The organism is Kineobactrum sediminis, assembly GCF_002868715.1.
Classification (GTDB): domain Bacteria; phylum Pseudomonadota; class Gammaproteobacteria; order Pseudomonadales; family Halieaceae; genus Kineobactrum; species Kineobactrum sediminis.
Genome location: NZ_PKLZ01000001.1, coordinates 458,788 through 574,130, shown reverse-complemented (window position 1 = coordinate 574,130; position 115,343 = coordinate 458,788). Strand labels below are relative to the sequence as shown.

At 60.2% G+C, this 115,343-nt stretch carries 95 protein-coding genes and 2 tRNA genes (2 of these 97 only partly in view); 57 read left to right on the top strand and 40 right to left on the bottom strand.

Annotated elements, in window-relative coordinates; all coding sequences use genetic code 11:
* Positions 1–240 carry the 5' end (the start) of a penicillin-binding protein 1A gene (locus CWI75_RS02530; RefSeq protein WP_101519872.1) on the bottom strand. It extends 2,202 nt beyond the left edge of the window, so only the first 240 of its 2,442 coding nucleotides appear in the window; the start codon lies at positions 238–240; its stop codon lies beyond the left edge, outside the window.
* A 176-nt stretch (positions 241–416) separates the two neighbouring features.
* On the opposite strand from CWI75_RS02530, the gene CWI75_RS02525 reads away from it, so the two are divergent.
* The 10 genes from CWI75_RS02525 (at position 417) to hemE (ending at position 14,197) form a co-directional block, all read left to right on the top strand.
* The gene (locus tag CWI75_RS02525; protein ID WP_420913247.1) at positions 417–1,478 is read left to right on the top strand and encodes a pilus assembly protein PilM; all 1,062 of its coding nucleotides are present in this window, start codon (positions 417–419) and stop codon (positions 1,476–1,478) included.
* A complete protein-coding gene (locus CWI75_RS02520) occupies positions 1,478–2,044 on the top strand; it encodes a PilN domain-containing protein (RefSeq protein WP_101519870.1) in 567 nt (188 codons plus the stop codon). The genes CWI75_RS02525 and CWI75_RS02520 overlap by 1 nt, the downstream gene beginning before the upstream one ends.
* A gap of 3 nt (positions 2,045–2,047) precedes the next feature.
* Positions 2,048–2,662: a type IV pilus inner membrane component PilO gene (locus tag CWI75_RS02515; protein ID WP_101519869.1), complete on the top strand. Its 615-nt coding sequence runs from the start codon at positions 2,048–2,050 to the stop codon at positions 2,660–2,662.
* 1 nt (position 2,663) lies between these two features.
* The gene (locus CWI75_RS02510) at positions 2,664–3,197 is read left to right on the top strand and encodes a pilus assembly protein PilP (RefSeq protein WP_241521044.1); all 534 of its coding nucleotides are present in this window, start codon (positions 2,664–2,666) and stop codon (positions 3,195–3,197) included.
* 23 nt (positions 3,198–3,220) lie between these two features.
* Positions 3,221–5,371, top strand: a complete 2,151-nt coding sequence (locus CWI75_RS02505) for a type IV pilus secretin PilQ (protein ID WP_101519868.1) — start codon at positions 3,221–3,223, stop codon at positions 5,369–5,371.
* A 20-nt stretch (positions 5,372–5,391) separates the two neighbouring features.
* The gene (aroK, locus tag CWI75_RS02500; RefSeq protein ID WP_146003531.1) at positions 5,392–5,907 is read left to right on the top strand and encodes a shikimate kinase AroK; all 516 of its coding nucleotides are present in this window, start codon (positions 5,392–5,394) and stop codon (positions 5,905–5,907) included.
* Between the two features lie 84 nt (positions 5,908–5,991).
* A complete protein-coding gene (aroB, locus tag CWI75_RS02495; RefSeq protein WP_101519867.1) occupies positions 5,992–7,092 on the top strand; it encodes a 3-dehydroquinate synthase in 1,101 nt (366 codons plus the stop codon).
* 123 nt (positions 7,093–7,215) lie between these two features.
* Positions 7,216–11,658 (top strand): glutamate synthase large subunit, encoded by a 4,443-nt coding sequence (gltB, locus tag CWI75_RS02490; protein ID WP_101519866.1) that lies wholly within the window; start codon positions 7,216–7,218, stop codon positions 11,656–11,658.
* 22 nt (positions 11,659–11,680) lie between these two features.
* Complete coding sequence (locus tag CWI75_RS02485) at positions 11,681–13,102, top strand: FAD-dependent oxidoreductase (RefSeq protein ID WP_101519865.1); 1,422 nt, start codon at positions 11,681–11,683, stop codon at positions 13,100–13,102.
* A gap of 24 nt (positions 13,103–13,126) precedes the next feature.
* The gene (hemE, locus tag CWI75_RS02480; RefSeq protein ID WP_101519864.1) at positions 13,127–14,197 is read left to right on the top strand and encodes a uroporphyrinogen decarboxylase; all 1,071 of its coding nucleotides are present in this window, start codon (positions 13,127–13,129) and stop codon (positions 14,195–14,197) included.
* Here hemE and cysE read toward each other — a convergent pair.
* Positions 14,194–15,015: a serine O-acetyltransferase gene (cysE, locus tag CWI75_RS02475; protein ID WP_101519863.1), complete on the bottom strand. Its 822-nt coding sequence runs from the start codon at positions 15,013–15,015 to the stop codon at positions 14,194–14,196. The genes hemE and cysE overlap by 4 nt on opposite strands.
* 41 nt (positions 15,016–15,056) lie before the next feature.
* On the bottom strand, positions 15,057–15,737 hold the full coding sequence (gene trmB / locus CWI75_RS02470) for a tRNA (guanine(46)-N(7))-methyltransferase TrmB (protein WP_241521043.1): 681 nt from the start codon (positions 15,735–15,737) through the stop codon (positions 15,057–15,059).
* 125 nt (positions 15,738–15,862) lie between these two features.
* Between trmB and CWI75_RS02465 the strand changes: the two genes are divergently transcribed.
* On the top strand, positions 15,863–16,597 hold the full coding sequence (locus tag CWI75_RS02465) for an acyltransferase (protein ID WP_101519861.1): 735 nt from the start codon (positions 15,863–15,865) through the stop codon (positions 16,595–16,597).
* On the opposite strand, the gene CWI75_RS02460 is transcribed toward CWI75_RS02465, so the two are convergent.
* Together CWI75_RS02460 and CWI75_RS02455 are read right to left on the bottom strand one after the other, a co-directional pair.
* The gene (locus tag CWI75_RS02460; protein ID WP_101520101.1) at positions 16,589–17,575 is read right to left on the bottom strand and encodes a serine/threonine protein kinase; all 987 of its coding nucleotides are present in this window, start codon (positions 17,573–17,575) and stop codon (positions 16,589–16,591) included. The two genes, CWI75_RS02465 and CWI75_RS02460, sit on opposite strands and share 9 nt — an antisense overlap.
* 38 nt (positions 17,576–17,613) lie before the next feature.
* Complete coding sequence (locus CWI75_RS02455) at positions 17,614–18,354, bottom strand: ComF family protein (RefSeq protein WP_101519860.1); 741 nt, start codon at positions 18,352–18,354, stop codon at positions 17,614–17,616.
* A gap of 74 nt (positions 18,355–18,428) precedes the next feature.
* On the opposite strand from CWI75_RS02455, the gene bioB reads away from it, so the two are divergent.
* The 8 genes from bioB to CWI75_RS02415 all read left to right on the top strand — a co-directional run bounded on the left by bioB (position 18,429) and on the right by CWI75_RS02415 (position 25,835).
* Positions 18,429–19,472 (top strand): biotin synthase BioB, encoded by a 1,044-nt coding sequence (bioB, locus tag CWI75_RS02450; RefSeq protein WP_101519859.1) that lies wholly within the window; start codon positions 18,429–18,431, stop codon positions 19,470–19,472.
* Positions 19,473–19,489: 17 nt separating this feature from the next.
* Positions 19,490–20,656, top strand: coding sequence for an 8-amino-7-oxononanoate synthase (bioF, locus tag CWI75_RS02445; protein ID WP_101519858.1), 1,167 nt, complete (start codon positions 19,490–19,492; stop codon positions 20,654–20,656).
* A complete protein-coding gene (bioC, locus tag CWI75_RS02440; protein ID WP_101519857.1) occupies positions 20,649–22,229 on the top strand; it encodes a malonyl-ACP O-methyltransferase BioC in 1,581 nt (526 codons plus the stop codon). The genes bioF and bioC overlap by 8 nt, the downstream gene beginning before the upstream one ends.
* Positions 22,226–22,897 (top strand): dethiobiotin synthase, encoded by a 672-nt coding sequence (bioD, locus tag CWI75_RS02435; RefSeq protein WP_101519856.1) that lies wholly within the window; start codon positions 22,226–22,228, stop codon positions 22,895–22,897. The genes bioC and bioD overlap by 4 nt, the downstream gene beginning before the upstream one ends.
* An 89-nt stretch (positions 22,898–22,986) precedes the next feature.
* Entirely contained in the window at positions 22,987–23,487 is a 501-nt protein-coding gene (locus CWI75_RS02430) for a high-potential iron-sulfur protein (protein ID WP_241521042.1), read from the top strand.
* 144 nt (positions 23,488–23,631) lie between these two features.
* Complete coding sequence (locus tag CWI75_RS02425) at positions 23,632–25,431, top strand: acyl-CoA dehydrogenase C-terminal domain-containing protein (RefSeq protein ID WP_101519855.1); 1,800 nt, start codon at positions 23,632–23,634, stop codon at positions 25,429–25,431.
* Between the two features lie 36 nt (positions 25,432–25,467).
* Positions 25,468–25,689 (top strand): DUF3094 family protein, encoded by a 222-nt coding sequence (locus CWI75_RS02420; protein WP_101520099.1) that lies wholly within the window; start codon positions 25,468–25,470, stop codon positions 25,687–25,689.
* Positions 25,690–25,758: 69 nt separating this feature from the next.
* Positions 25,759–25,835, top strand: a tRNA-Pro gene (locus CWI75_RS02415).
* A 100-nt stretch (positions 25,836–25,935) separates the two neighbouring features.
* Here CWI75_RS02415 and CWI75_RS02410 read toward each other — a convergent pair.
* Positions 25,936–26,733, bottom strand: coding sequence for an META domain-containing protein (locus CWI75_RS02410; protein ID WP_101519854.1), 798 nt, complete (start codon positions 26,731–26,733; stop codon positions 25,936–25,938).
* Positions 26,734–27,140: 407 nt separating this feature from the next.
* On the opposite strand from CWI75_RS02410, the gene CWI75_RS02405 reads away from it, so the two are divergent.
* The 9 genes from CWI75_RS02405 (at position 27,141) to CWI75_RS02365 (ending at position 37,354) form a co-directional block, all read left to right on the top strand.
* On the top strand, positions 27,141–27,287 hold the full coding sequence (locus CWI75_RS02405) for an ABC transporter substrate-binding protein (protein WP_101519853.1): 147 nt from the start codon (positions 27,141–27,143) through the stop codon (positions 27,285–27,287).
* Between the two features lie 198 nt (positions 27,288–27,485).
* Positions 27,486–29,984 (top strand): EAL domain-containing protein, encoded by a 2,499-nt coding sequence (locus CWI75_RS02400; protein WP_101519852.1) that lies wholly within the window; start codon positions 27,486–27,488, stop codon positions 29,982–29,984.
* A 28-nt stretch (positions 29,985–30,012) separates the two neighbouring features.
* On the top strand, positions 30,013–31,731 hold the full coding sequence (locus tag CWI75_RS02395) for a DUF7125 family protein (protein WP_101519851.1): 1,719 nt from the start codon (positions 30,013–30,015) through the stop codon (positions 31,729–31,731).
* Positions 31,728–32,030, top strand: a complete 303-nt coding sequence (locus tag CWI75_RS02390; protein ID WP_101519850.1) for a circadian clock KaiB family protein — start codon at positions 31,728–31,730, stop codon at positions 32,028–32,030. The genes CWI75_RS02395 and CWI75_RS02390 overlap by 4 nt, the downstream gene beginning before the upstream one ends.
* 414 nt (positions 32,031–32,444) lie before the next feature.
* Complete coding sequence (gene ligD, locus CWI75_RS02385; protein ID WP_206604615.1) at positions 32,445–34,997, top strand: DNA ligase D; 2,553 nt, start codon at positions 32,445–32,447, stop codon at positions 34,995–34,997.
* Positions 34,994–35,224 (top strand): hypothetical protein, encoded by a 231-nt coding sequence (locus CWI75_RS02380; protein ID WP_146003530.1) that lies wholly within the window; start codon positions 34,994–34,996, stop codon positions 35,222–35,224. Before ligD ends, CWI75_RS02380 begins: the two co-directional genes overlap by 4 nt.
* Positions 35,224–36,000, top strand: coding sequence for a non-homologous end joining protein Ku (ku, locus tag CWI75_RS02375; RefSeq protein WP_101519847.1), 777 nt, complete (start codon positions 35,224–35,226; stop codon positions 35,998–36,000). The genes CWI75_RS02380 and ku (CWI75_RS02375) overlap by 1 nt, the downstream gene beginning before the upstream one ends.
* Positions 35,993–36,949 (top strand): non-homologous end joining protein Ku, encoded by a 957-nt coding sequence (gene ku / locus CWI75_RS02370; protein ID WP_101519846.1) that lies wholly within the window; start codon positions 35,993–35,995, stop codon positions 36,947–36,949. Before ku (CWI75_RS02375) ends, ku (CWI75_RS02370) begins: the two co-directional genes overlap by 8 nt.
* Positions 36,950–37,060: 111 nt before the next feature.
* Positions 37,061–37,354, top strand: coding sequence for a hypothetical protein (locus CWI75_RS02365; RefSeq protein WP_101519845.1), 294 nt, complete (start codon positions 37,061–37,063; stop codon positions 37,352–37,354).
* An 88-nt stretch (positions 37,355–37,442) separates the two neighbouring features.
* Here CWI75_RS02365 and CWI75_RS02360 read toward each other — a convergent pair whose 3' ends face one another.
* The 5 genes from CWI75_RS02360 to CWI75_RS02340 all read right to left on the bottom strand — a co-directional run bounded on the left by CWI75_RS02360 (position 37,443) and on the right by CWI75_RS02340 (position 43,675).
* Complete coding sequence (locus CWI75_RS02360) at positions 37,443–39,053, bottom strand: tRNA-dihydrouridine synthase (protein ID WP_101519844.1); 1,611 nt, start codon at positions 39,051–39,053, stop codon at positions 37,443–37,445.
* Positions 39,054–39,149: 96 nt separating this feature from the next.
* On the bottom strand, positions 39,150–40,748 hold the full coding sequence (locus CWI75_RS02355; RefSeq protein WP_241521041.1) for a protein adenylyltransferase SelO: 1,599 nt from the start codon (positions 40,746–40,748) through the stop codon (positions 39,150–39,152).
* Positions 40,661–42,166 carry a DHA2 family efflux MFS transporter permease subunit gene (locus CWI75_RS02350; RefSeq protein ID WP_101519843.1) on the bottom strand — a complete coding sequence of 502 codons (1,506 nt, stop codon included), beginning with the start codon at positions 42,164–42,166 and terminating at the stop codon, positions 40,661–40,663. Before CWI75_RS02350 ends, CWI75_RS02355 begins: the two co-directional genes overlap by 88 nt.
* A complete protein-coding gene (locus tag CWI75_RS02345) occupies positions 42,163–43,230 on the bottom strand; it encodes an HlyD family secretion protein (protein WP_206604614.1) in 1,068 nt (355 codons plus the stop codon). Before CWI75_RS02345 ends, CWI75_RS02350 begins: the two co-directional genes overlap by 4 nt.
* 4 nt (positions 43,231–43,234) lie before the next feature.
* Positions 43,235–43,675, bottom strand: coding sequence for a MarR family winged helix-turn-helix transcriptional regulator (locus tag CWI75_RS02340; protein WP_101519842.1), 441 nt, complete (start codon positions 43,673–43,675; stop codon positions 43,235–43,237).
* A gap of 218 nt (positions 43,676–43,893) precedes the next feature.
* Here CWI75_RS02340 and CWI75_RS02335 point away from each other — a divergent pair, with 218 nt between their 5' ends.
* The gene (locus CWI75_RS02335) at positions 43,894–45,765 is read left to right on the top strand and encodes an N-acyl-D-amino-acid deacylase family protein (RefSeq protein ID WP_101519841.1); all 1,872 of its coding nucleotides are present in this window, start codon (positions 43,894–43,896) and stop codon (positions 45,763–45,765) included.
* 34 nt (positions 45,766–45,799) lie between these two features.
* On the opposite strand, the gene CWI75_RS02330 is transcribed toward CWI75_RS02335, so the two are convergent.
* From CWI75_RS02330 to CWI75_RS02320, 3 genes are all read right to left on the bottom strand, one after another.
* Positions 45,800–46,945 carry a D-2-hydroxyacid dehydrogenase gene (locus tag CWI75_RS02330; RefSeq protein ID WP_101519840.1) on the bottom strand — a complete coding sequence of 382 codons (1,146 nt, stop codon included), beginning with the start codon at positions 46,943–46,945 and terminating at the stop codon, positions 45,800–45,802.
* Positions 46,942–48,816 carry an AsmA family protein gene (locus CWI75_RS02325; RefSeq protein ID WP_101519839.1) on the bottom strand — a complete coding sequence of 625 codons (1,875 nt, stop codon included), beginning with the start codon at positions 48,814–48,816 and terminating at the stop codon, positions 46,942–46,944. Before CWI75_RS02325 ends, CWI75_RS02330 begins: the two co-directional genes overlap by 4 nt.
* A 158-nt stretch (positions 48,817–48,974) precedes the next feature.
* Positions 48,975–51,653 carry a TonB-dependent receptor gene (locus CWI75_RS02320; RefSeq protein WP_101519838.1) on the bottom strand — a complete coding sequence of 893 codons (2,679 nt, stop codon included), beginning with the start codon at positions 51,651–51,653 and terminating at the stop codon, positions 48,975–48,977.
* A 210-nt stretch (positions 51,654–51,863) separates the two neighbouring features.
* On the opposite strand from CWI75_RS02320, the gene ppnN reads away from it, so the two are divergent.
* The 3 genes from ppnN (at position 51,864) to CWI75_RS02305 (ending at position 55,219) form a co-directional block, all read left to right on the top strand.
* Entirely contained in the window at positions 51,864–53,222 is a 1,359-nt protein-coding gene (gene ppnN / locus CWI75_RS02315; RefSeq protein WP_101519837.1) for a nucleotide 5'-monophosphate nucleosidase PpnN, read from the top strand.
* An 86-nt stretch (positions 53,223–53,308) separates the two neighbouring features.
* Complete coding sequence (locus tag CWI75_RS02310) at positions 53,309–54,772, top strand: amidase (protein WP_101519836.1); 1,464 nt, start codon at positions 53,309–53,311, stop codon at positions 54,770–54,772.
* A 15-nt stretch (positions 54,773–54,787) separates the two neighbouring features.
* Positions 54,788–55,219 carry an SRPBCC family protein gene (locus tag CWI75_RS02305; protein WP_101519835.1) on the top strand — a complete coding sequence of 144 codons (432 nt, stop codon included), beginning with the start codon at positions 54,788–54,790 and terminating at the stop codon, positions 55,217–55,219.
* 17 nt (positions 55,220–55,236) lie between these two features.
* Here CWI75_RS02305 and CWI75_RS02300 read toward each other — a convergent pair whose 3' ends face one another.
* The 3 genes from CWI75_RS02300 to CWI75_RS02290 form a co-directional block, all read right to left on the bottom strand.
* On the bottom strand, positions 55,237–58,149 hold the full coding sequence (locus CWI75_RS02300; RefSeq protein ID WP_101519834.1) for a diguanylate cyclase: 2,913 nt from the start codon (positions 58,147–58,149) through the stop codon (positions 55,237–55,239).
* A 253-nt stretch (positions 58,150–58,402) separates the two neighbouring features.
* The gene (locus CWI75_RS02295; protein ID WP_101519833.1) at positions 58,403–60,556 is read right to left on the bottom strand and encodes a PQQ-dependent dehydrogenase, methanol/ethanol family; all 2,154 of its coding nucleotides are present in this window, start codon (positions 60,554–60,556) and stop codon (positions 58,403–58,405) included.
* A 120-nt stretch (positions 60,557–60,676) separates the two neighbouring features.
* Positions 60,677–61,147: a thioesterase family protein gene (locus CWI75_RS02290; protein ID WP_162299969.1), complete on the bottom strand. Its 471-nt coding sequence runs from the start codon at positions 61,145–61,147 to the stop codon at positions 60,677–60,679.
* Between the two features lie 218 nt (positions 61,148–61,365).
* Here CWI75_RS02290 and CWI75_RS02285 point away from each other — a divergent pair, with 218 nt between their 5' ends.
* From CWI75_RS02285 to mmsB, 5 genes are read left to right on the top strand one after another with little or no spacing between them, the layout of a single operon-like run.
* Positions 61,366–62,784, top strand: coding sequence for an aldehyde dehydrogenase family protein (locus CWI75_RS02285; protein ID WP_101519831.1), 1,419 nt, complete (start codon positions 61,366–61,368; stop codon positions 62,782–62,784).
* Between the two features lie 13 nt (positions 62,785–62,797).
* Positions 62,798–63,958 (top strand): acyl-CoA dehydrogenase family protein, encoded by a 1,161-nt coding sequence (locus CWI75_RS02280; protein ID WP_101519830.1) that lies wholly within the window; start codon positions 62,798–62,800, stop codon positions 63,956–63,958.
* The gene (locus CWI75_RS02275) at positions 63,955–64,743 is read left to right on the top strand and encodes an enoyl-CoA hydratase (protein ID WP_101519829.1); all 789 of its coding nucleotides are present in this window, start codon (positions 63,955–63,957) and stop codon (positions 64,741–64,743) included. The genes CWI75_RS02280 and CWI75_RS02275 overlap by 4 nt, the downstream gene beginning before the upstream one ends.
* Positions 64,744–64,752: 9 nt before the next feature.
* Complete coding sequence (locus CWI75_RS02270) at positions 64,753–65,865, top strand: enoyl-CoA hydratase/isomerase family protein (RefSeq protein WP_101519828.1); 1,113 nt, start codon at positions 64,753–64,755, stop codon at positions 65,863–65,865.
* A gap of 19 nt (positions 65,866–65,884) precedes the next feature.
* Positions 65,885–66,775, top strand: coding sequence for a 3-hydroxyisobutyrate dehydrogenase (gene mmsB / locus CWI75_RS02265; RefSeq protein ID WP_101519827.1), 891 nt, complete (start codon positions 65,885–65,887; stop codon positions 66,773–66,775).
* Positions 66,776–66,791: 16 nt separating this feature from the next.
* Here the strand turns inward: mmsB and CWI75_RS02260 are convergent, their stop codons facing one another.
* Positions 66,792–68,021, bottom strand: a complete 1,230-nt coding sequence (locus CWI75_RS02260) for an HD-GYP domain-containing protein (RefSeq protein WP_101519826.1) — start codon at positions 68,019–68,021, stop codon at positions 66,792–66,794.
* Between the two features lie 221 nt (positions 68,022–68,242).
* On the opposite strand from CWI75_RS02260, the gene CWI75_RS02255 reads away from it, so the two are divergent.
* Complete coding sequence (locus CWI75_RS02255) at positions 68,243–69,118, top strand: SDR family NAD(P)-dependent oxidoreductase (protein WP_101519825.1); 876 nt, start codon at positions 68,243–68,245, stop codon at positions 69,116–69,118.
* 203 nt (positions 69,119–69,321) lie between these two features.
* On the opposite strand, the gene CWI75_RS02250 is transcribed toward CWI75_RS02255, so the two are convergent.
* The 6 genes from CWI75_RS02250 to CWI75_RS02225 all read right to left on the bottom strand — a co-directional run bounded on the left by CWI75_RS02250 (position 69,322) and on the right by CWI75_RS02225 (position 73,874).
* Positions 69,322–69,792, bottom strand: coding sequence for a Dps family protein (locus tag CWI75_RS02250; protein WP_101519824.1), 471 nt, complete (start codon positions 69,790–69,792; stop codon positions 69,322–69,324).
* Positions 69,793–69,929: 137 nt separating this feature from the next.
* A complete protein-coding gene (locus tag CWI75_RS02245; RefSeq protein WP_241521040.1) occupies positions 69,930–71,231 on the bottom strand; it encodes a serine hydrolase domain-containing protein in 1,302 nt (433 codons plus the stop codon).
* Between the two features lie 45 nt (positions 71,232–71,276).
* Positions 71,277–71,353: transfer RNA gene (locus CWI75_RS02240), tRNA-Arg, on the bottom strand.
* 129 nt (positions 71,354–71,482) lie between these two features.
* Complete coding sequence (locus tag CWI75_RS02235; protein WP_101519823.1) at positions 71,483–72,097, bottom strand: DUF4136 domain-containing protein; 615 nt, start codon at positions 72,095–72,097, stop codon at positions 71,483–71,485.
* Positions 72,098–72,166: 69 nt separating this feature from the next.
* On the bottom strand, positions 72,167–73,276 hold the full coding sequence (locus CWI75_RS02230) for a DUF3080 family protein (protein ID WP_206604613.1): 1,110 nt from the start codon (positions 73,274–73,276) through the stop codon (positions 72,167–72,169).
* Entirely contained in the window at positions 73,248–73,874 is a 627-nt protein-coding gene (locus CWI75_RS02225; RefSeq protein ID WP_101519822.1) for a glutathione S-transferase family protein, read from the bottom strand. The genes CWI75_RS02230 and CWI75_RS02225 overlap by 29 nt, the downstream gene beginning before the upstream one ends.
* A 155-nt stretch (positions 73,875–74,029) precedes the next feature.
* Between CWI75_RS02225 and CWI75_RS02220 the strand changes: the two genes are divergently transcribed.
* Positions 74,030–74,458 (top strand): c-type cytochrome, encoded by a 429-nt coding sequence (locus CWI75_RS02220; RefSeq protein ID WP_241521039.1) that lies wholly within the window; start codon positions 74,030–74,032, stop codon positions 74,456–74,458.
* 87 nt (positions 74,459–74,545) lie between these two features.
* Here CWI75_RS02220 and rep read toward each other — a convergent pair whose 3' ends face one another.
* Positions 74,546–76,543 (bottom strand): DNA helicase Rep, encoded by a 1,998-nt coding sequence (gene rep, locus CWI75_RS02215; protein WP_101519820.1) that lies wholly within the window; start codon positions 76,541–76,543, stop codon positions 74,546–74,548.
* Between the two features lie 150 nt (positions 76,544–76,693).
* Between rep and CWI75_RS02210 the strand changes: the two genes are divergently transcribed.
* Complete coding sequence (locus tag CWI75_RS02210; RefSeq protein WP_206604612.1) at positions 76,694–78,766, top strand: PhoX family protein; 2,073 nt, start codon at positions 76,694–76,696, stop codon at positions 78,764–78,766.
* A 43-nt stretch (positions 78,767–78,809) separates the two neighbouring features.
* Here CWI75_RS02210 and CWI75_RS02205 read toward each other — a convergent pair whose 3' ends face one another.
* The 6 genes from CWI75_RS02205 to CWI75_RS02180 form a co-directional block, all read right to left on the bottom strand.
* Positions 78,810–80,012, bottom strand: a complete 1,203-nt coding sequence (locus tag CWI75_RS02205; RefSeq protein ID WP_101519819.1) for an acetyl-CoA C-acyltransferase — start codon at positions 80,010–80,012, stop codon at positions 78,810–78,812.
* On the bottom strand, positions 80,009–81,241 hold the full coding sequence (locus CWI75_RS02200; protein WP_101519818.1) for an acetyl-CoA acetyltransferase: 1,233 nt from the start codon (positions 81,239–81,241) through the stop codon (positions 80,009–80,011). Before CWI75_RS02200 ends, CWI75_RS02205 begins: the two co-directional genes overlap by 4 nt.
* Complete coding sequence (locus CWI75_RS02195; protein ID WP_101519817.1) at positions 81,238–82,917, bottom strand: class I adenylate-forming enzyme family protein; 1,680 nt, start codon at positions 82,915–82,917, stop codon at positions 81,238–81,240. The genes CWI75_RS02200 and CWI75_RS02195 overlap by 4 nt, the downstream gene beginning before the upstream one ends.
* Positions 82,918–82,934: 17 nt before the next feature.
* Entirely contained in the window at positions 82,935–83,849 is a 915-nt protein-coding gene (locus CWI75_RS02190; RefSeq protein WP_101519816.1) for an NAD(P)H-dependent flavin oxidoreductase, read from the bottom strand.
* 109 nt (positions 83,850–83,958) lie between these two features.
* Positions 83,959–84,750, bottom strand: coding sequence for a DUF1295 domain-containing protein (locus CWI75_RS02185; RefSeq protein WP_101519815.1), 792 nt, complete (start codon positions 84,748–84,750; stop codon positions 83,959–83,961).
* Positions 84,750–85,640, bottom strand: a complete 891-nt coding sequence (locus CWI75_RS02180) for an SDR family NAD(P)-dependent oxidoreductase (protein WP_101519814.1) — start codon at positions 85,638–85,640, stop codon at positions 84,750–84,752. Before CWI75_RS02180 ends, CWI75_RS02185 begins: the two co-directional genes overlap by 1 nt.
* A 200-nt stretch (positions 85,641–85,840) precedes the next feature.
* Between CWI75_RS02180 and CWI75_RS02175 the strand changes: the two genes are divergently transcribed.
* The 8 genes from CWI75_RS02175 (at position 85,841) to paaN (ending at position 99,526) form a co-directional block, all read left to right on the top strand.
* A complete protein-coding gene (locus CWI75_RS02175) occupies positions 85,841–87,364 on the top strand; it encodes a carotenoid oxygenase family protein (RefSeq protein ID WP_101519813.1) in 1,524 nt (507 codons plus the stop codon).
* 78 nt (positions 87,365–87,442) lie between these two features.
* Positions 87,443–89,764 carry a TonB-dependent receptor gene (locus tag CWI75_RS02170; RefSeq protein WP_101519812.1) on the top strand — a complete coding sequence of 774 codons (2,322 nt, stop codon included), beginning with the start codon at positions 87,443–87,445 and terminating at the stop codon, positions 89,762–89,764.
* 133 nt (positions 89,765–89,897) lie between these two features.
* Entirely contained in the window at positions 89,898–90,791 is an 894-nt protein-coding gene (locus CWI75_RS02165; RefSeq protein WP_101519811.1) for an adenylate/guanylate cyclase domain-containing protein, read from the top strand.
* A 42-nt stretch (positions 90,792–90,833) separates the two neighbouring features.
* Positions 90,834–91,781, top strand: a complete 948-nt coding sequence (locus CWI75_RS02160; protein WP_206604611.1) for a winged helix-turn-helix transcriptional regulator — start codon at positions 90,834–90,836, stop codon at positions 91,779–91,781.
* Between the two features lie 137 nt (positions 91,782–91,918).
* Positions 91,919–93,304, top strand: coding sequence for a TolC family protein (locus CWI75_RS02155; RefSeq protein ID WP_101519810.1), 1,386 nt, complete (start codon positions 91,919–91,921; stop codon positions 93,302–93,304).
* On the top strand, positions 93,301–94,452 hold the full coding sequence (locus CWI75_RS02150; protein ID WP_101519809.1) for an efflux RND transporter periplasmic adaptor subunit: 1,152 nt from the start codon (positions 93,301–93,303) through the stop codon (positions 94,450–94,452). The genes CWI75_RS02155 and CWI75_RS02150 overlap by 4 nt, the downstream gene beginning before the upstream one ends.
* Positions 94,449–97,670: an efflux RND transporter permease subunit gene (locus CWI75_RS02145; protein ID WP_101519808.1), complete on the top strand. Its 3,222-nt coding sequence runs from the start codon at positions 94,449–94,451 to the stop codon at positions 97,668–97,670. The genes CWI75_RS02150 and CWI75_RS02145 overlap by 4 nt, the downstream gene beginning before the upstream one ends.
* Positions 97,671–97,813: 143 nt before the next feature.
* Positions 97,814–99,526 carry a phenylacetic acid degradation protein PaaN gene (paaN, locus tag CWI75_RS02140; RefSeq protein ID WP_101519807.1) on the top strand — a complete coding sequence of 571 codons (1,713 nt, stop codon included), beginning with the start codon at positions 97,814–97,816 and terminating at the stop codon, positions 99,524–99,526.
* On the opposite strand, the gene CWI75_RS02135 is transcribed toward paaN, so the two are convergent.
* Entirely contained in the window at positions 99,523–101,022 is a 1,500-nt protein-coding gene (locus CWI75_RS02135; protein WP_101519806.1) for a YifB family Mg chelatase-like AAA ATPase, read from the bottom strand. The two genes, paaN and CWI75_RS02135, sit on opposite strands and share 4 nt — an antisense overlap.
* A 49-nt stretch (positions 101,023–101,071) precedes the next feature.
* Complete coding sequence (locus CWI75_RS02130) at positions 101,072–101,326, bottom strand: accessory factor UbiK family protein (protein WP_101519805.1); 255 nt, start codon at positions 101,324–101,326, stop codon at positions 101,072–101,074.
* A 307-nt stretch (positions 101,327–101,633) separates the two neighbouring features.
* Here CWI75_RS02130 and CWI75_RS02125 point away from each other — a divergent pair, with 307 nt between their 5' ends.
* From CWI75_RS02125 to CWI75_RS02110, 4 genes are all read left to right on the top strand, one after another.
* On the top strand, positions 101,634–102,317 hold the full coding sequence (locus CWI75_RS02125; RefSeq protein ID WP_101519804.1) for a TorF family putative porin: 684 nt from the start codon (positions 101,634–101,636) through the stop codon (positions 102,315–102,317).
* A 61-nt stretch (positions 102,318–102,378) separates the two neighbouring features.
* Complete coding sequence (gene glnK / locus CWI75_RS02120; RefSeq protein WP_101519803.1) at positions 102,379–102,717, top strand: P-II family nitrogen regulator; 339 nt, start codon at positions 102,379–102,381, stop codon at positions 102,715–102,717.
* A gap of 33 nt (positions 102,718–102,750) precedes the next feature.
* Positions 102,751–104,022: an ammonium transporter gene (locus CWI75_RS02115; RefSeq protein WP_101519802.1), complete on the top strand. Its 1,272-nt coding sequence runs from the start codon at positions 102,751–102,753 to the stop codon at positions 104,020–104,022.
* A gap of 128 nt (positions 104,023–104,150) precedes the next feature.
* Positions 104,151–104,489 carry a P-II family nitrogen regulator gene (locus tag CWI75_RS02110; protein ID WP_101519801.1) on the top strand — a complete coding sequence of 113 codons (339 nt, stop codon included), beginning with the start codon at positions 104,151–104,153 and terminating at the stop codon, positions 104,487–104,489.
* 17 nt (positions 104,490–104,506) lie between these two features.
* On the opposite strand, the gene CWI75_RS02105 is transcribed toward CWI75_RS02110, so the two are convergent.
* The 6 genes from CWI75_RS02105 to lptM are packed head-to-tail and all read right to left on the bottom strand — an operon-like array spanning position 104,507 to position 109,276.
* The gene (locus CWI75_RS02105; RefSeq protein ID WP_101519800.1) at positions 104,507–105,247 is read right to left on the bottom strand and encodes an HAD family hydrolase; all 741 of its coding nucleotides are present in this window, start codon (positions 105,245–105,247) and stop codon (positions 104,507–104,509) included.
* A gap of 4 nt (positions 105,248–105,251) precedes the next feature.
* The gene (xerC, locus tag CWI75_RS02100) at positions 105,252–106,160 is read right to left on the bottom strand and encodes a tyrosine recombinase XerC (RefSeq protein WP_101519799.1); all 909 of its coding nucleotides are present in this window, start codon (positions 106,158–106,160) and stop codon (positions 105,252–105,254) included.
* 5 nt (positions 106,161–106,165) lie between these two features.
* Entirely contained in the window at positions 106,166–106,873 is a 708-nt protein-coding gene (locus tag CWI75_RS02095) for a DUF484 family protein (protein WP_101519798.1), read from the bottom strand.
* A 40-nt stretch (positions 106,874–106,913) separates the two neighbouring features.
* Positions 106,914–107,744, bottom strand: coding sequence for a diaminopimelate epimerase (gene dapF / locus CWI75_RS02090; protein ID WP_101519797.1), 831 nt, complete (start codon positions 107,742–107,744; stop codon positions 106,914–106,916).
* Between the two features lie 15 nt (positions 107,745–107,759).
* The gene (gene lysA, locus CWI75_RS02085) at positions 107,760–109,010 is read right to left on the bottom strand and encodes a diaminopimelate decarboxylase (protein WP_101519796.1); all 1,251 of its coding nucleotides are present in this window, start codon (positions 109,008–109,010) and stop codon (positions 107,760–107,762) included.
* Positions 109,011–109,018: 8 nt separating this feature from the next.
* Positions 109,019–109,276: an LPS translocon maturation chaperone LptM gene (lptM, locus tag CWI75_RS02080; RefSeq protein ID WP_146003528.1), complete on the bottom strand. Its 258-nt coding sequence runs from the start codon at positions 109,274–109,276 to the stop codon at positions 109,019–109,021.
* 151 nt (positions 109,277–109,427) lie between these two features.
* Here lptM and CWI75_RS02075 point away from each other — a divergent pair, with 151 nt between their 5' ends.
* A complete protein-coding gene (locus CWI75_RS02075; RefSeq protein WP_101519794.1) occupies positions 109,428–110,477 on the top strand; it encodes a DUF3187 family protein in 1,050 nt (349 codons plus the stop codon).
* A gap of 49 nt (positions 110,478–110,526) precedes the next feature.
* On the opposite strand, the gene argH is transcribed toward CWI75_RS02075, so the two are convergent.
* Positions 110,527–111,939 (bottom strand): argininosuccinate lyase, encoded by a 1,413-nt coding sequence (gene argH / locus CWI75_RS02070; RefSeq protein WP_101519793.1) that lies wholly within the window; start codon positions 111,937–111,939, stop codon positions 110,527–110,529.
* A gap of 119 nt (positions 111,940–112,058) precedes the next feature.
* Between argH and CWI75_RS02065 the strand changes: the two genes are divergently transcribed.
* The 4 genes from CWI75_RS02065 to CWI75_RS02050 form a co-directional block, all read left to right on the top strand.
* Positions 112,059–113,120 carry a sensor histidine kinase gene (locus CWI75_RS02065; protein WP_101519792.1) on the top strand — a complete coding sequence of 354 codons (1,062 nt, stop codon included), beginning with the start codon at positions 112,059–112,061 and terminating at the stop codon, positions 113,118–113,120.
* On the top strand, positions 113,117–113,845 hold the full coding sequence (locus CWI75_RS02060; RefSeq protein WP_101519791.1) for a LytR/AlgR family response regulator transcription factor: 729 nt from the start codon (positions 113,117–113,119) through the stop codon (positions 113,843–113,845). Before CWI75_RS02065 ends, CWI75_RS02060 begins: the two co-directional genes overlap by 4 nt.
* An 83-nt stretch (positions 113,846–113,928) precedes the next feature.
* Positions 113,929–114,861 carry a hydroxymethylbilane synthase gene (hemC, locus tag CWI75_RS02055; RefSeq protein WP_101519790.1) on the top strand — a complete coding sequence of 311 codons (933 nt, stop codon included), beginning with the start codon at positions 113,929–113,931 and terminating at the stop codon, positions 114,859–114,861.
* Positions 114,851–115,343, top strand: partial view of a uroporphyrinogen-III synthase gene (locus CWI75_RS02050; RefSeq protein WP_101519789.1) — the 5' portion only. The gene runs 284 nt beyond the window's last position; 493 of the gene's 777 nt are visible here — the first part of the coding sequence; the start codon lies at positions 114,851–114,853; the stop codon falls past the right edge of the window. Before hemC ends, CWI75_RS02050 begins: the two co-directional genes overlap by 11 nt.

Sequence of the window (115,343 nt, the reverse complement as noted above, 5' to 3'; positions counted from 1 at the left end):
CCGGGTGAATTGTTCGGGTATCGCATCAAAAGTGAGCGGGATTCGCTTTTGCTCCCCGAACTGGCCAATCAGGTCGCCATCCCGGGTATAAACCTGCATCGGCGTTTGCAGTTTAACATCGCGCAGCGTCTCTACATCGGGCAAATCGGGGTTCAGGTAGAGATAGACGCCGGCTAGAAGCCAGGCCGTTCCCAGGGTACCAAGTGTGAAGCAACGTAGTAAAAAGCGGAAGAAACTCATTTATTCCTTTACAAAGCAGAGCGGTATATTACTGTAGGCAGGGTATACGATATTGGTTTGGTAATTATAAGGTTATTTTAACTTTTCATTGCATGTTTCATTTTGATATACCTACAATTAATGTATAAGTGTATAAAAGTAGGCTAAGTCAGTGATACTCATAGGAAATTGAATTGCTGGGAATTCTGGGGAAAAAAAGATCAGTACCGGTTCTGGGGCTCGACGTCAGTTCGACCACAGTGAAGCTACTTGAGCTTAGTCAGTCTGGGGGACGCTACCGGGTAGAGAGCTACTGTGTAGCCTCGCTACCGGTCGATGCGGTCATTGAGAAAAACGTCAATGACATCGAGGGTGTGGCCAATGCGGTGCGTAACGTGGTGGCCCAATCCCGAACCAAGCTGAAGACGGTGGCGGCAGCGGTTGCCGGCTCATCAGTGATTACCAAAATCATTGAGATGCCCGCCGGCCTGAGCGATGACGACCTGGAAACCCAGCTAACCCTGGAAGCCGACCAGTATATTCCCTACCCCCTCGATGAGGTGGCAATCGATTTCGAGGTTCAGGGCCCTGTCGCGGATCAGCCCGGGCAGGTGGAGGTTCTGCTTGCCGCCTGCCGCCGTGAGACTATAGATTCCCGGGTTGACGTTATCGAGGCCGCAGACCTCACTGCCCGCATCATGGATGTGGAAGCGTATGCGATGGAGCGGGCCTATGGCCTGATCCGCCGGCAGCTGGACCTGGAGGCCGAGAGTATGGTGGCGGTGGTCGACATTGGCGCCACCATGACCACCCTTAGCGTGCTCAATAACGGCCAGACGGTGTATACCCGCGAACAGCTGTTTGGCGGCAAGCAACTGACCGATGAGATCATGCGCCGTTACGGCCTGCCTCTCGAGGAGGCCGGTCTGGCAAAAAAACAGGGTGGCTTGCCCGATGACTACGAGCCCGAGGTGCTTGAGCCCTTCAAGGACGCGGTGGTGCAGCAGGTTGCCCGCTCCCTGCAGTTTTTCTTCTCATCCAGCCAGTACAACGATGTTGACTACATCATTCTCGCCGGCGGGGTATCTTCCATGGAGGGTCTCGCAGAGCTTGTCCAGGATAAGCTGGGCACCCCGGCCGCCGTTGCCAATCCCTTCGCGGACATGACGATTTCATCCCGGGTAAATGCGGTTGCCCTCAGTAGCGACGCTCCTGCCATGATGATCGCCTGCGGGCTGGCCTTACGGAGCTTTGACTAATGGCGCAAATCAACCTGCTCCCCTGGCGCGAGGAACGGCGTGCCGAGCGTAAAAAGGAGTTCCTGCTTGTACTTGGCATGGTGGTGGCGGTGGGCATAGGCCTGCTGCTGCTCGGCGATCGCTACGTCAACAGCCAGATTGACAACCAGAAGGCACGCAACCAGTACCTCACTGACAATATCAGGGTGCTCGATCAAAAGGTCGCGGAAATCAAGGAGCTCCAGCGTCGTCGCAACCAGTTGCTGGACCGGATGCGGGTGATCCAGGAACTGCAGGGTAACCGACCCATCATCGTGCGGGTGCTGGACCAGCTGGTGCGTACGGTACCGGACGGCGTATTTTATAACAGCCTGCAAAGCAAGGCGGGCGACATCAGTATTGCCGGCATTGCGGAATCCAATAACAGGGTTTCCAGCCTGATGCGGCGTCTCGATGCCTCGGACTGGCTGCAGCAACCGAATCTCGACTCGGTGCGGGCCGCCACCCAATATGGCGATCAGGCCACCACATTCAACCTCAAGGTCAAGGTGCAGTTGCCTGACTCGGACACAGGCGCGGGGGAATAAGGCGTGGCACTTGAAGACAGCCTGCGGGCACTTCGCGAATTCGATGTCAATGATATCGACTTCGATAACATCGGTTCCTGGCCCGGCGGCGTCAAGGCGGCACTCTGTGTTGTATTGCTGCTGGTGGTCGTAGTCGGTGGTTACTATTACCACATTGAGGATTTACAGCTGCAGCTTGGGCGTATAGAAGCGGAAGAGAGCAAGCTCAAGCAGGATTTCGAGAAAAAAGCCTTCGAGGCGGCCAATCTGGAGGCGTACAAGCAGCAGCTCGCTGAAATGGAGGAGTCCTTTGGCGCCCTCATCAGCCAGCTTCCCAGTGACACCGAAGTGCCGGGCTTGCTGGAAGATATCACCAACAGGGGCCTGATGAACGGACTGGATATCAACAGTATCAACCTTCAGCCAGAGCAGGCGAAGGAATTCTACGTGGAGTTGCCGATTGCAATAACGGCTACCGGCTCCTATCACGATCTCGGCGCCTTTATCAGCGGCATGGCGGGGTTGCCGAGAATTGTAACCCTGCATGATTTTTCGATTAACTCGCGGTCGGCTGACAGTAATGCGCTCAGCCTGAGCATTACCGCCAAGACTTACCGCTACAAGGATGGGGAGGGTTAGCATGAGCAGAATAATGCGCCTGACTCTCAGTCTCCTGGCGACAAGTGTGTTGCTCGTCGGCTGCGGTGGCGACCAGTTCGCTGACCTGGATCAGTTCATGGCGGAAAAGCGGGCGCGTCCGGGCGGAATCATAGCGCCTATCCCGACCTTCCAGACCTACGAGGCCTTTGCGTACAGTGCCACTGGCCAGCGCAGCCCCTTTGACCGTCCTATAGAATCGCGTAGTGGCGACCGTGTCAAAGCAGTTGCTGCAGTCAAGCCGGACCCTTCCAGGCCAAAACAGTTTCTTGAACAGTACACCTTTGACTCCCTGGCAATGGTCGGGACTCTCGAGCGGGACGGGACGCAGTGGACGCTGATCCGTGATCCCGAGGGTGGAGTGCATCGTGTGAAGCTGGGGGATTACCTGGGGAGGAGCCACGGCAAGGTCACAGAGATGACCGGTACCTATGTCGCAGTAGTGGAAATCGTCACTGACGGTACCCAGGGTGGGTGGGTGGAACGCCCGAGAATAATCGAATTAAGCGGCCTCTGATTCGGGGGCCTTGGGTGACAGCCATGTTTACAATAACAGCCAATTTGGGGAAGCTTGCCGTGAGAGATGGACCTTGCAGACGTGGGTTTGGCCTGCAACATCTGACAGCCGTACTGGTTTCCAGTCTCCTGTCTCAGGTGGTGTTTGCGGCGCCGACGGTAACCGATATCGAGTTTGCCTCCCGGCCCGGCAGCAAGTTCGAGGTGCGGCTGGATTTTGACGAAACGCCGCCTGCGATGGAGGCCTATACCATTGAAAAGCCGGCCCGGATCTCTATCGATTTTCTCGGCGCGAGCAGTGCCCTGGATCGCAAGAGCTATTCCCTGCCCTATGGCAATGCCACCGGGGTTGTGGTGCTCGAGTCCGGGGATCGTACCCGGCTGGTATTGAACCTGGTCAAGCTGGTGCCCTACGAAACCAGGGTTGAGGGCAATAGCCTCTTTTTGGTAGTGGGAGAGGACGACAGCGGCGATTATCTCAAGCCGGTCAGTGATCCCCACGCTTTGACTTCCGCCGGGGACAAGGTACTCCGCGAAGAGTCGCGCATTGAAGACCTGCAGTTCCAGCGCACGGGTACCGGCGAGGGACGATTGACCCTGACCCTGGCGGACCCGAAGGTAGATGTGAACGTGTTCAGTGAGGGTGGCGACGTTAAGGTCCAGTTCCTTGACACCACAGTGCCCGAGCGCCTGATGCGACGCTATGACGTCACCGATTTTGCAACCCCGGTAAACAATATCGATGTCAGCTCCACAGAGCGTGGTTCCATCCTTACCCTGGAAACCACGGGTGAATTCGATTACCTCGCGTACCAGACGGGCAACGAATACGTGATTGAGGTCAAGCCGCTCACCCGCCAGGAAGTGGAGGATCGCAGGGATGAATTCAGCTATGTGGGTGAGCGCATATCGCTTAATTTCCAGGATATTGAAGTGCGCGCGGTACTGCAGTTGATCGCTGACTTCACCGAGCTCAACCTCGTTGCCAGTGACACCGTTTCAGGTCGCATCACCCTGCGCCTGCAGAATGTGCCCTGGGACCAGGCACTGGAGCTGGTATTGCGTACCAAGGGCCTGGACAAGCGCCAGGTGGGTAACGTTTTGATGGTTGCCCCGGCGGCGGAGATTGCCGAGCGCGAGCGGCAGCAGATAGAAGCGAACCGCCAGGTGGCCGAGCTTGCGCCCTTGCAGAGTGAGTTCATCCGCGTTCGTTACGCCAGTGCGGCCAACCTGGTCAATCTGTTCGGTGCGGGTTCGGAGGAAGGCGGTAGCCTGATCTCCTCTCGCGGGTCGGTGATTGTGGAGCCCCGCACCAATTCCCTTATCGTGACGGAAACCGCGTCCAAGCTGGTCGAAATTCGTGAGCTAATCCAGGTGGTCGACATTCCCATCCGCCAGGTGATGATTGAGGCACGGATCGTGATTGCCCAATCGGACCTGGAGAAGGAGCTGGGTATCGAGTGGGGTGGTGCACTCAGGGACACTGATTTCAACGGTAATACCGTAGTGGTATCGGGCGATACCGATAATGTGGCCGGCGCCCTGACGGCCGGGGAAACGGCTGAGGTTAATTTTCCTGGTGCCCTCCTGGTCGATTTGGGTGTTGCTTCCAGTGCCGGGCAATTTGCGGTGGGCTTCGCCAGCGAAGACCTGTTCCTGACGGCGGAATTGTCTGCCCTCGAAGCCGCGGGGCGTGGTGAAGTGGTGTCGCAGCCCAAAGTCATCACCGGCGACAAGCAAAGGGCCACTATCAAATCGGGTACCGAAATCCCCTATCAGGAAGGGTCTCTTAGCGGCCAGAACACCACCTCGTTCAAAGAGGCGGTGCTGCAGCTGGACGTAACCCCCAATATTACGCCGGACGACCGTATCCTGCTTGATTTGACCGTCAGCCAGGATTCTATCGGGGCCCTGGTGCCCAGTGGCCAGGGTGGCTTTATCCCCAGCATTGACACCACGGAACTGGTCACCCAGGTACTGGTGAGCAATGGTGAAACCGTGGTCCTGGGCGGCGTGTTTCGCAGCGAAGACCTGGATACCGTTACCAAGGTGCCTTTCTTTGGCGACATACCCTATATCGGTCGCGCTTTCCGCAATGAGTCCACCTCCAAGACCAAGACCGAGACGCTGATCTTCATTACCCCGCGTATCCTGGCCGACAGGCTTCTCGATTAAGCCCTGCTGCAGCGGCGTTTATGCTTGATCTGCACCGGGTCTTTCTGGTCGGCCCCATGGGGGCCGGCAAGAGCACCATCGGCAAATACCTGGCGCGGCAGCTGGGGCTTGCTTTTGCCGACACGGATACGGAAATCGAGATTCGCACTGGCGCCGACATCCCCTGGATCTTCGACGTGGAGGGTGAGGAGGGTTTTCGGGATCGCGAACAGCAGGTCGTTGAAGAAATGACCCTCATGGATGATATCGTGCTCGCCACCGGCGGCGGCGTGATCATTCGCCCGGAGAACCGGCAGGTGCTGGGCTCGAGGGGCTTTGTCATTTACCTTCATGCAACCGTCGAGGAGCAGGTTCGACGCACCCGCAAGGATCGCAAGCGGCCCCTGCTGCAGAATGGTGATCCCGAGACCGTATTACGCGACCTGATGGCTGTTCGAGATCCCTGGTATCGGGAGATCGCCGACTATGTTATCGACACCGACGGCTGCAGCCCCCGTACCGTCGCCCAGCGCCTGATGCTGGCCCTGAACCCCTGAAGCGTTCACTGAACTAAAGACAGGACCGGAAGGGACCGCTAGAATAGCCGTTTTTCCAGCCGGGAAACCCCAGTGTCGGTTTTAATGCATACCCTTCATGTCGAGCTTGGTGCGCGCAGCTACCCTGTGTATATCGGCCGCGACCTGTTCAGTGATCCGGAGCTGCTTTGCCGGCATATCCGTGGCGGCCAGGTGGCTATCGTCAGTAACGAAACGATAGCGCCGCTCTACGTGCCACGGGTCCGCGAGGCCCTTGGCGAGCGGCAGCTGATCACCGAGATTGTGCTACCGGACGGGGAGCAGTACAAAACCCTGCACACCTTCGAGCATATTCTCGATCGTCTGCTGCGGGACCAGCATAACCGCAGTACCACTGTGCTGGCCGTTGGCGGCGGTGTGGTGGGGGATATGGCCGGTTTCGCGGCCGCGTGTTACCAGCGCGGCGTCGACTTTGTGCAGGTGCCCACCACCCTGCTCGCCCAGGTGGACTCCTCTGTCGGCGGTAAAACGGCGGTTAATCACCCTCTCGGCAAGAATATGATCGGGGCCTTTCACCAGCCCACGGCAGTGCTGATTGATACTGATACCCTGCATTCCCTGCCCCCCAGGGAGTTCGCGGCGGGGCTTGCGGAAGTGGTGAAGTACGGCCTGATATGCGACGCCGGCTTTTATGCCTGGTTGCAGCGGGCAATGCCGCGATTGCTGGCCCGGGAGGAAGCGGCCCTGGCCGAGGCCATCGAGCGCAGTTGCGCACTCAAGGCCGATGTTGTTGCCGCCGACGAGCGCGAGGGTGGGGTGAGGGCCATACTCAATTTCGGCCATACCTTCGGCCATGCGATCGAGACCGCTCAGGGCTACGGTAACTGGTTGCACGGCGAAGCCGTGGCCGTCGGTATGGTGCTGGCACTGCGCCTGTCCGCCCAGCGGGGCTGGGTTGAGCCGGGCGCGGTCGGGATCCTGGAGGAGTTGCTGGAAAGTGCCCGGTTACCGGTAAATATCCCTCCCGACATGCCGCCGTCGAGCTTTCTCGATCTTATGGCCCGGGACAAAAAGGTGCTCGATGGGCGCCTGCGGTTGGTTCTGTTGCGCGCCGTCGGTGAAGCCTGTGTGGTGGATGATGTGACGACCGGGGAGCTGGAGTTATTGCTGCGGGCTGCTGTCGGGCGCGCAGATACCACCTGCTAGCACTATTTGTTCCGCGCAGGCCAACTGTGTAGAATGTCTTCCCCCACTTTTCGCCCATGCGTTGCCGAGGCGCGGGGTGATTCGGTATATCCCTTTGTTTTTGTTAATTATTCTGGACAGAGTATGAGTGCAGGCCTGTATAGCCCTGAAGAATTTCGCGACAACTGTGGCTTTGGCCTGATCGTCCAGTGCGCTGGTGAGGCCAGCCACCGTCTGTTGCAGACCGCGATTGAGTCCCTTACCTGTATGACCCACCGCGGTGGCATCGCCGCAGATGGCAAGACCGGTGACGGGTGTGGCTTGCTGATGCAAATGCCCGAGCAATTCATGCGCACCCTGGCGCGGGAGTGTTTTCAGGCCGAGCTTGGCAGCCAGTTTGCGGTCGGCCAGATTTTCCTCAGTCCCGATGCCGAGCGCGCTTCTCTTGCGCGTAGCGCCACGGAGCAGGCGCTCACCGACCAGGGCCTGGATGTCCTCGGCTGGCGGGTCGTACCTACGGACAGCAGTGTCTGTGGCGGTATTGCGCTGGCGGGGATGCCGCGGATCGAACAGATTTTCGTCTCCGGTGACGGCCTGAGCCAGGACGAAATGTCCACGCGACTGTTTGTTGCCCGTCGCAAGGCCGAAATTGCCAGCGAGACCGATCCCGAATTCTATATCTGCAGCCTGTCCGGCCGCGTTATCGCTTATAAGGGCCTGGTAATGCCGGTGGACCTGCCGCGCTTTTACCAGGATCTGGATGACGAGCGCCTGGAAACGGCGATCTGTGTGTTCCACCAGCGTTTCTCCACCAATACGCTCCCAAAATGGCCGCTGGCGCAGCCCTTCCGCCTGCTGGCGCACAACGGCGAGATCAATACCATCGACGGCAACCGCAATTGGGCCGAGGCTCGCACGGCGCTGTTCGAGACAGACAATCTTCCCGACATCCAGGCTATTGCCCCGCTGGTCAATCGCACCGGCTCGGATTCCTCGAGCCTCGACAACATGCTTGACCTGCTGCTCACCGGTGGCGTTGATATGCCTCGCGCGCTGCGCATGCTGATTCCACCGGCCTGGCAGAACATGGAGTCCATGGACCCTGACCTGCGGGCCTTTTACGAATACAGCTCAATGCACATGGAGCCCTGGGACGGCCCGGCGGGCCTGGTACTGACTGACGGTCGCTACGCGGTGTGCCTGCTGGATCGCAATGGCCTGCGCCCGGCGCGTTGGGTAAAAACCAAGGACGGCTTTCTCACCCTGGCCTCAGAGGTGGGTACCCACGGTTACCGGACCGAGGATGTGGTTGCCAAGGGCCGGGTCGGGCCGGGCCAGATCCTGATGGTTGATACCCAGACCGGCGAGATGCTGCAAACCGAGGACATTGACAACCGCCTCAAGGCGCGGCATCCCTACAAGCGCTGGTTGAAGGAAAACTCCCGGCATATTGAGGGTACATTTGGTGGTGAGCAGGGTCCGGGTATTGAGCCGGATCTGCTCAACAATTACATGAAAATGTTCCAGGTCACCTTTGAAGAGCGCGACCAGGTGCTGAGGCCACTGGCGGAGTCCAGCAACGAGGCGGTGGGCTCCATGGGCGATGATACGCCGATGGCAGTGCTGTCGCGGCATGTGCGCCCGCTGTACGATTATTTCCGGCAGAAATTCGCCCAGGTGACCAACCCCGCCATCGACCCCCTGCGGGAAACCATCGTCATGTCCCTGGAGACCGACCTGGGTGCTGAGAAGAATATCTTTCGCGAGGGTCCGGAGCATGCCGACCGCGTCATTCTCAGTTCACCGGTACTCTCCCAGGGTAAATTCAATACCCTGCTGGCGCTGGACCGGCCCGGCTTCGAGGTGTGTGACCTCGACGGTACCTATGACCCCGCCCAACTCGATTTGCAGCAGGCACTGAGCGCACTTGTGGAAAGTGCGGCACAGGCGGTGCGCGAAGGTGCCACCATCCTGATAATCTCCGATCGCACCATTGATCGCGGACGGTTGCCCGTGCACAGCCTGATGGCCACCGGTGCCATCCATCACTACCTGATCAAGCAGGGGCTGCGCTGCGATGCGAACCTGGTGGTCGAGACCGGTAGTGCCCGTGATTCCCACCAGATCGCCTGTCTGCTCGGCTTCGGCGCCACGGCGATTTATCCCTATCTTGCCTACAGTGTGCTTGAGGATCTTATCCGCGACGGCGAGTTGCTGGGTGAACCCAGTACCAGTTACAAAAACTATCGCAGGGGCATTAACAAGGGCTTGCTCAAGATCATGTCCAAGATGGGCATTTCAGCAGTCAGTTCCTATCGTGGTGCACAGTTGTTCGAAGCCGTGGGCCTGGCGCGGGAAGTAGTGGATGCCGCTTTTTGCGGGGTTCCCTCGCGTATCGAGGGGGCCGGTTTCGCGGAACTTGAAGATGACCAGAAACTGTTGGCGCGCTATGCCTGGAGCCAGCGCAAGCCGCTGCAGCTGGGTGGTCTGCTCAAGTACGTTCACGGCCAGGAATATCACGCCTTCAACCCGGATGTGGTGACCACCTTGCAGCTGGCGGTAGCCAGTGGTGATTACGCCACCTACCAGCGCTATGCCGACCTGGTTAACAAGCGACCGGTGGCTACCATTCGCGACCTGTTGCGCCCGGTGCCGGCGGCGCAGCCACTGCCTCTGGATGAGGTCGAGCCTATTGGCAGCATCCTGCCCCGATTTGATTCCGCGGGCATGTCCCTGGGCGCCCTCAGCCCCGAGGCCCACGAGGCCCTCGCTGCGGCGATGAATCGCATGGGCGCGCGCTCGAATTCCGGGGAGGGTGGCGAGGATCCTGCCCGCTATGGCACCGAACGCAGTTCCAAGATCAAACAGATCGCGTCCGGTCGCTTTGGGGTTACGCCCCACTACCTGGTGAATGCCGAGGTATTGCAGATCAAGGTCGCTCAGGGTGCCAAACCCGGTGAGGGCGGCCAGCTACCCGGCGGTAAGGTGAATGAACTGATTGCCCGTCTGCGTTACTCGGTGCCGGGGGTGACGCTGATTTCGCCGCCGCCACATCATGATATCTACTCTATTGAAGATCTGGCGCAGTTGATTTTTGACCTCAAGCAGGTCAATCCCCAGGCCCTGGTATCGGTGAAGCTGGTTTCCGAACCCGGGGTCGGCACCATCGCCGCGGGTGTTGCCAAAGCCTATGCCGATCTCATTACCATCAGTGGTTACGACGGTGGTACCGCGGCCAGCCCCCTGACCTCGATTCGTCACGCCGGATCGCCCTGGGAGCTGGGGCTGGCGGAAGTCCAGCAGACGCTGCGCGGCAATGGCCTGCGCGGGATGATTCGCCTGCAAACCGATGGCGGGCTGAAAACCGGTCTCGACGTGATCAAGGCCGCTATTCTGGGGGCCGAGAGCTTTGGCTTTGGCACCGGTCCCATGGTTGCGCTGGGTTGCAAGTACCTGCGTATATGCCACCTGAATAATTGCGCGACTGGCGTGGCGACCCAGAACCAGAAGCTGCGGGAAGACCATTTCAACGGCACTATCGAGATGGTAATAAACTTTTTTACCTTTATCGCCACCGAAACCCGCGAATGGCTGGCGTTGCTTGGAGTGCGCTCGCTGGGGGACTTGATCGGGCGTACTGATCTGCTCGAGCGCCTGCCGGGCGAGACCACCAAGCAACAGCGGCTGGACCTCAGCCCGATTCTGTACAAGCACCCGGATGCTGCCGGCCAGCCCGAATTCTGCCAGGTCGCAGCGAATACACCCTACGACCGCGGTGATAAAGCGGAGGAGTTGGTCGCGGCTGCCCTGCCCGCAATCGAGGCCCGGAGTGGCGGCGAGTTCAGTTTTAACGTGACCAACTGTGACCGCTCCATCGGTGCCCGCCTGTCCGGGGAAATTGCCCGGCGCTATGGCAATGCCGGCCTCGAGGGCAATCCGGTGGTGCTGCGTCTCACCGGCACCGCCGGGCAGAGTTTCGGCGTCTGGAATGCCGGTGGCCTGCATATGTACCTTGAGGGCGATTCCAACGATTACGTGGGCAAGGGTATGGCCGGCGGCAAGCTGGTGATTTATCCCTCCAAAGACGCCGAATTCCAGTCCCAGGATACGGTCATTATTGGTAACACCTGCCTTTACGGCGCCACCGGTGGCCAGTTGTTTGCCGCAGGCATCGCCGGTGAGCGTTTTGCGGTGCGGAACAGCGGTGCCCATGCGGTTGTCGAAGGAGCCGGTGATCACTGCTGTGAGTATATGACCGGTGGGACAGTCACTGTCCTCGGTCCCACGGGGGTGAACTTCGGCGCGGGTATGACGGGCGGCTTTGCCTATGTACTCGACCAGGATCGACGATTTATCGACCGCTACAACAGCGAACTGGTTGAGATACACCGGCTGAGCTCAGAGCACATGGAAGCTTATCGCAACTTACTGCGCACCCGGATTCGCGAGTTTGCGAAAGAGACAGGTTCGGCCTGGGGTGCAGAGTTACTGGACAATTTTGAGGATTACCTGGGGAAGTTCTGGCTGGTGAAACCGAAGGCGGCAGAGTTCGATCAATTGCTGTCGCGCTTGCGCAATACCGACTAGTTGCCCGGAGGCTGAGACATTTATGAGTAATCGATTGGCGAACAATTTCCAGTTTATTGATGTCGGGCGTAATGATCCCGACAAGAAGCCCCTGCAGGCCCGTAAAACTGAATATACGGAAATCTACGACCAGTTCACCCAGGAGGAAGCGGCGGAACAGTCCTACCGGTGCCTGGAATGCGGTAACCCCTATTGCGAATGGAAGTGCCCGGTTCACAACTTTATTCCCAACTGGCTGAAACTGGTCAGCGAAGGCAACCTGTTCGAGGCGGCGGAGTTGAGCCACCAGACCAATACCCTGCCTGAAGTCTGTGGCCGGGTTTGCCCGCAGGACCGGCTGTGCGAGGGCGCCTGTACCCTCAACGACGGTTTTGGCGCGGTCACCATCGGCGCGTCCGAGAAATATATCACCGACACCGCGCTGGCTATGGGTTGGCGGCCCGATATGTCAAAAGTGGTCCCCACTGGCAAGAAAGTGGCGATCATCGGTGCCGGCCCCGCAGGCCTGGGTTGTGCCGATATTCTGGTGCGGGCCGGGGTTAAGCCGGTGGTATTTGATCGTTACCCTGAAATCGGTGGGCTGCTTACCTTCGGCATCCCTGAGTTCAAGCTCGAGAAAAGCGTGATGGTCCTGCGCCGGGAAATATTCGAGGGCATGGGCATTGAGTTTCGCCTCAATACCGAGGTGGGTAAGGATGTAACCATTGAGGAGCTGAACGAGGAATATGACGCACTGTTCCTCGGTATGGGCACCTACAAGGCGATGCGCGGCAATTTCCGCGGCGAGGACCTGCCGGGTGTGCATGCGGCGTTGCCCTACCTGGTAAGCAATGTGAATCACAACCTCGGTTATGAGCAGGACCCGAAGGCCTACGTTAATCTCAAGGGCAAGCGTGTAGTGGTACTTGGCGGTGGCGATACCGCGATGGACTGTGTTCGCACGGCTGTCCGCCAGCAGGCCGCGCACGTGATCTGTGCCTATCGCCGCGACGAAGAGAATATGCCGGGTTCGCGCAAGGAAGTCGCCAACGCGCGGGAAGAGGGCGTGGAATTCCTGTTCAATCGCCAGCCCATTGAAATTGTCGAGTATTTTGGCCGCGCCTGTGGTGTCAAAATGGTCGAGACCGAACTGGCGGCCCCCGATGCCACCGGCCGGCGCCAACCGCAGCCCATCGCCGGCAGCGAGCGCGTGCTGGAGGCGGATGCCGTGATTGTCGCCTTCGGGTTTCAGCCCAGCCCCCCGGACTGGCTGCAGTCACTCGAGGTGGCCACCAACGATTGGAATGGCATTGTTGCGCCGGAAGAGCAGCTTTACAAATTCCAGACCAGTAATCCCAAGGTGTTTGCCGGCGGTGATATGGTGCGCGGTTCCGACCTGGTGGTAACGGCGATCTGGGAAGGGCGCCAGGCCGCGGAAGGTATTCTCGACTACCTGGATATCTGACACAAAACCAAGACTGGAGTAATTGTGACTGAACTGAAGAATGACCGCCTCCTGCGTGCCCTGCAGCGCCAGAGTGTTGATCGCACCCCGATCTGGATGATGCGCCAGGCGGGTCGCTACCTGCCCGAGTACCGCGCTACCCGGGAGCAGGCGGGTTCATTCCTGGATCTGTGCAAAAATGCCGAGCTTGCCTGCGAAGTGACCATGCAGCCGTTGCGCCGCTACCCGATGGATGCCGCCATCCTGTTCAGCGATATCCTGACGGTGCCGGATGCCCTTGGCCTGGGCCTGTATTTTGAGGAGGGCGAAGGCCCCCGGTTTCGCAAAACGGTGCGTAGCGAGGAGGATCTGGCGGGTCTCAATACCTTCAAGGCTGCGGATGATCTGTCCTATGTCATGAACGCGGTACGCACTATCCGGCGCGAGCTGAATGGTTCGGTGCCGCTGATCGGGTTTTCCGGCAGTCCCTGGACGCTGGCGACCTATATGGTGGAAGGCGGCTCGTCCAAGGATTTCAGCCAGGTCAAGCGGATGGCCTATGACCGTCCGGAACTCATGCACCAGCTGCTGGCACTGCTGGCGGATGCCGTGGCCGATTACCTGACCGAACAGGTTCATGCCGGCGCCCAGGCGCTGCAGATATTTGATACCTGGGGCGGTGCTCTGACCGCTGCCGGCTACAAGGAGTTTTCACTCAAGTACATGCAGCGGATAATCAGTCGTCTGCCCAAAGAGGCCGATGGTCGCAAGGTGCCGGTAATCGTCTTTACCAAGGGCGGGGGCCAGTGGCTGCCGGCAATCGCCGACTGTGGCGCGCAGGCGGTCGGTATCGACTGGACAACCGACATCGCGACTGCCCGAGGGCTGGTGGGTGGCCAGGTGGCGCTGCAGGGCAACATGGATCCCACGATGCTATATGCGTCTCCAGCGCGCATACGCGAGGAGGTGGCCACTATCCTGGCGGGATACGGGCATGGGCCGGGCCACATTTTCAACCTGGGTCATGGTATTACTCCGGGAATAAACCCGGACCATGTCAGTGCCTTTGTGGATGCGGTTCTGGAGCTTTCGCCCCAGTACCACAGCGCCAGCTAGCAGGGATTCTGGCGGCTCGCTTCGGCGTCGTCGCAGCAGAAATCGTGATCCATCTCCAGCGCCGGTGACTGCGAGGAGGGCCGGCCGACGATTTTAGCCGGCACACCCGCCACGGTGGTGTGCGGCGGTACATCCTCGAGTACCACACTGCCTGCGCCCACCTTGGCGCCGTGGCCTACCCTGATATTACCCAGGATCTTGGCGCCGGCGCTGATGAGTACCCCGTTACCGATCTTCGGATGGCGGTCACCTTCAATCTTGCCGGTACCACCGAGCGTTACTGACTGCAGGATTGACACATTGTTGCCAACTACCGCCGTTTCGCCAATGACCAGGCCGGTGGCATGATCCAGCATGATCCCGTGACCGAGGGTGGCCGCGGGATGAATGTCGACCGCAAATTCCGCCGAGACCCTGTTCTGGAAGAACAGGGCCAGGGAATGGCGGCCCTGCTTCCACAACCAGTGTGCAACACGGTGTGTCTCCAGGGCGTGGAAGCCCTTGAAGTACATGAAGGGGATGTACAGCTCGTGGCAGGCTGAGTCTCGCTCCTCAACCGCCAGCAGGTCTGCGCGTATTGTCTTGCGCAGGCAGTTGTCACTTTCAAAGGCCTCCAGAATAACCTCTCGCAGCAACAGGGCCGACGCAGTGGGGCTGTCCAGCTGGCTGGCCAGGTGAAAGCTCAACGCGCACTCAAGGTTGTCGTGGTTGAGGATGGTCGCATGCAGGAAACTCGCCAGAACCGGCTCCTCCGCCGCGTGCTGCGCTGTTTCCCTGAATATACGCTCCCATACGGGATCAACTTTTCTGGATGGCATAGGTGCTCCTTTTGACAGCGCTTACTGTAGCGTATTCCCGGCTAATCTGGAATGTCAGAGACCGGGAGCCGGTGCTCCGCCCGAGTGCCACCGGGGCCGGTGGAACAGTATTGCCAGAGAATCTGGCCACTGCTGTGGTATTTTTTTTCAAACAGGGTCAACGGCGGCTGTACGGGTAATTCACGGACGATTCCCCGCACCCCCGCCAAATGTAGCGAGACGCCAAACTCTTCAACATACAGTTGCCAGTTGGAGCGCAGTTCCAGGATGCCGCCCAGCGCCACCAGTTCCCGAAACGCGGGGTGACCATGAACCCTGCGCTGCAAGTGCCGTGCTTTGGGCCAGGGGTTTGGGTACAGCAGGTAGTGGTAATCAACCTCCACACCCGCCGCGAGCAACTGGCGCCAGATTGGCTCACACTCGGCCTGCAGCAACAGATAACCGGTCCCATCCGGATTCTGGTGTTTGTGCAGGCGATGGCCGGAACGGTCTATGCCGACCACCAGATGCCGGGGATGCCTGGCTGCCAGCAGGGCGGTACTCATTCCGGTACCGCAAAAGGAGTCCAGCACCAGCGGCCTGGGGTCTGCGGCCAGAATCCGCGCCAGCGCGTGCCAGGCCTCGGTGTTATGTGATGCCGTGGGACTGCGGTGAGGGTGCTGCAGATGGCGCAGTACTATCTCCGCCAGCCGCGGGTGCAGGCCCTGCTGATTGCTGGTCACGGCTCTTGAATGCACTTGCAAGGTCGGCGGGCTCCTGTAACAGTAACGGGCGGCACGAGAGTAGCCGTGCCACCGTCGCCATGATAAAGGCCATCGTGGCAGCAACCAACCATTGGAGATTGTGCATGGTCAAGGATCTGCGACCGTACTGGCTGAAGAAAACCTATCTGCGCTTCCGCAGCTGGTATACGGATTATTATCTGCGGCCGCGCTGCGCTTACCTGGGCCCCTATCACACTGTAATGAAGCCGTGGTATGTGCATATTTCCGGTGTCAATATTCATATCGGCCGCAGCTTTACCGCTATTGGCGAGCCGATGCATCGTGTTGAAATCGGCGTGTGGGGTCGCGAAGAGGGGCAAGGCCGTATCCGGATTGGCGACTGTGTGTTGATGAGTCCGGGTGCCCGTCTCAGCGCCAGCGACGAAATTGTTATCGGCGACGGGGTGATGATAGCCAATGGCGCCTATGTGACAGACTCCGACTGGCATACTCTCTATGATCGTGTTGCCCGGCCGGAGCAGCCCACTCCCGTACATATTGGCGATAACGTGTGGCTGGGCGACCACGCCACGGTGCTGAAGGGCGTTACCATCGGTGCCAATAGTGTGGTGGCCGCGCGCGCGGTAGTGAGCCGGGATGTGCCGGCGAACGTTGTGGTCGCGGGGAACCCGGCCAAAGTGGTCAAGGAGCTGGACCCGACCCTGGGATTCAGGACCCGTATGGACCTGTTCAGCGACCCGGCCGGGCTGGAACAATTTTTTGATGGCGTTGACCGGGAGGTACTGTCCACCAACAGTACGCTGCGCTGGCTCTGGTCGGTGCTGTATCCCGCTTCTGCAGCGCGGCGCTCAGAGTAGCACCAGCGGCTCTTCGTCCAGGGCTGACATCTGCTCGCGCAACTCCAGAATGTGATTCGCCCAGTAGCGTTCGGTGTTGAACCAGGTAAAGCTGCGCGGAAATGCCGGGTCACTCCAGCGGCGTGCCAGCCAGGCGGCATAGTTGATCACCCTGAGGGTGCGCAGGCTTTCTATCCAGCGCAGCTGGCGCGGCTCAAAATCAAAAAATTCATTGTAGCCCTCTACCAGTTCCGCCAGTTGCAGCTGGCGCTCGTGACGCTCGCCACTCAGGCACATCCACAGATCCTGGATTGCCGGCGCCATGCAGCAATCATCCAGGTCAACAAAGTGTGCGCAGTCGTCACGCCAGAGGATATTGCCTATGTGGCAGTCGCCGTGCACCCGTATCAGGTCCTTGCTGCCAACCTGGCCATAGATCGCCCGTACCCGTTCCAGCAGGTCCAGGGTCAGTGAGCTGTAGGCGGGCACCAGGTCGCGGGGGATGAAGCCCTCCGCAAGCAGGAACTCACGGTTCCGGGTCAGCATGTCGTCTATCGCGAGGGTCGGGCGGTGCTGGAAACGGCTCGCCGCGCCAACCCCGTGAATGCGTCCCAGGGTACGTCCCAGCACCAGTAGGCTGTCCATGTTGTCCAGCTCAGGGGGATGGCCGCCCCGGCGCGGAAACAGGGCAAAGCGAAACCCTTCAAACTGGTGCAGGCTGGTCCCCTGTGCATCGACCATGGGCGCAACTACGGAGATTTCCGCGTCCTGCAATTCCAGGCTGAAGGAGTGTTCTTCCTGTATCTGCTCATCGCTCCAGCGGCCGGGCCGGTAGAATTTGGCGATGATCGGGGTCGCATCCTCTATCCCCACCTGGTACACGCGGTTTTCGTAACTATTGAGCGCCAATAGCCGCGCATCGCAGTGGAACCCGGCGGACTCGACAGCATCAATTACGCGGTCCGGGGTGAGCCTGTCATAGGGGTGTTCGGCGTGAATCACAGCGCGGGCTCCGGATATTTAAAAGCGGCAGTGTATCAGTGTCCAGGCGCGGGCGTACGTGCCAGGCACCAAAGCTGTACATCTTTGGCGCCGGCCTGCTTGAGTACGGTAGCCAGTGCTGCGGCGGTTGTGCCGGTGGTCATGACGTCATCAATGAGCGCGACGCGCAGGCCGCGGGCATCGCAGCGGATCCCAAAAGCCGCTGTCAGGTTGCGGCTGCGTTCCCGGGCGTTGAGCCCTGCCTGCGCCGGGGTGGCGCGTATGCGTCTGAGGCCATTGGCCCGCAAGGGAGTAGCTGCCAGATTTGGCGCCTGCTTTTGCAGGGCATGTCCCAACAGGGCGGCCTGGTTAAAGCCGCGCCACAGCTGCCGTCGCCAGTGCAGGGGTACCGGCAGCAGCAGGTCCCGATCCAATGGCTGCGCCAGGACGGCGTGACCCAGCCATAGCGAAGCCAGTAGCGGCGTGAGGCGGCGCTGGCGCTGGAATTTCCAGCGCTGGATCAGGTGGGCGATGTGGTCCTCGTAGATCAGGGGTGCGACAACCCGGTCAAAGGGGGGTGGCTGGCTTTGGCACGGTCCGCAGAGCGGTGCTTCGCCGCTGTTTCCCGGTTCCCATGCCAAGGGCAGGGCACAGCGGCGACAACAGTGTTCATTCAGCTGGAACTGCCTGCTGCAGTCCACACACAGGGGCAGTGGGTCATGGCTGCGCAGCTGGCACAGTACACAGTATTGCGGGAATACTGATTCCAGTAGTTGATGTGCTTGGGTGTTAACCAATGCAGGCGTCCAGGGTTGACAGTGGTGGGTGTTCGCTTATCATGTGTGGCTGTTTACCCTGATGTGAGATTGTCATGCCCCTTGCTGCCGCCAAAACCCGTCACGACTGGTCCCGCCGGGAAATTGAAGCCCTGTTTGAGCTGCCCTTCAACGACCTGCTGTTCCAGGCACAGGGTGTACATCGGGCCCATTTTGACCCGAACGAGGTGCAGGTAAGCACATTACTTTCCATCAAAACCGGTGCCTGTCCGGAAGACTGTGCCTACTGTCCCCAGAGCAACCGCTACGATACCGGGCTGGAAACGGAAAAACTGATGGCGGTGGAGAAGGTGCTGGAACAGGCGCAGGCTGCCCTGGACAGCGGCGCCACCCGCTTCTGCATGGGTGCCGCCTGGCGTTCCCCCAAGGCGCGGGATATGCCCTACGTGGTCGCCATGGTCAAGGGTGTCCGTGAATTGGGCCTGGAAAGCTGCATGACCCTGGGTATGCTTACCGAAGACCAGGCCAGCGAGCTCGCCTCGGCCGGGCTTGATTATTACAACCACAATCTCGACACCTCGCCTGAGTACTACGGCGAAGTCATTACCACCCGCACCTACAAGGATCGCCTCGACACCCTGGGGCACGTTCGCGAAGCGGGCATGAAGATCTGCAGCGGGGGCATTGTCGGCATGGGTGAGACCCAGCGTGACCGCGCCGGCCTGTTACAGCAGCTGGCCAACCTGCCTGAACACCCGGAAAGTGTACCGATCAACATGCTGGTGCGGGTTGAGGGTACCCCCCTGGCCGCGGAAGAAGACCTGGATCCGTTCGATTTTATCCGTACCATCGCGGTGGCGCGCATTCTCATGCCCGCTTCCCACGTGCGTCTGTCCGCGGGGCGTGAGGAGATGAACGAGCAGATGCATGCGCTGGCCTACTTTGCCGGCGCCAACTCGATCTTCTATGGCGAGAAGCTGCTGACCACTCCCAATCCGCAGGCGAACAAGGACATGACCCTGTTCGGGCGTCTTGGTATTCGCCCGGAGCAGCGCCAGGTAGACCGTGAACCGGAAGTGCCTTCGCCGGACTTCTACGATGCCACCCGCAGCGCAGCAGCGCTGCAGTCCGCTCACTAGCGCCGCCCGCGATTTCCGTGGAGGCTTTTCCGCAACGCCTCCGGGCGCTGCTGGATGAACGCCACGCGACCGGTCTGTATCGCCAGTGCCTGACCCTCGAATCCGCGCAGGGTCCACTGGTGCGCCTCGATGGGCGCGACTATCTCAATTTCTGCAGCAATGACTACCTCGGGCTGGCCGCGCATCCGCGCATCGTTGCCAGCCTGCGCGAAGCGGCAACAACCTGGGGGGTAGGTAGTGGCGCCTCGCATCTCGTGTGTGGCCACAGTGCCCCCCACCGCGAGCTGGAAGAAGCCCTGGCGGAGTTTACCGGTCGTCCCCGTGCACTGCTGTTCTCCAGTGGCTATGCCGCCAATACGGGTGTATTGCAGGCACTGCTAAAACCGGGAGACACGGTGCTCCAGGACCGCCTCAATCACGCTTCGCTACTGGACGGGGGGCTGCACAGCGGCGCCCGCTTCCGTCGCTTTGCGCACAATGACTGCGATGCCCTGGCACGCAGGCTGGCCCAGGCTGAAGGTCCCACCCTGGTGGCCGTTGATGGCGTGTTCAGCATGGATGGCGACAGTGCACCTTTGGAGGAGCTGGCGCGCCTGTGCAGTGAACAGGAAGCCTGGTTGATGGTGGACGACGCCCACGGGTTTGGTGTGCTCGGCGCCAACGGTGCCGGCAGTGTTGCCGCCGCGGGGCTGAATGAAACACAAGTCCCGATTTTGATGGCGACACTGGGCAAGGCCCTGGGTACTTCAGGCGCTTTTATCGCCGGCAGTGAATTGCTGATCGAGGCGCTCATCCAGAGTACCCGCAACTACATTTACACCACCGCCATGCCCCCTGCCATTGCCGCGGCCAGTGTTACCGCACTGGCGGTATTGCGCGAAGAAGCCTGGCGCCGGGACCACCTGGGGGATCTCATTACCCTGTTCCGCGCGGGAGCAAAAGCCCTGGGACTGCCCCTGATGGCGTCGACAAGTGCCATTCAGCCTTTATTGGTGGGTGACGCAGGGCAAGCCATGTTGCTGAGCCAGCGCTTGCGTGAACAGGGTCTCCTGATCAGTGCCATTCGCCCGCCAACAGTCGCCGCGGGAACCTCGCGCCTGCGTATTACCCTGAGTGCTGCGCACGATAGCGCCCAGGTCGAGCGCCTGCTGGCCACTCTGGGCGATCTCTGGCCCCATGCCTGAGCCCGCGCCGCGCCTGGAATACCTGCCCGCCACCGGGTCCGCGCATGCTGACCTGGTGTTGTTGCACGGCTGGGGAGGCAGCGCCGACGTATGGCGGCCTCTTCTGGCCAGTTTGCGCTCCTGGGCCAATGTCAGCCTGATCGACTGGCAGCCGGCGCAAGGGCCCACGGAAACCGCCCTGGCTGCGTTGATTGATGAGATTCTTCGGCTGGCGCCGGAGCGGGCTGTCTATGTGGGCTGGTCCCTGGGTGGCCAGCTGGCGGCGACACTCGGGCATGCCGCGCCGCAACGGGTAGCGGCAGTAATGACCGTGGCCAGTAATCCGCATTTTGTCGTCGAGCAGGATTGGCCGGGCATGCCCACTGCGCAGTTCAGGGCATTCGAGACCCTGGCAACAACAGCGCCGGCCAAAGCGTTGAAAAAATTCGATAGCCTCCAGGCCCTGGGCGCCGAAGATGAACGCAGCCTGTCCCGGGAGCTATCGCGGCTGGGTGGTCACTGGACTCAACCGGCACTATGTGCGGGCCTGACATGGCTGGCAACGGTGGATACGCGGCCGTTGCTGCGCCGTTTGGCGGTGCCACAGTTACACCTGCTGGCCGCCGCGGATGCTTTGCTGCCAGAGCCGCTGGCGCCTGCCCTGGAGTCGCTGCTGGCGGATATTCCGACCGCTGCGGTGCGCACGCTCGAGAGTGGCAGTCACGCCCTGCCGTTAACAGCCGTGTCGGCTATTGCCCGGGCACTCTCCAGCCTTGCCCTTCCCGGTACAGCCGGTATTGCAGCGCTACCCGGCCCGGTTGCCAAGCGTGATATAGCCGCCTCTTTCAGTCGGTCGGCAGCACAATATGATAGCGTTGCCGCCTTGCAGCGTGATGTTGGTGAACGTTTGCTTACCCGATTGGGTAGAGAAAACATCGCCCCCGCCACTGTGCTGGACCTGGGCTGCGGCACGGGCTATTTTCAGCCGGCTCTGCAGTCCCGTTATCCCGAAGCCCGTTACCTGGGGATGGATCTCGCCGCCGGTATGATCGACTATGCCCGCGTCCATCATCCCGGACCCGCGGTCTGGGCACAGGGCGATGCCGAGGCCCTGCCACTGGCAGCCGGTTCCACAGGGCTTGTGTTCAGCAGCCTGGCGTTCCAGTGGTGCTATCGTCCGGAGTTGTTGTTCGCCGAACTGGCGCGGGTCTTGCAGCCTGGTGCGGTATGCCTGTTTGCCACCCTCGGTCCCGCAACTTTGCAGGAACTGCGACGCGCCTGGGCCGCAGTAGATGCCGGACAGCACGTTAATACCTTTCTCCCGATGGCCGCCCTGCAGGCTGCAGCGGAGCAGACCCCGGGCGTAGGCCTGCAGTTGCACAGCGAGCATATCGTGATGCGTTACCAGAAGGTGGGTGATCTGCTGGGGGAGCTTAAAACCCTGGGTGCCCACAACATGAACAGCGCCCGCTCCGGCGGGCTGACCGGCCGTTCCCGCCTGGCCGCAATGATTCGCGCCTATGAAGACTGCCGTGAGGACGAGGGCCTGCCCGCAACCTACGAAGTGGTTTTCGGGCGGTTGGAGAAACCATGACTAAAACGTTTTTTGTGACCGGCACCGACACGGAAGTGGGTAAAACTGCGGTCAGTTGCGCGCTGCTCCATGCTGCCGGTGCTCAGGGCCTGGTTACCGCCGCGGTCAAGCCGGTCGCCGCCGGCTGCGACAGTAAGGGCCATAACGAGGACGCGCTGGCCCTGCAGGCCGCCATGACCCTGAAGCTTCCCTATGCCCAGGTGAATCCGGTTGCACTGATACCGGCCATCGCGCCCCATATTGCCGCGGCCCAGGCCGGGCGCCGACTGGAAGCCTCGCGCCTGGCGGGCCTGTGCCGGGGTGTAATGAGCAGCGGTGCGGACTTCGTACTGGTAGAAGGCGCCGGGGGCTGGCGTGTGCCGCTGGGGCCCAGGGAAACCCTGGCAGATGTTGCCATAGCACTGGGTGCTGATGTGATCATGGTGGTCGCCATGCGCCTGGGCTGCATCAATCACGCCCTGCTGACCGCGGAGGCAATTCAGGCGGACGGCCTGCATCTGGCGGGCTGGGTGGCCAACCAGCCGGGCCCTGCGATGGCCTGCCATCAGGAAAACCTGGACACATTGCGACAACTCCTGCCGGCTCCGCTACTTGGCGAGATTCCGCACTTGTCACCGTTCACACCGGCATCGGCATCCCGGTATGTTGATTTGAAAGAGCTTCTCTAGAGACCATTCGGTTCGCGCAAATTATCTGGAGCATGGCGCCAGAGCGACTACACTCCTGAAACACCCGATGATCTAGCAGGAGACCGGAAATGGACAATCATGAGACAACTGTTGAGGCTCGCCGGCGCTTTATTGCGCTCGTGGGGGGTAGCGTGCTGCTGACGCCGCTGGTTGGACTGACAGGCTGCGGCGGTGATGAAGAGGCAGGCGCACCGGTGGCGGGAGATGGCGGCAGCACCTCGGGGATGGAACCAGATCAATCCACAGGTGAGCAGCCAACGGAAAGCTCCGCTGCCGATGCCGATGCCGATGCCGCTGACGCGCAGGCCGGGTCGCAGGACGCGAGTGCTAACGAGACCCAGCCCAAACTCAGTGAGGATTCCCCTCAGGCCAAACGTCTGGCGTATGTTCACGACGCGGACGATGTAATAGCGAGCGAGCAGCCGCGTTACGAGGAGGGTCAGCAATGCACCAATTGCCAGCTCTACCAGGGAACGCCGGACGACGAATGGGCCGGATGCCCGTTGTTTGCGGGCAAACTGGTAAAGGGGACCGGCTGGTGCAACGCTTATGCCCCAAGGTCCGGTTGATTGCGCCGGAATAAGCGAAAACCGGGCACTACTTCAAGTCAATGATTCCCATTATTTAATGTAAAACCTGTTTGACTTCGGTGTATTTTCGCGGAGAATGTGAGCGCTGATTACATATCTGTGAAAAACCCGCGAGGAACGTCCATGCCAGCCTATAAAGCCCCCCTTAGGGATATCCGTTTCGTGATGAACGAATTGCTGGAATCCGAGGCGCTCTATCAAAGCCTGCCCGGCTATGAAGAGGCCACCGCAGACCTGATGGACGCCATTATCGAAGAGGGCGCCAAATTTGCGGAGAACGTGCTTTCGCCACTCAATGAGAGCGGCGACGAAGAGGGCTGCACCTGGAGTGAGCAGGGTGTTACTACCCCTGCAGGTTTCCCGGAAGCCTACCAGCAGTATGTGGAGAATGGCTGGCCGGCACTGTCTGCCGGTACCGAATTTGGTGGCCAGGGCATGCCCAACCTGCTGGGCATCGTGGTCAACGAGCTGGCGGGCACCGCCAACTGGTCCTGGTTGATGTACCCCGGCCTGAGCCTCGGTGCCGTCAAGACAATCGATGCACACGGTGATGACGCCCAAAAGCAGAAATACCTCACCCGGCTGGTTGAAGGCGGCTGGACAGGTACCATGTGCCTGACCGAAGCCCAGTGCGGCAGTGACCTTGGCCTGCTGCGCACCAAGGCAGAGCCGCAGGCGGATGGGACTTATGCCATCACCGGCACCAAGATTTTCATCAGCGCCGGCGAGCACGATATGGCCGAAAACATCGTGCATATTGTGTTGGCGCGACTGCCCGATGCGCCTGCGGGCACCAAGGGAATTTCGCTGTTTATCGTGCCCAAGTTCAAGGTTGAGGACGACGGTTCCCTGGGCGAGCGCAATGCACTGCAGTGTGCCTCCATCGAGAAAAAGATGGGCATCAAGGGTTCGGCGACCTGTGTGATGAACTTTGACGGTGCCACCGGTTACCTCATCGGACCCCCGAACAGGGGCCTCAACTGCATGTTCACCTTCATGAACATTGCCCGTATCGGTACCGCCATCCAGGGCCTGGCCCATGCTGAACTGACTCTCCAGGGTTCGCTGGCCTACGCCCGTGACCGCCTGGCCATGCGCAGTCTCAGTGGACCCAAAAACCCTGACGGCGCGGCAGACCCCATCATCGTACATCCGGATGTACGCCGCATGCTGCTCACCCAGAAGGCTTTTGCCGAGGGTAACCGGGCGTTCATCTATTTCCTGTCCCAGCAGGCCGACATTGTGGATGCCGGTACCGAAGAGCAGGCCAAAGCGGCAGATGACCTGTTGGCCCTGCTGACACCGATAGCCAAGGCCTTCGCCACGGAAACCGGCTACGAGGCCGCCAATCTCGGTGTACAGATATACGGTGGCCACGGGTTTATCAAGGAATGGGGCATGGAGCAGATTGTGCGCGATGCACGCATCGCCACGTTGTACGAAGGCACCACCGGTATTCAGGCGCTAGACCTGATCGGGCGCAAGGTGCTGGGTTCCGGTGGCAAGCTGCTGACCGGCTTCACCGAACTGGTGGGGTCATTCTGTGACGCTCACAGTGACGAGGCGAGCGCCGAGTTCACCAGCGCTTTAAACTGCTACAAGGATGACTGGCTGGACCTGTCAATGAAGATCGGTGAGAAAGCCATGGCCAACCCCGACGAGGCAGGTGCCGCGGCAGTGGATTACCTGATGTACAGTGGGTACGTGGTCCTTGCCTATTTCTGGGCACGGATGGCGATACTGGCCAACAGCAAGATTGCAGCCGCCGACGGCGATACGTCGTTCTATGAGGCCAAGCTGATGACCGCCCGCTTCTACTACGGACGGATCCTGCCCCGCACCCTGGCGCACAAGCAGGCGCTGCTGTCCGGTTCCGATAATCTGATGGACATGCCTGAAGCACTGTTTGACGTACAGGGTTAGCAGCGCAGACAATAGCGTCGGGATTTCGAGAGGATGATGCACATGTCAGAGCAGAACAACCCGGCCCCGGATGCAGCTGGTGAAGGCCGCTTGTATCCGGAAGACCAGGCCAAAGTGGATGCCTTTGTGTCCCGCGGTATTAACTCGGTAGAACGCAAGCCATTCAGGCCCCTGCGTCTGGTGATTGTGCTGGTAGCCATTGTGACCGGGCTCAGCCTGTTCAGCCAATTGCTGGCGCGCTGGGCTGGAATCTACTGAAGCGGCGCGCAAGGCGCCGCTATTGGTTCCACAGGGTGACTCTGGTATATTTGCCGCCCTCGCAACATTCGGTGTGTGGCGCAGCCTGGTAGCGCACTTCCTTCGGGAGGAAGGGGTCGGAGGTTCGAATCCTCTCACACCGACCATCTACACCTGGTCTGTACCGGAGACATCCTTTACAGATTATACCGGCGCGCCGGCCGCCGAAGACATCTTTTGCACTTCCAACGTGAAAGGATATGCGCCTCAGCGCGACGCCTCAATAATCTCGCCATCGGAAGTGACCAGGTGCAACCGGTCGAAGGCGGGCGCCTCGAACCGGAAGGTTTTTTGCATGGCCTCGACGAAACGACTTTCCTGCTCCTGAACGCCGGGTCCGGCGCATGCCATCATGGTCGTCCCCAGCGAACTGAAGTTCAGCCCCTCCCCGGTCAGCTCGAATTTTCCGGTGAACCGGTTGCAGCCGGTCTGGCCGGCAACGCGACTGTCTTCGGCCACGAACTCGATGGTCGGAGCCGCGTTCTCCAGCACCGGCTCGCCTGCGATCGACGAGACTCGCCATTCGCCGCCCAGCAACAGATCTTCGGGCGCGCCGCCGCAGCCGTTCGACATTTCCCCGTCGAGCGCGTAACGCACCGTTGCCGGGTACGGCATGCCGCTCATGATGTCCCGGCAGATCGACGGTTCGATGAAAATCTCCAGTTCGTGATCGTCATTGGTCGTCCGGTAGTGCACAATGCCGCCGCTGATTGTTGGTTCGGCATGCGGAAAGCTCAATTGCCTGGTGCCGTAATTCTCAGTCAGCTCGATCGTCTGGTCGGTTATTCGCAGCTGCCAGGCCGGCTCCTGACCCTGGGCCGTGAACGGTGTCTCCGGCGCCTCGATGCGTCGGCACTCGGGTAGTCGCTCGCCGCGAACCGTCACCATGGCCCGGTCGCCCTTGTTCCAGAATTCGCAGGGCCCGGAGGACGAGCGTCCACTCTGCTCGCACCCGGCGATGAAAAGAATAACCGCTGTGGCGCAAAACAGGGATTGGCGTGTCATTGGGAGGTTCCTCTCACAGACGATCTACACCTGGGGGCACACTTTGGGGACAGGCTTGGCAGCCTCTTTCTTCAGGCTCGGCTGCATCGGTTCGTGGCGTCCGTTCCGCTGGGATTGCCCGCCCTGCCAGTGGTGAAACGACAACCAACTGCCCTGATGTCAACACAAGCGATGTTGGACATCGCGTGATTTCGGGGATATTATAGAACTATTTTTCGAATATTCTGGGGTATTAAAATCCTGATGCACTTTCCGGTCCAAGTGCGTTGGAGATCAAAAGGGTGCCGGACACGAATCGCGCTGTTGGTTTTGTGTTTCATCACGATGTGCAGTGGCTCTCTCCTCGCCAACGAGAGCTACCAGGGTCCCCTTCGCCTTTTCAACGTTGATTACCTCGGCGACCGACTATGGTCGCAGTGGAGCAGAACAGCTTCCGGCGCCATGGACTGGACATCGAAGTCAACCGCAGTGCCACTGGCAAGGAGACGTTGCAGGCTCTGCGCGCTGGAGAGGCAGATTTTGCACTTATGAGTATCACCCCGCTGGTCTGCTGAAGAATCCACCGACCCTATGATCATCGCGAGCATATCCTATTCTAATAACCTCAACGAGGTCGTGACCGTTGAGGGCAATGGCATCATTACCCCCTTGGATCGGCCATTCTTTTGGATAGAGTCTGCCCCCTTGCATGACGTAAATCCTCTACCCGTCCGGATTCCGGCTCACCCATCCCACGAACCAACGACTAATCCATGAGCCTCAGACGTCTTTCCCGGATCAGCATCATCGCCTGCCTGCTTGGTCTGGCGCTACTACTGATTGTCGGCACTAATAGCCTCAAGCAGATGCAGACCAAGCAAGAGGAGATCCTTGAGCTGATTGCAATACAAGGTCGTATCGATGCGCTCTCGGTGGGTAGTGATGCCATCCTGGTCAACCAGCCTCATCCAGCCTTGTGGACAGCCTTCCTTGGTCAAGCCAGGTCGATGCAACAGGCCTTGTCAGAAATGACCGAGCGATTTCCCAGTGCGCGCCGCGCCAGCCGCAATATCGACTACCTCATCAACGCCCTTGAGACAGCCACTGCCTCAGCCGCAGAGGTTACTGCCGATACTGCCCAGCCGACCATCCCCCTGCGCAGCCGGGTCATTATGAACCAGGTCGCTGGTTACGGCATCGCCCTGACTGGCGCTCTCGAGGAGGTTATCATCCAGCATCAGGCCCAGGTCGCCAGAGATGCAAACTGGATCGCTGCGGTCTTCGCCGGGGCGGCGACCGTATTCAGCGTTTTCTGTCTCGTTGGTTTCGGGCTCCTGTTCAAGCGAATCAATGGCCCTCTTCAAGCGCTTTCAAAAGCTGCCCGCCGGGTAGAGGGTGGCGAGTATGACGTTCGTGTCCCGGTGTCGGGGTCGGACGAATTCGCCGACGTCTCGAGGACCTTCAACCACATGCTCGACCAGCAGGGCGACATGGTCGAAGCCTTATCCAGCGCCCTGGCCAACAGCAGGGCGCTGATTAATTCGCTGCCCGCCCATATTGCGCTGCTGGATGGCGAGGGCAAGGTGGTCGATGTCAATGACCAATGGCGGCACTTCGGAACCTCTAATGAAAACCAGGATCCCGACTTTGGCGTCGGCAGTAATTACCTGTCGGTGTGTCGTGACGTCATTGGCGACTGCGCCGAGGAGGCGTTCGAAGCGGCCGATGGACTGCAGTCCGTGCTGGCGGGTGATCGCGACAGCTTCGCGCTCGAATATCCCTGCCATTCCCCGGACCAGCCGCGCTGGTTCCGCATGATGGCGACGCGACTGACCCCTGACAAGGAAACGGAAGGCATGCTCGGCGCAGTGGTGATGCACGTGGATATCACCGAACGCAAGCTGGCGGAACAGGAACTCAAGCTTCATGCCTACCAGGACCCGCTGACCGGCCTGGCCAATCGGCTGGGTTTCATCGAAGCCTTTGCGCGCCACACTGGCCAGCATGGCTGGAACCCCGAAGACACCATTGTCCTGCTGGACATCCGGGAGATGCGCAACGTCAACGAAGCACATGGTTACCATATCGGTGATCGTTTGCTGATCGAGTTGGCGCGTCGCCTTGAAGACCGCCTTTGGAACCGCACCCTGATCGGCCGTTTAAGCGGTGACCAGTTTATTGTCCTGCTGCCAGGTGGCCATGCATCTTCACCCCATGATCGTCTCGAGAAAGTGACTGACATCTTCCATCAGCCGGTGCAGCTTTCGGAAACTGTTATCGAGATTGCTGTAGACGGCGGCTTCACTCTGCTGGGCGAGAAGGAGCGCAGTGCCGAAGTCCTGCTACACGAGGTCGAGATCGCCCTCCATGAGAACCGCGGGCATGACAAGGGGGTGTTCCGTCTTTATGACAGTGAAATGTATCGACGGGCCCAGCAACGTATCAACCTGGCGAGGGAGCTTCGCCAGGCCCTGGAAGATGACCAGTTCGAGCTGCATTACCAGCCCAAGGTAGACCTCGCGACGGGCACAATGATTGGCTGCGAGGCGCTGATCCGCTGGATGCACCCGGATCGCGGCCTGCAGATGCCCGGTCAGTTCATACCAGTGGCCGAGCAGAGTCAGTTGATCGGTCCGATCGGCGATTGGGTGCTCTTCCAGGCGTGTCGAGACCTGCGGGAGTGGCAGGCGGCAAACCTGGATCTGGTCCGTGTGTCCGTGAACGTGTCAGTGGACCAGTTTCGACCGGGTGACTTCCCGGAGAAGGTGCGAGAAGCCCTCGAAATCCATGGTATCGATCCCGCGGCGCTGACGCTTGAGATCACGGAAAGTGTGTTCAGCGAGGAATCCGAGACGTTGAACCGACAACTCAATGACCTCCATCAGTTGGGCGTGAAGCTATCCCTGGACGATTTCGGCACAGGCTATTCATCGCTGCTCTACCTACAGCGATATCCCTTCGACGAAATCAAGATCGACATGGGGTTCGTGAGAGGCATTCTGGACAACGCATTCAACCGGAATATTGTTTCAATGATCCTGGGCATCAGCCAGGTGCTGGGGGCCGACATAGTTGCGGAAGGGGTAGAGAATGCCGCCGTGCGCGATGTGCTGCTTGAGCTGGGATGCCGGATCGGCCAAGGCTACCATTACAGCATGCCACTGGAAGTGGAAGACTTCCGCTGGTTGCTCGAGAAGCATTCCCGACTGCCCCTGACCCTGCACCCAGATGCCACTTCAAACTCAATGACGTCAGGGCGTAGCGCCCAATGACCATTGAATGCGCCTGCAAGGAGAATCGATGAACGAAACCGATGTGACTGAAGAACACGGCCTGGTCAAACGCGCCACCGGCATACACGACCTGGACATGGTCACCCACGGTGGCCTGCCAGCCGGTGGTGCTACGCTGATAATCGGCGAACCCGGCTGCGGCAAGACCATCATCGGCCTGCAGATTCTCGCCAGTGCCCTGGAACGCGGGGAAGGCGGGGTCTTCATGAGCTTCGAGGAGTCGCGCGAACAGATCCTGCGCAACGCCGATGCTTTCCGGTGGGGTCCAAAGCTACGGGAATCATCGCGCTGTGAGATCATCGACGGCCAATCGATGAGACAGGCCGAGTTCTCCGGGGCCTTCGACATTGAGGGCTTGCTCGCCGTGCTGGACCTGTGTGCCAGGCGTGTCGACGGCACCTGGATCGTTCTCGACGGCATTGATCAGCTACTGCGGCGCCAGCCGGACAGCCAAACGGCCATCGATCAGGTCGCCCAGCTCAACGACTGGTGTATTGAGCACCGGTATTCCCTGCTGCTGACCGGCAAGCAAATGGGTGACGATAACCCTCGGCCGGATTACCTCAACGGTATCGAGTTCATGCTGTCCACCATTCTGCGGGTATCCAGCACCCTCGTCGATAAGCGCCTCAACCGGCGTTTCCGCATCGCCAAGTACCGGGGCACCCGCCACAATCCCGATGAGCTCGCCATGCTGATCGACGATGCCGGCATCCATCTTCCCTACGCCGAGCCCATCGTCACCGAAGAGGTTCCGGCCGCTGGGGAGCGCATCGGTACTGGCATCAAGCGACTCGACAAGATCCTGGATGGCGGCATCTATCGCGGCTCGATTGTACTGGTTTCCGGCCAGCCCGGGACGTCCAAGACCACACTGGGGGCGGCCTTCCTGGCGGCAGCCGCCAAACGGGGCGAACGTGGCCTGCTGGTCAGCTTCGACGAGTTCGCCCGTCAGATCGTGCGCAATGTCGGCACTCTGGGCATTGACTTGCAGTCGCCCATCGACAGCGGCCACTTGAAAGTCCTCACCCGGGCTAGTTGGGCTGCTCTGGTCGAGGAACACTATGTGGCCATGCTGGAACTGATTAATAATTTCCAGCCAGATTGCCTGGTCATCGACCCCGCTTCAGCCCTGCTCAAGTCTTCCGGCGCCGATAGTGCTTTCCTTGCCCTGGAACGCCTGCTTACCGTGACACGTATCCGGGGCATCACCACGATGATCACCTCGCTATCCGAGGCCGATGACCCCTTCAACGAATCCACTTTAAGCCATGCCTCGACCCTCGCCGATACCTGGATTGTGCTGCGCTATCAGATCATTGGCGGAGAGCGCAATCGATCACTGACAGTAGTCAAGTCACGGGGAACAGCCCACTCGAATCAGGTCCGCGAAATGCTCCTGTCGACCAACGGTATTGAACTCGCCGATGTCTACCCTTACGGCAGCGATGTCCTGATGGGCACGGCACGCGCTCAGAAGGAAAGCGAGGAAGCCTCTCTACGACAACGCCAGCTCAAGGACCGCCTTCGCCAGCAGAATCGCCTGGCGCGGGACATCGACAAGACCCGCTCTATTATCCAGCAGGGACAGGAGGACCTTGAACGCCTGCAGGAAGAGCTGAAAGTCGAGCACAACGATGAGTCGGCGATCGACAATGAGGTGTATCGTCATGAACGACACATTGTGCGACGGCGTGATCCCAACGAAGGGGGGGCCAAAAAGTGAACCGCCCGCTTCCCGCAGAACGCCAGCATAACGACTCTCCGCTCATTCTTTTCGTGACCGGCGAGGCGCCCCGTTCCCGACGAGCTCATCTCAATCTGACAGCAGCGTTAGACGAAACTGGCATCGACGTCGCTCCGCCACGCGAGATTGACCTGCTAAGGGAACCACAAGAGGCAATCAGCTTCGACATCTTCGCCACGCCCGCCTTGTTGCACATAGAAGGGTCAGGACATCGTCGCGTGCTCTATGGAGACCTCTCTGATAAGCAAAGCCTGAAAGACTTTCTGTCGGCGCTCTGAGACCGGCACTGACAAGATTGGGTATCGTGTACAGCTCGGCCTGCGTAGAGCCGACGAGCTTCTCCATAAAGCCAGGGGACAGGGCCGCAGTCGTGCGGTTTGTGAGCCATATGCTGCGAAGCTCATAGTCCATAAATAACGGCCCTGTCAGCTACCATGGCCCGACCTCTGATTGATTTTCAGCCAATTCGAACTAAGCTTTTCGGGACAGTTCAAGTTGCCGGATACAGGCGCATGGCTCTTCGAGCGACAGCAAGCAGCCCTGTTTTTGCATCCGTTCCCGTGGAGGGACAGGGCACCACCAGGCATCCTGTTTGCCGGGTAGCAGCTTGGATGCGCGCTCTATCAACGGCCAGGTTTATGGTGCAACCGGAGCCGGGAAGCTGGCGTAATCCTGGAAAGAGGTCACAGATCGTGACAGAGAAGCTCGAGCTATACCGGAGCAAACGAGATTTCAGCCGCACCGCGGAACCCTCAGGCTCGGAGGGGGCCTCACCGGGCGAATGCCTTTACGTCATGCACAAGCATGCAGCCAGCCATGACCATTTCGACCTCCGCCTGGAGCAGGACGGTGTCCTGCGGAGCTGGGCATTGCCGAAAGGGCCCAGCCTCGAACCCGGGGAAAAACGGCTCGCCGTAGAAGTCGAGGACCATCCGCTGGAATACGGCGAGTTCGAGGGCGTCATTCCGCGGGAAGAATATGGCGGAGGCACGATCATGTTATGGGACCGCGGTCGCTGGCGACAGTTTGGCAAGTCGACCAAGGATAAACTCGATTTCGAGCTACAGGGGGCGAAACTCACCGGCCACTGGACCCTGGTCCGCATGCGCGGCAAACCAACGGACCGGAACAGGGGTGACCGGGATTGGCTGTTGATCAAGCGGACGGACGAGACGGGCCAGGAACTGAATCCGGATGACCTGAGTATCGTTTCCGGCCGCAGCATGGAAGAGATCGCACGCGAGGAAAAACCGAAGAACAAGCGAGCGGTCGACGCTCACGACAAAGCTGTGCCGGACCCCTCCAGGATTGACCGTGCCCGCCGGGCCGAGCTGCGGGAGCTGCCCTCGCCGCAACTGGCCACGCTGGTTGAAACGGCACCCGAAGGCGAGGACTGGATCCATGAGATCAAATACGACGGCTACCGCCTGCTGGCATGGCTGGACAAGGGCGAGGCGACGATCATCACCCGCAACGGAAAGGACTGGACACGACGCTTTCCAGAACTTGCCGAAGCTCTGGCGACACTGCCGGTGCAAAGCGCACTCATCGACGGGGAAATTGCCTCATTCGATGAAAATGGCGCCGCGAGTTTCCGCAGGCTGCAGGAAAGTCTCGCGAATTCCCGGCGTCGCGGGCATACCGGCGAGCTGGTCTTCCTGGCGTTCGACCTCCTCTACCTGAACGGTTACGACCTGCGAAACAGCCCTCTGCTCGAGCGCAAGAGGACGCTGGAACAGCTTCTGCAAACTCTGCCCCAACTCACTGCCCGGGTGCGTTATTCGGATCACGTGCAGGGGCATGGCGCCGACTTCCATGAACAGGTCTGCCAGCTGGGCCTCGAGGGGATGGTGTCGAAACGCGCGGATGCCAGATACCGTTCGGGTCGTCAGGGGAGTTGGGTGAAGGTGAAGTGCACCGCCCAGGATGAATTCGTGGTCGGCGGCTACACGCGACCCTCCGGTGCTCGTTCCGGGTTTGGCTCGCTACTGCTTGGCGCCTTTGGCAAAAAGGGGCTGGACTACGTCGGTCGAGTGGGTTCGGGTTTTACCCAGCGTCAACTGGATCAATTGCACAGGACACTACGGCAACTGGAAACCGACTCATGTCCTTTCGAAACAGAAGTGCCGGGGAGCACCGGCGCCAGATGGGTGGAACCGAACTTGGTGGTGGATGTGGAATTCACCGAGCGCACGGGGTCGGGTGTACTGCGCCACCCCGTCTTCAGGGGCCTGCGGGAAGACAAGGACCCGGCAACGGTGAGGGCGAAGCCGGAGAGCCCGGCGGTGCCGCCCGCCCGGATCGAACGCGGAACTGCGGGCAGCAAACGCGGCAAGCGCGGGGACCAGGAAGTGGCGGGTATCAAGTTGTCTCATGCGGACAGGATCCTGTATCCGGAACAGGGCGTGACCAAGCTGGAACTGGCCCGTTACTACGAGGATATCCAGGAATGGATACTGCCTCACCTCGCGAGCAGGCCGCTTGTGCTCCTGCGCTGCCCGGAGGGCTGGGAACAGGAATGCTTCTTCCAGAAGCACCCTGGCAAGAACTTCGCCAGCGGCGTGCCACGGATAGCGATACGGGAAAATGACGACTCTGAGCGGGATTATGTCTATGTCCGGACCATCAGCGACGTGATCGCGCTGGTCCAGTTCAACGTGCTGGAGTTCCATCCCTGGGGCAGCCAGGTCGAGAGTATCGAAATGCCGGATACCATCATATTCGACCTGGACCCGGGGCCGGATGTTTCCTGGGCTCGGATCGCCGGGGTTGCGATGGACCTGCGCGAACGCCTGGATGGCCTGGGTCTGGCCAGCTTCCTGCAGGCCACCGGCGGCAAGGGTCTGCACCTGATAGTACCTTTGAAGCCGGGCTCTACCTGGGATGAGGTCAAGCAATTTTCCCACGCGGTATCCAGGGCGCACGCACAGGATGATCCGCGGAACCTGACCACGAACATGGCCAAAAAAAAACGCCAGGGGCGGATATTCCTCGACTATCTACGCAACGGACGAGGCAGCACCAGCATAGGCCGGTATTCGCTGCGCGCCCGAAAAAATGCGCCCGTCGCTACCCCGCTGCGATGGGATGAACTGACGAGCCGGGTCAATTCGAACCGGTACACGATCAGCAATATTCGCCGCCGCCTGGGTGCGCTGCGGGAGGACCCGTGGAAAGACTATGAAGCGTCCCGCGTCGCGATCACCTCGCGGATGCGCCGGCAGGTGGGACTGGAGAAATCATGATGGACGACGATAACTCCGCGGGCACTGCGAGCCGGTATCTCTCCTGGTGGTTGTCACCCGGGTCGGAGTCCTGCTGTGCCTGTGAAGCACCGGTTCACGCCGAGGCCCTGGCCTACTGCACCGCCTGTGACCGGTCCGTGTGTATGCTGTGTTACGACGACAAAGCGGGACATGGAATCATTCTGTGCCCCGACTGCAGGCGCGAACAGACCGAGGGATCGATTTGATGGCAGCCAGGGCGATATGGAAAGGTGTCATTCATTTCGGCGGGATCGCGGTCCCGGTGAAGCTTTTTTCCGCCGTCGCGGACAGGAACGTGCATTTCCGGCTGCTGCACAAGAAAGATCATTCCCCCGTCCGGCAAGCCATGGTCAATCCGGAGACGCAGGAAATCGTACCTTATAACGAGACCCGGCGCGCCTATATCAGCAGCGGGGGACGAGAAGTCATCCTGACCCAGGAAGAACTGGAAGAGCTGAAGCCGGAGAAGTCCCGGGAGATAGCGATCCTCGCGTTCCTGCCGCCGGAGGCTATCGACCATCGCTGGTATGACCGGCCCTATTACCTGGGCCCTGATGGCGCCGAGGACAAATACGCGGCATTGACACAGGCGCTGCAGGCACAGGACCGGGAGGGTCTGGCCCGTTGGGTGATGCGGAACAAGGAGTATCTGGGCGCGTTGCGTCCTTTCGAGGGGTACCTGATGCTGATATCCCTGCGCCACGAAGAACAGGTGGTTTCCGCTGAAGAGCTCGAACCACCCGGCGGTAAGCCGCTGGACAAGCGTGAACTCGAGATGGCTCGCCAACTGATCGGTATGCTGGAGGCGCGATTTGAACCCGGGGATTACCGGGATGATTACCGCCATCAGGTTCTGGAATTGATCGACAAAAAGCAAAAGGGCGGCCGCATCAGGCGCGCGCCCAGGCGCAAAACAGAAGAAACACCGGAAGATCTTGGCAAGGCGCTGGAGGCAAGCCTGAAAAGTGTGAGCCATGGCTAGAAAAAAAGATGATGACCAGCCTTCCTTCCAGCCCAGGTCCTTCTGGTCGGGTGTCGTGGCGTTTGGCCTGGTGAGCTTGCCGGTCAGCCTGTTCCCGGCAAACCGCGGCAAGTCTCTGTCACTGAAGATGGTCGACCATCAGGGTACGCCGCTGCGCCGCGAGTATTTCTGCGAGAAGGAAAACAGGATCCTCGAACGCGATGAAATAGTCCGGGGTTACCCTGTCGATCGGGATCGTTTCGTTATCGTCGAAGATGAGGAGCTGGAGGCGCTCGTTCCTGAAAAGAGCCGGACAATCGACCTCAGGCGCTTTGTTCCACGGGGAGATATCAATCCGGTATTTTTCGATCGCGGTTATTTTCTGGCTCCGGATTCGAGTGCAACCAAGGCCTACCGGCTATTGGCCAAGAGCATGGAAGATGAGCACAAGGCAGGCGTAGCGACTTTTGTAATGCGTGACAAGGAATACCTGATCACCATCATTGCCGAGGCCGGGATACTGCGCGCCGAGACATTGCGTTTCCAGGATGAAATCCGTTCCGTTGAAGCGATCGGCCTGCCGGCTCTGGAAAAGCCCCCCAGGGAACAGGTGCGGGAGATACAGGACGCCATGAAAGCCCTCTACTCGCAGACGCTGGATCGCTCCCTGTTGACCGACCGGGACACCCGGCGAGTTCGTGAACGTATTTCGACCAAGCTGGAGACGGGCGAAGATGTCCTCGCCGAGCCGGACTTCGAGACAGCGACAGAACAAGACAACGTCGTCGACCTCATGCAGGTACTGAAAGAACGCTTGCAGGGCAGGCCTGCCCCTGAGGAACATGCAAAGGCGAACATGGAATCGCTCAGCCGGGATGAGCTGTATGACCGCGCCCGTGAGAAGGATATTGACGGTCGCAGCAAGATGAACAAGCAGGAATTGATAGATGCGCTGAAAAGAGCGGGTTAGGTCACCGGGAGCGACTCAAAAATTGGCGACGGGATCATTCGCCACCAATCCAGCCACGCTGAGCGGCCGTAACCTCAATGACTGGACATTCCGTTCAATGGAGGATTGCACATGAAAAATCTTGGACTCCGGGTGTATGACGCCTACAAATACATTTTTGATTCCAGCAAAAACCCCCTGAGACATATTCCCGACCCCACCAGCAGGATGTTCATCATGACAATCCTGGCATTTATGTGGAGTGGTGCCTTCGCAGCCTATCTCGGAAGCATTCTCTACTTCGGGGTAAGCCTGGCGGCTCATATAATTTTGCTGCTGATGTTTTTCTTCACCATGGCGGTTTTTTATGATGCGGAAAAAAACCAGAGCTCATGGCTGCTTAAACTGCGCAGGGAAAAACGCTGACAAACTGCTGGGGTAGTTGCTGAGCCTCCGAAGCAGATATCTACGATGCTACAATGCGAGACCTGACCCCCGTTATGACCCCCGTTAGTTAGAGGAAGGGGCCATCGACGCAGCCGCGTCGGCCGTCGGGCGTGGCGCAGGCGCCGCAGATGCCGACACCGCATTTGGTGAGGTAGTCGATGGCGCTTGCGATCTGGTCTTCGCGGCAGAATTCGCGCTGTACGGCAACAGCGGCGTGGACCATGGGTTCCGGGCCGCAGTTGTAGAATACGAGGTTGTCGCGCTCGGCAGGGCTCATGGCTTCGAGGCGCTGGCGCAGGAGTTCGGTGACCCGGCCGTGGAAGCCGGCGCTGCCGTCATCGGTGGCTATGTGCAGGTCTGCGATCTGCGCGCATTCGTCCTGGAAATAAAGACGCTCGGCGCTGCGGGCGCCGGCGAAGATCTCTGCGTTGCCGAAGTCCCGGGCGATCTGGTACACCGCTGCCAGCCCGGTACCGCCCGCCACGGCCATGATACGGGCGTCCTCCGGCGGCGCCACGGGAATGCCGTGGGGCCCGCGCACGTAGGCTTCAGTGCCTGCCGGCAGGTCCATCAGGTGGTGGGTGAAGTGGCCCAGGTCAATCACCACCAGTGAGAACGGGTCATCGGTGAGCGCAGAGAAGGGTTTCTCGCCGATACCGGGCAGCCACAGGAAAACGAACTCCCCGGCCTGCACATTGACCTTGCGGTCGAAGGTAAGGATGGCGATGTCTTCGCAAACGCGCTCGTTGCTCACCAGCGTAACCGGCCGGAAGCTCATGTCGATGTCGTAGCGAATATGGCTCTCGGCGCGATTGCGGCCGCTGTCGATGTCCTGCTGCAGGGTGCTGAAGTAGTCCGCAATTTCGTCGGTGGTCATGCCTACGAGAGCTGAGCCAATTCCCACTACGGTGGCGCCGGCATCAAAGAAGGCCCTGGCATCATCGGCACTGCTCGCCCCACCACAACCGATCACCGGCAGACCGGTCGCCGCGACTATTTCGCGCACACACTTGAGCCCGATGGGCAGGATACCCTTGCCGGACATGCCCCCGGCACCGTTGGTGAGCACTGCGTGGCCGTGGGCCGAGGTATAGCCGGGCCCGACGGTGTTTACCGCGCAGATACCATCGGCGCCACCGGCGGCGGCCGCCAGGGCAATCTCTGTGATATTGGGCGTATTGGGGGTAAGCTTGGGGATTACGGGAATATCCACCACGGCTTTTACCGCCGCGGTGATTTCCCGGACCAGGTCCGGGTCCTGGCCCATCGCCATGCCGTAACCGCTGGCATGGGGGCAGGACAGGTTCAGTTCCAGGCCGTCCGATACCGGTGCCAGCAGCTTCGCCACCTCAACGAACTCTTCCAGGCTACCGCCAAAGATCGAAGTCAGCAGAAACCGGTCTGCCGGCACCCGCAGTTTGCCCAGCAGGGCAACGGATTCGTGTACTCCGGGGTTGGTCAGGCCAACGGCGTTAACGAAGCAGCCCGGCGCATACTGGCTCAGTACCGGTTCCCGATTACCCTCCCGGGGCGCCAGGCCAATACTTTTGGTAGTGACGACCCCCACTTCCGGCATGTGGTCAAACACGTACTGGATGATGGAGGTGGCGGTGGTCACGATACCGGAGGGGATGGTGAAGGGGCCGGACAGTTCTTTACCCAGGAATTCGGTTTTCACGGCAGCGCTCGAAAGAGGTTTGGGACAACGGTGTCAGGCGTTGATTATACGGCCTTGACCGCCGCGAGTCGAAGCGCAGGCGGCGGTCACCGGCATTCAGGTACCACAAAATGTCTGCGCCACTTCCTGCCCCGGTGCCGGCGGCAGGGCATAGTGCTGGTCGGCACTGGTAAAGGTCCAGGGATCGGCGAGGCGATCGACCAGCTGGTGAAAAGGGCCAAAGTCGCCGGCCTCCCCGGCACTGATAGCCTCCTGGACCAGGTGGTTACGCGGGATATACACCGGGTTGGCGCGATACATGTCCGCCTGGCGTTCGGCTGGCGCCTGTGCCTCGGTGGCGAGGCGTTGCTGCCAGCGCGCAAGCCAGGATTCAAACTCACCGGGTAGTGCATAGAGCGCTGCGACATCGCGGCCGGGTTCGCCCTCGGGGCAGGCCAGGTCCGCCAGGCGACGAAAGGTGAGGGTGAAGTCGGTCTTGTGCGTCGCCATCAGGGTGTAAAGCTCCTCAATCAGCGCGGCATCGTCAGGCTGGTCGGTCACCAGCCCCAGCTTGCGCTTCAGGCCCTCGGTGTGGACGTCCAGGAACCGGTCGCTGAAGGTGTCTACCGCACCCTGGGCCAGGCGTACGGCCTCCCTGGGGTCCGTATGCAACACCGCCACCAGGGACTGGGCCAGGGTCGCCAGGTTCCAGTGCCCTATGCCGGGTTGGTTGCGGTAACTGTAGCGTCCGCCATGGTCTATGGAGCTGAATACCGTATCCGGATCGAAGCTGTCCATAAAAGCGCAGGGTCCATAATCAATGGTTTCCCCGCTCAAGAGCATGTTGTCGGTATTCATCACGCCGTGGATAAAGCCCAGTAACTGCCAGCGCGAAATCAGGCTGGCCTGTGCAGCAATCGCACACTCGAGTAGCGCCAGTGCCGGGTTTTCGGCATCCGCCTGCTCGGGATAATGGCGTTGCAGGGTGTGGGTAACCAGTTCGGTCAAGGCCTGGGTGTTTTCGCGCGCGGCAAAAAATTCGAAGGTGCCGATACGTATGTGGCTGTGTGCCACCCGGGCCAGGATGGCGCCCGGGAGTATGCGTTCCCGCACCACCGTTTCCCCGGTGGTGACCGCCGCCAGCGCCCGGCTGGTAGGCACGCCCAGTGCCGCCATGGCTTCACTGACACTATATTCCCGCAATACCGGCCCCAGCGGCGAGCGACCATCACCGCCCCGGGAATAGGGAGTTCGGCCCGCGCCCTTGAGCTGCAAATCAAAGCGTTCGCCGCTGCTGCTGACCAGTTCACCCAAAAGCACTGCCCGGCCGTCGCCGAGCTTGGGATTGAAGCTGCCAAACTGGTGCCCGGCATAGGCTGCAGCCAGTGGCTCTGCGCCTTCCGGCACGATATTGCCCGCCAGCACCAGGGTGCCTTCCGGCGAGGCCAGCCATTCCGGGTCCAGTCCCAGCGCCTCCGCCAGTGGCCGGTTGACGCGTATCGCACCGGGTGCCGCAACCGGCGTGGGCGGCTGGCGGCTATAAAAGTAGCGCGGCAGCCGGGCGTAGCTGTTGTCAAAGGCGATAGTAGCGGTTTGAGGGTTGGAAGTGATAAGTACGCTCCACAGAATCAGGGGTTGCTGGTTGCGCCTTGCAGTGCTGGCACCCGGGGCACTCTCAGCAGTAAGACCAGCGGCATGGCCGCAAGGTTCACCCACATTAATAGTTGAAAGTCATTCACAAAAGCAATTTCCGCCGCCTGGCGATTCAACTCCCGGGCAACGGCCATGGGCAGCGCCGCGATAGTGCCGGTATCGGGCAGCATGGCCAGCAGGCCGGAGTCCGGCTGCAGGCGTGAAGCCAGCTCCTGCTGGTTAATCCACAGATTGCGGGTCAGTACCGCCATCACCATGGATACCCCGATGCTGCTGCCCATATTGCGCGACAGGCTATAGAGTGCCGCGCCTTCATCGCGCAGGTGTCCTGGAAGCGTAGCATAGGTGAGGGTGGTGCTGGGTATTACCACCAAACCCAGGCCCAGGCCCTGGACAAAACCGTTGATGATCAGTTCGCGCGCCCCCACCTCAATGGTGAATTGGGTCATGCCCCACAAGGACAGGCACACCAGGCTCATGCCCGCGAGTAATATCATGCGTGCATCGATAAACCGCATCAGCCTGGCCACCACCAGCATGCCCAGCATGGTGCCTACGCCTCTTGGCATCAGGATCAGGCCGGTAGTGGACACCGGGTAACCTTTCCAGTTCTGTAACATGGGTGGCAGCAGCGCCATGGTTGCCAGCAGGATAATGCCGACAATGAAGATGAACATCAGGCCGGTAACAAAGTTACGATCCCGAAACAGCGCCGGTGACAGGAACCGATGCTCGGAAGTGCGGGCGTGGACAACAAAGAGATATAGCCCCAGTGCCACCAGAATCGCATAAAGCTTGATCTCCATGGCATCAAACCATTGCACATGTTCACCCCGGTCAAGCAGTAACTGTAGCGATGCCACCGCCAGGGCCAGCAGGCCAAAACCGAGAAAATCAAAGCGTTTCAGGGTGGTCCTGGTAACGGGCACATACCGATAGATGCCCAGCATGGAAATAATGCCAATGGGCAGGTTGATGTAGAATACCCAGCGCCAGGAATAATATTCGGTAAGCCAGCCACCCAGGCTGGGCCCGAGAATGGGGCCAATCATGACCCCCATACCCCAGACGCTCATCGCCGAGGCATGCTTCTCCGGGGGAAAGCTGTCCAGCAGGATGGACTGGGACAGGGGTACCAGGGCCGCGCCACAGATACCCTGGGCAATACGCCACACTATCATTTCGGTGAGCGACCCGGCCTGTCCGCAAAGCATGGAGCTGACCGTAAACCCGGCCACGGACCACAGTAGTACCGCCCTGCGGCCATAACGCTGTGACAAGTAGCCCACTGGCAGGGTCATGATCGCTGCAGCAACAATATAAGAGGTCAACACCCAGATAATCTGGTCGCTGCTGGCGCCCAGGCCACCCTGCATATGCGGCAGGGCAACGTTGGCGATGGTGGTATCCAGTACTTGCATGATCGTCGCCAGCATCACGCTGGCGGCGAGCAGATAGGTAGCGTAAGGGCTTCGTGTCATGGAGCGATTGCGGCGACGTCAGCTCCACCGATTGCGCTTGCGCCAACCTTTGCGCTGTTCGCCCGCGCCGAACTGACATCAATATGCACCTCGGCGCTCATGCCGGCACGTAAAACCGGTGCGCCTTCAGTCTGCAGCAAACGCAGGCGCACGGGGATGCGCTGTACCACTTTCACCCAGTTACCGCTGGCATTCTGGGCCGGGATCATGGCGAATTCGGAGCCGCTGGCTGCACTCAGGCTGGCCACTTCCGCCCGCAGCCGCTGGCCGGGATAAGCGTCGATTTTCACCTCCGCAGTTTGTCCCGGGCGGATGTGTTCGAGTTGGGTTTCCTTGAGGTTGGCCTCTACCCAGAGTTCGCTGGTATCGAGCATACTGATAAGGCTGAATCCCGCGGGAGACATCTCCCCTGCCTGCGGCACGTCGTTGGCAATGACACCGTCAACCGGTGCTTCGATGCGGGTTCTCGACAGCTGGTACAGCGCCCGGTCAAGCTGTGCCTGGGCTACCTGAATATCCGCTTGCGCGGCCAGCGCCACGTCGGGACCGCCGCCCAAAGCGGCCCGAAGGCTCGCCAGTTTCTGCAGGTTGATGGCAATCCGTGCTCTGGAACGGGTCAGCAGTTGGCGCGACTCGTCCAGTTGCGATTCGGATATTGCGGCCGGGCCCAGGTTCTGGTTGCGGGCCAGTTGTCGCTGGTAATAATCAGCGTCCTGTCTCGCCTGCTGCAGTTCCGCCTCGATTTCCGCATAGTCGGCACGGCGTCCCAGTATCTGGTTGCGCACCTGCGCCAGATGAGCTTCAGCTTCGGACACCGCCAGGCGAAATGGCTGGTCTTCCAGTTGTACCAATAACTGTCCCTGGCTTACCGGCTGGTTGGCTGCCACCAGTACGGTTTTTATGACGCTGCTGACTTCGCCCGCCAGCGCCAGCTTACCGGCCTTGATATAGGCGTTCTCGGTACTGACGCTGTTGCGCCCGCCCAGGCTGAACCAGAGCCCGAGAGCGATAGCCAGCGCGATGCCCAGGCCCATGCCCAGATTGCGTTTAAGACCTATGGTCACGTGTTTACTCCTCGCTGGACAGGTTCAGTCGAATCCGTCCCAGTAACTGCTGTAATTGTGCAATGTCTTCGGTGTTGAAGCCCGCCAGTGCCTCGCTCCGGGTTTCCTGTGCGAGTCGCCGCAGAATCTGTAGTGCCGGCTGGGCCGCATCAGTGAGGTGGATCCTGAAGCAGCGCCTGTCATCACTGTCGCGACGGCGCTGCACAAGGCCTTCCAGTTCCAGTTTGTCGACCTGCCGGGCAAGGCTGATCGGTGCGATGTCCATGCGGTCAGCCAGCTCCGCCTGCTTCAGTCCCTCCTCCCTGGCCAACAGCCAGAGCAACTGCCAGCGCGCGCGGCTGAGCCCGTGCTCCTTGGCCCGACGATCAAAATTACGCCGCCACAGCCGCGCCGAACTGTGCAGCTCGAAACTCAGCTGATCGGCAATGTCGGTGGCACTGGACATGGCAACCTCGTGATTTAATAGCGGCACTCATTATAAGCGTGCTTACAAATAGCGCAAGGGGGCTGGTTGTGCCATGAGGCATTGTTTTACCCCACGGCATTGCTTAACCTTGCCTGTCGCTCGCGCTAATGGCAGATTAGGGCGCAGATGAAAAATCCTGAGCAAAAACCCCGAATAACAATGCCGCGTCGCAAAGCGGGCACCACACTGGAGTTGCTATGAGTACAGTTACCTGGGATACCCTGATTACCGACGCACTGGTTTTTGACGGCAGCGGCGAGGCGCCACAAGCTGTTGATATTGCTATAAAAGATGGTCGAGTAGCGGCCAGGGGACATGCGCTGCCACGCTCGGAGGCGCAACGGGTAATCGACGGTACGGGACAGTGGCTGATGCCGGGTTTGCTGGATATTCACACGCACCTTGATCTGGAGGTGGACCTGGACCCGCGGTTACCGGAGGTGGTTCGTCATGGCACTACCACTGTGGTGGTGGGCAATTGCAGCCTTGGCACCTGTTTCGGCCAGCAGGTGGAAGATGACCAGAATCCTATTGTCGACTGCTTCACCCGGGTGGAGAACATCCCCAAGAAAGTACTCAGCAAGTGTGTGGAGACAATTACCTGGGACAATACCGGTGATTACCTTGACCACTTTGAGCAGCTGGCTCTTGGGCCCAATATCGCTGCTTTTGTCCCCCACTCCATGCTTAGGGTAGAGGTCATGGGCTTGCGCGACAGTATCAGTCGCGACCCGACGGAAGCCGAACTGGTGCGAATGGAGGAGATACTCGAGCAGGCGATGGACCAGGGCTACCTCGGTATGAGTACCGACGGTCTGCCCTTTCACTACCTTGCCAACAACCCACATACCGACCAGCGGATTCCCACCCAGTTTGCGAGTTTCGGCGAGCTCAAGCGCCTGTTGCGGGTGGTGAGACGCCATGACAGGGTCTGGCAAACCACGCCGATTCTGGAAAACAGGCTTAAGGCACTGGGGTATTTTATGCTCAGCAGTGGCCGTCTGTTTGGCACACCACTGAAGACCTCGGCGCTATCGGTCATGGAGTTCGTGTTGGCACCCAAGGCGTCCAACGCCTTTCTGGGGCTTGCCTCCCTGATCAACAGCTCGTTGCTCGAGGGGCGTATCCATTTCCAGGCCCTGGGTACCAATTTCAGGATCTGGGCAGACGGCATTGTCAGCCCGATCTTTGAGGAGCTGGACTCCACCTGCAAGCTGATCGCCAAGGAATACGATGATGTAGAGGGCCGCCTGGCACTACTCAATGACCCGGCATTCATTGAAGAGTTTCGCCGCGACTGGCATCACGGCCGTAAAGGCCGCAATCTGGCTCATCTCAAGAGCAAGCTCGGGCTACCCGACAAACTGGTGATCCGCGACTTTCGGATGATGATTTTTGATGGCGCGCCGGTAGCGGAGTGGGACGGAGAGAGCATGCAGCAGGTGCTGGAGCGGCTGCAACGCTTCCAGCGCGGGCAGCCCAATGAGGCCCGCTCGGACGCGGAGCGCGAAGCGTTCGAGGCGTTTCCCAGGCCCACCACGGACGACGCGGATTTCATGCTGCATATGCTGCGCGCCTATGACAAATCTTTCCGCTGGTGGACGGATGTGGGTAACAAGGATAACCGCGCCACCCTGGGCTATCTGCTGAACAAAAACGTCATGCCCGGGTTCAATGATTCCGGCGCCCATATCACCAATATGGCGTTCTTTGACGGCAACCTGATGTCACTGAAACTGGCCCAGGCTCAGGACATGGCAACGGTGAGCCGCATTGTGCAACGCCTTACCCGGGAGCCCGCGGCCTTTTTCGGGCTGGATGTGGGCAGCCTCGAAATCGGCGCCCAGGCGGACATCACCATGGTTGATCCGGAGGTACTAAAGGGCTGGGATACCAACGATAATCGGGAATTCATCCATCGCGAGCTGTTCGATCACAAGCAGATGGTGAACCGGTCCGATGGTGTTGTGACCCACGTGCTGATCAAGGGCGAGCCGGTATGGGAGCAGGGCGGCTTCACCGAGACCCTGGGCAGTCGTCCTCTCGGCAGGGCCCTGCGCGCCGCCTGATGATCACCAGTGGCGGCGCCTGTTACTGCTTTCGCTAGTAGCCTTCCTCCATATCGACGAGGTTGAGCAATGCCTCGCCGCTAACGTAGCGGCGCAGGTTTTCCGTGGCAATCAGCGCGGTGCGCTGCAGGCTGGCACCGCCGGCGGCGGCAACATGCGGGGTGATTATCACATTCGGCAGTAGCCATAGCGGACTGTCGGCAGGCAGTGGTTCCGGGTCGGTAACATCCAGGCCGGCCCCGTACAGGTGGCCGCTCGCCAGCGCTGCCACCAGGTCGGCGGTGACCGTGCTCTGGCCCCGGCCAACCGTGATAAAGATCGCTCCGGGTTTTACCAGGGCGAAGAATGCCCTGTCGAACAGGCCGCGTGTCTCCTGCGTCAGTGGCAATGAGTTGACCACGACATCAGCCTTGGCAGCGAGAGCTTCCAGTTCATCGGACAGCCCGACATAGCTGACGAAATCCGGTCCTTCACGGGATGAATGCCGGGTGGCAATAACGCGCATGCCGAGGCCGTGTGCACGACGCGCAATTTCGGTACCGATGCCGCCGAGGCCCGCAATCAGCATGGTTTTTCCGGCCAGCTCGCCAAATTCCAGTTTCGCCGCCAGTTCGGGGCGCCACTCCCGGCGCGCCTGGGCGGCAGTATAGGCGGGCAGGCCGCGGCTGATGGATAGCAGCATGGCGATGCTGTGTTCGGCAATGGTCGGTCCGGACAGGCGTTTGTTATTGGTGAAAACCCGGTCCCCTAGCAGTGCCTCGTCGGCATTGCTGCAGCGGTCCATACCCACGGTATAGCTGTGCACCCAGAGCAGTGATTCATCGGCATTGGCCAGCATCCCGGTGGTACAGAAACCGATATAAGCATCGGCCCCGGCCAGTGTCTCGGCACTGGGGACAAAGGCGCCGGAGGTGTCCAGCACCAGCGTTGTGTCCCCTGCCGCCTCCTGCAATTCGAGTGCATAGCCCGGCATGTCCTTGCCCAGCCGGGGAGGCAGTGAAACCACTATTCGCGATGGCTGCCAGCGCGGGTGCCTGCTGATCGGATAGGGCGCGGGTGTAAGGTTCAGCCGGTCGATGACGGTTTCAGTTGCACTGATCTCCGGACTTTCCCCGGCTGCAACCAGAGGCGTCAGCAACAAGGCAAAAATAGCCGGTACCAACAGGAGGGGCCTGATCATTGTTGTTCTTCCTTTGGCTGGGTGCGATCCAGCAGCTTCTGCAACAGTTTGCCGCCTTCTTTCTTCACTTGGCGTTCCAGTTCGCCCTTGGCGAGGGCCTGCAGGATCTCGCGACTGTCTACCCGACACCACTCGCCGGGTTCGCCGCCCAGTTCGCCCTTGCAGACCACCGGCCAGGCGATTGATGTAATGCGTTCATTGACTCTGCAGGCGGGGTCCACCTCCGCCAAACCGGAGCCCAATTGGGCGCGGAAATCAGCGCGAAACTCTGTTGTTGCGAGGTCCAGCCTGCCGTCACCGCGCAGCGCGACATGAGCCAGTTCTGCGCGCAGCGGCGCCAATAATGCCTCACCTTCGCCGAGTTTGATGGTGGCGGTGAGGGTTTCGAATTCAGTGCGCGCAGGCAATTGGGCTTGCAATGATTCCTGGTTAACCTGGGCGACAACCTCGCAAAGCATGCGTTCTATGCCCATTTGCTGCAGGACGATGTCAGCGGTGGTCAACTGGACTTCGCCCAGCAACCCCTGAACCAGTTCATTGCGTGTGCGTCCCGCGCTGGTCAGTTCCCAGTTGGCACTGGCATTACCGGTCAATACCGGATCCGCGTCCAGTGCCGCCAGCAACTGCGCGGTGTCCAGCCCCTTGAATTCGCCCCGGGTATCCAGTTGCGCGATGCTGCGCCGGGCATTGAGTGTGGCGGTGGCGTCCAGTTGGCCGCCATGCACGGCGCCGGTGATGGTGTCCAGGGTGACGACGCCTTCAAGCGCGCGCAGCTGCAGGTGCAGGTCGGTAATGGTGTGTGGTTCTATTACCGCCCGGTCGACCGTGATGTCAGCACGGGTATCCGCCAGGCGCAGTGCGTCCAGCGGTAGCGGTGCGTCGCCGGTGTCGGCACCGTTGCCGGTTTTTTCAGTTTCGGCCGTTGCAGCGTCCGGGCCCGCCAGTAGCAACAGGGCCGGATCCAGCAGGTTAAGCTGCAGGGTGGCATCAATCTGCGGGCTCTCAAAGCCGGCGTAGCGCAGGGTGCCGTCACCGCGCATATCGCCACTGCGCAGTACCAGTTCCAGATCAGCTTTCCGGGTTTCCAGGTCAACGGTACCGTTGGCTTGCAGCTGCAGTGGTTGCGGTGTTGCCCCCGACAATTCGGCGTCAGCTTCCCGCAGCATTAGCTGCTGCTGTTCCCCGTCGACGCTGAATGTGGCATCCAGGTCCAGCAGCACGACAGGTTCTCCTGCTACGCGCAGGCGCAGCGACAGCGGTACCGGCTCGCCGTCGAGGTTGAGGCCCTGGGCGCTGAGGCTCTCAATTTCAATAATGACCGGTTCGGCGTCGTCGGCCTGCAGCAGTGTGATGCGGGCATCACTGATCTGCAGGCGTTGTATGTTCAGCGCCATCGGTAGCGCCAGTGCTCCTCCCGCGGCAGATTCCGCAGCTTCTCGCCGTGCGCGCCGCCTGGCTTCAAAAAACCTGTCCAGTTCGGCGTCGGTGAGGGATCTGTTTTCGGGAGTTGCCGGCACTTCCGCCGCGGGAACAGTGATCTCCAGGTTATTCAACTCGATACCGGTGATTGCCACTTCGCCCGTAAACAGGGGCCACAAGCGCACCTCAACCGCCAGCGTACCAACCCTGATTTCCGGCTGGCCCGGGTCCGGCAAGTTGACTTCAGTGTCGCCGAGATTCAGTGCTACCCGTGGGAACAGGGCCAGACCGGCATCACCGTGTACTGTAATCCGGGCGCCGCTGCGCTCCTCCACGGCATCTGCCGCCATGGTGACAAGCCTCTGCTCATCCACCAACAGGGGGACCAGCACTACTGCCAGTAGCAGCAGCAGAAGGGGGATGCCGATGATATAGGCCAGTATCCGTAGCATGGGGCGCTCCTTGATTTAGAGGGATAACAGCAGAATGGTAGCAGAAACTGGCGGGTTTAAGGCCCGAGGCCTGTTAAGGCCCGGTAGTGGAAGAGGCTGCCCCATACCAAACGGCCAGAACCGGGGTTCTGGCCGTTTGGTAATGCGAGAATCCCGGACTAGAAGTTATAGCCCAGCGCCAGGCCGTAAGTACGTGGCTCGATGGAGAACACGTTGGTAAACATACCGGAGGACGGATCCGTTACATACATGCCTACCAGGTGGTCATCATCGGCAATGTTCTTCACAAAAGCCCGGGCATACCAGCGATTATCGGTAGAGGTATAGGTGGCCTGTGCATTCCAGATGTCCCAGGAGGGTATGCGGTCTATTTCCCGGTTGAACAGCCGCGAGTACATTTCATCCTGCCAGTAGTAGTCCACGCGCAAGGTCAGTTCACTGTCCCCCTGCAACGCAAAGGTATACTGGCCACCCAGGCTCAGTGACCACTCAGGTGCATTTTGCAGGCGGTTGCCATCCAGGTCCTGGCTGATGCCGTCGACGATGGGCAGCCCGGCAGTTGCCAGCGCGCCACAGCTGGAGAACTGGGAGCCCGCAAGCTGGGCAAAGAGTTCCGGCGATATCATCGCGACACAGTTGGACGCATTGCTGAGATCCTTGATCAAGGTCACATCCGTGCGCCCGGCAGTAGGATCGCGGGTATCGATACTTTCAAAGCCCTTCACAGTGCTGTTCAGGTAGGCAAGGTTGCCGTTCAGCACCCACCGGTCGTTGGGCGCAAACACCAGCTCCGCCTCGCCGCCGTAGATCTCCGCATCGGTATTCTCGTTAAAAGAGGTGCGGTTGACGATCTTGGAAATCTGCATGTCCGCATAGTCATAGAAAAAGGCGCTGAAGTTGGCCTGCAGGGTATTGTCCAGCAGGGTGTTTTTCACGCCTATTTCAAAAGAGTCCACAAATTCGGGCTTGAAATCGGGCTCCTGGTCGGGGAAGTCATCGGGGTCGAAGGGCGGGTTGAAGCCGCCACCCTTGTAGCCGCGGGAGTAGGACGCATACGCCAGCATGTCCGCGGTTACCGACCAGTCGAGAACAACGCGCCCGGTAGTCTCCTTCCACTCGATTTTGTCATTGCGGGTAGGGGTGGGAATGGGGAGGTCAGCGCCAAACTCCTGAAATACCGGCAGGCCTGTTACCGGATCATTGTTGAACAGTATCGCCCGGTCGGTGATGGTTTTTTCGTCGATGGTATAGCGGGCGCCAACAGTCAGCTTCAGCGTTTCGGTAATGTCAAAATAGAGCTCGCCGAAGACGGCCTGGGAGTTGATGTTGTAGTCGATGGTCTCGTTGTTGAACTGGGGGCCAACCCAGCCCTGGCCATCCAGCCCGAATACCGCTGCCGGAAACACCGTAGCAAAATATTCAAACCCCGATGCAAATACCCAGTACTGGTTGTCCAGGTCGACATCCATCCAGAAGCCACCGACCGTGAAATTGAGGGGCCCGTCAAGGTCCGACTGCAGGCGCAGTTCCGCCGATAGCTGCTCGGATGACTGGTTGGACTGGTCGTAGGACTCCAGGCCCTCACTGTAGGAATCGATGTGGCCACCAATGCTGCCCGTGGAATTGGGCGAAGGCGCTGAGATAGGCCACAGGCCATCAGCGAACAGGGTGCTGGCAGCGGTTGGCGCCACAAAGGGCAGCAGTGCCGGAATCGCCAGCGGGGCGCTGGCTGTCCACTGGTAATCCATTTGCGACAGTACACTGGTGTCCTGGTAGCCGCCGACAAATGTGAGGGTGTAGTCGCCCATTTCCTGGGCGATGGTCAGGGTGGCCAGGGTTTCATCAGCGGTATAGATGGGGTCCCGTTCGCTGGCCACTTTACGCAGGTCCCGGGGCACCAGGGGGCGCTCATTGGAACCCAGGGTAAAGGCGCCCAACGGGCCCAGCACGGCGTTCGATACCAGGATATTGGCCAACTGGGATGAGGGGTTGGGTACGTCAAAATCAAGCCGGTCCGGCAGGCAGCCGAGGATGCCGCTGGGGTCATTGTGGCACATGGTTTTCTGGCTGCGGGTACGGGTGCTGTCCTCGTCAAAATAGGACAGCATAAGATCTACCTGGGTGGCCTCTGTGGGCAACCAGCGGAAGGACGCCCGCACCGAGTACTGGTCGCGACCGTCGACATCGGTGTTGTTGAACAGGTTTTCGGTATAGCCTTCGCGGTCCAGCCACAGGCCGGCAAAGCGCATGGCGAAGGCATCGTTGACGGGGATGTTGATGGCACCGCTGAGCTTCTTGTGGTCGTAGTTGCCATACTGGCCATCGACACTGCCCTCGAACACATCAATGCTGGCGGGGCGGGTGATCATGTTGGCTGCACCGCCGGTAGAGTTGCGGCCGTACAGGGTGCCCTGGGGGCCGCGCAGCACCGCCACCTGTTCCACGTCGTAATACTCGGTTTCAAACAGGCGTGGCGAAATCAGTGGCACTTCGTTGATGTGTACCCCCACGCCGCTATCTGCGGAGGCCGCCACGAGGTTGCTGCCAACCCCACGAATCTGGAAGTTGTTGCCGGTGAAGTTGCCCTTGTTGTAAGACACGTTGGGCGCGGTGAAACGCATGTCGGCGAAGCCATTGATCTGCTTGTCGCGCAGCGCCGCCTCGTCAAAGGCGGTAATGGCAATCGGTACGTCCTGGATGGATTCCGCCCGCTTCTGGGCAGTAACAATCACTTCTTCCAGCTGCGCATTGGCATTATGGCCAAGAGTCGCGGCGGTTATTGCAAGAATGGTAAGCGGCAAGACCTTTTTGCGGCATGAAAATATCGCGGGCATCATCAGCTCCTTGGTTATTTTTTTAGGGAAAGCTGTTGCATGTCATCTGGGTGACGCGTCAATCATAGTCACAATAACGTGGCTTACGCAATATGAATAGTTTCTGTTTTCGTGTGCATGGATAATGTCGCTGGTTACCGCGGCTCGCGGAGAATCTGTTAAAGTCAAAAGGCGGGACCGCAACATCCACCGTTTTTTATTCAGGATCTTTGCATGGAAAAATTTGAACACGCCATCGTTAACCCGATCAGTTCCCTCAACCTGCTGTCCCGGGCCGAAATCGAAGCATTAACCAACACTCGCGGCGATCTTTTTGACCTGTTCCGCCGCTGCGCGCTTGCAATCCTCAACACTGACAGCAGCAAGGATGACGCGGCGGAAATTTATGCGGATTATTCGGATTTTGAGCTGCGGATAGTGCCGCAGTCCAGGGGGCTGCGGCTGGAGCTTTTTAATGCGCCACCGCAGGCCTTCGTGGATGGGCGGATGATCCGTGGTATCCAGGAGCATTTGTTTGCCTGCCTCCGCGATATCATCTATACCGACATCAAAATGGCGCCGGAATCTTTCAGCGTCCAGTCCGACGCCACCAATACCGTGTTCCGGATTTTGCGCAATGCCAATGTCGTGCGGCCGGATGTGCCCCCGCAGATGGTGGTGTGCTGGGGCGGTCATGCCATTCCCCGAAATGAATATGACTACGCCAAGGAGGTGGGTTACGCCCTGGGCCTGCGTGGCCTGGATATTGTCACCGGTTGTGGCATCGGCGCCATGAAAGGCCCGATGAAAGGCGCGGCCCTCGGCCACGCCAAGCAACAGGTCAAGGACGGGCGTTATATCGGTATCAGTGAGCCAGGCATCATTGCCTCTGAGTCGCCCAACGCCATTGTCAATGAGCTGGTCATAATGCCCGACATCGAGAAGCGCCTGGAAGCCTTTGTCCGCCTGGCCCACGCCGTGATCATTTTTCCCGGCGGAGTGGGAACGGTGGAGGAGATCCTTTATCTGTTCAGTATCCTGATGCACCCTGACAACGCCCACAGCCTGCCGGTAGTATTTGCCGGCCCCGATAACTGTGCCGAGTATTTTCAGGAGCTGGAGGCCTTTCTGGTGGCCAGCCTGGGTGAGGGTGTCCGGGAGCATTACCAGATTATCCTCGGTAATGCGGATCATGTGGGCTATACGGTGCGCAAGGTGGTGCAGGATCAGCAGGCCCGCCGCCGGCGGCTGCAGCAGGCTTACTACTTCAACTGGGAGCTGGTGATAACGAAAGACCTGCAGGTCCCGTTCGTCCCCACCCACGCCAATATGGCAAGCCTCGACCTGCACGCTGAACTGCCGCCACACCAGCTCGCAAGCGAGTTGCGGCGAGCCTTTTCCGGTCTGGTGGCAGGCAATGTGAAAACCTTTGGTATTGAGCAGGTGAGGTTGCATGGCCCCTATCAATTGCGCGGCGAGCCACGCCTGCTGAGACAGATGGACAGCCTGTTGCAACTGCTGGTCAAACAGCAGCGCATGAAGCTGGGCGAAGGCGAGCAGGATTACGTGCCCTGCTACCGGATCGTCGACTGATGTTTGGCCCGGTTCGGGTTTCACGGTCGATTATCGGTGCTATGCTGACAACCGGAGTTTAACCCGTCACCAAAAATGAGGCTGAGATGCAGCATCTACTCTACCGCAGTGCCTTTGCCATTGCCCGGGATATCAAAGCCGGCGTCGTATCCTCGGTGGATGTGCTGGCGTTTTTTCTCGACCGCGTAGCGCAGTTCAATGGAGAGCTCAACGCGGTGATCGCCCTCGATGAGGGACGCGCCCGGACCCGCGCCGAGGCAGCGGATGCTGCAGCGGCAAAGGGCGAGGATTGGGGGCCGCTTCATGGGGTGCCGATGACCATCAAGGACGCCTGGTGTACCGAAGGCCTGGTAACCGTGGGTGGTATTCCCGAGTGCCATGACCAGGTGCCGGCGAACAACGCGGTAGCGGTTCAGCGCTATATTGATGCCGGGGCGATCATTTTCGGCAAGACCAATGTGCCTTTCATGAGTGCGGACCTGCAAACCTTCAATGACGTATACGGTACCACCAATAATCCCTGGAACCGGGCACGCACCTGTGGCGGTTCCTCCGGTGGCGCTGCCGCGGCTCTTGCGGCAGGCCTGACACCGCTTGAACTGGGTAGCGATATTGGCGGCTCGATTCGTACGCCCAGCCACTTCAACGGCGTTTTTGGCCACAAGAGCAGCTATGGTATCGTTCCGCTCCAGGGTCATCTTCCACCGGGTGAAGACGTACTCTCAGAGCCGGATTTGTCAGTGGCGGGCCCCCTCGCCACCTGTGTTGATGACCTTGAACAGGCGCTTGATGTACTTGCCGGCCCCAGCCCGCCGAATGCAACCGGCTGGCGGCTGGCGCTCCCGGCGCCGGACTTTGCCGATATATCCAGCCTGCGGGTAGCGATATGGGCGGATGATCCTTTTTGTCCAGTGGATAGCGAGGTGTTGCGCTGCGTCAATCTGGTGGCGGGCACCCTGCAGCACCTGGGGGCACAGGTTGACCTGGATGCCAGGCCGGCGATCTCCCCGGAGGCCAATCACCATAATTACGTGCAGTTATTGATGGCCGCGATGGCGCCTGAAATGCCCGCTTCCGTGCGCGAAATGGCCCAGGCTGCGGTAGCGGAAGCCGATCCGTCCGATATGGCCGAGCCCATGTTACAGCTTCGGGGGCTGGCACTGAGCCACAGTGAATGGCTGCGCCAGAACGAAATTCGCGAACAGACACGGGCGACGTGGGCACGCTTTTTCGAGGACTTTGATGTATTGATTTGTCCCTGTGCCCATGTGCCGGCATTTGCCCACGATCACCTGCCCGATATGCAGGCGCGCACATTGTGGGTCAATGGGATGGAGCGGCCTTACACGGATATTCTGCGTTGGGCAGGCCTGTCGTTGAACGCCTATCTGCCGGCAACCGCAGTGCCTGCCGGTATTACTTTGGATGGCCTGCCGGTTGGGGTGCAGATCGTAGCGCGCTATCTGGGGGATCGCACCAGTCTGGCCGTGGCCAGGTTGCTTGAACAACATCACCGGGCCTTTACTGCGCCACCGGGTTATACACAATAAGGAGAGGAATGGTTCATGTATGAATTTACGGTTGAAAAAACTCTGGATGCGCCACTGGACAAGGTCTGGGCAGTAGTGGCTGACTTTGCCAATCTGGACTGGTTTGCCGGTGCTGAGCGGGTAGAAAAAATCGGCGAAGGTGTGGGCCAGGTTCGCCGCATTTTCATGCCCGGCAGTGACCAGCCGGTAGAGGAAGAACTATTGGTACTATCGCCCGCCACACATCAGCTTGAATATGCCGTGCTGGAGGGCCCGGTAAATATCATGCGGGATTATCGGGTGACGGCGAGCCTTGCCGATGCCGGCGAAGGCAGAACGCTGGCCGTCTGGCAGGCCTCTTTTGCCGGGGTAACGATTGATGGGGTAAGCCCCGAGGACATGATCAATGTCATGCAGGCAACCTATGACAGTATGCTGGGCGCGGTCGCCGTCGCGGCTGCAGATTAGGGCGGCGATGTGGTCCGTCAGGGCCCCGGATCAGTCCTGACCTGGTCGCGGCCGCCGCTTTTGGCTTCATAGAGGGCTCGATCTGCGCGCTGGACCAACTCGTCGGGACTGCCTTTTTCCGCGGGCCAGGCGGTTGCATTACCCATACTCACGGTCAGGTAGGGGGATATCCGGCTGTCGGGGTGGGGGATTTTCAATGACCTCACCTTCTGGTGGAGACGCCTGGCGACGCCGGCCACTGCCTCTGTGTCGGCCCCGGGCAACAGAATCAGGAACTCCTCACCGCCATAGCGCGCGACCAGGTCGCCATCCCGCAACACGCCGGATTGCAGGGTTTCGGCAACCTGTCGCAGGCAGTTATCACCCGCAACATGGCCTTCGCTGTCGTTGAACTGCTTGAAGAAATCGATATCAAGCATGATGATGCTGATCGGCGCGTGCTGGGCGGCGCATTGCCGCCAGGCTTTGTCCATATTTTCATCAAGATAGCGGCGATTGGCGATCCCGGTCAGGCCGTCAATGCGGGAGATCTCTTCTACCCGGGACAACGCAATCTGCAGCTCGCGAGTGCGCCTGTCGACCAGCAATTCAAGCCGGCGCTGGCGTTGGGTTGCGCGATGTATTGCATAAAAGTAAATGCCCACTGCCGCCATCAATACCGCGAGTCCTGCCGCAAGCCTGGACCACCAGGTCTCATGCCAGTAGGGCCGCCGGTGCAGGCGAAGAACGGCCTGTTGCTCAGTCAGCGTCGGGTCAAAGCCGGCACCATTGATGCTGGCCGCAATCCGCAGCGTTTTTGTACCCGGTGTCAGCGCCGTAAAATAAGCGGTACGACGCTCACCCGCGGGCTGCCACTCACGGTCAAAACCCTCGAGCTGATAGTGAAAGTGAACATCGTGTGGATTGCCGAGGCGCGGGACTGTGTAGTCCACTTCCAGATTCTGCCCCTCTGGCGGCAACACCAGCGGCTCGTCTAATAATGGTATTGCGCGGCCATTGACCCTCACTTGCTCGATAATGGGCCGGGTGGGCGCTCTGGTGTCCGTCGGTGACCACTGCTCCACGGCCACCAGCCCGCGGTTGGATGCAAACCATAAACTGCCGTCCCGTGCCTTCCAGCCTGCCGGTTGAAAGCCCCCCAGGAACTGGGCTGAGCGCAGGCCGTCGTCCTCCTGGAACAGGCGCGCATTGAAGGTCTCGGCAGCACCGCTGGCAACGGCGTTCAGAGCGTCGCGGGAGACGGTCATCAGGCCCCCCGCCCCGCTTATCCAGAGATTGTTATCATCATCCTCCAGTATGGCCAGTACCGACAGCTGCGGTAGCCCATGGCTGGTGTCGAATGAAAAAAGATCGCCATTTTTCAGTCGGGCCAGGCCAGCCTCGCGGGTGCCAATCCAGATCGTCCCGTCGGCGTCCTCGTAGGTGGTGGTCACAAGATCGCTGCCAAGCCCGTCCTTTCGAGTCCAGTGCCGTAGTTGCTCACCATCCAGTACGAATAGCCCGCTATTGCTGCTGATGAAGAAACGCCCGCTGCTGTCTTCCATGATCTGTCGGGGCATGGTGTCAGGGATGCTCTCCAGCTGTTTGAAGCGCCCGTCGGTCGTGTCGTCCAGATAACTTACACCGCCGTCAGTGATCACCCACAGCCGCTCATTGCTGTCGCGCAGCAGACCCATTACATGCTTGTCGGGAAGTCCATCAACGGTCGTAAAGTGGCGGATACTGCCGTCGCTGGCAATACGGTCGAGGCCGCCACCAAAGGTGCCCACCCAGAGCGTGTTATCAGGCTCCGCGAGCAGGGCAGAGACATTATTGCTGGACAGCCCCTCCCGGGTGGTTATTTGAGTGATTGCCCCGTCCGGGCCGATACGGAACAGGCCATTGCCTTCCGTACCGGCCCATAGTGCGTTGTCCGCCTGGCTTTGGGTAACCACAAAAGTGGCGTTTGCCAGCCCTTCCGCTTGCCCGTATTGCAAAAACGGGCTGTCCTTGATCCTGACCGCGCCATCCATTGTGGAGGCCCAGACATTGCCCTCGTTATCCTCGGTTAGTGCAAAGACATAACCGGGTTGAGAGCTGTCGAGAGGCAGGGACTGGAGTTGTGCCTCCTCCCCGGGCTTTAGTCGCCACAGGCCTTTTCCGTAGGTGCCCAGCCACAGGCTGCCATCGCGGTCGCGCACGGCGGAATGCAGGGGCAGGCCACTTTGTAACGCCGTATTGCTGTGCAGGGCCGGGCCGCTATCGGTCAGTCGATAGGTGCTGCCGGTAACGGTTGTTACTATCAGGCCGAGTTCCGGATCGTCAAAAAACAGGTGTGCCTGGGTGGAATCAATACCGCTGCCTGCAGAGTAATTATGAAACTCATCGCCATCAAAACGGCTGATGCCGTTGGTGAGTGTGGCCACCCAGACAGTTCCTTTGGGGTCCTCATAAATGCGGAATGTGCGATTATCAACCAAACCATCGGTCGCATTCCAGCTGCGGAATTCGCCGTTCTGCAGGCGCGAAATGCCATATCCCGTGGCGAACCAGACGGTGCCCGAGGGACCGATGAAAATGTCGTGGACGACGTTGTCGGCGAGACCGTCCGCCTTGTTCATTACCGTGAATGTGTTGTCGGCAAAATGCATGACGCCGCCGCCATAGGTCGCAAACCACAGGCTGCCATCTTCGGCGACCTCGATATCGCGAATGTCACTCGACTGGAATTCCGGATTACTCTTTTTATCAAAAATGGTAAAGCGGGTGCCGTCGAAGCGGGCCAGCCCGTTCTTGGTGCCAATCCAGAGGTAGTCATCCGTGCCCTGGCGGGCAACCCAAACGGTATCAGAGGGCAAGCCCTGTTCCCGACCATAGCGGTCGTAAAGGTATTGGCTGGGAAGTCGCTCGGGAATCAGTGCCAGGGCGGGCACCGCGAATGTTACCAGCAACAGCCACCGGCAAAATGACACGGGCGCACGCAGTGTAGGGGTGTAAGCGTTCAGTTCAGGTTCACCTTGTCGTGGTGTCAGGGTGACTGCGTTGACGCCGGGCCAAACGACAACCTGACAAACTCGGGGGTAAGAAAGTCACCTGCGATCCTGCGGTAACCGGTTCGCGATGACGGATTCTAACACCACGGCGCTGCAATTGGCACAGGCCGACGCTGCCGTGGCGGTCGGCTCCAGTGTGCGCCGCGATGGGTTACCCTGTGGTAAATCGTATAAACCAGGCCAGGGCTCGCGCGGAAATATCAGCACCAAAATCACGTAACGATTGCAGCCAGCCGGTCTCCTGGCGGAGATTGAAGTCCTCGTGGCTTCGCTCAATGATATAGGCGTGGATTTTACGGGTCTGGTCTTTATCGAGTACATCCGCGAAGTGCGGCATGCCGGCCTCTTCCATCAAGCCTTCCAGTACCACCGCTTCGAAATTTTCGTGCCACACAGGCTCGAGGTTGCGCAGATCCGGTATCGAGCCATCTCCCGATACGTCGGCGCCGTGACAACGGGCGCAATAACGGTTGAACAATTGCCGGCCCTCAGCCAGGTCCGTTGCCGACACATCGAGGCGTTGCGGTGGCTCCAGTCTCGCGACCTCTGGTGTTTGCGGTAATGCCGCTGAGCCGTTGAGCTTGAAGGCCATGATGCGATTATTGGGATTGCCGGTGGGGTAACTTCTACCGGTGTTCATGGTCAGGGCGCCGCCACGCCCAACGGCTACCGCAATGTACTGTTCGCCATCCACGCGATAGCTGACGGGGCCGGCCATGACACTGTTGTCGGTTGCGAAGCTCCACAACGGTTCGCCGTTATCGGCCTGCACCGCCAGCATGCGGCCATCGGAAGTTCCCTGAAAAACCAGGTTGCCGGCGGTTGCGAGAACGCCGCCATTGTGAATGTTGGGATGGGGCAGTTTCCAGGCGGCCTCCTGTTTGACCGGATCCCATGCCAGCAGGCTGGCCTTGGGAAGGTGCTCCAGCAGGGCCTGGGTGAAGCGCTGTGAATAGCCATCGTGGTTGAGCTTGTAGCCGGTATTGAAGTGACGCTTGAGGTGCCGGTAATCGACGGGCTCGATCTCGTCGTACAACATGCCCATATCCAGCTCCGGAATGTACATCAGGCCGGTATCGGGGCTGTAGGCCATCGGATGCCAGTTATGGCCACCCATTGCAGAGGGATATACCATCGCGGCCTTGCCGTCGTAATCCTGTCCGGGCACTTCCGCCGGACGGCCGGTCTCCAGGTCGTAGTGGCTGGCCCAGGTCACGGTGGTGAATGGTTCCGCGGACAGCAGCTTACCGGATGCACGGTCAATGACGTAGACGAAACCCGCCTTGGGAGCGTGCAGGATAACCTTGCGCGCCGCGCCTTCCCAGGGAATCTCCGCCAGGGTGATCTGTTGGGTCGCGGTATAGTCCCAGCTTTCCGCAGGCACCTCCTGGTAATGCCAGAGATAGTCCCCGGTATCCGGATCCAGGGCTACAATGGAGCTCAGGAACAGGTTGTCGCCACCTCCCGGGCTGCGAATGCGGCGGTTGTGGGGTGCTCCATTGCCAACCCCAATGTAGAGCTGGTCCAGTTCCGGGTCATACACGATGCTGTCCCAGACTGTGCCACCGCCACCCTGTCGCCACCACTCGCCACTCCAGGTGGCGGCCGCGCGCTCCATCGCCTCGCTCTCAAAGCCGTCGGCCGGGTTGCCGGGCACGGTGTAAAAGCGCCAGGCAAACTCCCCGGTGTCGGCATCATAGGCACTGACATAGCCGCGAATACCGAACTCGGAACCGCCATTGCCGATAAATACCTTGCCCTTGGCCACCCGGGGCGCTCCGGTGATGGAGTAGGGCTGGTCCGGATCCGTAGTCTGTTGTGACCACAGCTGTTCACCGGTGGCGCGGTCAATCGCGATCAGGCGCCCGTCCAGGGTGCCGATATAAAGCGCGTCTCCCCATGCAGCCAGGCCGCGATTGATGACTCCACAACAGGCACTGATGCTTTTTTCCCGGGGTATTTCAGGGTCGAATTTCCACAGCCGCTGGCCGCTTTTTGCATCCAGTGCCCAGACGGTATTCCACGCGCCGCTGATATACAGCACGCCATCGATGACCAGTGGCGTGGCCTCCATGCCCAGGTGAGTATCGGTCTCGAAAAACCAGGCCAGGCCGAGTTGATCGACGTTCCCGTCATGTACCTGCGCAAGCGGCGAGAAGCGCTGTTCGCTGTAGGTGCGCCCATGGCTCAGCCAGTTGTCGCCCTCTTCATGTGCTGCGAGCAGTCGCTCCTCGCTTACCGGTGCCGCAATCGCGATGGCAGAGGCGAGGTAGAGCAGGGCGGCGGACAAAAGAGCGTGGCGCATGTGGGTTTCCTTACTGCTGAACACGATGCCAGTGGGGCAATCGCTGACTGAAGCCCTGATTAGGCCGTGAATAGTGCAGGCTTTGCCATTGTTTCAATCAATGGGCGCGGCCTGGCGCAATTATTTGAACTTGCCCAATATCTGTTCCCTGAAGCCGTCGGGAACCGGCACTACGCATTTTTGTTGGTAGTCGAAAAACAGCAGGGTTGTCGCCACCCGTGCCACCTCCCGGGCCCCGTCATCCTTGCTGATTCGGTAGACGAATTGAAAACTGTGGGTCTCGAATTCGCGTGCACCCAGTTCGATAAGCAGATGGTCGGCATAGTCGGCCTCCGCCATGTAGGCTGTTTCCGCGTGTGCCATGATCAGGCCCGCATCCTCGAAGGCGATGGCGTTAGTATGCCCAAGGTATCTGATGAACCGCAGCTGGGCCTCCATGGCAATTGACAGCAGGCGATCCGCCCCCAGGTGGTTGGCCGCGTTCACATCGGTATAAAGCACGTCATAGCCGGTGGTGAAGACAAAGGTTTCGGGTAGGGCAATGGATTTGCGGGGCATTATCGGGCTCGGGTGACGGTTGCTGGAAGCCATGGATTCTAGCCGTAACAAGGCCGGATTGCATGCGGCAGAATTCGCGTGCCGCGCCTTGTCTTTTGTCGCTGGTGACGCAATATAATCCATATTAAGCGCAAGATTCTCTCTATACCTGCATTCCTGATGGCAGTACCCTCATGGGTTACTAACATATTCCGTCTATAGTCGCTCCTTCAGGGAGCGGATCAGTGATTGCCAGGTGAGGAGAATAAGACATGGAAAACGCCCAGGATATTCAACAGGACAACGAAGTTCAGCAGGAAATTGCCGCGATGATGGCCCGTGGCCGCGCGGCCCAGGCCGCAATTGAGCACTACACCCAGGAGCAGGTCGACGAGTTGATCACGGCGATGGTCTGGTCGGTTGCACAGGAAGATATTTCCGAGAAAATTGCGCGCTTTGCCGTAGAGGAAACCCAGCTGGGTAACTACGAGGGCAAGTACCTGAAGATCCATCGCAAGACCCGCGCCACGCTGATGGATATCATCAATGATAAGTCCGTGGGTGTGATTGAGGAGGATGTCGAGCGCAACCTGGTCAAGATCGCCAAGCCGATCGGGGTGATCGGTGCGCTATCGCCCTCAACCAACCCCGAGGCAACGCCGGTTATCAAGGCCATTTCCGCCGTGAAGGGCCGCAATGCCATTATCGTTGCACCGCACCCACGCGCCAAACTCACCAACAAGATGATCTGCGACTACATGCGTGGCGCCATCGTTGCCATGGGTGGCCCGGCGGACCTGGTGCAGAGCATTGATATACCCTCCCTGGACAAAACCAATGAATTGATGCGCCAGTGTGACCGCATTCTCGCCACCGGCGGCGGCGCCATGGTGAGTGCGGCGTATTCATCGGGCACCCCGGCTCTCGGGGTGGGCGTGGGGAACGCGGTGATTACCGTGGACGATACTGCCGACCTGGATGAGGCGGCGGAAAAAATACGCATTTCCAAAACCCTGGATCTCGCCGCTTCCTGCTCATCCGACAATTCAGTGCTGGTTTTCGAATCCGTCTATGACGAATTTCTGGAAAAGCTCAAGCACGAGGGCGGTTATGTTATTGAAGGTGACGACAAGCAGAAGTTGCAGGACGTGCTGTGGCAGGATGGTCACTTAAATGCGAGTGTGGTCGCCCAGCACGCAGTGAACATTACCGGCCGTGCAGGTATCGACCTGCCCGAGGGCAAGCAGTTCCTGATTGTTCCGGAAGTGGGTGCCGGCCCTGAGTATCCCTTTTCCGGGGAAAAGCTCACGGTGACCATGGCCTTGTACAAGGTTAAGGACATTGACGACGCCATTGATCTCACTAACCGTATCCAGGCCTACCAGGGGCAGGGCCACAGCTGTGGCATCTACTCCTACAGTGACGACAACATCATGCGCCTGGCCATGGCGACCCGGACCTCCCGGGTGATGGTCAACCAGCCCCAGGCGGCCTCCAACAGCGGTAATCTGTGGAATGGCATGCGCCAGACATTCTCGCTGGGGTGCGGTTCCTGGGGTGGCAACAGTATCAACCACAACATCACCTGGCGCGACCTGATCAATGAAACCTGGGTGTCAAAACCCCTGGTTGAAACCAAGGTTATCCCTTCTGACGAAGAGCTGTTTGGCTCTGTCATGAACCGGTTCTGATCAGGAGTACAGTATGGATTTTGCGATTGACGAAGAACAGCAGGCTTTTGTCGACAGTGCGCGAGCATTCTCGGATGGAGTGCTCGCCCCCAACGCGGCGAAATGGGATGAAGAGTCCTTCTTTCCCAAGGATGCCCTGCGCCAGGCGGGGGAACTCGGTTTCATGGGCATGTATACCCCTGAAAGCGCCGGTGGCCTGGGTTTGGGTCGGCTCGATGCCAGCCTGATTGTCGAGGAACTGGCGCGCGGCTGTACCACCACCGCTGCGTTTCTCACCATCCACAACATGGCCACCAGCATGATCGGCCATTACTGCTCGGATGCCGTTATTGAAGCCTGGTGTCCGGACCTGGTCGCGGGTGTCACCCTGGCATCCTACTGCCTGACCGAGCCCGGTGCGGGTTCCGACGCCGCTTCACTGCGCACAACGGCGCGTCGCGAGGGCGATGACTATGTTGTAAACGGCAGCAAGGTGTTTATTTCCGGTGCCGGTGAAACCGATGTCCTGGTGGTGATGCTGCGCACCAGTGACAACGGTTCCCGGGGTATTACGGCACTGCTCGTGCCCGCGGATGCCGAGGGTATCAGCTACGGCAAGAAAGAACAGAAAATGGGCTGGAATGCCCAGCCCACGCGCATGGTCACATTTGATAATGTGCGGGTTCCGGTCGGCAACCGCCTGGGCGAGGAAGGCCAGGGTTTTTCTATTGCCATGGCCGGACTGGATGGTGGTCGCATCAATATCGCGACCTGCAGTGTGGGTACTGCGCAGCAGGCACTGGAGGAAGCCACTGCCTACGTCAAAGAGCGCAGGCAGTTTGATACCGCAATCGCGGATTTCCAGGCGACCCAGTTCAAGCTGGCGGATATGCTTACCGAGCTTGTGGCCGCCCGGCAGATGATCCGGCTGGCGGCAAGCAAGCTCGACAATAAAGACCCGCAGGCATCCACTTACTGCGCCATGGCCAAGCGTTTCGCCACCGATGCCGGGTTCACCATATGCAATGATGCCCTGCAGCTGTTTGGCGGTTACGGCTATATTCGCGAATACCCCATGGAGCGTCACGTGCGCGATACCCGGGTACACCAGATTCTGGAAGGCACCAATGAAATCATGCGGGTGATCGTGGCTCGCAAACTATTAATGGAAGGCGCACTGGAGGTCATAAAATGAGCCTGAGCACATCGGACAAACTCAAGGTGGAAGTGCGCGGTCATACCGCGCTGATCACCATCGACAATCCCGGCGCAAACACCTGGGACACCGAAAGCCTGCCGGCATTGCGCGAGCTGATTAACACCCTGAACGGGGAGCCTGAAATCTTTGCCCTGGTGATGACTGGTGCCGGGGAGAAGTTTTTCTCCGCGGGCGCCGATCTCAAGCTGTTCGCCGACGGCGATCCGGAGCAGGCGCGCACCATGGCTGTCTATTTTGGGGAGGCTTTTGAAACCCTGGCGGATTTCCGCGGGGTTTCCATCGCGGCAGTGAACGGTTTTGCCATGGGCGGTGGGCTGGAAGCGGCCATGGCCTGTGACATACGCATTGCCGAGGAAGGTGTGCAAATGGCACTGCCCGAGGCGAAAGTGGGCTTGCTGCCCTGTGCCGGCGGTACCCAGCGTCTTGCGCGTCTGGTGGGTGAGGGCTGGGCGAAGCGTATCATTCTCTGTGGCGAGCGGGTTGATGCCGCTACCGCCCTGCGTATCGGCCTGGTGGAAGAGGTGGTGGCGAAAGGTGAATCCCTGACTGCCGCCCTGGCGCTGGCGGAGAAGGTGGGTGGCCAGAGCCCGGGCGCAGTTGCCTCCTGCAAGCGCCTGATCCACGGTGCCCGGGATATTGAAATCAGCTCTGGTCTGGCGCTCGAACGGGACCTGTTTGTCGACCTGTTTTCCACCGAAGACCAGCGCGAGGGTGTCAACGCCTTCCTGGAGAAACGCAAGCCACAGTGGAAAAACCGCTAAGGACCCAACATGTCAGATGCCCCCGTTATTATTGAAGAAGTGGCCTGTGGCCGGCTGAAAGTCGGGCGCTTGACCCTGAATGTGCCCAAGACCCTGAATTCCCTGACCCTGCCGATGGTCGACATGCTGCAACAACAGCTGGATAGCTGGCGTGTGGACCCGGACATTGCCGCTGTCTTTATTGACGGCAGCGGTGAGAAAGCCTTTTGTGCCGGCGGTGATGTGCAGGCCCTGCACCGCTCTGCCACGGCTACCCCCGGTGGACCCTGTGTAGAGGCGGAAACGTTTTTTGCGCGCGAATACCGGATGAACCATACCCTGCATACCTACCCCAAGCCGATTGTATGTTGGGGTCATGGCATTGTGATGGGCGGCGGTCTCGGCGTAATGGCCGGGTGTTCGCATCGGGTCGTGACCGAGGCCACCCGCATCGCCATGCCGGAGATCACCATAGCCCTGTTTCCGGATGTGGGCGGCAGCTGGTTTCTCAATCACATGCCGGGTAAGGCGGGGCTGTTTCTTGCGCTCACCGGGGCCTCAATGAACGCGGCAGATGCCGTGTTTACCGGTATCGCCGACCGCTTCATCTGCAGTGAACACAAGAGTGCCGTACTGGAGCAGTTGCGACGCAGCAACTGGACCGGCGACGCCGGCACCGATCATGCCCAGGTACGGCATGTGTTGCGGCCGTTCACCGAGCAGAGTATCGGCAGCATGCCCGGAGGCCAGGTGGAACCACACCTGAGCCTCATCAACTCACTCTGTGACGGCGACGACATTCACCAGGTTGTCGACAATATCGTGAACCAGCAAACCAGTGATCCGTGGCTGTCAAAAGCCAGGGACGGGCTTGCCCATGGCTCACCGCTGGCAGCCTTGTGGATCAGTCGCCAGCTTGATGAAACCCGGCACTCTTCGCTGCGGGAAGTATTCCAGGCTGAGCTGCTGCTGGCCACCAATGTAGTGCGCTATCCCGAATTCGCCGAAGGCGTGCGGGCATTGCTGCTGGACAAGGATCGCAATCCTGCCTGGCAGTACCGCAGCACACGGGATGTCCCCGAAGCCCTGCTGGATTCGTTTTTCCAGGCACCGTGGCCCGAAAACCCGCTGGCAGACCTTTAACCGCACAGGAGAGAATGAAATGGCACACGTCGGATTTATCGGCCTCGGCAATATGGGCGGCCCCATGGCCATCAACCTGGTCAAGGCCGGGCACTCCGTGCAGGTATTTGACCTTTCGCCCGAAGCCTGCCAGCAGCTGCGGGACGCGGGTGCCGTGGTCGCCGATACCGCCAGTGATGCAGTGCGTGGGGCAGACTATGTGATCTCCATGCTGCCCGCGGGCAAGCACGTTGCGGGCATCTATCTCGGTGACGACGGCTTGCTCGCGCAGCTGGACAAAAGCACTACGGTGCTTGATTGCAGTACCATCGACGCACCGCCCTCCCGCGAAGTGGGACAGGCCGCCGCCGCCATGGGCATTGGTTTCATGGACGCACCCGTGTCCGGCGGTGTTGCCGCCGCGGCCGCCGGTACACTCGCCTTCATGTGCGGTGGCGAGGCGGACACCTTTGCCCGCGCCAGGATCATCCTCGCCGACATGGGCAAGAATATCTTTCACGCGGGTCCCGCAGGTGCGGGCCAGGTCGCCAAGGGCTGTAATAACATGCTGCTGGCGATTCACATGATCGGTACCTGCGAGGCCCTGGAAATGGGTGTGCGCAATGGCCTGGACCCAAAAGTGCTGTCCGAGATCATGCTTGCCAGCTCCGGACGCAACTGGTCTCTGGAAGTCTACAACCCGTTCCCGGGGGTGATGGAAAAAGCCCCGGCCAGTAACGACTACAAGCCGGGCTTCATGGTTGACCTGATGGCGAAAGACCTGGGCTTGGCCATGGCTATCGCCGAGCAGAGCGGCGTTGACAATCGCATGGGTCAGCTGGCGAAGGAGTTGTACAGCAAACTGCAGGCGGAAGGTGGTGGCCAGCAGGATTTTTCAAGCATCATGCAGACGCTGCACAAAGAGGCCTAGCGGGTTCGCCGCCGGATTAATCGGTAATAACGTAATCCTGTTCGCGGAAAATGGTTAAACAGGCGGCAACCACCTTTGCATCGTAAAGGGTGCCCGAGCCCCGCTCTATCTCTTCCAGGGCTTCGGCCAGGCCCAGGCCGGCCCGATACGGCCGGTGGGATGCCATCGACTCGATGACATCGGCGACGGCGATAATGCGTGCCTCCAGGCTGATCTGCTCACCTTTGAGCCCCTGTGGATAGCCACTACCGTTCATTCTCTCGTGGTGTTCGCGGGCAACCCGTGCCACCGGCCAGGGAAAAGTCACGTCCTTGAGAATGGAGTAGCCGTATTCGGGATGCTCCTTCACCAGGGCATATTCCGTTCCTGACAATCTGCCGGGTTTGACAAGTATTTCCGCGGGCACCGCAATCTTGCCGATATCGTGCAGCAGGCCAGCTATACGCAGACCCATACAGGTGTGTTGATCCAGGCCCATCTCGACGGCAATGGCTGCTCCCATTTCACCCACCCGGCGCTCATGGCCGGAGGTATAGGGATCCCTAAGCTCGCTCAGTCTGGCAATACTGTTGACGGTGGCAAACATCGCGTGTTCGAGCTTCTTTGAATAGTCGAGTATTGCTTCTTCCGCCTTGTGGCTTTCGCTGATATCGGTCCAGACCCCGATGTACCTCCGGGTATTACTGTCCGGCCTGCTGATCAGGCGCAGCTCGTCCTTGATGAATACATAAGGCCCGTCGCCATGACGGAAGTGGTAAGCGTGATTGCCACCCTCCTGTTCCAGTATTTCGCGAAAGTCCGCCACATTCTGTTCCCGGTGTTCAGGGTGAAGGTTTTTTTCCCACCAGCCTGGCTCAAGTGCGACACTAACAGGATAACCAATAATGTCCTCGATGTTCCTGCTGACCCAGATGGCCCGGGAATCGCCATCGGAAACGTCAAGGACATAGACCACAACGGGAAGCGAGGCAAAGAACTGGGGGAGGTTGAACAGGTTCAGTGTGGTTGCGGTTTCTGCCTGTTCCGCGCGCAACTCCGTATGGGAAATACGGTGGAGCAGAATCCACAGCACCAGGGAGGTGAAGATCACGAAGCCCGTACCCTTGATGTTGCTGCCGAGCACGTGCTCGCTGCCCGGCCAGATGCTGAAAAGCAGCCAGTCGCTTAGTAGTATCCAGAGTGTGGCGGCAACAACGTAAATCAGGACCAGGGTCATAACCTGGCGTTTATTGTGATCTGCTAGCATTTGGGACAAAACCTGGACATCTCTTGGGCCAAGCGTAATGGTCGCGCCTAAGCTGCCCGTAAGCAACCGGAGTTGTAAAAATGGTCGAGTTTGTTGAACCGCCAGTGGCCGGATAATCGTCGACGCTGTCAATGACGGTGGTGGTTACTGTATTTTCAGTACAGCATTAAGGAACATCCTGACGTTCACAATAAACGGATAACAAAGGAGCTTGGCAGAAAATGAAGGATTTTAACGATAAAGTGGCAGTGGTTACCGGCGGCGCCAGCGGCATCGGGCGGGCTCTGGTCAAGGCTCTGTTGCAGGAGGGCGCCCGGGTTGTTGTGGCGGATGTTGAGCAGAAAGCCCTGGATCGCGTAATGGCTGAGTTTGAAGCGCTGGGTGACATCACCGGCGTCGTCGCGGATGTCTCGGACGCGGATTCGGTCAACAGCCTCGCGGATCACGTTTTTGAGCACTACGGTCGCTGCCATCTGCTGTTCAACAACGCCGGTGTGGCAGCGCCCTCCGCCAACATCTGGGAGACCACACCCAATGACTGGAAGTGGGTGCACGGCGTTAACGTACTGGGTGTTGTGCACGGCATCCAGGCCTTTGTACCGCGCATGATCGCCTCCGGCGAGCCGGGTTATGTGATCAACACCTCCTCGGGCGACGGCGGCATCTCCGCGCTGCCCTACCAGTCGGTCTACGCCTCCAGCAAGGCCGCGGTGTCCTGCCTGACAGAGTGCCTGGCGGCGCAGTTACAGTCCCAGGATACGGTGCTGGGTGCGTCCGTGTTCTACCCCTCCGGTGGCCTGTTGGAAACCGGCATCTGGACCACAGACCGTAACCGACCCGGCAACCTGGCCCGGGAAAAGCCCACGGCGCCGGTGCCATCGATTGACGATTTCAAGAAAGCCGCGGCGGCCGCGGGCATGGAACTCAGTTTCCAGGACCTGGACGAGCTGGCACAGTACTGCCTGCAGGGTATTCGCGAGCAGCGCTTTGTGATCATGATCGGGCTTGAAGACGCCGCACACACACTACAACAGCGCGCCGAACGCATCGGCCGCGGCGAACTCCCCATCGACGAAGCCGAAGTCCCGCAAATGTAACAGTATGGGGTCAGGTCTCGCATTGTAGCATTTGGTGATGGCGCTTGAAGGGCCTGGGTCAGGTCTCGCTTTGTAGCACCGTCTGGATATCTGCGATAACGGCTTGATAACGCATCGGTGCTACAAAGCGAGACCTGACCCCAGCTCCCACCTCAATATGGCCAAATGCTACAATGCGAGACCTGACCCCAGGGGTTCTAGAATCAGCTATTGAGTGCCCGCAGCATCCAGGCGGTCTTTTCGTGGACGCGCATGCGGTCCGAGATCAGCGCTGCCGAGGATTCATCATCGGCCTGCTGTGCCACCTTGAGCGCCTTGCGGCAGGTTTTAACCACCTGTTCGTGGCCTTCGGTCAAGGTGGTCACCATGTCCTTCGCGGCCGGTAATGCTTCCACTTCCTTAATGGCGCTGAGCTCGGCAAAAGCCTTGTAGGTGCCGGGCGCAAAGACATCGAGGGTACGGATTCTCTCGGCGATATCGTCCACCGCGGTGGCCAGTTCCAGGTAATGCTCCTCGAACATCAGGTGCAGCTCGCGGAACTGGGGCCCGGTCACGTTCCAGTGGAAGTAGTGGGTTTGCAGATACAGGGTATAGGAGTCAGCCAGCAGGCACTTCAGTCCTTCCGCCACTTCGTTGCGATCCTGTTCACTGATACCAATATCGATGCTGCTCATTACTCGTTCTCCTTCTCGGCACCCCATCATCGGGGTGCGTTTGAGTGAAGCGAGTATAGCGTTCATTGCCCGGTATGGCTGTTGAGTTAATATGAAGCTGAGATTCGTTGTAGTTGAAGACCCTTATCTCCGGAAGCTCAGTTCAGCAGATAGTCAGCCAGCGCCTGGTAAGCTGGCAGGGACGTTGGGTCGTTGGCAGCGTTGCCTGGGGTTGGGTGCGAGGCAAAGCGGACAATGACCATCTGCGCCGTGGGATCAATATAGATCGTCTGGCCATGAACACCTCTGGCCGCATAGGCACCATTGTCATTGTGAAAAAGCCACCAAAGGCTTTTATAGCTGCCATTCGGGATGGTGTCGTACCCCGCTTTGGCGAAATCCTCGGGGTTCGCACCGGCAGTGATACTTTTTATCGCATCTTTGGGAATCAGCTGCTCGCCGTTGAGTGAGCCTTCATCAAGCATCAGCTGGCCTATACGGGCCAGGTCTCTCAAGCCGCCGCTAAGGCCTCCACCCGCGAAAGGGGTTCCAATTGAATCGATGGTAAAATAAGCCTCTTGTTCGGCGCCTATTTTCTGCCAGATGCGCTCAGACAGAAGCTCCGCTATCGACTTCCCGGTGGCTCTGGCAATGATCCATCCCACCGCATCAACGTTTATGGTTTTATAGGCAAAGGCCTCGCCGTGTTGACCCTCGGGCTCAATAGTCTGCAGATATTCAAAATAACTTCGCGGGCCCTCGAATCCGGGAGGTTTGGGCAGGGGACTTGCGGCTTCGTTATATACCCAGACATCGGCCTTGGGATCGGTGTAATCCTCGCTGTATTTCAGCCCGGTTGTCATGTTCAGAATCTGTCGCAGTGTGGCATTGCCAAAAGCACCGGCTTTGAGCTCGGGAACGAGCTCGCCGGCGAGCGCGTGTTCATCGAGGACCCCTTCGGCAATCAGTATCTCCGCCATGAGTCCCACGATGGACTTGGTCATCGACATGATGGCGTGTTTTCCAAGCTCGTCCAGGCATCCCGAATAGCGCTCATACAGCACTTTTCCCTTGTGCAGAACAATGAGCCCATCGGTGTGATTTGCGGTGTAGGCCTCTGCCCAGCTCATCGTTTCCCCGGTATCGCTGCGCCGGAACTCGATTTGGTCAATGTTGCGGTCCGGCCGATATTCGAACGGGACAGGCGCGGCGAGGCCCCGTGATACCGCTTTGGTCGGCAGCAGCTGGCGAAGGTGGCAAACTGACCAGGTCAACTTGGGAAAGGAAAAGAAGTCGCGATCGCTGTTGCGGATGATACTGCCTTGCGGCGGCGGAAAACCTTCCATCCACGCCGCCTGATCCTGCCGGGTATCAGCCATTACCACGCCGCTGATGCCAACAGTTATTACTGTCGCCGCGATCCAGAGCCGGTTTTTGAGCATTTTGATGTGTGGGTACATGAGTCCGGAATCCTGGGTTCGTTGTTGTAAAGTCCCCAGTAAATATGGCCCGCCCGGCAGAATTCGAATCTGCGACCTCTGCCTCCGGAGGGCAGCGCTCTATCCAGCTGAGCTACGGGCGGAAAAACACGATGTTGTTGCAGGCTCGGGGCCTGCTGCCGCTGTCGGCATTGCCTCGGGGCGCCATTTTCCAATGACGCTTTTGAGGACGGCGGACTATAGCAAAGCCCGCCCGCAGGCTCAATAGATGGTTACACGCTTGTGGGGGGAGGGAACTTCGCAAAAATCGCTTCGGCGGCCTCATTGTATTCGGCCTGGTTCTGAACCTGCTCGTCGTACAGGCGGGTGCGGATAATGCCTCGCCATACCGACTGCTCAAGTTCCGGGTCGATCATATCGACGATAAAGGTGCCCTCGGTGTAGTCCCTGACTGAAATGTCCGTGGGAGTTCCGATGCACCCCCAGCAATTGTAAAGGCTGTAGCGATTGTAACCGTAATAAAGGCTCATCGTGCTGGGATAGGGGCGAGTACGCACGTCGGTCTTGAACTGGGTAACAAGGTGCCAGCTGACCAGCATATCGGCTTTGTCGGCATCGTCCACAAGCTCCAGGCCTTTATTGCGCAGCGCGTGTGCGATCGCGGCGTCAATCCGGTTTTTCTGCATATCGCTGAGCTGTAATGGGTTATCGCCCTCCACCAGGCCGGAGTTTTCGTAAAAGGCCACGGTTTGTACTTCGCTGAAATCATAACCCGGCTTGAAGTCTATATCGGGCTTGGGTGGCCCGACGGCACAGGCGGTAATGAACACCGCGCCCAGGATGAGAAGGCCGATACGACAGGTTACAGATACTGGCTTGATGTTCATGCTGGACTCCAAAACAACAACGGTGGCTCAGGTCAGGCGTTGCAGTTTCCCGTAGGCGGGCTTGTCACCTTACGCCGGTTCACATGAGTCTAGCAGATCCTGCAGGGTTGCCACGTGCTCGCGCGGCGCGCCGGCCCAGCGCTTGATCCGGCTATTTCGTTGCTGTTGCCAGTCGCGGTATGCAGGGGGCATGACGCTGTCCAGCTGATCCTCGAGGTCCCTGATCAACGGCAACAACTCGTGCTGGCGCCGTCCCAGGGCCGCTGACCATGGTTGAATGGCGCCGACAAAGTACTTCTCAATCACGGTGCGTACGATGTCGGCAGCGGCGGGCCGGAACTCACCCCTGCACAGCGGCCCCTGTTGCAGGCGCCGCTCCAGCAGAGCGTTGCCGGACTCGAGTGATTCCGCCTGTAATGCAAGGGCCTTGAGCAGGGCGCCGCCATCCCCCTTGGCCACTTCGCTCAGCTGAACTTCGAAGTCGAGATTATCCGCCCGGTAATCTCCCGCCAGCCAGCGCTCGGTGGCGCCATTGATGGCCGCCAGTGCCGAGAACACGCTACTGCTGGTTGCCGCCGGGTAATCTCCCAGTAGCGGGGGCACTTGCCACAGTTTCCGGTACTCGTGACTCGCCAGGGTGGCATTGAATATCAAGGTCGGCAGCTGCGCCGTTTTCTGCCGCCGTGCCTGTTCCAGGTCATTGGCCAGGGCATCGCGACCCTCGGCGCGCAGCGTGGTGATACACGCCGGTGCCAGCTGCAGGAATTCCAGCTCCAGTAACAGGCGTTGCGACGGTGTTGCCATGAGCCCCAGGCTGCTATTGCGCTTGCCGATGGTGATCTGCACTTCGCAGCCGGTCAGTGCCAGGAAGTCCAGCGCCCCCAGGTTTCCCGGCACGGTTTCAAGCTGGAGCTCCCGGCGCGGCGGCATCCGCGGCACGGTTTGCGCCTGCAATTCCGGTATCGGTGTATCCAGCGGGCGTGCCAGCCGCTCAAGATAGGTTTCCAGCGCCGCGTCCGGGCCCTTGCCGCCGCAACCGGCGAGTAGCAGCAACAGCAGCCCCGCCAAGCTCGTAAAAATGGCTCGACCGGGCCGCTGCCGCCGGTAATAACGCACAGCCGGGTGATAGCCAGCGCCGGCTGCGCGTCGGTTAGTCGCCTGCGAGTGCCGCTTTGGCACGGGGCAGCCAGGCGTGAATGTTGCTGCAGCTCTCGGGAACAGCCTCCTTGATCCAGCCGGCAAACTCGACGCAGGTCAGCAGGTCGATATCAGCCATTGAGAAGGTGTCATTCACCAGGAACTTACTGTCTGCCAGTGCGGCGTCTACCATGGTCCAGCCACCTTCAAGGCGCGCACGACCACGCTCAACCAGTGCCGGTATCTGTTCCAGGCTGATCGGGCCGGGCAGCGCGCGGCCGGCAAAGGCCGGGTTACCGTTGCGGAAGACTTCGGCGATCGGGTGAAACAGCGTATTGAAGAGCCGATGACACCAGCTTATTACCAGGGCTTTTTGCAGCGCACCGGTGCCCATTAGCGGTCGCTCCGGGTACAGTTCTTCGAGATAGACACAGGCGCCGATCACTTCCGTGAGGACTGTGCCGTCGTCCAGTACCAGCGCGGGCACGGTGCCCAAAGGGTTGATTCGACGGAAATCTTCTCCCAGCTGCTCCAGCTTCATCATGTTCACCTGCTCGGTATCGATCTCGATACCCTTGTAGTCCAGTAACATTTGCAGGCGGCGGGCGTTCGGGGCGGCGTCAAAGGTATACAGTTTCATAATGGCAGTCCGAAGAGGATGGATGCCCTATGGTACGGGGAAATCCCTTCTCGGGGCCAGTATCTGTTCCTTTAGGGTGTTTGTGGCATTGTGGCGAGTTTTCCCGCAGCGCATAAGTGGCTATAATGCGCCCCCAAACCCGAGAGGATAGCGTAGTGATCAGCCGAATTGTTTTAAGTATGGTGGTGTTAGGTGTGGCGATGGCAGCGGGCGCGGTCAACCTGACCGACAAACAGCGCGCGGAAGTCGAGGCGCGTATCAAGCCCTTCGGCGAAGTATGCCTGCAAGGTGACACCACCTGCGGTGGCCCTGCCGCCGCGGCGGAAGATGCGGTGGCTCGCTCGGGTGAGGATGTTTATAACGCCGCCTGCCTGGCCTGTCATGCCTCCGGCGCGGCCGGGGCACCGGTCGTGGGTGATGTGGAGGCCTGGGCCGACCGTATAGCCAAGGGCATGGATGTCTTGTATGACGCGGGTGTTAACGGTATCGCGGGAACCGGTATGATCGCCAAGGGTGGTTGTATGGACTGCTCCGACGATGAGGTGATCGCCGCTGTTGATTACATGGTCGAGAACAGCCGCTGATAGCATCGCGACAGCACCACTGAAAAGGCCCCCATGCCGGAACCGGCATGGGGGCCTTTTCAGTTTGAAGCCAGGAGCGGGTTGAATTCAGCTGAACAGGGACTTCAGGCTGCTCAGGGTTTCACTGGCGCGCTGTTCATTGGCCTCGGCGGTGTCGGCATCGCCGCCCTGCCACTGCAGGTCATCTATCGGTAGTTCGGCGAGGAAACGGCTGGGTTCGCAGCTGATGATTTCGCCGTACTGGCGTCGCTTCAGGGCCATGGTCATGGTTAGCGTCTGCTGTGCCCGGGTAATGCCGACATAGGCCAGGCGGCGCTCCTCGGAAATATTGTCTTCCTCGATACTGGCGCGGTGTGGCAGCAGGTTTTCTTCCATGCCGATAATGAACACGTGGGGGAATTCCAGGCCCTTGGAGGCGTGCAGGGTCATCAGCTGCACATTGTCGGGGCTGGCGTCCTCGTCCTCCTGTTGTTCCAGCATGTCCCGCAGCAGCAGGCGGCTCACGGCTTCATCGAGATCAAGTTCGTCGTCCTGCATTACCCGTTCCAGGCTGTCGACCAGGAAGGTGACATTGCCCATGCGCCGTTCGGCAACATCCTCACTGGAGCTCAGTTGCAGCAGCCAGTCGGCGTAATCAATATCGCGGATCAGCTGGCGTATGGCGGTGATACCGCCGCCGCCCCCACTCTGGCGGCGCAGGCCGGCGAGCCACTGGTTGAACTCCCGCAAGCGGCGCAGGCCCGCCTCGGGCAGCACACTGCCGTCGATATGTTGCAGGGCCTGGCTCATGCTGCAGTGTTTGCTGTTGGCGTAATTGCCCAGGGCTTCGAGGGTGGAGGGTCCCAGTTTGCGACGGGGTACATTGGCGATACGTAAAAAAGCGTTATCGTCATTTTCGTTCACCAGCAGGCGCAGGTAGGCCATGATGTCCTTGACCTCGTTGCGGGCAAAAAACGACGTGCCGCCGCTAAGGTGATAGGGGACCTGCTGTTGCTGCAAAGCCAGTTCCAGCAGCCGCGACTGGTGATTGCCGCGGTACAGCACGGCATAGTCGCCAAAGCGGGTACGCTTGCGCAGTTTGTGGTCCAGGATCTCCGCCACCACCTGATCCACTTCATGCTGTTCGTCGGTGCAGCGAATGGCTCGCAGCTGATCGCCGTAGCCCAGTTCACTCCACAGTTGCTTTTCAAACACGTGCGCATTGTTGGCGATCAGGATATTGGCGGCTTTGAGAATGCGCGCCGTGGAACGATAGTTCTGTTCCAGTTTGACTACCCGCATACCCGGGAAATCCTCCTGCAGCAGGGCCAGGTTTTCCGGCCGGGCACCGCGCCAGGCATAAATGGACTGGTCGTCATCCCCCACCACGGTGAGCCCGCCGCGCAAGCCTACCAGTTGCCGGACCAGCAGGTACTGGCTGGCGTTGGTGTCCTGGTATTCGTCCACCAGCAGGTAATGCAGCTGGTTCTGCCATTTCTCCAGAATGTCCGGCTGGTGCTCGAAGAGGATGGTGGGCAGCAGAATCAGGTCATCAAAATCCAGCGCGTTATAGGCCTTCAGGGCTTGCCGGTAGCGCTTGTAGGCCTGGGCAAAGAGCATGTCGGCGGGGCTTTTGGCATGGGCCAGGGCCTCCTCGGGTAGTACCCGGTCATTTTTCCAGTTGGAGATCCGCTGCTGGATCAGCGGCGCCTGGTCGCCCTCGGCGCCGTGTTCCTGGATCAGCAGGGCCTTGATCAGGTTGCGGGTGTCCTCGCCATCAAAAATGGAAAATCCTCTTTTCATGCCCAGGGTCTTGCTCTCGGCACGAATGATCTTCAGGCCCAGCTGGTGAAAGGTGCTTACCGTGAGTCCTTCCATGGCGCGACTGCCGAGCAGTTTGCCCACCCGCTCCTTCATTTCCCGGGCAGCCTTGTTGGTAAAGGTGACAGCGGCAATATGCTTCGGCTTGATGCCGCACTGTTCCACCAGATAGGCGATTTTCCGGGTGATTACGCTGGTCTTGCCGCTGCCGGCACCGGCCAGTACCAGCATGGGGCCGTCGATATAGCGCACAGCCTCGCGCTGGCGTGGATTGAGTTGGGTCACGGAAGTTGATCTGGCGCTGGAAATGGTCGGCAAGTGTAACAGGAACCGGCCCTGGGGCGCAGGCGTCTCAGCAGGAACTCGTGCCGGGCGACGATTAATAATGTCATCTTCAGTGATTAGACTCCGCACTCCATTCCTGGAATCCTTATAATGGCCGGGAACCAGAAGACCGATGCAGGCCTCCACATGAACGATCGTATTATCCCCGGTATCGCCGACCCTTCATTTGCCGCGAACGAAGAACCACGGCGCGCGCCCGTGTCCCAGCCCGATTTCCAGGCGGTGATCGCCGCCCGCTACCCGCGGCGCGACATTCTGCGTGGTGGTATCGGGCTGGCGGTGGCCAGCCTGTTCGGGGCCGGCCTGTCGGGTATGGCCCTGGCGGGTGCGCGGGTGCCGGGTCCACGGAAAAGTAACTTGCTGGGCTTTGAGCCGGTTCCGGTGAGCCGCGCCGATACCGCCGTGGTGCCGGAAGGTTACCGGGTACAGGTGCTGTTGCCCTGGGGTGAGCCGATCAGCGGTGACTATCCGGCCTTTGGCCAGCATAACAGCGGTGCCGACCAGGCCACGCAAATGGGCTCCCATCACGACGGTATGCATTTTTTCCCGCTTGCAGGCAGCTCCAGTGAGGGTTTGCTGGTGCTCAACCACGAGTATGCCGAGCCCCGGCTGATGCACGCTGCCGCTGCCGGTGTTGCGCTGGCCAGTTACGATGTGCCGCTAAAGGTCGATGGCAGTCGTGATCCCGGCCAGGTATTGAAGGAAATGAATGCCCACGGCGTTAGTGTCGTGCGCATTCGCCGGGGTGAAAATGGCCACTGGGAACTGGTGCGCGACGCGCTTAACCGGCGGATCACCGGGCTGACGCCGATGGCATTCAGCGGCCCTTTGCGCGGCGACCCTCGCCTGCAGACCCGTTTCAGCCCGGAAGGCACTCTTGGTCGCGGCACCCTCAATAATTGTTCCCACGGGGTTACGCCCTGGGGCACCTACCTGGCCTGTGAGGAAAACTGGCGCTATTATTTTGTGCACGAGGGCAGCGACGTCCCCGCCAGCCTGTCCCGTTATGGGGTAGGCCCGATGAATGCCTGGCGCTGGCACCTGGCTGCTGCCAATGCCGGTACGGAGGCGGATATCTATGCCCGTTTCGACGCTACGCCCCGCGCGAACAGCCCACACCAGGATTACCGCAACGAGCCCCACGGCTTTGGCTGGGTGGTTGAGCTGGATCCGTTCAATCCCGCAAGCGTACCGGTCAAGCGCACCCACCTGGGCCGCTTTGCCCACGAGGGCGTGGTGTTTGCCCCCGCGCAGGAAGGCAAGCCGGTGGTCCTGTATAGCGGCGATGACTCCGTGTTCGAATATATTTACAAGTTTGTCTCCACCCGGCCCTATCACCCGGCAAGCGCAGACGGCTCACTGCTGGATGACGGTACCCTGTACGCCGCACGCTTCAACGAGGATGGCACTGGCGAGTGGCGGGCACTGGCTCCGGGGGTGAACGGCCTGACCGCAGACAAGGGTTTTGCCACCCTTGCCGATATCCTGCTGAATACACGTGGCGCGGCCGACGTGGCTGGCGCCACGCCGATGGATCGCCCGGAGTGGGGCGCGATAGATCCCGGCACCGGCCATGTATATTTCACCCTCACCAAGAATACCCGGCGCACCGAGCAGCAGGCCGGTGGACCCAACCCCCGGGCCGGTAACCACGCGGGCCAGATCGTGCGCTGGCGCGAAGCAGGGGATGACCACGCGGCCATGGGTTTTACCTGGGAGCTGTTTTTACTGGGCGGGGATACCGAGACCGGGAGGGATCTTCAGGGCAGGGCACTGACCGATGCCAACCTGCTGTCCAATCCCGACGGCCTCTGGTTTGATGCGGACCGGCGCTTGTGGATACAAACCGATATCTCTGACCTGGAACTGAACCAGGGGCCCTACCAGCCAATGGGCAATAACATGATGCTGGCGGCGGATCCCGATAGCGGCGAAGTCCGGCGCTTTTTTACCGGCCCCGCGGGCGCGGAGATTACCGGTTGTGTCACCACACCGGACCAGACCACGATATTCATCAATATCCAGCACCCGGGTGGTAGCACGACGGCGAAAGATTTCGCCCGAGGCAAGCTGGATAGTCATTGGCCCCAGGGCGGTAGCGCAGTGCCGCGCTCGGCCACGGTGGTGATCACTCGTATTGATGGCGGCAAGATCGGCGCCTGATTGGCGCCAGCGCGACGCCATAGCCTGCTTACACCATAGCCTGCTAGCCCAGCCGCTCCAGCAACAAGGCACTGCCGGTGCCCGCGGCGCCAGCCGCGGAGACCACGCCCCACTGCAGGTCCCGGCGCTCGAGTTCATCCAGCAGGGTGCCGGCCATTATCGCGCCGGTAGCACCCATGGGGTGGCCCAGGGCGATGACCCCGCCATTCACATTGAGTTTGTTATCGTCAATTCCCAGTGCCTGCATGGCGACCACGCTGATCGCGGCAAAGGCCTCGTGAATTTCGAACAGGTCGATGTCGGTGCTGGTGAGGCCCTGGTCCGCGAGCAGTTTACGGGTGGCTTCAATGCAGCCGCTGAGCACCTGCAGCGGGTCCGCATTTACAGTAGCGGTCGCGGTGATTCGGGCACGGGGTTTAACGCCGTTGCTGATGCCCCAGGCTTCGTCCGCCACCAGTACCAGTGCCGCGCCATCGGCCATCGCCGGTGAGTTGCCGGCGGTGTGGATATGGTCAATGTGCGCAAGCTGCGGGTAGCCCGCCTGCTGGAAGGCGTCAATGCCGGCAGCACCTGCCTTGGCAAATGCCGGGGGCATTGCGGCCAGCTGTTCTGTAGTCGTGCCCGCGCGGATGCATTCATCCCGGTCAACCCGGCTACCGTCTTCCAGGGTGATGGGTACAATGGAGCTGAACCAGCCCTGCTCGCTGGCGTGTGCGGCGCGTTGCTGGCTGGCAAGAGCCACGGCATCGGCCTGCTCCCGGGTAATGCCGTGCAGGCTGGCGATCAGGTCGGCCCCATTGCCCATCATCAGCATCTTGCAGCGGGCGGCAAATGCGGGGTCCATGAATACCCGGGCCTGGTCTGACAGCATGGGCACCCGTGACATCATCTCAATGCCTCCAGCGACCGTCACCCCGGCCTGGCCCGCGCCCACCTTCAGGGCGGCCAGGGCGATGGCGTCAATGCCGGATGAACAGTAACGGTTTACGGTGAGCCCGGGTACGCTACCCGGCCAGCCGGCATAAAGTGTGGAGGTCTTGGCGATATTGCCCGCCTGTTCACCCTGCTGGGTCACGCAACCCAGGATCACATCATCCACCTGGGCGGGATCCAGCGGATTGCGCTCGACAAGCGCGCTGTACAATTGCTGCAGCAATGCCTGCGGGGTCAGCGAATTCAGGCTGGCGCCCTCTTTGGCCCGACCGCGAGGACTGCGCAACGCGTCATAAATAAAAGCGGACTTCATGAACCAACTCCAACAATAAGACTGACACAGGTGGTGGCACTGCCACCGAGGTTAAACGTCGCCATGTTTTCGGCCCCGGGCAGCTGGCAGGCGCCGGCTCGACCGGTCACCTGGCGGGCACAATCCAGTGCCATACGCACCCCGGTGGCGCCCACCGGGTGGCCCAGGCCGATGAGGCCCCCGCTGGGATTGATGGGGAAATCACCATCGCGGGTAATGCGGCCCTCTTCCACGGCTTTCCAGCTCTCTCCTGGCGCGGTAAGGCCACTGTGGTCTATGGCCATGTATTCGGTGACCGAAAAACAGTCGTGGGTTTCCAGGCCATCCAGGTCACTGATATGGTTGAAACCGCCGCGCTGCAGGGCGTCCTGCATCATCATCTGCACATGCGGAAACAGCAGCGGCTGGCCGGCGCTGAGCTGCAGTTTGCGCTCCAGCAGGATGGGGGCAGAGCGGTGTCCCCAGCCCTTGATGCGGGGAATATCCGCCAGTCTTTTCCCGGTGCGAACAGCATATTGCCAGGCGGCCTTTTCACTACCGAGGATGAGGCAGGCGGCACCATCGGTTATCTGCCCGCAATCCATTTTGCGCACCAGGCCTTCAATCACCGGGTTCAGGTTGTCATCCTGGGTAAAGCACCCGGGCGGGAATTGCCACTCGCGGGTCTGGGCCCTGGGGTTGGCCTTGGCATTGCCGAAATTGATCTCGGCGATACGCGCCAGGTGCTCACTGCTGATCCCATGGCGCTGCTCATATTCCCGGGTGATGCGGTCAAACATGTGCGGCCAGGGGTAGACGCAGTCGGTGGCCTCGTGCCCCTGCCAGGCGGCCGCACCCAGATACTCCGCCCCGGTTTTGCCGTTGACATTGCGCATTAACTCCAGGCCCAGCACGCCGGCCACATCGTAATGCCCGGCTTCAATGTCGCGCATGGCGCTGAGCATGGCGATGGAGCCCGAGGCGCAGGCGGCCTCGTGGCGGGAGGTGGGGATCGCTGCCAGCTCCGGGTAAACCTGGCCGAAAAAGCCGTTGATCAGGCCCTGGCCGGTAAACAGTTCACCGGCAAAGTTACCCACGTGTCCCACCTCGATTTGCCCCGGATCAATATCGGCGTCGGTAATGGCATCGGCCAGTGCCGCGGCGAACAGGTCATAAATTTCCAGTCCTTCCCGCGACCAGTTGCGGGCAAAGTCGGTTTGGGCGCCGCCCAATATGTACACCTGGCTCATGTTGATATTCCTCGTTGCAGGACCTGTTGCGCAAGCTCGCTGCGCACTACTTTACCCACCGGATTACGCGGCAGTGCGGCAAACACCTCCAGTCGCTCCGGGAGCTTGAATTTCGCTATGCCCTTATCCTCCAGCCAGGCGCAAAGCGCGCCGAGTTCCGGCGCGATTGTGTCTTCCGCGGGGACAATGCAGGCGCATATTTTTTCTTCAAGCTGTGGGTCAGGGTAGGCACACACTGCCGCCTCGGCCAGTCCCGGAAAGCCCTCCAGCAGAATATCCAGTTCCGCCGGGGATATTTTCATGCCGCCGCGATTGATGATGTCCTTGCAGCGGCCAACGATGCGGTAGTAGTGGGCGGGTTCGCCGCAGATTTCCACCAGGTCACCAGTGCGAAACAGGCCGTCGTCAGTAAAAACACCGGCGCCATCATGATCCAGGTAGCCATCGAATACAGCCGGGCCAGCAATACAGAGTTCCCCCGGAATGCCGGCCCGGGTGATCTCCACGCCCGACTCGGGGTCAATGACCCGAGTGGTAATGGAGGCATGAGAGTGTCCGGTCCAGGGCATATCGGGTGCGCCAAAGCGGGGGAACATGCGGGCACGATACTCGGCGCTGGCGGCCGTTTCGGGGGTGGAGAACAGGCTGATGCCCTCGTTGGAGCCGTAAAAATTGATGATGGGCTTGCCGTACTCCCCTTCGATCACCTCAATCATTGCTGGCGACAGGGGTACCGAGCCGGAGCCGAACGCGCGCACACTGCTGAAATCACACTGCTGCCACAGGGCCGGCTGCTGGGCCAGTTTGTTGAGCAGGGCCGGTGGGGCAATGGTGAAGTTGACCTGCTCTTCCTGGATCTGGCGCAAAAACATGGGCGGGTCCATCGGCTGGTGCAGCACCAGTTTGCAGGCGTTGATGACCGAGGGGAACAAAAAGCCGCCCAGGGCCGCCATGTTAACCAGGGGAAACGGCACCAGCAGGGTTTCGCCGGGCTGGTAGTTACCGGCCGCCATGGTGTTGCGGGCCATCGCCCGCCACATGTTATGGGAGCGCGGTACACCTTTGGGGGTGCCGGTGGTGCCGGAGGTCCAGACAACAGTGAGAATGTCATTGGCGTCCCCGGGATTCTGCTCGCGGTAGCGGGCCAGTACCTCGGCCGGTCCACGGTCTGCGGACTGGTCAAAATACAAATCGGCACCTGGAGACCAGACCGGGGTGTCGGGTAGTACCTGGCGCGCCTGGGCAGCGAGTGCCTGGCCCCGGAAATCGTCGAGCGTGATCATTGCCGCCGGCTGCAGGGTCGCTGCGAAACGGGCAATTTCGTGGCTGCCGTATTGCACCGCCAGCGGCGATATCACGACTCCCAGCTTGCTGCAGGCGTAATAGCACAAAGCCAGCTCGCTGATATTGGGTAATTGCACCAGCAGCCGGTCGCCGTGCTGCAGTCCCCGGGCCAGTAATTGTGCCGCCAGCGCGTCGCTGAGCGAATCCAGCTCGCGAAAACTGATGCGGCGGCAGGGTAGGCCGGTCAGTTCCTGTTTGTTGGGCTGGTCCACCAGGGCAGTGCGGTCCGGGTGGTCACCTGCCCGGGCGGCAAGAATGCCGTGCAGGGTTTCATCGCCCCAGAAACCGGCGCTGGTCATGGCCTTGATACGTGCTTCCGAACTGGTCTGCATGATCTGATCTCCGCCGGTTACTCCGCGCAAGCGGCCCGGTATTCGGTTTCCAGCCGATCGACCAGAGTTGCGATCGGCAGAATGTCATGAATGGCACCCACGCCCTGTCCCGCGGCCCACACATCCCGCCAGCGTTTGGCATCGCTGGAGCTCTTGAGAATATCAACGGCCCCCGCTGCGGGCATATTGTCCGGATCATAGCCGGCCTCCACGAGGCTGGCGCGCAACCAGTTGGCCTTGACCCCGGTGAGGGCGTCGGAGCACACAATATCGGCGCCGGTGGCGTCCACCACCATTTGTTTGTAGGCCGGCACCGCCATGCTTTCTTCCGTGGCGATGAAGCGGGTACCCATGTAGGCATAATCGGCTCCCAGCACCTGTGCGGCGCGAACCGCACGCCCGGTGGAGATGCCGCCCCCGAGCACGATATCACCGTCCCAGAACTCGCGTACTTCCTCAACAAAGGCAAAGCCCGACTGTTGCCCGGTATGGCCACCGGCTCCCGCGGCGACCAGTACCAGGCCATCCACGCCGGCCTCTATCGCCTTGCGCGCAAAACGGGTGTCGATGACATCGGCGAAGACCTTGCCGCCGTAGCCGTGGACCTCGTCAACGGCCTCTTTCGGGCTACCCAGAGCCGAGATTACCAGTGGTGCGCGATACTTCACTGCCAGCGCCAGGTCTTCGAAGCGACGGGTATTGGAGCGGTGCATCATCAGGTTCATGGCCCAGGGGCCGTCCTTTTCGCCGCCAACCGCGGCGGTAATCTGTTGCAGCCAGTTTTCCAGTTCGTCGGTAGTGCGGGCATTCACCGAGGGAAAGGTGCCGACGATCCCGGCCTTACAGCTGGCAATCACCATGTCGGGACCGGACTGCAGGAACATGGGTGCCTGGAAGACGGGGATGCGAAGGGCAGCGAGGCTTGGCGTCATGGCTAGGGAGTCCAGTGTAACTTGTATTAAAAGACCGTATGGTAATTCACCCCTCTGTCCCAGGCAAGGTTGGGGCGCTCAGCCTCGCTCGCAACAGACCGTGGGAGCATTACCGCGATTTGCGTCGGGGCAGGGGTATCAGGCCGCTGGTTGTGGCCATGTACTCGGCATAACCGGGCTTTTCCCGCGCCAGTTTCTTGTCCAGGGTACGCTGGCCGGTGACATTCACGATCAGATAACTGTAAGCGAGTGGTCCGATGATGGTCAGAAAGCCAAATGGCACCTCGCAGGCAACCAGCCAGATACCCCACCACACACACAGTTCGCCGAAATAATTGGGGTGGCGGGAATAGCGCCACAGTCCCGTGCACAGCACTGTGCCCTTGTTGCTCGGGTTCGCCCTGAAATATTGCAGTTGCCGGTCGGCGACGGTTTCCGTCACCAGGCCGAGCAGCCACAGGGCTGTGCCGGCGATTGCCAGCCAACCGGGCGCTTCAGTGCCCTGCTGCATCCCCACTTGTACTGGCAGCGATGCCAGCCATAGCACCAGCGCCTGCAGAAGAAATACCTTGCGCAGGCTGAGCCAGATAAAGCGGCGCTCACTGTCCACCCAGCTGCGCAGCCTGGTGTAGCGTGGGTCCTCGCCGTGACCCCAGTTGCGCGCCATCAGGTAGGCGGTAATACGAACTCCCCATAACAGCACCATTGTCAGCAGCAGCCACTGCAGCGGGCCGGTGGCGTCTGCCAGGAGAAAGCTGACCCCGGTAATCGCCAGAATGATGAGAGCGAAGAACATGTCGATGATACTGACATCGCGCAGCGGGATACTGGCGAGCCAGAGAATGGTCGCGGCCGCAACAGCGACCCCGAGATTAATGGCAAGCAGGCCGACAAGCTCCATCACTGTGGCATCCCTTTGATAAAGTCCCGAAACAGGGCTATTGCAGAGCGAAAATCCCGGTCGAGAGGTTGTGCCGCAAGAGTCTCCCAGGCTTCCGCCATGGACATTGCCTGTGGCCGCTGCAATCCCGCGGCCATTAGCGGCCTGGCCCGGCTGAGCCGGTTGCCCCCGGCAATCAGGGTCTCACCGTTCAGGCTGCATTGGTCGCTGGCCAGCCAGGCGACAGCGGGCGCCACCGCGGCGCTGGTGAGCTGTTCCTTCAGCGCCGGTGACAGGCTTTGCTCGGTCATGGCCGTTGCGGCAAAGGGCGCAATGGTGTTAACCCGGACCCCGTGTGAGCTTCCCTCCAGCGCCAGCGCCTGGCAAAGCCCGATTAACCCGGCTTTTGACGCAGAGTAGGCCGGCAGGCCATGCTCGCCGTACAGCCCTGCCGCGGAACTGCTGACGATGATTGCGCCGCGACGCTCCCGGTAAAAATGCGCGAAAATGGGGTGTAGCAGGTGGGCTGTCCCCATGAGGTTGATGTCAACAATGCGCCGGAATTCCGCCAGAGACTGTTTGTGAAAAGACGTGGCCTCGGATACGCCGGCATTGGCGATTACGGCATCGAGTTGCCCGAAATGATCCAGGCTCAGCGCCAGTAACCGCTGCCCACAATCGGGCTCTGCCGCATCGCTGTAATCCGCAATTGCCTGCCCGCCCGCGGCCTCGATTTCTGCAACAACGGCATCGGCACTGCGCACGCTATCGGTGGCGTGACTGCGGTTGTTAACGACCACCCGTACGCCCAGGGCAGCGAGATACAGTGCATAGGCACGGCCCAGGCCCTTGCCGGCGCCGGTGATGATCATCACTTTTCCCGCAAGTCCGTGTGGGTCATGGTCAGTCATTTCAATTTCGGCTCGCAGGTGACTTTTATAAACAGACCGGGAGCTTACCCAAGCCGCGGCTGACTGGCAAGTATCCGGATTCAATACGTCCTGCGCCGTATTTTTATACTTGCATAAAAATACTACGTACCTATAATCCCTCTGAAATCCACTCGCACCGAGCGCTTTGGCGGTGGAACCAGATTACCAGGGAGCGAACTATGCGAAGCCTGAGCAAGGTCACCGAATATCCGTCTGTTGAGCAATGTATCGGCGGCGCAGCTGATTTCAGCGACACCCAGCCGTGGATCTATACCCTCGATAACCCGTACCTTCACGGTGTATACGCGCCAACATCGAACCAGCTGGATGTGTCGGGTTTGCGAGTGGAGGGCCAGTTGCCCGCCGACCTGGAGGGCGCCTATTTCCGCAATGGTCCCAATCCATTGCTTGAGCCTAAAAACCGCTATCACCCCTTTGATGGTGACGGGATGGTGCACGGTGTTTATTTCCGCGATGGCCAGGTGGCCTACCGCAATCGTTATGTGAACACGCTGGCGCTGCAGGATGAACACGCCGCTGGTCGCTCGGTGTCTCCCGGGGTCATGGGGCCCTTTGATTACTCCCTGTCCCAGTTCGGGATCAAGGATACCTCCAATACCGATATTTTCTTCTATAACGGCGACCTGATGAGCCTGTGGTACAACGCCGGTCATCCCTATCGGATGGACGCGGCGGACCTCTCCACCAAGGGATATTATGACCTGGAGGGCCGCAGCCAGCGGCGTTTGTCCGCCCACTCCAAGGTTGATCTCGCTACCGGTGAGCTGCTGTTTTTTGATTATGGCGACACGCCGCCCTACATGACTTATGGCGTAGCGGATGCCAACGGCAAACTATTGCACGAGGTGGCTATTGACCTGCCGGGCCCGCGCTTGCCCCACGATATCGGCTTTACCACCCACTATACGATCCTCCATGACCTGCCCTTCTTCCACGACATGGAAGTGCTGAACCGGCACGGCTACCGGGTGCTGACTTTCCACAAGGATATTCCCACCCGCTTTGGCCTTATTCCCCGCCACGGGGCCGGCAGCGAAGTACGCTGGTTCGAGTGCGAACCCTGCTACATCCTCCACACCAGCAATTGTTGGGAAGAGGGCGACTGGGTCATCATGGACGGCTGCCGCTCCACCAACCCCATGCCGGATGCCCAGCCCGGGGAGGGCGAACTGGCCTCGATGCTGGCGTATATGCGCCTTGAGGCCAATAACTACCGCTGGCGTTTCAACCTGCGCACAGGCGAGGTGCGCGAGGGCGATATTGATGACCTCAACACTGAATTCAATAAAACCAATCCGTTGTACCACGGCCGCAAGAGTCGCTATGCCTACCACCAGCGTATTCCCCTGCACCATGAGGGCGGCTTTACCCTGCGTTTCACAGGCCTGGTGAAATACGACAACGATACCGGCAAGCGCTGGCAGTGGGATTATGGCCCAGGGGTCTTCGGCAGCGAGGCGGTATTCGCGCCTCGCCGCGGTGCCACGGCCCTGTCCGCGGAAGATGATGGCTATGTGATCACCCTGGTGACGGACAGTAACACCTGGGAATCGCGCTGCCTGGTCTTTGATGCCACCGATATAGAGGCCGGGCCGGTGGCTCGCGTGGTCATGCCTCACCGTGTGCCCTTTGGTTTCCATGCCACCTGGGCCCGTGGCGAAGATCTGTTTGCTGCGCGCTGAACCGGCGCCGTTGGCGCAATAGAAAGAGTTGATCCAGACTGATTGACTGAATAAACCATTATCCCGTAAGAGGTTGCCATGAAAAATAACAAGCTTCGTATCGCCATTTCCGCCCTGGTTCTGCTCCCTGCGTCCCTGCCCATGATGGCCTCTGCCCAGCAACAGCTGGAAGAGGTGGTTGTGACCGCAGAACGTCGCGCCCAGAGTATCCAGGATGTGCCCCTGTCGGTTGCGGCCCTCGCCGGCAGCGATATTGAGGTGGGCAAGATCAGTAGCCTCAACGATATCGCCTTCCGTACACCGGGGCTCACGTTCAATCAATTCGGTATTGGGGAGCCGCGCATCTATATCCGTGGTATCGGCAACAGTTCCGATTCCGCTGCCAGCGACCCCGCCGTGGGTGTGTTCCTGGACGAAGTCTACATAGGCCGTACCGGCGGCGTCGGTTTTGACATGTTTGATCTGGAGCGGGTCGAAATCCTGCGGGGGCCCCAGGGTACGCTCTACGGCAAGAATACCAATGGGGGCGCGATCAATATCGTGACGTCACGCCCTTCCCAGGAAACCGAGGCCAAGGTCCGGGTTTCATTAGGTACTGACAGGCTGCGCCATTTCCAGGGCCTTTTGACTGGCGGTATAACCGATAATATCGCCGGTAAACTGGTGTATTCCTATCGTGAGCGCGATGGCTTTGGGCAGAACGTCATCACCGAAGACCAGATTGCAACCTCGGGTAACCTGGGCAGCAGCCCGATTATCGGCGAGAGCGTCGGCGCCGCCGGTGCCGGCGAAGAGCTGGATGACGCCCAAAACGTCAGCTTCCGCGCCCAGCTCATGTTCGACCTGGGCGAGCGTGCCGACCTGCTGCTGAGCGGTGACTACAGCCGCGACGAAACCAACGGTCCCTGCCGCCATATCCAGAATGTTGACAACGCGATTGCGGGTCTCGCCCCGTTCTGGCGTATCGGCATGTCCGAAAGTTATATGGCCGATGACCGCAACTGCGCCACCCAGTTTGATACTGACCAGGAGCGGGAAATTCACGGACTCATGGCCCGCCTCGAGTACGATATGGGCTGGTCGATGCTGACGTCCATCACCGCGTGGCGCGCCAGTGAATACACCTGGGTGGATGACCTCACCGGTGTTCCCCTGAACGATCTGGATGCGCCATCGCCTCCCGGTGTGCCACTCCCCCCGGGCTTTTTCACCGTCCCCGGTAACGTGATTAACGGTGCCGATGAAGACGCCTCACAGTTTTCCCAGGAGTTCCGGGTGGCCGGTAATACCGACACACTGAACTGGTTGGGGGGGCTGTTTTTCATGGAGGAAGATGTCGAGCGTGCCGAGGAGTTTTACACCCAGTACAGTACTCCCCTGCAGGGGCTGGGGCTGGCTGCTGTAGGCGATGTCTTGTTCGAACAGGACAACACCACCACCAGCTACGCCGTTTACGGACAGGTGGACTGGGACTTCACTGAGCAGATGACCCTGACCTACGGTGTCCGCTGGGCCGAGGATGAAAAGGAAATCACCCAGGACGCGCAGGACCTGCTGGGCACCACCCCCTCCGGTGTGCCACTTATCCTGCCCTCTTTTCCGGCACCGGTGTCGGCGGAGGATTCGTGGTCGGAGGTGACCCACAAGCTGTCGTTGACCTGGCGGCCCACCGATGACCTGATGCTTTATGCCACCTATTCCGAGGGCTTCAAGAGCGGCGCCTTCCAGTCGCAGACTAACCTGCCCAGTGTCGCAACGGAATCGGTGGACCCCGAAGTGGTGGAGAACAGGGAAGTGGGCATGAAGTCGGCCTGGCTGGATAATCGCCTGCAACTCAACTTCTCCTACTACGATATGGATTACGAAGACCTGCAGGTGTTTGAGCTCAACAACCGTTTCCTGCTGGTGCTACTGAATGCCCAGGCAGAGTCGCGCGGGTTTGAGGCATCGATTGATGTCATGCCGCTGGAAAATCTCACGGTGAATGCCAGCTATAACTGGAGCGAGGCCACGTTTGATGAATTCATCAACTCCAATGGCCTGGACCTGTCTGGTAACGACCTTCCCTTTGCGCCTGACCAGTCACTCACTGTGACAGCCAATTACCGGGTTGCACTCAACAATGGCGGCACTGTGGATGTGGGCGGCAGCTACAGCTGGAAGGATGATTACTTCAGCGGGCCCCAGAATCGCGAGGTGGAACGCCAGGAAAGTGTGGCGATGGTTGACGCCAATGTCAGCTGGACCAGCGCTGACGGTTCCCTCAGCGTGGATGTCTGGGGTAAAAACCTCAATGATGAGCTGCAGATTTCCAACCGTATTGTCGACCCTACTGGCGTAACCTCGGAGTTTTACATGCCGCCGCGTACTGCCGGGGTTACTCTTACCAAGAGTTTCTGATGAAATTGTTGCAGCCTGCCTGCTTCGGGTGGGCTGCAATAACCAACCTTATCCGTAGACCCTTGAAAAGATTGCTGCAGGGCCGCCGTAAATCGGTGGAGGCAGCGCAGACTTTCCCCTATTATCTTTGCCTATGAGCCGAGAGCCACTTACCATCCTTTTTGCGGACGTCACCGATAGCGCCAGCCTGTTCGAGCAACGTGGGGATGAATTCGCGCGCGAGACCATTCTCCACATGCTGACATTGTGCGCCGATAGCGTGCAGCGTCACCAGGGTCGTGTGGTCAAGACCATCGGCGACGAAATCATGGCCACCTTTCCCGCGGCCAGCCACGGTATCCGCGCGGCGGTTGAGATGCAGCAGGGTGTTTCCGGAAACACCCAGTTCCTCCGCGAGCGCGTGGGCCTGCGTATCGGGTTGCATCACGGCCAGGTGCTGCTTGAGGACGGTGGCGATGTATTCGGGGCTGCCGTCAACACGGCGGCCCGTATGGTAGGGCTGGCCCATCGCGGCCAGATTGTGACGACCGCAGCGAGCCTGCAGGGCTTTGTCCCGTGCGCCGATATCGTCAGCCGCAGTCTCGGTAAGGTGCATATCGCCGGTAGTCGCGAGCCAATTGACGTAATGGATATCATCTGGCAGGAAGAGAGTGGTAATACCACCTCGTTCCAGGGCCTGGATGAACAGGAAGACTCCACCGGCAACACCTGTTTGATACTGCGCTATGCGGGGGGAGTGACCGAGCTTGGCGATACCTCGCCACCCCTGGTTCTGGGCCGCGAGCCAACGCGGGATGTCAGGGTGGATGCCGAGTGGGTCTCGCGCACGCATGCGACCATTGAATTTCGTCGCGGTTTTTTCGTGCTCACCGACCTGTCAACCAATGGCACCTTTGTGCTCATGGGGGATGACGAGGCTATCCGCCTGCACCACGACGAACTGTTATTGCGCGGTAAAGGCAGTATCAGCCTCGGGCAGGGCCACGAGGTAGACCTGTCCCTGGTACTGGACTTTGAATGTCATTGACGCACCGGCAAAAGCGCAGGCAGCAATGAAGGGGTACCTGTCGTGACCCAGCTCCTGACCCGCGCCAGTTCCATCAATCGTGCCCTGGACCAGATGGGTGACAAATGGTGCATTCTCATTATCCAGGAGGTGTTTTGGGGTATTAACACGTTCGGCGGTATGCTCGAGGCCACTGGCGTCTCTCGTGGCGTGCTGTCCAATCGCCTGAAATGGCTGCAATCGGTGGACTGCCTGCGCAAACGGGATGCCGGTACAGGTCAGCGCCACCCGGTTTACCACCTGACCCGCAAGTCCATAGACCTGTATCACAGCTCATTGATGGCGGTTGTTTGGGAGGAGCGCTACTATCCGCCACCGGCGTCCGGCAAGGTTCATCTCTTTCACCGCAATTGTAGCCACAACCTGGTGACCCGGATGCGGTGTGGTAGTTGCCGCCAGCCTGTACACGGGCGAGATGTCAGTTATCATCCCGGGCCCGGTGCGACCAGGGACGCGCGCGACAAAAAGGTGCGCCGCCGGTCTTCATTGTCGGCCGCGGACGTGCCCAGCGAGCGCAGTGTCTACCGCAACCTGATTAACCTGGTGGGCGATCGCTGGACGGCCAATGTGATCGCGCTGGCCTTTCATGGGCTTGAGCGGTTTGACGAGTTTCACCGTGAGTTGCCGGTGGCCACCAATATTCTCTCGGACCGCATACGGTTCCTGGTCAAGCAGGGTGTTTTTGCCGCCCGCCCCTACCAGCAGCGGCCCGTGCGCTATGCCTACACGCTGACCGAGAAGGGCTGGGACATGTTTCCCTACTTTTTGTCACTGCTGCAATGGGGTGACAAGTGGTGTGACCCCGCCGGCAATGGTCGTCCCATGTGCCTGACCCACACCCTGTGCGGGGAAAACCTGCACGGCGAGGTCGTGTGCAGCCATTGCGGTGAAGAACTGCGCGCCCACCATGTTGATTTTACCATTGGCTCCGTACCCGTCTGGGTTGAATAAAGGGGCTACTCCGTAACGCTGCTGCAGGCTCTGATAAGATCTGCCCGCAGAAATTTCCTGTACTTCTATACTCATTCAGGCAAGACGATGATCCCGGCCCCCTGGCGGCCCAAAATCGGGACAAGGCGGAAGCTTTAGTGATTCACAGGATTCAATCGAAAGGCGCTCAATCAATCCCCGGCCTATGCCTGGCCGCATTTGGTTTGCTGGCACTCGCCACCTCTGGAATTGCAGCGACGGAATCGGGGGCCGGTAGCGGAGAAACGGCACTGTCGCTTGACCGTGCCCTGGCAGTTGCCCGGGCCGATAATCCCCTGATCGCAATTGATCGGGCGCGCAAAGCACGTGCCGAGGGCGCGCGGATACGCAGTCGCCAGGGCTTTTCGCCCCGTATCAGCCTGAGTGCCACGCACCTGCGGTTGGATACTTCGTTACTGGACAACCCGCCGGGCATCGCATCCGGGTTTCCCGCATTGTTTGGAGCGCGCGGACTCGGCCCGGCGGAAGGCCAGGTCGCGGGCATCCAGCTGGTACAGCCGCTGGTCAATGTTAGTGCGTGGAACGCTCATCACCAGGCGGGCAGCGCGCTGGATGCGGCGGAACTGAGTTTGCACAGAAGTCGCCGGGAGGTCGACGTGGCGGTCGTCGAGGCCTATTTTGGTGCCCGTACCGCCGGCCGGCAGGTGGCGGCCGAGCAGAAGGGTCTGGCCACCGCCTTGCGCGCCTTGCGCCAGGCCGAGGCCGGCTTCGAGCAGGAGCTGCTTGCGCCAGTGGATGTACTCAGTGCGCGCACCCGTGTTGCCGAAATGGAGGCACGGGTTGCCCTCGCGGATGCCAGCGTTATCTCGGCCCACGCGATGCTGCGCCGGATACTGGGCATGGACGGCGACGCGCAGCTGGTCCTGACCGACCCGGTTCCGCAGCCGCGGGTTCCGGAACCCGAGGTAGTCATCAACCAGGAAACACTGTCAAACCGTCGTGATCTGCAGGCTCTGGAGCGAGGCCTGGAGGCGGCCGAATTCGGGGTCAGGCGCGCACGTGCCGCCTGGCTGCCGGATATCAATCTCTATGCCCGCTACGATCGTCTATATGGCAATGATCCGCTGGAATTCGATGAAACCGGCTGGCTGCTGGCCGTGCACCTGCGCTGGACACTATTTGCGGGTTTTAGCCAGATTGGCGCGCTCGACGAAGCTCAGGCAACCGAAGCAGAGACGCGCGTACGCCTGCGTGCCCTGCGCCAGCAGGCCTGGGCTGAAGCACAGACTGCCCATGCTGAGTGGACAGCCGAAGTGCTGGGCTGGCAGAGCGTCAGCAAAGGCGTGCTGGATGCAGAGCAAGCGCTCGCGCTGACTGAGGCGCGCTATGCCGAAGGCCTGGACGACATCACCGCGTTGTTGCGTGCACAGGCCGAAGAGCTGGCTGCCCGAACGCGCGAGATCAATGCCCGATTCAAGGCTTTGCTCGCGGCAGAGCGCTATCGGCTGGCGCTGCCGGCCGATGAGGGAGATGCACCGCCATGAGTCTCCTGTTAAAACAATCAATAAAACCGCGAAGGAAGCAATGCCTGGTTTTGTCCGCGATGCTGGCGCTTCTTCCCGGCTGCGGCGACAACTCGAATTCCGGCGCGGGCGACAGCGAGTCAGGCGCCGGCGCCTTGCCAATGGAGGTGCAGGTTGCCAGCGTAGAATCCCGCTCCACCGAAGCCACATTCTGGGCCGCGGGAGTCGTCGCGCCGGTGCGGCGTGCCCGGCTCGGCACCCGCCAGGCCGGTAGCGTGCAAGAAGTGCTGGTTGAGGCAGGAGATTCCGTAGAGACCGGGCAGCCGGTACTGCGGGTCGACGCGCGCGACCTGCAAGCTGCGTTGAGTGCCGCCCGCCTGGCGCGTCAGGCGGCGACAACGGCCCGGGATACCGCAAATCGCAATCGGGAACGCTTCCAGCGCCTGTTCGAGCAGCAGCTGATCGCCCGCGCCCGGCTGGAGGAGGTTGAGCTCGCCGCCGAAGATGCGCGCCGGCGCCTGGAACAGGCCGAAGCCGAACTGGCCGCTATCGAGGTGAACCTTGATTACGCCATGCTGCGGGCACCCTTTGCCGGTGTGGTCAGCGAAGTGCTGGCCGATGTTGGCACCTTCGTCGCGCCCGGCCCGCCTCTGGTGATCTTCGAGGACCGCAGCCGACTGGAGATCAACGCCGCCATCGGCCAGGACACCGGCGCGCGGCTGTTGTCCGGTGCAACCCTGCAGCTGCGCGCCGAGGGTGTCGAACAGCGCATGAGCGGGCGGATCCAGGCGCTGTTGCCGGCACTTGAACAGCCTGGTGTCGGGCAGCGGCTGCGGCTGGTCATCGATGAGCCTCCGCCGGGCCTTGCTCCCGGCATGGTCGTCGAGATCAAGTTACCCGCGGCAGGGTCGACCCGGGGGTTCATGGTGATTCCCGACTCGGCCGTGTTACCAAGGGGCCAGCTCGATGGCGTGTTTGTGGTGGAGCCCGATAACCGGGGGCAGCTGCGCGTGTACCTGCGCTGGATATCCATTGCGCCACCGGGTGACCTACAGGTGCCTGGTCGGGTGCATGTTCTGCATGGCCTGTCGGTGGGTGAGCGCGTGGTGGTGGGCGAGGCGGTAAATTCGCTGGCCGACGGCCAACGGGTCCGGCTGGACGGGTCATGAGCGAGTTGGGTTTCGCCGGACGCGTCGCGGATCGGCTGATTGACTCGAAGCTGGTTCCGTTGATTGTCATCGGCACGCTGCTTGCCGGTGCCTGGGGACTGGCGATGACTCCGCGCGAGGATCGCCCGGAAATTGAAGTGCCCATCGCCCGGCTGGTTATCCCGTTCCCGGGCGCCGGGGCCGAACGTGTCGACGAACTGGTGGCACGTCCGGTCGGCGCGTGGATCAGTCAGCTCGAGCAGGTCGTGGAGTTCAGCTCGGTTGCCTCCAGCGACGCGGCGCTGGTCGACGTCGAGTTTGTTACCGGTTTGAGCGACTCCGATGCATATACCCTGCTGTCCGAAGTCGTCGACAGCAATCTGCACCTGCTGCCGGCGGGTGCAGGTCCGGTTGGTATTCGCACTGTCGGTGACGAGATCCTGGTCGGTCTGATGGCGACACTCTCGAGTGCCCGGCTCGGCAGTGACGAGCTTCGACGTATTGGCGAAGAAATGGTTGCCGAGCTGGAGCAGGTACCGGGGGTGCGCAGTGTCGAGGTCTTCGGCGGGCAGCCACGCCAGGTCCAGGTCCAGCCCCGTCCCGCGCAACTCGCGGCGCACCAGATTGGGTTGCTGCAGTTGGCGGAAGCGATTGAGGCGGCGACTCTGCGGCTGCCGGCTGAACCACTCAGGGGCGACCGCACCCGCCGGGTTCAGGTGGGTTCGCTACCGGCTACGGTAGCCGATGTGGAACGGATCCAGGTAGGGGCCGGTCCTGCCGGGTTGGTTTACCTGCGCGATGTGGCCGCTGTTGTGGACGGCCCGGCGCCGGTCGAATCGGCCAGTCTGCACTGGCAACGCGGTTCCGACGGTGAGGTTGCGGCGATCAGCCTGGCGCTGACCAGTGTGCCCAATGCCAATATCAGCGCCGTCACCGCGCGAGCCCTGAAGCGGCTCGACGAGCTGGCCGCAACGCTGCTGCCGTCGACAGTCGCGCTCACGATCGCACATGATGCCGGCGCCATGGCCACCGAGACCGTAGTCAGCGTGCTGGAAAATTTTGCGACCGCGACCGTCACCGTCGTCGCCATCATATTGATCGGGCTCGGCTGGCGAGCCGCAGTGGGGGTCTCACTGCAGCTGCCGTCCAGTCTCGCCATTGTGCCGGCCGCCTATCTCTGGCTGGGTTACACGCTTAACCCGGTCTCAATCGCCGCGATGATCCTGGCCATCGGCTTGCTGGCCGATGATAACGTGATCATCATGGAAAACATTCGTCGGCATTTTCGTCGAGCCGGCAACAGCAGCCGCAACCTGGCGGTCAAGGCGGTCGACGAAGTGGGTAACCCGACCATAATCGCGGTATTCCTGATCATCGTCACGTTCCTGCCGACTGCTTTCATTACCGGCGAGATGGGCCAGTATACCCGGGCCATACCGATCGGGACTTCGCTTGCCATCGCATTTTCGCTGGTTATTGCGCTGACTGTGACGCCTTACGTCGCCTATCGCATCCTGGGTTCCTCCTCTTCCGGAGGCGGGGAACCCGGGGACAGCCGGGAGGATGGCGACGACGACAGCGGGCAGGGCGCGACCGCCGACGAAAGCGATTTGCCGCACAGTCGACTCAGCGATGCCTACCGCAGGGCACTGCAGCGTTTTTTCGACTCGGCTTCCCTGCGCTGGCTACTCTACCTGGTGCTGGTCGTTTTGTTCGTCGCCAGTATTGCGATGGTGGGCCTGCGGGCCGTGCAGCTTACGCTGGTGCCGATTCTGGATCGTGATGTGTTTGTGGTGGAGCTGGAGTTGCCGCCCGGGAGCCCGCTGGAACAAACGCTGGCCGCGGCGTCGGTGGTGGGACGGAAGCTGCACAGCTATCCCGAAGTTGAAGCCTATACACTGTTTGCGGGTATGCGAGGTCCGCTGATTGTTCCGCCACCAGGTCCGCCAGACATCCCGGTCGCTTCCTCGCATCGCGCCAGTCTCTATGTACAGCTTCCTCCCACGGAAAAGCGCGAGCGAATGAGCTTTGAGATCAGTCGGGACCTGGCCTTCGAGCAGCTGCCGGCGCTACTCGAGCCTTTCGGCGGCCGCGCCTGGGTTCGTAGTATCCCATCCGGTCCATCCAGCGATAATGATATCCAGGCTGAGATCGTGGGCGAGGATATTCAACAGCGTGATGACCTGGCCGATGTCATCACACAGCTGTTCGAGCAGCACAAGGCTATTGGTGCCATCGAGCATTTCCCCAAGCTCACCGGACCGGAAACTCGGCTGGATGTGAACCTGAACCGCGCCGCTGCGCATGGTGTGGCCCCGGCCCGCATAGCCGCGGCGGTGCAACTTGCCCTGACCGGGCGCACCGTGGCTGCGCTGGACCTGCCGGATGAGCGCTATCCGCTACCGGTCGTCGTCCGGCTGGAGCAGGGCTTGCGCAACTGGGCCAGCGACCTGGCAGGATTGTATGTGAAGAGCCATTCCGGGGAATTGGTATCGCTGCCGGACCTGGTCGATATCGATGAGCAGTCCTGGGACGCGAACCGTCACCGCCACCAACAATTGCCTACCGTATATGTCGCTGCGCGGGTCAACCGCGATGTAAGCCAGCCGGTTTCGGTGCAGCGGGATATTATCAGGCAACTCGAGAAGCGGCTCGATACCATGCCGGAAATCAAATGGATCGGCGTGCCGGCCGGTGATCATGAAACCGCTTTGTACTGGGGGGGAGAGTGGGCGATGACGCAACAGGTCTATCGCGATCTTGCCGTGGCGGGGGTAGTCGTGGTGTTACTGATCTATGTCGTCCTGGCCGGTTGGTTCGGTTCTTACAGCATGCCCTTGATTATTATGATCCCGATTCCGCTGGTATTCATCGGGGTCATACCCGGGCACTGGATTGCCAGGCTGGATATCGCCGGGCTGGGAGTGCTGGGGGTCATCGCGCTGGTCGGTATCGTCGTACGCAACGCGCTGTTACTGGTGGACTTCACGCGCCTCAGCCTTGACCAGGGTATGCAACTGCGCGACGCGCTGATCAGCGCGGGCCTGGTGCGGACACGCCCGATCCTCCTGACCGCCGGCACCGTGGTGTTCGGTAGTGGCGCGCTGGTGTTCGAGCCGGCGCTGAAGCCTCTGGGCGTGACCCTGGTCAGCGGCGTTGTGGTAGCCACGCTGCTGACGCTGATCCTGATCCCGGCGCTGTACTTTCACGTGTACAACGAGGAAGAAGACGCACGCTGACCCGGTTCAACAAAAAGGAGAGGGAAATCCAGCCCATGGTAAACCCCGGTGGGGTGGCTTCACCCCAAACTCGGTTGCATAAACAGACCGCTTTGTGGCACTGTTATCGTGTTGAGAACAACGTGGCTTTCTGGAGATTTACCATGCCCCCCTGGTTTGAACAACATGCAACCCTGCTGGATAAGGCCCTGGATGCCTGCGCCCGACGTTATGCCTGGAGCGGCTGGCCGGAAAGCCCGAGCAGCAAGATTCACGGCGAAGCCAAACCGGCCGAGGGACAGGCCCGGTTCGAGGCCATGCTCAACAACGATTTTATCCTGCAACAACCTGGTGAAACAGAGCAGGTGGGTGAGGAAATTTCACCTTATACCGGGGAGCCATTGGGCGTGCGTTATCCGCGGGTGGATCCCGCACAACTGTTTCCGGCAATCAACAGCGCGCGGCCTGCGTGGGCAGCCGCATCGCCCAACGAGCGCGTGGGAGTGTGCCTGGAGATCCTGCATCGATGCGGCCAGCAGTTGTTCGAAAACGCCCACGCGACCATGCATACCTCGGGGCAATCCTATGTCATGGCCTTTGCCGGCAGTGGCGCCAATGCGCTTGACCGTGGCCTTGAGGCCCTGGCCTATGCGCACAAGGCAATGGCCGATGTGCCTGCTACCGCGCACTGGGAACGCCAGTTTGGCGCTGACGGCGTGGCCAGCCTGGATAAACAATACCGGCTGGTGCCCCGCGGTATAGGCGTGGTGATCTGCTGTGCGACATTCCCCTTGTGGAACACTTATCCGGCGTTGTGTGCGTCGCTGGCCACGGGTAATCCGGTGATATTGAAGCCGCACCCGGCCGCAACCCTGCCGGTGGCTCTGGTTGCACGGGTATGTCGCGAAGTACTGAGCGACGCGGGGTTTGATCCGAATCTGGTCACCCTGGCAGCCGATACCCGGGAAGCGCCGGCCACGATCGCCCTGGTTGAGCATCCTGATACGGCAATTATCGACTTTACCGGCAGCCCCCGCTTCGGCACCTGGCTGGAACGGAACTGCCCTGGAAAGCAGGTGTATACAGAGACGGCAGGCTGTAATTCGGTCGTGGTGGAGTCCACCGAGGACCTTGCGGCGACAGCCCGGGCGATTGCACATTCCCTGTGCCAGGCCTCGGCCCAGATGTGCACCAGTGTGCAGAATATCCATATTCCCGCCCAGGGGATCAAGGTAGCGGGTAAACAGGTGTCGCACCAGGAAGTGGCAGCGGCCATCTGCGCTGCGGTGGACGACTGGCTGGCCGTCCCACGCGCCGCTGCGACGCTCTGCGGTACCCTGTTTGATCCCTCGGTACTATCCAACGTTGATCACTATCGGCAACTGGCGATTGCCGAGGGCCGCGTACTCAGGGATTCGGCACCTTATACCAACCCGGGTTACCCTGTTGCCCGCACCGCGACTCCCCTGGTCATCGCAGCTACGGGAGCGGATCGCGACTGGTACCGGAAAGAAGTCTTCGGCCCGGTATCCTTCATTATCGCCAACGAATCGGCCGAGGCCTGCCTGCGGGATGCCACTGCCAATGCCCGGGAATGTGGCGCCATTACCTCCCATGTGTATTCCAGCGACCCCGTATTCCTGGGGGATGCGGTGGAGGCCTATCACAATGCGGGTGCCTCTGTAGCCTGTAACCTTACGGGTATGCCGATCAATTTCGCGGCGGCCTATTCTGACTACCACGTAACCGGGCTTAACCCTGCCGGCAACGCCTGCCTGGCGGACCTGGCGTTTGTCAGCAGTCGCTTTCGCATTGTGCAATGCAAGTTCATGGGGGTTGTTCCGCTTCCCCCTTCTACCCGGGGTGCTGCCGATTAAGCGCTGTCTTCCTGGCGGAAGGCCAGGGCCTCGGCGATATGGCTTTCCGCGATGGTGTCGTTTTCCGCCATGTCGGCGAGGGTGCGCGCCACCCGCATACTGCGGTGCAAACCGCGTCCGGATAACTGCATGGCGGTTGCGGCCTGCTCCAGGTAGTGCTTGACCGGGGGTGCCAGCGCACATACCTCGCTAAACTGTGGGTCTGCCAGCACCGCATTGATACAGCCCTGGCGCCGTAACTGCCGCTCGCGGGTGCCGATCACCCTTGCCCTCATTTCCGCGGAGCCCTGGGCGTGGGTCGCGGGTGCAAGCAGCGCCCGGGGCGCCAGTCGTGGCACGGTTACCTGTAGGTCAATCCGATCCAGTAGCGGCCCCGATATACGGTGTCGGTAGCGCAGGATCTGGTCCGGTGTGCAGCGGCAATGACGCTGGCTATCGCCGTTATAGCCGCAGGGACAGGGATTCATCGCCGCCACCAGCTGAAAGCGTGCGGGGTAGGTAAACTTGTGGTTGGCTCTCGACAGGGTGATTGCCCCTGCCTCCATGGGTTCGCGCAACATTTCCAGCACCTGGCGGCTGAATTCGGGTAACTCATCCAGAAACAATACCCCGCCATGGGCCAGGCTGGCTTCACCTGGCCTGGGCTTGGCGCCGCCACCGACCAGGGCGGCGGCGCTGGCGCTATGGTGAGGATTGCGAAAGGGCCTGCGGTAGAGATGGTCAGTGCCGGTGCTGTCGTAAAAACTGTGTAGCGCGGCACAGGTAAGAGCCTCTTCGAGGTCGGGCGGCGGCAGAATCCCGGGTAAGCGGCTTGCCAGCAGGGTCTTGCCGGTGCCCGGCGGCCCACAGAACAGCAGGTTATGGCCGCCACAGGCAGCAATCTCCAGTGCCCGGCGGGCATAATCCTGGCCGATTACATCGGCAATATCGGGATAACAGGCGGGGTTGTCAACGATCGGGGTTGCGGCGACCGGCTGCAGCGGATGGCGACCATTCAGGTGCGCACATAAACTCAGCAGGTCGGTGCCGGCAATGATCCGGCTGTCCGCCACAACGGCCGCCAGGGCCGCGCTGTCCGCCGGTGCAACCAGTTGTCGCCCCATTGCGGTGCATGCCTGGGCTGCCGGGATGATGCCCGGCACCGGGCGGATCTGCCCACTCAGCGCCAGCTCTCCGACAAATTCATGCGCGCCCAGGTTTTTGGCGCGCAGCTGGCCCGATGCAGCGAGTATGCCCAGGGCGATGGGCAGATCAAAGCGGCCACCCTCCTTGGGCAGGTCGGCGGGTGCGAGGTTGACGGTAATACGGCGATCGGGAAATTCGAAATGGGAATTCTGGATGGCGCAGCGCACCCGGTCGCGGCTTTCGCGTACCGCCGTCTCGGGCAGCCCTACGATGTGGAAGGCGGGCAGGCCATTGCCAAGATGGGTTTCAACCTGCACCAGCGGGGCTTCAATGCCGGCCGTGGCACGACTGTAGATAACAGAGAGTTCCATTGCTCATCCTTGAGCCGCCCCTGCACAGGGGCTTCCGTTGTAGTCAGGGTTATTGCTGGCCTGCCTCCAGTTCTCGTGTCAAAGCTTCCAGCTCGGCTTCCAGCGCGGCGACCCTGGCCTGGGTGCGCTGCAGGATTGCAGCCTGGGCATCAAATTCCTCCCGGCTCACGACATCCAGCTTGCCCATGGCCGACTGCGCGAGGGCGCGAACGCTTTTGTCCACCTCTGACCTCAGTTCGGAATTGTTCACCAGGTCGTTCACCTGTTGAAAAATGTCGCTCAGTGGTGGGGGTTTTTGTGCCATCAGTCATTTGCCCGCGAGGTTATTGTCACTGACGGAAGTGTAGTGGATTTGTTGCCGAAGGCACAGATCATCTGTTTGCACCATTAACGTGCCACGCACTCTCTTGGTGCGGACTCAGTGGGCTGGCGCGTTGGTCCAGGCTCTCCCCGGCACCAGGAAATAACACTAAGCCACTGTTTTGAAAGCTTTTTACATTTTCTGGCACACCCTCTGCTAAACACTGGTTGCGAGATTGACAAAATGTGTCAACGAGCGTGACCGGTGCGCTAGCCCGGCCGCCCGAGCGCTAACCCAAGGAGAATGAAACATGTTGCAAAAGAAACTGCTACCCGTATCCGTTGCCATGGTCCTGCTTGCAGGCGCGGCGTCGGCTTCTGCCGAAACAGAGATCAGCGCCAATGTAACGCTGGCAACCGACTATACCTTCCGTGGCATCTCCCAGACCGATGAGCGCGGCGCTATCCAGGGCGGCTTCGACTGGGCAGGCGAATCGGGCCTGTATGCCGGCATATGGGCTTCCAACGTTGACTTTGACGGTGACGGCTCTACCGAGATGGATTACTACGGCGGCTATTCCAGTGAGACAGCGGGTGGACTTGGTTATGATGTCGGCTTCATTTACTACGATTACGAAGGTGATTCAGAGTTCGATTACCTGGAATTCGCGGTAGGCCTCAGCTATGAAAGCCTCAGTGCCGGTATCAATTACTCCAACGAATTCGGCGATGACGGCCCCAAGTACATTTACTACTCAGCGGGCTACTCCCTCAGCCTCACAGAGGTCGTGTCACTGGATCTCGGCATCGGTTATACCGATACCGATCAGGACGATTTCTGGGAAGACGGTGCCGACTCCTACATGGATTACAGCGTCACCCTGGGCTACAGCGCACTGGCTGTCGATTTTGCCCTGGCCCTGATCGGCACTGATCTCGACGATGTCGAACAGGCTGATGATCGCCTGGTGTTCTCCATTTCCAAAAGCTTCTGAGTACTCAGGGACTGAACCTAGTGGCGCCCCCCGGGCGCCCTGTTTATAGCAGGAGATACGTATGAAATTAATCACGGCTATCGTCAAGCCATTCAAACTGGATGACGTACGCGAGGCACTATCCGAGATCGGCGTGCAGGGTATTACTGTCACCGAGGTCAAGGGCTTCGGTCGCCAGAAAGGGCATACCGAGCTTTACCGGGGTGCTGAATATGTTGTCGACTTTCTTCCCAAAGTGAAAATCGAGGTCGCGGTGGCGGAATCGATGATCGACAAGACAATCGAGGCGATCACCAAAGCCGCCAACACCGGAAAGATCGGTGATGGCAAGGTTTTCGTGTCCGCCCTGGAACAGGTGATTCGTATTCGTACCGGCGAGACCGGCGAAGACGCCATCTAAATCCATCGAGACTATCTAACGAGAGTGATTCCCATGGAAAACCAGATTTTTGAACTACAGTATGCGATGGACACCTTTTATTTCCTGGTGTGCGGCGCCCTGGTGATGTGGATGGCAGCCGGTTTCTCAATGCTTGAGGCCGGGCTGGTTCGCGCCAAAAACACCACTGAAATCCTGACCAAAAACGTGGCCCTGTTCGCGGTGGCCTCTACGATGTACCTGATCTGCGGTTACCAGTTCATGTACGACGGCGGTTTCTTTTTGTCTGGTGTGACGACCGTTGCCCAGATGGATGACGCTGCCATCGCCCAGGTGCTGGTCGCTTCGGCCGAGGCCGGTTTTGACGGCGACTCAGTGTACTCCGGTGCCTCTGACTTCTTTTTCCAGGTGGTGTTTGTAGCCACTGCAATGTCGATTGTGTCCGGCGCGGTGGCCGAGCGCATGAAGCTGTGGGCTTTCCTGGCCTTCGCCGTGGTGATGACGGGTGTCATTTACCCGATTGAAGGCGGCTGGACCTGGGGTGGCAAAGCCGTTCCCTTCATCGGCGAACTGAGCTACAGCGATTATGCAGGTTCAGGTATCGTGCACATGGCGGGTGCCGCTGCGGCTCTGGCCGGTGTGATCCTGCTCGGCCCCCGTAAGGGCAAATACCGCGCCGACGGCACGGTGCAGCCCATTCCCGGTGCCAACATGCCACTGGCAACCCTGGGTACCTTCATCCTGTGGATGGGCTGGTTTGGCTTCAACGGCGGCTCTACCCTGAAACTGGGTGGTATTGGTGTCGCCAACGAAGTGGCCAACGTGTTCCTTAACACCAACGCTGCCGCCGCCGGTGGCCTGATTGCCGCGCTGCTGCTGGCGCGCCTGCTGTTTGGCAAGGCCGACCTCACCATGGCCCTGAACGGTGCCCTGGCCGGCCTGGTGGCGATTACCGCTGAGCCTGCCGATCCTTCACCACTGCTCGCAACCATTATCGGCGCCATCGGCGGTGCGATCGTGGTATTCAGCATCGTGGCAATGGACAAGATCAAGATCGACGATCCCGTGGGTGCCATTTCGGTGCACGGTGTCGTGGGTATCTGGGGTATCTTCGCGGTCCTGTTGTCCGATCCCGATGCGACGTTTGTCGGCCAGCTGGTCGGTACGCTGGTTATCTTCGTCTGGGTATTCGGTGCCAGCCTTCTCACCTGGGGCGTGATCAAGGCCGCTATGGGCCTGCGGGTTTCCGAGGAAGAAGAGTACGAGGGCGTGGATCTGTCCGAGTGTGGCCTCGAAGCCTATCCGGAGTTTGTAGCACAGAAATAGTCTTGCGGGCGCATTGTTACAATGCGTGTTTTTGGGGGCCTTCGGGCCCCCTTTTTTATGCTTCCCCCTTGCGATTCTCTGGCCGGCTTCCATAATGGCGCATCTGTCATCTTACTGGAGCTCACCGGATGAAACTGGTTACCGCAATTATCAAACCGTTCAAAATGGATGACGTGCGCGCCGCTCTGTCAGACATTGGTGTTCAGGGCATCACCGTGACTGAAGTCAAGGGCTTCGGTCGCCAGCGCGGCCATACCGAACTGTACCGGGGCGCCGAGTATGTGGTGGATTTCCTGCCCAAGCTCAAGCTGGAAATTGCCGTTGGCGAGAATCAGGTAGAGGCTACCATCGAAGCAATAATCGGCGCCGCCAACACCGGCAAGATCGGTGACGGCAAGATTTTCGTAACTGCGATGGAGCAGGTTATCCGTATTCGCACCGGTGAGACCGGCGAGGAAGCCATCTGAGCTGATTTGCCAGCGGTTCAGTAGCTCTGCCCGGTATCCCCAGAGGCCCTGTTGCCCAGGGCCAGGCCGGCAATGACCCTGGGTAGCTGTTTCAGGTTGTGTACCTCGCCGTCGGGCGCCGGTGCGTCTTCAGTCCAGGGCAGGCCCCGGGGGTTGATCCAGACAGTACGCATGCCCACGGATTGCGCACCCACGATGTCGTGGTCCGGATTGTCACCCACATGCACAATTTGCCCGGGCTCCAGTCCGGTGAGGGCGATCGCCGCATGGAAGATGTCCGGTGCCGGCTTGCTGGCGCCGATTTCTTCCGCCAGGAAGGCGAAGTCAAAATACTCCCCTGCATCCGTTTTGTAGATATCGGCATTGCCATTGGTCAGGGCACCCAGTCGATAGTCCCTGGCGAGCAACTGCAGGATTTCCAGCGCCTCTTCGTACAGCTCTACCCGGTGGCGCTCGGCCAGGAAGGCGGCAAACGCCTTGGTAGCCCCGGCTCGCGCCTCCGCTTCGTCATACCCCGCCGCCCGCTGCAGTTCGTAGAGCATGCGAATGCGCATGTTGCTGACGTGGTGAATGAGTTCCGGGTGGCGCTTCCATAGGGATTTCTTGAATTCCCACAGTGTCTCGTGATCAAACGCTTCGATACTGCCGGGACGGTGCTGTAACAACCACTCGCGCTGGGCCTGTTCCGCCCGTAGCAGGGCCGGTTCGACGTCCCACAGCGTATTATCCAGGTCAAAGGTGATTGCGACGATCTTCATGGCTTTAATCCTGTTTGCGCTGCCGCCGTTTGGCCCGGGGGTGGGCGGCGTCGTAGACCTTGGCCAGGTGCTGGAAATCCAGGTGAGTATAGATCTGGGTAGTGGCGATGTTGGCGTGCCCCAGCAATTCCTGCACGGCTCTCAGGTCGCCGCTGGATTCCAGCATGTGGCTGGCAAAGGAATGGCGCAGCATGTGCGGGTGCACATCCTGGTACATGCCGGCCCTTCGGCCCTGTAACTTGAGCCGCGCCTGTATATTGCGCACGCTGATGCGGCAGCCGCGGTTGCTGGTGAACAGGGCCGGATCGGGATTGGGAGGGCGCGCCGCCAGCCAGCGCTCGATTGCTTCCAGCGCCACCTTTCCGACCGGGATTGTGCGCGATTTGCGGCCTTTGCCGGTCACTACCAATAGCTGTGAATGGCGGTCGATGTCGTCAATGTTCACCGCCACCAGTTCTGCCAGGCGCAGCCCGGAGGAATAAAAAAGTTCCGCCATGGCACTGTCGCGCAGGACCATGGGGTCATCGCCGCTGAACTCCAGGTACTTGTTCACCTGGTCGGCATCAAGGGTCTTGGGCAGGCGTCGCGGTTGTCGTGGTGCCTGCACACCAGCCGCCGGGTTACGGGCATGGCCCTGCACGCGCCCCAGGTAATTGAAGAAAGAGCGCGCCGCCGATAGTGCCCGCTGGATACTGCTTCCGGCCAGGCCGTGACGATGCAGCAGGCTGGCCCAACCGCGAATATCCGCTTCGTGTATCTGTTCCGGGTGGTCGTGACCGCGCCCGCTGCAGTACTCCAGCAGCGTTGCCAGATCACGACGATAGTTGCTGATAGTGTGTCCGGACAGCTGGCGAACATCCCGCAAATAGTCGATGAACTCCTCGGTACTGGCCTGCAGGGAAGGAGTAGCCATTGCTGTCAGCCGCTTGTCGGGTTGAGGCGGGGCAGCACACGCACAAGTACATCGGCAATATGCTGCAGGAACAGGGTGCCCATGTTGCTACTGTAGCGGTTGGCGTCAGAGCTGCCCACCGCAATAATGCCGAGCTCGTCAGCGCCGCTGAGCAATGGCATGACGGCGGCTGATCCCACCTCGCCCGCCTGCGGGAACAGGTAATTGAGTTCGTCCTTGCGCAGCGCGCCACAGATGGCCTTGCGACCGCGCAAGACGGCACCGATTTCAATGCGCGCGCGCTCGGCGTTCTCGATACGGACTTCCCGGGAGGCAGTATGGCGGTCACTGAAAAGAATAATGCTGGCATGCTCTACCTTGAAGTCCTCGCGCATCCGGCGGTGAAATGTGGTGCACAGGGCGGCCAGCGAGTTGGCTTCCAGCAGGCCGAGAATCATATGTCGGGTCTGCTCGTAGAGTGCATCATTGGTGCGCGCGTTGGCGGTCAATGCCGTAAGGCGCTGGCGCATGTCGATATTGCGCTCGCGCAGTACACTGACCTGTTTTTCGACCAGTGACACGGCACTGCCCGAGGCGTGGGATACCTGCAGGAAGTCGAGCATATCCGGGTGACGCTGGAGAAAATCAGTGTGTTCTTTCAGGTAGTCCCGCACCTGCTCGTCCGAGAGCGTGGTGCCGTCTGTTGCAGCAAGCTGGTCGTTTCTGGCTGGCATGTGGTGATTGCTCCCTGATTCCGGTAGCCGCGTTGCGGCTTCAGATTTTCATACTGCCTTCGAACACTGAGGCTGTGGGTCCGATCATGATAACCGGCTGCTCCAACCCTGCCCACCTGATTTCAAGCTTACCTCCGGGCAGGTGAACTGTCACGGTATCCCGCAGCCAGCCCCGGGTTATTCCGTAAACCACGGCGGCACAGGCACCGGTGCCACAGGCCAGCGTCTCCCCCGCGCCCCGTTCAAAGACCCGCAGGCGGATCTCCTGCCCGGAAACGATTTCCATGAAACCCGCGTTGGCGCGCGCCGGGAAGCAGGGGTGGTTCTCGATCAGGGGCCCCAGCGTTGCAACATCGGCTTGCGCCACGCTGTCCACCCGCAGGATGGCGTGTGGATTACCCATGGACAAAGCGCCAAACTCGAGCTGGCGACCAGCCACATCCAGGGAATAGTGTAGCGCCTGTTGCGCTGCCCGCAGGGGTATCGCATCCGGGGCAAAAACGGGACGGCCCATATCCACCTCGACCCGTCCCTGATCCCGCAGGCGCAGCTCGAGCACACCGGCTGCTGTCTGAACGCGGATGATGCGCTTGTTGGTCAGTCGCTGATCATGAACAAAGCGCGCAAAACAGCGTGCGCCATTGCCGCAGTTTTCAACCTCTTCGCCATCGGCGTTGAAGATTCGATAACGAAAATCGACATCCGGGCTGTCAGGGGGTTCCACCAGTAAGACCTGGTCACAACCGATACCGAAGTGGCGATCTGCCAGCAGGCGTATATCCCGGGCTCGGGGCCGGAACCGCTGGCTGATCAGGTCAATGACCACGAAGTCGTTGCCGGCGCCGTGCATTTTGGTGAATTTCAGGAACATGTGGGCACCTTCGCGCTAACCAGGCAGAGTCTGTTCGAGGTGCAGGAGGTCGGAAATGCTCTCCCGCCTGCGCACCAGGTGCATCTGGTCGCCGTCCACCATGATCTCCGCCGCCCGGGGTCGGCTGTTGTAATTCGAGCTCATGCTGAAACCATAGGCACCGGCCCCAAACATCGCCAGTAAAGTCCCGTCTGCAAGAGTCAACGGCCGGTTCTTGCCGAGGAAGTCGCCGGTTTCACAGACCGGACCGACGATATCCCAGTGCGCGTTGATGCCTTCTTCCTGGCGCCGGGTGGGCTGGATATCCAGCCAGGCCTGGTACAGCGCTGGGCGGATCATATCGTTCATGCCGGCATCGACCAGGGCAAAGTTGTGTTCCGGGGTCTGCTTCACATATTCCACTCTGGTCAACAGCAGGCCCGCGTTTGCAGCAATGGACCGCCCCGGTTCAAACACCAGCGGCAGCTGCCTGGTGCCCAGCTCGGCGCGGATTGCACCGATATAATCGGCGATGGCCGGCGGCTGTTCATCCCGGTAGCGCACGCCGAGGCCGCCGCCGAGGTCCAGGTGACGGATGATAATGCCTTCCGCTTCAAGCCTGTCTATGAGAACCAGCAAATGGCGCAGGGCGTCAATAAACGGGCTCAGCTCGGTAAGCTGGGAGCCGATGTGGCAGTCCAGGCCCCTGATTTCAAGGTGCGGCAGTTGTGCGGCACGCCGGTACAGGGCGATGGCTTCATCGACGCCCAGACCAAATTTATTCTCCCGCAAACCGGTGGAAATGTAGGGATGGGTGCGTGCGTCCACATCGGGATTGACCCGTATCGATACGGGTGCCAGCAGGTTCATATTACCGGCTACCCGATTCAGTACGTCGAGCTCGGCGGCTGACTCAACATTAAAGCAGTGAATGCCAAGCTCCAGTGCCCGCGCCATTTCCGCCGGCGTCTTGGCGACGCCGGAAAATACGATTTTGGCAGGATCGCCGCCCGCCGCCACGACACGCTCCAGCTCTCCCACCGAGACAATGTCAAAGCCCGCCCCAAGACGTGCCAGTACGTCCAGTACCGCCAGGTTGGAGTTGGCCTTGACGGCATAACAGACCAGGTGCGGCCAGTCGGCAAGGGCGTCCTGGTAGGCCCGGAAAGACTGTTCCAGCGCCTCCCGGGAATACACATAGCAGGGGGTGCCAAACTTTTCCGCAATGGCATCAACCGCAATGTTTTCCGCGTGCAGGGCGTTGTCGCGGTAGCTGAAACTGTCCATGTCAGGCTTTACTCACTCGGGTATGTGGGCGGTTGACTGTTGGGCGCCGTCGCGTCGGGCGCCGTCGCGTCGGGCCGAACGATTGGATCAACCGCGGCAGCTTCGGCTGCAGCTGCGTCAATCTCATTTTCCACCGGCACGATGGCCGGCTGGGGCTCGCGCTGCGGTAACTGTAATGGTCCCGACTGGCCGCAGCCGGCAAGGACCACAAGCGCGGTAGCCAGTACGGTAGCGGGCAGCACAGTGGAACGTGGTTGTTTTGTCACGGCGAACCCAGTCTGCAAAAATGCGGAGTATACCCGAATCCCGGACAGAATCAGCGTTCTGCGTACGCCGGAGTAGCTTGCGGGCAAGAATACTGTTGTCATGGCCGCAGGCAGGCAACAGACTTTTGGGTAACAGCAAAGGAACTATCGCATGAGATGCGCAAGGTATCAGGCAGGCTCACCAGGCCACTACCGTGGCTATACCGCGACAGGGCTGCGCGCGGGCCTTTTCGCTTTACTGACAGTGTTGCCGCTGGTGGCGCTGCCGGCCCGGGGTGCAGAGCCGCTTTACAGTAAAAACCTGAGCCCGGTAGCGGGCCTGTTGGGCCTGCCGTCACCGCGCTCGGCCGCGCTGGCGGCGGAGGGGGACTGGCAGCTCGCTATGCACGGCAGTATTGCCAGTCATTTTGTTCTGGACAGTGACAATGGCGAAGCACTGAACCTGGACGGCGAAACCTATCGGGTCGCGATGGATTTGCGTTATGGCTTCAGCCCGGGCTGGGAGCTACAGCTGGAGGTGCCCTGGCTCGGCCACAGCGGTGGCTCGCTGGACAGTGCGATCGATAACTGGCACGACCTCTGGCGCATGCCGGACGGCGGTCGCTCCCGGGTACCCCGCGATTTACTCGATTTTTCCTACAGGGCAGTCGGTAGCCGGTTTGCCCTGACTGATGATGCCAGTGGTGTTGGCGACATCACCCTGGCGCTGAACCGCACCCTGTTCACCGGCAGTTCACTGCAACTCAGCGCGGGGCTAGGCTACAAATTCGCCACCGGCCGGGAACGCGAGTTGCTGGGTAGCGGTGCGGAAGATGGCTTTATTGCCTTGCGCGCCGGCTGGGTACCGGCCGGGAGTCCTTTCAGTGCACACGCCCAGGCCGGCTACCTGCGTGCCGGCCACTCACGCGTGCTGGCAAACCCACAGGAACGTAATCTTTGGTTTGCCGGCGCGGGGCTCAACTGGAGAGCACTTGATGCCCTGTCATTGATTGTGCAGCTCGATAGCCACAGCGCACCGATGGAAAGCCGACTTGCGGCGCTGGGCGATACTGCGTTGCTGCTGAGCGTGGGGGGGCGCTGGCAAATGAACCCTCGCTGGGCGCTCGATATCAGTGTGGTTGAGGATGTGGCAGTCGCAACAGGCCCGGATATCATCTTCCAGGCCAGCCTTCGTTTCACGCCTTCGGGCGCCGTCCACTGAGGGCGGGCCGGATGTGTTTCCCGGGAATAAATACCAGGCCTGCGTGTCGTCACTCGCCGCTAACCGAGCGGGCCTCAACCAGGGCCATTGCGCGCTCCGCGGCTGCCGCTACTTGTTGTGGCGCGGTGCCGCCAAGATGATTACGGGCGGCGACTGAGCCCTCGAGCGTCAGCACCTCGAATACATCGGCGGTAATATCGCTGCTGAAACCCTGCAGGGTTGCCAGCGGCATGTCCGCCAGGTCGGTGCCGGTAGCAACACCATGACCCACGGCCTTGCCCACCACTTCGTGCGCATCCCGGAAGGGCAGGCCCTTGCCGACGAGATAGTCGGCAAGATCGGTGGCGGTGGAAAATCCCCGTCGCGCCGCTTCGCGCATCTGCTCTGTTTTGGGACGCATCGCAGGGATCATGTCGGCAAATGCGCGCAGACTGCCCAGTACGGTATCGATGGTATCGAACAGCGGCTCCTTGTCTTCCTGGTTGTCCTTGTTGTATGCCAGCGGCTGGCTTTTCATCAGGGTAAGCAGGGCGATCAGGTTGCCATTAACCCGACCGACCTTGCCTCGTACCAGTTCGGGAACGTCGGGGTTTTTCTTTTGCGGCATGATTGAAGAGCCGGTACAGAAACGGTCGGGTAATTCGATAAAGTTGAACTGGGCTGATGCCCACAGTACCAGTTCCTCTGAAATGCGTGACATATGGGTCATCAGCAGGGCGGCAAAAGCACAGAATTCAATGGCAAAATCACGGTCGGACACCGAATCCAGAGAATTTTCGGTGGGGCGATCAAATCCCAGCGTGGCGGCGGTTTGTGCGCGCTCAATCGGGTAGGTCGTGCCGGCCAGTGCCGCGGCCCCCAGCGGACACTGGTTCAGGCGCTCACGGCAGTCCATCAGGCGGCCATAATCACGCTCCAGCATCTCATTCCAGGCCAGCAGGTGGTGCCCGAATACGACCGGTTGTGCGGTCTGCAAGTGGGTGAAACCCGGCATGATGGTGTTGCAGTTGGCGGCGGCCAGGGTAATCGTGCCCTGCTGCAGACGGGTAAGCTCGGCCCCGATCAGGTCGATTGCGCTGCGCAGGTGCAGACGGATATCGGTGGCGACCTGGTCATTACGCGAGCGCCCGGTGTGCAGTTTCTTGCCGGTTATACCAATCAGCTGGGTCAGTCGCGCCTCGATATTCATGTGCACATCTTCAAGTTCTACCGACCACTGGAAGCTGCCGTCGGTAATCTCCTGGCTGATCTGCGCCATGCCATCGTGAATTTGCGTCAGCTCACTGGCGCTGAGCACGCCAACGGTGCACAGCATCTCTGCATGGGCCAGAGAACCGAGAATGTCTTCCCGGGCCATGCGCTGGTCAAATTCCACCGATGCGGTGAAGCGCTGGACGAATTGGTCGGTGGGCTCGCTGAAGCGTCCGCCCCACAATTTGCTGGTGTCGGTGTTGTTGCTCATGTTTTTCCACTTTCCCGTTGGTGGTGTCGCCGGTCGGGTGATTGCCCTGAGGTGACTTTTTGGCTTGTTCAGGTTGCGCAAGGGTGCAAGTATATCATCGGCAGAGGTGGGGAAGGTTAATGGAGAGTGTAACAAAACGGCCGGTGGCCACTGGGGGTTCACAGGCTTCGGGGAAGTTTTTCATTCCGGATTTGTGCGCGCCACGTCCGGTCTTTTTCCTGGTATTGCTGTCCGAGCTGTTTGTACTGATTTACACCCTCGCCGCCAGCGGCTTGCCTGAATTCAACTGGAACATGCTCGCGACGGCGTCGCTACTGGTGCAGTGGCTGGTATTATCCAGCGCGGCGCTGCTGTGCAGTGTGCGCGGTTTTTTCGCCAGCCGCAGCCTGGTGCTGGCCGCCGGCGGCAGTATCACCCTGGTGCTGTTGGTGACAGCAGTGTCCAGCCAGTTGTTGTTATGGTTCTACCCGCAACTGATGGCCCCAGCCGGCGGTTACTGGTGGTTGCTACGCAACCTGTTAATGGCCGCCCTCGTGGCAGGCATTGCCCTGCGCTATTTTTATCTCCAGCAACAATTGACACTACGCGAACACTCAGAGCTACAGGCTCGCCTGGATGCGTTGCGGGCGCGCATTCGCCCTCACTTCCTGTTTAATACGCTAAACAGCATTGCCAGCCTTATTGCCAGCCACCCGGAGCGTGCGGAAGAGGCAGTGGAAGATCTTGCGGAACTGTTCCGGGCCAGCCTGCGGGAATCGGAGCGGGAGACAACCGTGGCGGACGAGCTGCGCCTCTGTGAGCTTTATCTCGGCATTGAGCAACTGCGCCTGGAGGGCCGCCTGCAATTGCAATGGCAGGTAGAGGAAGGCATTGGCAACCTGCCCATGCCCAGCCTGGTACTGCAGCCGCTGGTGGAAAATGCGGTCTATCACGGGATTTCGCGCTTGCAGGGAGGCGGTGTGATTGCAATCGGCCTGGCGCGTTGTGGCCAGCGGTTGCAGGTGACGGTGCGCAATCCGGTGCACGCCACGTCCTCCGAAAGTCAGGGTGCGGGCATTGCGCTTGCCAATATTTCCCAGCGCCTGCAGGCGTTATTTGGCGACGACGCCAGCCTGGAACTCAGCACGGTTGGCGGACACTTCCAGGCCAGACTGAGTTACCCGGTTGAGGTCGCGGGATGAAGATACTGCTGGTAGACGACGAAGCCCTGGCGCGGCAGCGGCTGCTGCGGCTGCTGGCCCGACTGCGGCCGGATGCCGTATTGCTGGAGGCGTCCTCCGGCGAGGAGGCCCTGGCCCTGCTGGTGAGGGAACAGCCAGCTCTTTTGTTGTTGGATATCCGCATGCCGGGGATCGACGGCATGGAGGTGGCCGCGCGCCTGGATACCCTGGCGCAGCCACCGGCGGTTATATTTTGTACCGCCTATGAAGAACACGCCCTGGAGGCCCTGCGTCACCAGGCGGTGGCCTACTTGCTGAAGCCGGTACGGGAAGCGGAGCTTGCGCGCGCCCTGACGGTAGCCGGACGCGTAAACCGGGTTCAACTGGAGGCGCTTGACGGTGGCATGCCGGTAGGACGCACCCAGGTCAGCAGTAATGGCCACCGCGGCATTGAAGCTTTGTCCATTGCAGAGGTACGCTGTTTTATAGCCGAGCAGAAATATGTCCTCGCGGTAGCACCGCAACGCGAGCTGCTGTTGCAGGAGGCTCTCAAGGATCTGGAGAGCGAACTGGTTGATGATTTTGTGCGGGTGCACCGCAACACACTGGTCGCCCTCAATCACGTGCGTCGTTTGCGCCGCGCCGCAGATGGCAGCTGGTTTGTGGAACTTGACGGCATTGACCAGTCGCCACAAGTGAGTCGGCGCCATCTGGCGGGAGTCAAGTTGCGTCTGCAGCAGCGCTAGGAACCTTGAGTCCGGCAGGCTCACTGGTCGCCGCGCCCCTGCGTGGCTGGTATCATTCGCGTTTCTGCCTAGGAATCCACCGCATGTCCCGTACGATCACTATCGCTACCAGAGAAAGTCCCCTCGCCCTGTGGCAGGCTGAATTTGTTCGCGACGCATTGCAGCGAACTCATCCAGGGCTTGAGGTGGTACTGCTGGGCATGACTTCGCGTGGGGACCAGTTGCTGGACGTGCCCCTGGCCAAGGTGGGTGGCAAGGCGCTGTTCGTGAAGGAACTGGAAACGGCACTACTGGACCGCAGTGCCGATATTGCGGTGCACTCAATGAAAGATGTACCGATGGAGTTTCCCGAGGGCCTTGCCCTGGGCGTGATCTGTGAGCGCGAAGATCCCAGCGATGCCTTTGTCAGCAACCATTTCGATAGCGTGGCGGACCTGCCTCCCGGAAGCGTGGTCGGTACCTCCAGCCTGCGCCGTGAGTGCCAGCTGCGCACCGCCCGGCCGGACCTGCAGATTCGTTTCCTGCGCGGCAATGTCAACACGCGACTGCGTAAACTGGACGCCGGCGAATACGACGCGATTGTGCTGGCAACCGCGGGTTTGTTGCGCCTGGAAATGGGCGCGCGGGTGCGGCAGCGGTTGCCGGTAACCGATTCGCTGCCCGCCGGTGGCCAGGGTGCCGTAGGTATTGAATTGCGCAGTGACGATGTCGGGCTGCTGGAACTGTTGCAACCCCTGCACCACGTACCCACGGCGCTTCGGGTCACCGCCGAGCGCGCCCTCAACCGGCGCCTGGAAGGCGGTTGCCAGGTGCCCATTGCCTGTTATGCCGAGCTGAATGCCGCGGGCACCGAACTGTGGCTGCGTGGCCTGGTAGGCAGGCCCGACGGCACACTGGTGCTGCGGGCCGAGCGCAGTGCCCCGGTGGCCGACGCCGAAGCGCTGGGTATCGCCGTAGCGGAAGACCTGTTGCAGCAGGGTGCGGCGGCGATACTGGCCGAGGTTTATGGCCACTAGGGCCGTCCTGGTCACTCGCCCCGCCGGGCAGGGCGATGCCCTGTGTGCTGCGCTTGCCGATCGTGGTTGGCAGGCCCACCACTTGCCGCTGCTGGATTTGCAGCCACTGCCGCGACTGCCGGCCGAGGAGCGCCAGCGCGTGTTGGCGCTGGCTGAATTCGATCATGTCATTTTTATCAGCGCCAATGCGGTGCGCTTTGGTATGGCAGTGGTGGAAGACTACTGGCCGCAATTGCCGGCAGGTATGCACTGGTATGCAGTGGGTACGGGTACGGCGCGAGCGCTGGCGGACTATGGTATCAGTGCGCAGACACCGGAGCGGGAGATGACCAGCGAGGGCCTGTTGGCGCTGCCCGGTTTACAGCAGGTTGCCGGTGCGCGAATACTTATTGTCAAGGGCGAGGGCGGCAGGACCACTCTGGCGCAGGCGCTCGGTGCTCGGGGCGCCCGGGTGGAAACCCTGGCCTGTTATCGCCGATCTC

Coding starts and splice junctions, on each gene's coding strand:
- CWI75_RS02520 (WP_101519870.1), top strand. CDS start 1,478: ATGGCGCAAATCAACCTGCTCCCCTGGCGCGAGGAACGGCGTGCCGAG.
- CWI75_RS02510 (WP_241521044.1), top strand. CDS start 2,664: ATGAGCAGAATAATGCGCCTGACTCTCAGTCTCCTGGCGACAAGTGTG.
- CWI75_RS02505 (WP_101519868.1), top strand. CDS start 3,221: ATGTTTACAATAACAGCCAATTTGGGGAAGCTTGCCGTGAGAGATGGA.
- aroK (WP_146003531.1), top strand. CDS start 5,392: ATGCTTGATCTGCACCGGGTCTTTCTGGTCGGCCCCATGGGGGCCGGC.
- aroB (WP_101519867.1), top strand. CDS start 5,992: ATGCATACCCTTCATGTCGAGCTTGGTGCGCGCAGCTACCCTGTGTAT.
- gltB (WP_101519866.1), top strand. CDS start 7,216: ATGAGTGCAGGCCTGTATAGCCCTGAAGAATTTCGCGACAACTGTGGC.
- CWI75_RS02485 (WP_101519865.1), top strand. CDS start 11,681: ATGAGTAATCGATTGGCGAACAATTTCCAGTTTATTGATGTCGGGCGT.
- cysE (WP_101519863.1), bottom strand. CDS start 15,015: ATGCCATCCAGAAAAGTTGATCCCGTATGGGAGCGTATATTCAGGGAA.
- CWI75_RS02465 (WP_101519861.1), top strand. CDS start 15,863: ATGGTCAAGGATCTGCGACCGTACTGGCTGAAGAAAACCTATCTGCGC.
- bioB (WP_101519859.1), top strand. CDS start 18,429: ATGCCCCTTGCTGCCGCCAAAACCCGTCACGACTGGTCCCGCCGGGAA.
- bioC (WP_101519857.1), top strand. CDS start 20,649: ATGCCTGAGCCCGCGCCGCGCCTGGAATACCTGCCCGCCACCGGGTCC.
- bioD (WP_101519856.1), top strand. CDS start 22,226: ATGACTAAAACGTTTTTTGTGACCGGCACCGACACGGAAGTGGGTAAA.
- CWI75_RS02430 (WP_241521042.1), top strand. CDS start 22,987: ATGGACAATCATGAGACAACTGTTGAGGCTCGCCGGCGCTTTATTGCG.
- CWI75_RS02425 (WP_101519855.1), top strand. CDS start 23,632: ATGCCAGCCTATAAAGCCCCCCTTAGGGATATCCGTTTCGTGATGAAC.
- CWI75_RS02420 (WP_101520099.1), top strand. CDS start 25,468: ATGCACATGTCAGAGCAGAACAACCCGGCCCCGGATGCAGCTGGTGAA.
- CWI75_RS02410 (WP_101519854.1), bottom strand. CDS start 26,733: ATGACACGCCAATCCCTGTTTTGCGCCACAGCGGTTATTCTTTTCATC.
- CWI75_RS02405 (WP_101519853.1), top strand. CDS start 27,141: ATGGTCGCAGTGGAGCAGAACAGCTTCCGGCGCCATGGACTGGACATC.
- CWI75_RS02400 (WP_101519852.1), top strand. CDS start 27,486: ATGAGCCTCAGACGTCTTTCCCGGATCAGCATCATCGCCTGCCTGCTT.
- CWI75_RS02395 (WP_101519851.1), top strand. CDS start 30,013: ATGAACGAAACCGATGTGACTGAAGAACACGGCCTGGTCAAACGCGCC.
- CWI75_RS02380 (WP_146003530.1), top strand. CDS start 34,994: ATGATGGACGACGATAACTCCGCGGGCACTGCGAGCCGGTATCTCTCC.
- ku (WP_101519847.1), top strand. CDS start 35,224: ATGGCAGCCAGGGCGATATGGAAAGGTGTCATTCATTTCGGCGGGATC.
- ku (WP_101519846.1), top strand. CDS start 35,993: ATGGCTAGAAAAAAAGATGATGACCAGCCTTCCTTCCAGCCCAGGTCC.
- CWI75_RS02365 (WP_101519845.1), top strand. CDS start 37,061: ATGAAAAATCTTGGACTCCGGGTGTATGACGCCTACAAATACATTTTT.
- CWI75_RS02350 (WP_101519843.1), bottom strand. CDS start 42,166: ATGACACGAAGCCCTTACGCTACCTATCTGCTCGCCGCCAGCGTGATG.
- CWI75_RS02340 (WP_101519842.1), bottom strand. CDS start 43,675: ATGTCCAGTGCCACCGACATTGCCGATCAGCTGAGTTTCGAGCTGCAC.
- CWI75_RS02335 (WP_101519841.1), top strand. CDS start 43,894: ATGAGTACAGTTACCTGGGATACCCTGATTACCGACGCACTGGTTTTT.
- CWI75_RS02330 (WP_101519840.1), bottom strand. CDS start 46,945: ATGATCAGGCCCCTCCTGTTGGTACCGGCTATTTTTGCCTTGTTGCTG.
- CWI75_RS02325 (WP_101519839.1), bottom strand. CDS start 48,816: ATGCTACGGATACTGGCCTATATCATCGGCATCCCCCTTCTGCTGCTG.
- CWI75_RS02320 (WP_101519838.1), bottom strand. CDS start 51,653: ATGATGCCCGCGATATTTTCATGCCGCAAAAAGGTCTTGCCGCTTACC.
- ppnN (WP_101519837.1), top strand. CDS start 51,864: ATGGAAAAATTTGAACACGCCATCGTTAACCCGATCAGTTCCCTCAAC.
- CWI75_RS02310 (WP_101519836.1), top strand. CDS start 53,309: ATGCAGCATCTACTCTACCGCAGTGCCTTTGCCATTGCCCGGGATATC.
- CWI75_RS02305 (WP_101519835.1), top strand. CDS start 54,788: ATGTATGAATTTACGGTTGAAAAAACTCTGGATGCGCCACTGGACAAG.
- CWI75_RS02295 (WP_101519833.1), bottom strand. CDS start 60,556: ATGCGCCACGCTCTTTTGTCCGCCGCCCTGCTCTACCTCGCCTCTGCC.
- CWI75_RS02290 (WP_162299969.1), bottom strand. CDS start 61,147: ATGGCTTCCAGCAACCGTCACCCGAGCCCGATAATGCCCCGCAAATCC.
- CWI75_RS02285 (WP_101519831.1), top strand. CDS start 61,366: ATGGAAAACGCCCAGGATATTCAACAGGACAACGAAGTTCAGCAGGAA.
- CWI75_RS02280 (WP_101519830.1), top strand. CDS start 62,798: ATGGATTTTGCGATTGACGAAGAACAGCAGGCTTTTGTCGACAGTGCG.
- CWI75_RS02275 (WP_101519829.1), top strand. CDS start 63,955: ATGAGCCTGAGCACATCGGACAAACTCAAGGTGGAAGTGCGCGGTCAT.
- CWI75_RS02270 (WP_101519828.1), top strand. CDS start 64,753: ATGTCAGATGCCCCCGTTATTATTGAAGAAGTGGCCTGTGGCCGGCTG.
- mmsB (WP_101519827.1), top strand. CDS start 65,885: ATGGCACACGTCGGATTTATCGGCCTCGGCAATATGGGCGGCCCCATG.
- CWI75_RS02260 (WP_101519826.1), bottom strand. CDS start 68,021: ATGCTAGCAGATCACAATAAACGCCAGGTTATGACCCTGGTCCTGATT.
- CWI75_RS02255 (WP_101519825.1), top strand. CDS start 68,243: ATGAAGGATTTTAACGATAAAGTGGCAGTGGTTACCGGCGGCGCCAGC.
- CWI75_RS02250 (WP_101519824.1), bottom strand. CDS start 69,792: ATGAGCAGCATCGATATTGGTATCAGTGAACAGGATCGCAACGAAGTG.
- CWI75_RS02245 (WP_241521040.1), bottom strand. CDS start 71,231: ATGTACCCACACATCAAAATGCTCAAAAACCGGCTCTGGATCGCGGCG.
- CWI75_RS02235 (WP_101519823.1), bottom strand. CDS start 72,097: ATGAACATCAAGCCAGTATCTGTAACCTGTCGTATCGGCCTTCTCATC.
- CWI75_RS02225 (WP_101519822.1), bottom strand. CDS start 73,874: ATGAAACTGTATACCTTTGACGCCGCCCCGAACGCCCGCCGCCTGCAA.
- CWI75_RS02210 (WP_206604612.1), top strand. CDS start 76,694: ATGGCCGGGAACCAGAAGACCGATGCAGGCCTCCACATGAACGATCGT.
- CWI75_RS02205 (WP_101519819.1), bottom strand. CDS start 80,012: ATGAAGTCCGCTTTTATTTATGACGCGTTGCGCAGTCCTCGCGGTCGG.
- CWI75_RS02200 (WP_101519818.1), bottom strand. CDS start 81,241: ATGAGCCAGGTGTACATATTGGGCGGCGCCCAAACCGACTTTGCCCGC.
- CWI75_RS02195 (WP_101519817.1), bottom strand. CDS start 82,917: ATGCAGACCAGTTCGGAAGCACGTATCAAGGCCATGACCAGCGCCGGT.
- CWI75_RS02190 (WP_101519816.1), bottom strand. CDS start 83,849: ATGACGCCAAGCCTCGCTGCCCTTCGCATCCCCGTCTTCCAGGCACCC.
- CWI75_RS02185 (WP_101519815.1), bottom strand. CDS start 84,750: ATGGAGCTTGTCGGCCTGCTTGCCATTAATCTCGGGGTCGCTGTTGCG.
- CWI75_RS02180 (WP_101519814.1), bottom strand. CDS start 85,640: ATGACTGACCATGACCCACACGGACTTGCGGGAAAAGTGATGATCATC.
- CWI75_RS02175 (WP_101519813.1), top strand. CDS start 85,841: ATGCGAAGCCTGAGCAAGGTCACCGAATATCCGTCTGTTGAGCAATGT.
- CWI75_RS02170 (WP_101519812.1), top strand. CDS start 87,443: ATGAAAAATAACAAGCTTCGTATCGCCATTTCCGCCCTGGTTCTGCTC.
- CWI75_RS02165 (WP_101519811.1), top strand. CDS start 89,898: ATGAGCCGAGAGCCACTTACCATCCTTTTTGCGGACGTCACCGATAGC.
- CWI75_RS02150 (WP_101519809.1), top strand. CDS start 93,301: ATGAGTCTCCTGTTAAAACAATCAATAAAACCGCGAAGGAAGCAATGC.
- CWI75_RS02145 (WP_101519808.1), top strand. CDS start 94,449: ATGAGCGAGTTGGGTTTCGCCGGACGCGTCGCGGATCGGCTGATTGAC.
- paaN (WP_101519807.1), top strand. CDS start 97,814: ATGCCCCCCTGGTTTGAACAACATGCAACCCTGCTGGATAAGGCCCTG.
- CWI75_RS02135 (WP_101519806.1), bottom strand. CDS start 101,022: ATGGAACTCTCTGTTATCTACAGTCGTGCCACGGCCGGCATTGAAGCC.
- CWI75_RS02130 (WP_101519805.1), bottom strand. CDS start 101,326: ATGGCACAAAAACCCCCACCACTGAGCGACATTTTTCAACAGGTGAAC.
- CWI75_RS02125 (WP_101519804.1), top strand. CDS start 101,634: ATGTTGCAAAAGAAACTGCTACCCGTATCCGTTGCCATGGTCCTGCTT.
- glnK (WP_101519803.1), top strand. CDS start 102,379: ATGAAATTAATCACGGCTATCGTCAAGCCATTCAAACTGGATGACGTA.
- CWI75_RS02115 (WP_101519802.1), top strand. CDS start 102,751: ATGGAAAACCAGATTTTTGAACTACAGTATGCGATGGACACCTTTTAT.
- CWI75_RS02110 (WP_101519801.1), top strand. CDS start 104,151: ATGAAACTGGTTACCGCAATTATCAAACCGTTCAAAATGGATGACGTG.
- CWI75_RS02105 (WP_101519800.1), bottom strand. CDS start 105,247: ATGAAGATCGTCGCAATCACCTTTGACCTGGATAATACGCTGTGGGAC.
- xerC (WP_101519799.1), bottom strand. CDS start 106,160: ATGGCTACTCCTTCCCTGCAGGCCAGTACCGAGGAGTTCATCGACTAT.
- CWI75_RS02095 (WP_101519798.1), bottom strand. CDS start 106,873: ATGCCAGCCAGAAACGACCAGCTTGCTGCAACAGACGGCACCACGCTC.
- dapF (WP_101519797.1), bottom strand. CDS start 107,744: ATGTTCCTGAAATTCACCAAAATGCACGGCGCCGGCAACGACTTCGTG.
- lysA (WP_101519796.1), bottom strand. CDS start 109,010: ATGGACAGTTTCAGCTACCGCGACAACGCCCTGCACGCGGAAAACATT.
- CWI75_RS02075 (WP_101519794.1), top strand. CDS start 109,428: ATGAGATGCGCAAGGTATCAGGCAGGCTCACCAGGCCACTACCGTGGC.
- argH (WP_101519793.1), bottom strand. CDS start 111,939: ATGAGCAACAACACCGACACCAGCAAATTGTGGGGCGGACGCTTCAGC.
- CWI75_RS02065 (WP_101519792.1), top strand. CDS start 112,059: ATGGAGAGTGTAACAAAACGGCCGGTGGCCACTGGGGGTTCACAGGCT.
- CWI75_RS02060 (WP_101519791.1), top strand. CDS start 113,117: ATGAAGATACTGCTGGTAGACGACGAAGCCCTGGCGCGGCAGCGGCTG.
- hemC (WP_101519790.1), top strand. CDS start 113,929: ATGTCCCGTACGATCACTATCGCTACCAGAGAAAGTCCCCTCGCCCTG.